The 115,343-nt window shown below is 62.6% G+C and carries 103 protein-coding genes (1 of these 103 running past the window's edge); 50 read left to right on the top strand and 53 right to left on the bottom strand.

The genetic code is table 11. From position 1 onward, the window contains the following. Positions 1-200: 200 nt before the first annotated feature. From ACAX43_RS22260 to ACAX43_RS22245, 4 genes are all read left to right on the top strand, one after another. Positions 201-926, top strand: a complete 726-nt coding sequence (locus ACAX43_RS22260; RefSeq protein WP_370710576.1) for a TetR/AcrR family transcriptional regulator — start codon at positions 201-203, stop codon at positions 924-926. Between the two features lie 2 nt (positions 927-928). Then, positions 929-1,513 carry a TIGR00730 family Rossman fold protein gene (locus ACAX43_RS22255; protein WP_370710575.1) on the top strand — a complete coding sequence of 195 codons (585 nt, stop codon included), beginning with the start codon at positions 929-931 and terminating at the stop codon, positions 1,511-1,513. A gap of 93 nt (positions 1,514-1,606) precedes the next feature. Continuing rightward, entirely contained in the window at positions 1,607-2,353 is a 747-nt protein-coding gene (locus ACAX43_RS22250) for an SDR family oxidoreductase (protein WP_370710574.1), read from the top strand. A gap of 250 nt (positions 2,354-2,603) precedes the next feature. After that, positions 2,604-4,592, top strand: coding sequence for an ArnT family glycosyltransferase (locus ACAX43_RS22245; protein ID WP_370710573.1), 1,989 nt, complete (start codon positions 2,604-2,606; stop codon positions 4,590-4,592). 44 nt (positions 4,593-4,636) lie between these two features. Here the strand turns inward: ACAX43_RS22245 and ACAX43_RS22240 are convergent, their stop codons facing one another. From ACAX43_RS22240 to ACAX43_RS22170, 15 genes are all read right to left on the bottom strand, one after another. Next, entirely contained in the window at positions 4,637-5,233 is a 597-nt protein-coding gene (locus ACAX43_RS22240) for a DUF924 family protein (protein WP_370710572.1), read from the bottom strand. Then, positions 5,226-5,639 carry a group II truncated hemoglobin gene (locus ACAX43_RS22235; protein WP_370710571.1) on the bottom strand — a complete coding sequence of 138 codons (414 nt, stop codon included), beginning with the start codon at positions 5,637-5,639 and terminating at the stop codon, positions 5,226-5,228. Before ACAX43_RS22235 ends, ACAX43_RS22240 begins: the two co-directional genes overlap by 8 nt. Positions 5,640-5,668: 29 nt before the next feature. Continuing rightward, on the bottom strand, positions 5,669-8,185 hold the full coding sequence (locus tag ACAX43_RS22230; RefSeq protein ID WP_370710633.1) for an ABC transporter permease: 2,517 nt from the start codon (positions 8,183-8,185) through the stop codon (positions 5,669-5,671). Positions 8,186-8,241: 56 nt separating this feature from the next. After that, positions 8,242-8,853, bottom strand: a complete 612-nt coding sequence (locus tag ACAX43_RS22225; RefSeq protein WP_370710570.1) for a DUF4126 domain-containing protein — start codon at positions 8,851-8,853, stop codon at positions 8,242-8,244. 248 nt (positions 8,854-9,101) lie between these two features. Further along, a complete protein-coding gene (sugE, locus tag ACAX43_RS22220; RefSeq protein WP_370710569.1) occupies positions 9,102-9,422 on the bottom strand; it encodes a quaternary ammonium compound efflux SMR transporter SugE in 321 nt (106 codons plus the stop codon). A 222-nt stretch (positions 9,423-9,644) separates the two neighbouring features. Then, a complete protein-coding gene (gene kdpE, locus ACAX43_RS22215; protein WP_370710568.1) occupies positions 9,645-10,343 on the bottom strand; it encodes a two-component system response regulator KdpE in 699 nt (232 codons plus the stop codon). After that, positions 10,336-13,170, bottom strand: a complete 2,835-nt coding sequence (locus ACAX43_RS22210) for a DUF4118 domain-containing protein (RefSeq protein ID WP_370710567.1) — start codon at positions 13,168-13,170, stop codon at positions 10,336-10,338. Before ACAX43_RS22210 ends, kdpE begins: the two co-directional genes overlap by 8 nt. Before the next feature lie 208 nt (positions 13,171-13,378). After that, the gene (gene kdpC / locus ACAX43_RS22205; RefSeq protein ID WP_370710566.1) at positions 13,379-13,957 is read right to left on the bottom strand and encodes a potassium-transporting ATPase subunit KdpC; all 579 of its coding nucleotides are present in this window, start codon (positions 13,955-13,957) and stop codon (positions 13,379-13,381) included. Between the two features lie 40 nt (positions 13,958-13,997). Further along, a complete protein-coding gene (gene kdpB, locus ACAX43_RS22200; RefSeq protein WP_370710565.1) occupies positions 13,998-16,109 on the bottom strand; it encodes a potassium-transporting ATPase subunit KdpB in 2,112 nt (703 codons plus the stop codon). Between the two features lie 56 nt (positions 16,110-16,165). Further along, the gene (gene kdpA, locus ACAX43_RS22195) at positions 16,166-17,971 is read right to left on the bottom strand and encodes a potassium-transporting ATPase subunit KdpA (RefSeq protein WP_370710564.1); all 1,806 of its coding nucleotides are present in this window, start codon (positions 17,969-17,971) and stop codon (positions 16,166-16,168) included. Beyond that, positions 17,968-18,060, bottom strand: a complete 93-nt coding sequence (gene kdpF, locus ACAX43_RS22190; RefSeq protein ID WP_370710563.1) for a K(+)-transporting ATPase subunit F — start codon at positions 18,058-18,060, stop codon at positions 17,968-17,970. The genes kdpA and kdpF overlap by 4 nt, the downstream gene beginning before the upstream one ends. Further along, positions 18,057-18,170: a potassium ABC transporter ATPase gene (locus ACAX43_RS22185; RefSeq protein ID WP_120345708.1), complete on the bottom strand. Its 114-nt coding sequence runs from the start codon at positions 18,168-18,170 to the stop codon at positions 18,057-18,059. Before ACAX43_RS22185 ends, kdpF begins: the two co-directional genes overlap by 4 nt. A gap of 158 nt (positions 18,171-18,328) precedes the next feature. Next, positions 18,329-19,303, bottom strand: coding sequence for a quinone oxidoreductase (locus ACAX43_RS22180; protein ID WP_370710632.1), 975 nt, complete (start codon positions 19,301-19,303; stop codon positions 18,329-18,331). 53 nt (positions 19,304-19,356) lie between these two features. Then, positions 19,357-19,746 (bottom strand): methylglyoxal synthase, encoded by a 390-nt coding sequence (locus tag ACAX43_RS22175; RefSeq protein WP_325044252.1) that lies wholly within the window; start codon positions 19,744-19,746, stop codon positions 19,357-19,359. 73 nt (positions 19,747-19,819) lie between these two features. Continuing rightward, complete coding sequence (locus ACAX43_RS22170) at positions 19,820-20,599, bottom strand: SDR family oxidoreductase (protein ID WP_370710562.1); 780 nt, start codon at positions 20,597-20,599, stop codon at positions 19,820-19,822. A gap of 214 nt (positions 20,600-20,813) precedes the next feature. Here ACAX43_RS22170 and upp point away from each other — a divergent pair, with 214 nt between their 5' ends. Next, positions 20,814-21,464 (top strand): uracil phosphoribosyltransferase, encoded by a 651-nt coding sequence (gene upp, locus ACAX43_RS22165; protein ID WP_011487457.1) that lies wholly within the window; start codon positions 20,814-20,816, stop codon positions 21,462-21,464. 56 nt (positions 21,465-21,520) lie between these two features. On the opposite strand, the gene ACAX43_RS22160 is transcribed toward upp, so the two are convergent. Both ACAX43_RS22160 and ACAX43_RS22155 read right to left on the bottom strand, forming a co-directional pair. Then, a complete protein-coding gene (locus ACAX43_RS22160) occupies positions 21,521-21,943 on the bottom strand; it encodes a type II toxin-antitoxin system HicB family antitoxin (RefSeq protein ID WP_154562237.1) in 423 nt (140 codons plus the stop codon). Positions 21,944-22,012: 69 nt separating this feature from the next. Further along, complete coding sequence (locus ACAX43_RS22155; RefSeq protein ID WP_370710561.1) at positions 22,013-22,207, bottom strand: type II toxin-antitoxin system HicA family toxin; 195 nt, start codon at positions 22,205-22,207, stop codon at positions 22,013-22,015. A 472-nt stretch (positions 22,208-22,679) separates the two neighbouring features. On the opposite strand from ACAX43_RS22155, the gene ACAX43_RS22150 reads away from it, so the two are divergent. The 11 genes from ACAX43_RS22150 to ACAX43_RS22100 all read left to right on the top strand — a co-directional run bounded on the left by ACAX43_RS22150 (position 22,680) and on the right by ACAX43_RS22100 (position 31,741). Further along, positions 22,680-23,408 (top strand): YebC/PmpR family DNA-binding transcriptional regulator, encoded by a 729-nt coding sequence (locus tag ACAX43_RS22150; RefSeq protein ID WP_370710560.1) that lies wholly within the window; start codon positions 22,680-22,682, stop codon positions 23,406-23,408. Between the two features lie 222 nt (positions 23,409-23,630). Next, the gene (gene purD, locus ACAX43_RS22145; RefSeq protein ID WP_370710559.1) at positions 23,631-24,929 is read left to right on the top strand and encodes a phosphoribosylamine--glycine ligase; all 1,299 of its coding nucleotides are present in this window, start codon (positions 23,631-23,633) and stop codon (positions 24,927-24,929) included. A 232-nt stretch (positions 24,930-25,161) separates the two neighbouring features. Further along, positions 25,162-26,085, top strand: coding sequence for an oxygen-dependent coproporphyrinogen oxidase (gene hemF / locus ACAX43_RS22140; protein ID WP_370710558.1), 924 nt, complete (start codon positions 25,162-25,164; stop codon positions 26,083-26,085). A 26-nt stretch (positions 26,086-26,111) separates the two neighbouring features. Continuing rightward, positions 26,112-26,852 carry a nicotinate-nucleotide adenylyltransferase gene (locus tag ACAX43_RS22135; RefSeq protein ID WP_370710557.1) on the top strand — a complete coding sequence of 247 codons (741 nt, stop codon included), beginning with the start codon at positions 26,112-26,114 and terminating at the stop codon, positions 26,850-26,852. 4 nt (positions 26,853-26,856) lie between these two features. Beyond that, positions 26,857-27,309 (top strand): ribosome silencing factor, encoded by a 453-nt coding sequence (gene rsfS / locus ACAX43_RS22130; protein WP_370710556.1) that lies wholly within the window; start codon positions 26,857-26,859, stop codon positions 27,307-27,309. 81 nt (positions 27,310-27,390) lie between these two features. Beyond that, a complete protein-coding gene (gene rlmH, locus ACAX43_RS22125) occupies positions 27,391-27,861 on the top strand; it encodes a 23S rRNA (pseudouridine(1915)-N(3))-methyltransferase RlmH (RefSeq protein ID WP_063495252.1) in 471 nt (156 codons plus the stop codon). A gap of 173 nt (positions 27,862-28,034) precedes the next feature. Beyond that, positions 28,035-28,664 (top strand): nucleoside triphosphate pyrophosphatase, encoded by a 630-nt coding sequence (locus tag ACAX43_RS22120; RefSeq protein ID WP_370710555.1) that lies wholly within the window; start codon positions 28,035-28,037, stop codon positions 28,662-28,664. Between the two features lie 9 nt (positions 28,665-28,673). Next, positions 28,674-30,143: a ribonuclease G gene (gene rng, locus ACAX43_RS22115; protein ID WP_370710554.1), complete on the top strand. Its 1,470-nt coding sequence runs from the start codon at positions 28,674-28,676 to the stop codon at positions 30,141-30,143. Positions 30,144-30,515: 372 nt separating this feature from the next. Next, the gene (locus tag ACAX43_RS22110) at positions 30,516-30,671 is read left to right on the top strand and encodes a hypothetical protein (protein WP_370710553.1); all 156 of its coding nucleotides are present in this window, start codon (positions 30,516-30,518) and stop codon (positions 30,669-30,671) included. An 18-nt stretch (positions 30,672-30,689) separates the two neighbouring features. Continuing rightward, on the top strand, positions 30,690-31,313 hold the full coding sequence (locus ACAX43_RS22105) for a hypothetical protein (protein WP_370710552.1): 624 nt from the start codon (positions 30,690-30,692) through the stop codon (positions 31,311-31,313). 11 nt (positions 31,314-31,324) lie between these two features. Further along, a complete protein-coding gene (locus ACAX43_RS22100; RefSeq protein WP_370710551.1) occupies positions 31,325-31,741 on the top strand; it encodes a DUF4279 domain-containing protein in 417 nt (138 codons plus the stop codon). A 166-nt stretch (positions 31,742-31,907) separates the two neighbouring features. Here ACAX43_RS22100 and ACAX43_RS22095 read toward each other — a convergent pair whose 3' ends face one another. Further along, the gene (locus ACAX43_RS22095) at positions 31,908-32,303 is read right to left on the bottom strand and encodes a hypothetical protein (protein ID WP_370710550.1); all 396 of its coding nucleotides are present in this window, start codon (positions 32,301-32,303) and stop codon (positions 31,908-31,910) included. A gap of 338 nt (positions 32,304-32,641) precedes the next feature. Here ACAX43_RS22095 and ACAX43_RS22090 point away from each other — a divergent pair, with 338 nt between their 5' ends. From ACAX43_RS22090 to ACAX43_RS22080, 3 genes are all read left to right on the top strand, one after another. Further along, a complete protein-coding gene (locus ACAX43_RS22090) occupies positions 32,642-33,067 on the top strand; it encodes a CopG family transcriptional regulator (protein WP_370710549.1) in 426 nt (141 codons plus the stop codon). Between the two features lie 95 nt (positions 33,068-33,162). Further along, positions 33,163-34,284 (top strand): PHB depolymerase family esterase, encoded by a 1,122-nt coding sequence (locus ACAX43_RS22085; protein ID WP_370710631.1) that lies wholly within the window; start codon positions 33,163-33,165, stop codon positions 34,282-34,284. 177 nt (positions 34,285-34,461) lie between these two features. Further along, positions 34,462-34,971, top strand: coding sequence for a phasin family protein (locus ACAX43_RS22080; protein WP_370710548.1), 510 nt, complete (start codon positions 34,462-34,464; stop codon positions 34,969-34,971). A 145-nt stretch (positions 34,972-35,116) separates the two neighbouring features. Here ACAX43_RS22080 and ACAX43_RS22075 read toward each other — a convergent pair whose 3' ends face one another. From ACAX43_RS22075 to ACAX43_RS22065, 3 genes are all read right to left on the bottom strand, one after another. Continuing rightward, positions 35,117-36,826 (bottom strand): putative bifunctional diguanylate cyclase/phosphodiesterase, encoded by a 1,710-nt coding sequence (locus ACAX43_RS22075; RefSeq protein ID WP_370710547.1) that lies wholly within the window; start codon positions 36,824-36,826, stop codon positions 35,117-35,119. A gap of 362 nt (positions 36,827-37,188) precedes the next feature. Further along, positions 37,189-37,692 carry a GAF domain-containing protein gene (locus tag ACAX43_RS22070; protein WP_370710546.1) on the bottom strand — a complete coding sequence of 168 codons (504 nt, stop codon included), beginning with the start codon at positions 37,690-37,692 and terminating at the stop codon, positions 37,189-37,191. Positions 37,693-37,865: 173 nt separating this feature from the next. Continuing rightward, positions 37,866-38,288, bottom strand: coding sequence for a molybdopterin-binding protein (locus ACAX43_RS22065; RefSeq protein ID WP_370710545.1), 423 nt, complete (start codon positions 38,286-38,288; stop codon positions 37,866-37,868). 261 nt (positions 38,289-38,549) lie between these two features. On the opposite strand from ACAX43_RS22065, the gene ACAX43_RS22060 reads away from it, so the two are divergent. The 3 genes from ACAX43_RS22060 (at position 38,550) to ACAX43_RS22050 (ending at position 41,313) form a co-directional block, all read left to right on the top strand. Beyond that, positions 38,550-40,175 (top strand): SH3 domain-containing protein, encoded by a 1,626-nt coding sequence (locus tag ACAX43_RS22060; RefSeq protein ID WP_370710544.1) that lies wholly within the window; start codon positions 38,550-38,552, stop codon positions 40,173-40,175. Between the two features lie 154 nt (positions 40,176-40,329). Further along, positions 40,330-40,806, top strand: a complete 477-nt coding sequence (locus ACAX43_RS22055) for a VOC family protein (RefSeq protein ID WP_370710543.1) — start codon at positions 40,330-40,332, stop codon at positions 40,804-40,806. Positions 40,807-40,839: 33 nt separating this feature from the next. Continuing rightward, complete coding sequence (locus tag ACAX43_RS22050) at positions 40,840-41,313, top strand: VOC family protein (RefSeq protein WP_370710542.1); 474 nt, start codon at positions 40,840-40,842, stop codon at positions 41,311-41,313. A gap of 100 nt (positions 41,314-41,413) precedes the next feature. Here ACAX43_RS22050 and ACAX43_RS22045 read toward each other — a convergent pair whose 3' ends face one another. The 4 genes from ACAX43_RS22045 to ACAX43_RS22030 form a co-directional block, all read right to left on the bottom strand. Next, positions 41,414-42,217, bottom strand: a complete 804-nt coding sequence (locus ACAX43_RS22045; RefSeq protein WP_370710541.1) for a transglutaminase family protein — start codon at positions 42,215-42,217, stop codon at positions 41,414-41,416. Positions 42,218-42,333: 116 nt separating this feature from the next. Further along, the gene (locus tag ACAX43_RS22040; RefSeq protein ID WP_370710540.1) at positions 42,334-43,233 is read right to left on the bottom strand and encodes a transglutaminase N-terminal domain-containing protein; all 900 of its coding nucleotides are present in this window, start codon (positions 43,231-43,233) and stop codon (positions 42,334-42,336) included. A gap of 345 nt (positions 43,234-43,578) precedes the next feature. Then, positions 43,579-45,000, bottom strand: a complete 1,422-nt coding sequence (locus ACAX43_RS22035; protein WP_370710539.1) for an HdeD family acid-resistance protein — start codon at positions 44,998-45,000, stop codon at positions 43,579-43,581. Between the two features lie 84 nt (positions 45,001-45,084). Further along, a complete protein-coding gene (locus ACAX43_RS22030; protein WP_370710538.1) occupies positions 45,085-46,008 on the bottom strand; it encodes a recombination-associated protein RdgC in 924 nt (307 codons plus the stop codon). 280 nt (positions 46,009-46,288) lie between these two features. Here ACAX43_RS22030 and ACAX43_RS22025 point away from each other — a divergent pair, with 280 nt between their 5' ends. Continuing rightward, positions 46,289-46,609 carry a hypothetical protein gene (locus ACAX43_RS22025; protein WP_370710537.1) on the top strand — a complete coding sequence of 107 codons (321 nt, stop codon included), beginning with the start codon at positions 46,289-46,291 and terminating at the stop codon, positions 46,607-46,609. Positions 46,610-46,687: 78 nt separating this feature from the next. Here ACAX43_RS22025 and ACAX43_RS22020 read toward each other — a convergent pair whose 3' ends face one another. Then, positions 46,688-47,533, bottom strand: coding sequence for a glycosyltransferase family 2 protein (locus tag ACAX43_RS22020; protein ID WP_370710536.1), 846 nt, complete (start codon positions 47,531-47,533; stop codon positions 46,688-46,690). 485 nt (positions 47,534-48,018) lie between these two features. Here ACAX43_RS22020 and ACAX43_RS22015 point away from each other — a divergent pair, with 485 nt between their 5' ends. Continuing rightward, positions 48,019-49,308, top strand: coding sequence for an O-antigen ligase family protein (locus ACAX43_RS22015; protein WP_370710535.1), 1,290 nt, complete (start codon positions 48,019-48,021; stop codon positions 49,306-49,308). Here ACAX43_RS22015 and ACAX43_RS22010 read toward each other — a convergent pair. After that, the gene (locus ACAX43_RS22010) at positions 49,294-50,373 is read right to left on the bottom strand and encodes a glycosyltransferase family 4 protein (protein ID WP_370710534.1); all 1,080 of its coding nucleotides are present in this window, start codon (positions 50,371-50,373) and stop codon (positions 49,294-49,296) included. The genes ACAX43_RS22015 and ACAX43_RS22010 overlap by 15 nt on opposite strands. Before the next feature lie 155 nt (positions 50,374-50,528). Between ACAX43_RS22010 and ACAX43_RS22005 the strand changes: the two genes are divergently transcribed. Further along, positions 50,529-51,554, top strand: coding sequence for a glycosyltransferase family 2 protein (locus ACAX43_RS22005; protein WP_370710533.1), 1,026 nt, complete (start codon positions 50,529-50,531; stop codon positions 51,552-51,554). Between the two features lie 60 nt (positions 51,555-51,614). Here ACAX43_RS22005 and ACAX43_RS22000 read toward each other — a convergent pair whose 3' ends face one another. Beyond that, complete coding sequence (locus ACAX43_RS22000; RefSeq protein WP_370710532.1) at positions 51,615-52,655, bottom strand: glycosyltransferase family 2 protein; 1,041 nt, start codon at positions 52,653-52,655, stop codon at positions 51,615-51,617. Between the two features lie 263 nt (positions 52,656-52,918). Then, entirely contained in the window at positions 52,919-54,712 is a 1,794-nt protein-coding gene (gene msbA / locus ACAX43_RS21995; RefSeq protein ID WP_370710531.1) for a lipid A export permease/ATP-binding protein MsbA, read from the bottom strand. Between the two features lie 302 nt (positions 54,713-55,014). Between msbA and ACAX43_RS21990 the strand changes: the two genes are divergently transcribed. Next, the gene (locus ACAX43_RS21990) at positions 55,015-55,791 is read left to right on the top strand and encodes a glycosyltransferase family 2 protein (RefSeq protein WP_370710530.1); all 777 of its coding nucleotides are present in this window, start codon (positions 55,015-55,017) and stop codon (positions 55,789-55,791) included. A gap of 90 nt (positions 55,792-55,881) precedes the next feature. Here ACAX43_RS21990 and dnaE read toward each other — a convergent pair whose 3' ends face one another. Continuing rightward, the gene (dnaE, locus tag ACAX43_RS21985) at positions 55,882-59,466 is read right to left on the bottom strand and encodes a DNA polymerase III subunit alpha (protein ID WP_370710529.1); all 3,585 of its coding nucleotides are present in this window, start codon (positions 59,464-59,466) and stop codon (positions 55,882-55,884) included. Positions 59,467-59,734: 268 nt separating this feature from the next. On the opposite strand from dnaE, the gene ACAX43_RS21980 reads away from it, so the two are divergent. Both ACAX43_RS21980 and gluQRS read left to right on the top strand, forming a co-directional pair. Beyond that, complete coding sequence (locus ACAX43_RS21980) at positions 59,735-60,598, top strand: sulfurtransferase (protein ID WP_370710528.1); 864 nt, start codon at positions 59,735-59,737, stop codon at positions 60,596-60,598. Between the two features lie 127 nt (positions 60,599-60,725). Continuing rightward, positions 60,726-61,610, top strand: coding sequence for a tRNA glutamyl-Q(34) synthetase GluQRS (gluQRS, locus tag ACAX43_RS21975; protein ID WP_370710527.1), 885 nt, complete (start codon positions 60,726-60,728; stop codon positions 61,608-61,610). Positions 61,611-61,712: 102 nt separating this feature from the next. Here the strand turns inward: gluQRS and ACAX43_RS21970 are convergent, their stop codons facing one another. The 5 genes from ACAX43_RS21970 to purT all read right to left on the bottom strand — a co-directional run bounded on the left by ACAX43_RS21970 (position 61,713) and on the right by purT (position 68,634). Then, on the bottom strand, positions 61,713-63,185 hold the full coding sequence (locus ACAX43_RS21970; protein ID WP_370710526.1) for a DEAD/DEAH box helicase: 1,473 nt from the start codon (positions 63,183-63,185) through the stop codon (positions 61,713-61,715). Between the two features lie 344 nt (positions 63,186-63,529). Then, positions 63,530-64,966, bottom strand: a complete 1,437-nt coding sequence (locus ACAX43_RS21965) for an aldehyde dehydrogenase family protein (RefSeq protein WP_370710525.1) — start codon at positions 64,964-64,966, stop codon at positions 63,530-63,532. A 69-nt stretch (positions 64,967-65,035) separates the two neighbouring features. Further along, positions 65,036-66,688 (bottom strand): acetolactate synthase large subunit, encoded by a 1,653-nt coding sequence (locus ACAX43_RS21960; RefSeq protein WP_370710524.1) that lies wholly within the window; start codon positions 66,686-66,688, stop codon positions 65,036-65,038. Positions 66,689-66,953: 265 nt separating this feature from the next. After that, entirely contained in the window at positions 66,954-67,316 is a 363-nt protein-coding gene (locus ACAX43_RS21955) for an MliC family protein (RefSeq protein ID WP_370710523.1), read from the bottom strand. 103 nt (positions 67,317-67,419) lie between these two features. Further along, entirely contained in the window at positions 67,420-68,634 is a 1,215-nt protein-coding gene (gene purT, locus ACAX43_RS21950; protein ID WP_370710522.1) for a formate-dependent phosphoribosylglycinamide formyltransferase, read from the bottom strand. A gap of 264 nt (positions 68,635-68,898) precedes the next feature. Between purT and ACAX43_RS21945 the strand changes: the two genes are divergently transcribed. Together ACAX43_RS21945 and ACAX43_RS21940 are read left to right on the top strand one after the other, a co-directional pair. Next, positions 68,899-69,438 carry an META domain-containing protein gene (locus tag ACAX43_RS21945; RefSeq protein ID WP_370710521.1) on the top strand — a complete coding sequence of 180 codons (540 nt, stop codon included), beginning with the start codon at positions 68,899-68,901 and terminating at the stop codon, positions 69,436-69,438. Between the two features lie 385 nt (positions 69,439-69,823). Continuing rightward, on the top strand, positions 69,824-73,309 hold the full coding sequence (locus ACAX43_RS21940; RefSeq protein ID WP_370710520.1) for a DNA translocase FtsK: 3,486 nt from the start codon (positions 69,824-69,826) through the stop codon (positions 73,307-73,309). Between the two features lie 132 nt (positions 73,310-73,441). Here the strand turns inward: ACAX43_RS21940 and ACAX43_RS21935 are convergent, their stop codons facing one another. The 5 genes from ACAX43_RS21935 to ACAX43_RS21915 form a co-directional block, all read right to left on the bottom strand. Next, positions 73,442-73,969 carry a hypothetical protein gene (locus tag ACAX43_RS21935; RefSeq protein ID WP_370710519.1) on the bottom strand — a complete coding sequence of 176 codons (528 nt, stop codon included), beginning with the start codon at positions 73,967-73,969 and terminating at the stop codon, positions 73,442-73,444. 260 nt (positions 73,970-74,229) lie between these two features. Beyond that, positions 74,230-74,442 carry a hypothetical protein gene (locus ACAX43_RS21930; RefSeq protein ID WP_370710518.1) on the bottom strand — a complete coding sequence of 71 codons (213 nt, stop codon included), beginning with the start codon at positions 74,440-74,442 and terminating at the stop codon, positions 74,230-74,232. 507 nt (positions 74,443-74,949) lie between these two features. Then, the gene (locus tag ACAX43_RS21925) at positions 74,950-75,450 is read right to left on the bottom strand and encodes a hypothetical protein (RefSeq protein ID WP_370710517.1); all 501 of its coding nucleotides are present in this window, start codon (positions 75,448-75,450) and stop codon (positions 74,950-74,952) included. Beyond that, entirely contained in the window at positions 75,447-77,915 is a 2,469-nt protein-coding gene (locus ACAX43_RS21920; protein ID WP_370710516.1) for a DUF6531 domain-containing protein, read from the bottom strand. Before ACAX43_RS21920 ends, ACAX43_RS21925 begins: the two co-directional genes overlap by 4 nt. A gap of 265 nt (positions 77,916-78,180) precedes the next feature. Continuing rightward, the gene (locus ACAX43_RS21915; RefSeq protein ID WP_370710515.1) at positions 78,181-79,476 is read right to left on the bottom strand and encodes a lactonase family protein; all 1,296 of its coding nucleotides are present in this window, start codon (positions 79,474-79,476) and stop codon (positions 78,181-78,183) included. 246 nt (positions 79,477-79,722) lie between these two features. On the opposite strand from ACAX43_RS21915, the gene ACAX43_RS21910 reads away from it, so the two are divergent. Next, positions 79,723-79,875 carry a DUF3096 domain-containing protein gene (locus ACAX43_RS21910; RefSeq protein WP_370710514.1) on the top strand — a complete coding sequence of 51 codons (153 nt, stop codon included), beginning with the start codon at positions 79,723-79,725 and terminating at the stop codon, positions 79,873-79,875. A gap of 268 nt (positions 79,876-80,143) precedes the next feature. Here ACAX43_RS21910 and ACAX43_RS21905 read toward each other — a convergent pair whose 3' ends face one another. Beyond that, positions 80,144-80,389, bottom strand: a complete 246-nt coding sequence (locus ACAX43_RS21905; protein ID WP_370710513.1) for a hypothetical protein — start codon at positions 80,387-80,389, stop codon at positions 80,144-80,146. 230 nt (positions 80,390-80,619) lie between these two features. Between ACAX43_RS21905 and ACAX43_RS21900 the strand changes: the two genes are divergently transcribed. Next, positions 80,620-82,500, top strand: coding sequence for a glycoside hydrolase family 15 protein (locus ACAX43_RS21900; RefSeq protein ID WP_370710512.1), 1,881 nt, complete (start codon positions 80,620-80,622; stop codon positions 82,498-82,500). A 180-nt stretch (positions 82,501-82,680) separates the two neighbouring features. Beyond that, positions 82,681-83,958, top strand: coding sequence for a polyhydroxyalkanoate depolymerase (locus tag ACAX43_RS21895; protein ID WP_370710511.1), 1,278 nt, complete (start codon positions 82,681-82,683; stop codon positions 83,956-83,958). A gap of 91 nt (positions 83,959-84,049) precedes the next feature. Here ACAX43_RS21895 and ACAX43_RS21890 read toward each other — a convergent pair whose 3' ends face one another. Further along, a complete protein-coding gene (locus ACAX43_RS21890; RefSeq protein WP_370710510.1) occupies positions 84,050-84,682 on the bottom strand; it encodes a TetR family transcriptional regulator in 633 nt (210 codons plus the stop codon). Positions 84,683-84,912: 230 nt separating this feature from the next. Between ACAX43_RS21890 and rsxB the strand changes: the two genes are divergently transcribed. The 3 genes from rsxB to ACAX43_RS21875 all read left to right on the top strand — a co-directional run bounded on the left by rsxB (position 84,913) and on the right by ACAX43_RS21875 (position 86,923). Further along, positions 84,913-85,728: an electron transport complex subunit RsxB gene (gene rsxB, locus ACAX43_RS21885; protein ID WP_370710509.1), complete on the top strand. Its 816-nt coding sequence runs from the start codon at positions 84,913-84,915 to the stop codon at positions 85,726-85,728. A gap of 30 nt (positions 85,729-85,758) precedes the next feature. Continuing rightward, a complete protein-coding gene (gene nth / locus ACAX43_RS21880) occupies positions 85,759-86,403 on the top strand; it encodes an endonuclease III (RefSeq protein WP_370710508.1) in 645 nt (214 codons plus the stop codon). An 85-nt stretch (positions 86,404-86,488) separates the two neighbouring features. Next, a complete protein-coding gene (locus ACAX43_RS21875) occupies positions 86,489-86,923 on the top strand; it encodes a DUF1841 family protein (RefSeq protein WP_370710507.1) in 435 nt (144 codons plus the stop codon). A gap of 129 nt (positions 86,924-87,052) precedes the next feature. Here ACAX43_RS21875 and ACAX43_RS21870 read toward each other — a convergent pair whose 3' ends face one another. Together ACAX43_RS21870 and ACAX43_RS21865 are read right to left on the bottom strand one after the other, a co-directional pair. Further along, complete coding sequence (locus ACAX43_RS21870) at positions 87,053-87,436, bottom strand: cytochrome c (protein ID WP_370710506.1); 384 nt, start codon at positions 87,434-87,436, stop codon at positions 87,053-87,055. Positions 87,437-87,495: 59 nt separating this feature from the next. Then, a complete protein-coding gene (locus tag ACAX43_RS21865; protein ID WP_370710505.1) occupies positions 87,496-87,864 on the bottom strand; it encodes a cytochrome c in 369 nt (122 codons plus the stop codon). Positions 87,865-88,303: 439 nt separating this feature from the next. Between ACAX43_RS21865 and ACAX43_RS21860 the strand changes: the two genes are divergently transcribed. The 5 genes from ACAX43_RS21860 to ACAX43_RS21840 all read left to right on the top strand — a co-directional run bounded on the left by ACAX43_RS21860 (position 88,304) and on the right by ACAX43_RS21840 (position 93,520). Then, positions 88,304-89,146, top strand: coding sequence for an AAA family ATPase (locus ACAX43_RS21860; protein ID WP_370710504.1), 843 nt, complete (start codon positions 88,304-88,306; stop codon positions 89,144-89,146). 49 nt (positions 89,147-89,195) lie between these two features. Beyond that, complete coding sequence (locus ACAX43_RS21855; protein WP_370710503.1) at positions 89,196-90,371, top strand: VWA domain-containing protein; 1,176 nt, start codon at positions 89,196-89,198, stop codon at positions 90,369-90,371. A 40-nt stretch (positions 90,372-90,411) separates the two neighbouring features. Further along, positions 90,412-91,632 carry a benzoate/H(+) symporter BenE family transporter gene (locus tag ACAX43_RS21850; protein WP_370710502.1) on the top strand — a complete coding sequence of 407 codons (1,221 nt, stop codon included), beginning with the start codon at positions 90,412-90,414 and terminating at the stop codon, positions 91,630-91,632. A 289-nt stretch (positions 91,633-91,921) separates the two neighbouring features. Further along, on the top strand, positions 91,922-92,875 hold the full coding sequence (gene tal, locus ACAX43_RS21845) for a transaldolase (protein ID WP_370710501.1): 954 nt from the start codon (positions 91,922-91,924) through the stop codon (positions 92,873-92,875). 228 nt (positions 92,876-93,103) lie between these two features. Beyond that, the gene (locus tag ACAX43_RS21840) at positions 93,104-93,520 is read left to right on the top strand and encodes a VOC family protein (RefSeq protein ID WP_370710500.1); all 417 of its coding nucleotides are present in this window, start codon (positions 93,104-93,106) and stop codon (positions 93,518-93,520) included. Between the two features lie 178 nt (positions 93,521-93,698). Here the strand turns inward: ACAX43_RS21840 and ACAX43_RS21835 are convergent, their stop codons facing one another. The 4 genes from ACAX43_RS21835 to ACAX43_RS21820 form a co-directional block, all read right to left on the bottom strand. Beyond that, complete coding sequence (locus ACAX43_RS21835) at positions 93,699-94,823, bottom strand: FUSC family protein (protein ID WP_370710499.1); 1,125 nt, start codon at positions 94,821-94,823, stop codon at positions 93,699-93,701. Between the two features lie 124 nt (positions 94,824-94,947). After that, on the bottom strand, positions 94,948-96,498 hold the full coding sequence (gene mctP / locus ACAX43_RS21830; RefSeq protein WP_370710498.1) for a monocarboxylate uptake permease MctP: 1,551 nt from the start codon (positions 96,496-96,498) through the stop codon (positions 94,948-94,950). Then, positions 96,498-96,737 (bottom strand): DUF3311 domain-containing protein, encoded by a 240-nt coding sequence (locus tag ACAX43_RS21825; protein WP_370710497.1) that lies wholly within the window; start codon positions 96,735-96,737, stop codon positions 96,498-96,500. The genes mctP and ACAX43_RS21825 overlap by 1 nt, the downstream gene beginning before the upstream one ends. 411 nt (positions 96,738-97,148) lie before the next feature. Continuing rightward, entirely contained in the window at positions 97,149-98,063 is a 915-nt protein-coding gene (locus ACAX43_RS21820) for a spermidine synthase (RefSeq protein WP_370710496.1), read from the bottom strand. Between the two features lie 1,043 nt (positions 98,064-99,106). Here ACAX43_RS21820 and ACAX43_RS21815 point away from each other — a divergent pair. Then, a complete protein-coding gene (locus ACAX43_RS21815; RefSeq protein ID WP_370710495.1) occupies positions 99,107-99,709 on the top strand; it encodes a hypothetical protein in 603 nt (200 codons plus the stop codon). 75 nt (positions 99,710-99,784) lie between these two features. Continuing rightward, complete coding sequence (locus ACAX43_RS21810; RefSeq protein ID WP_370710494.1) at positions 99,785-100,390, top strand: hypothetical protein; 606 nt, start codon at positions 99,785-99,787, stop codon at positions 100,388-100,390. A gap of 206 nt (positions 100,391-100,596) precedes the next feature. Here ACAX43_RS21810 and ACAX43_RS21805 read toward each other — a convergent pair whose 3' ends face one another. Beyond that, positions 100,597-101,139, bottom strand: a complete 543-nt coding sequence (locus tag ACAX43_RS21805) for a DNA-deoxyinosine glycosylase (RefSeq protein WP_370710493.1) — start codon at positions 101,137-101,139, stop codon at positions 100,597-100,599. A gap of 121 nt (positions 101,140-101,260) precedes the next feature. Continuing rightward, on the bottom strand, positions 101,261-101,980 hold the full coding sequence (locus tag ACAX43_RS21800) for a chorismate lyase (protein WP_370710492.1): 720 nt from the start codon (positions 101,978-101,980) through the stop codon (positions 101,261-101,263). Between the two features lie 244 nt (positions 101,981-102,224). Here ACAX43_RS21800 and ACAX43_RS21795 point away from each other — a divergent pair, with 244 nt between their 5' ends. Further along, positions 102,225-102,731 (top strand): OmpA family protein, encoded by a 507-nt coding sequence (locus tag ACAX43_RS21795; RefSeq protein ID WP_370710491.1) that lies wholly within the window; start codon positions 102,225-102,227, stop codon positions 102,729-102,731. 182 nt (positions 102,732-102,913) lie between these two features. On the opposite strand, the gene ACAX43_RS21790 is transcribed toward ACAX43_RS21795, so the two are convergent. Further along, a complete protein-coding gene (locus ACAX43_RS21790) occupies positions 102,914-104,716 on the bottom strand; it encodes a hypothetical protein (RefSeq protein WP_370710490.1) in 1,803 nt (600 codons plus the stop codon). 270 nt (positions 104,717-104,986) lie between these two features. On the opposite strand from ACAX43_RS21790, the gene ACAX43_RS21785 reads away from it, so the two are divergent. Next, complete coding sequence (locus ACAX43_RS21785) at positions 104,987-105,256, top strand: hypothetical protein (protein WP_370710489.1); 270 nt, start codon at positions 104,987-104,989, stop codon at positions 105,254-105,256. Positions 105,257-105,382: 126 nt separating this feature from the next. Here ACAX43_RS21785 and htpG read toward each other — a convergent pair whose 3' ends face one another. Continuing rightward, positions 105,383-107,281 (bottom strand): molecular chaperone HtpG, encoded by a 1,899-nt coding sequence (htpG, locus tag ACAX43_RS21780; RefSeq protein WP_370710488.1) that lies wholly within the window; start codon positions 107,279-107,281, stop codon positions 105,383-105,385. An 85-nt stretch (positions 107,282-107,366) separates the two neighbouring features. After that, positions 107,367-108,821 (bottom strand): PLP-dependent aminotransferase family protein, encoded by a 1,455-nt coding sequence (locus ACAX43_RS21775; RefSeq protein ID WP_370710487.1) that lies wholly within the window; start codon positions 108,819-108,821, stop codon positions 107,367-107,369. A 267-nt stretch (positions 108,822-109,088) separates the two neighbouring features. Here ACAX43_RS21775 and ACAX43_RS21770 point away from each other — a divergent pair, with 267 nt between their 5' ends. The 5 genes from ACAX43_RS21770 to ACAX43_RS21750 form a co-directional block, all read left to right on the top strand. After that, positions 109,089-109,778 carry a VOC family protein gene (locus tag ACAX43_RS21770; protein WP_370710486.1) on the top strand — a complete coding sequence of 230 codons (690 nt, stop codon included), beginning with the start codon at positions 109,089-109,091 and terminating at the stop codon, positions 109,776-109,778. Positions 109,779-109,853: 75 nt separating this feature from the next. Then, positions 109,854-111,050: a PLP-dependent aminotransferase family protein gene (locus ACAX43_RS21765; RefSeq protein WP_370710485.1), complete on the top strand. Its 1,197-nt coding sequence runs from the start codon at positions 109,854-109,856 to the stop codon at positions 111,048-111,050. Positions 111,051-111,104: 54 nt separating this feature from the next. Next, complete coding sequence (locus tag ACAX43_RS21760; RefSeq protein WP_370710484.1) at positions 111,105-111,569, top strand: RidA family protein; 465 nt, start codon at positions 111,105-111,107, stop codon at positions 111,567-111,569. Positions 111,570-112,237: 668 nt separating this feature from the next. Then, entirely contained in the window at positions 112,238-114,604 is a 2,367-nt protein-coding gene (locus ACAX43_RS21755; protein ID WP_370710483.1) for an EAL domain-containing protein, read from the top strand. A gap of 142 nt (positions 114,605-114,746) precedes the next feature. After that, on the top strand, positions 114,747-115,343 hold the beginning of the coding sequence (locus tag ACAX43_RS21750; RefSeq protein WP_370710482.1) for a chromate transporter. 612 nt of this gene lie beyond the right edge of the window; 597 of the gene's 1,209 nt are visible here — the first part of the coding sequence; the start codon lies at positions 114,747-114,749; the stop codon falls past the right edge of the window.

Below are 115,343 nucleotides of genomic sequence, written 5' to 3'. Positions count from 1 at the left end.
GCCCCACGTTTTCCGCTCCGCAGGAAGTCCCCCGCCCCGAAGGAAGTCCCCTTGGGGATTGGGGGATGGTCCGCTTGGGGGGCCTGTCGGGCAGCGACAGGTGTGGGGGCGCGCTCGACTATACCAACCGCGTCCGGGTGGATCACGCAGCAGCGGCACGCCGCCACGCGCCCAGCCCGGTGTAACCAGGGCCGGACTACATGGAAGCCAAACCTCCCCGCCGCACCCGCGAACGGATCCTCGAACTGTCGTTGAAGCTGTTCAACGAGATCGGCGAGCCGAACGTCACGACGACGACGATTGCCGAGGAAATGGAAATTAGTCCAGGCAACCTGTACTACCACTTCCGCAACAAAGACGACATCATCAACAGCATCTTCAGCCAGTTCGAGCAGGAGATCGAAAAGCGTCTGCGTTTCCCCGACGACCACCGCGCCACCATCGACGAAATGTGGTCGTACCTGCAGTACATGGTCGATTTCACCTGGCGCTATCGCTTTCTGTATCGTGATCTGAACGATCTGCTGGCGCGCAACCGCACGCTGGAAACACACTTCAAGCAGATCATCAGCCACAAGGTGCGCTTTGCGAGCCAGTTCTGCGAGCAGCTCGTGGCGGACGGCGAAATGGTCGCAACGTCCGAAGAACTGCACGTGATCGCGACCAACATCGGCGTGATCGCGACATACTGGCTGTCGTATCAGTTCGTGATGAATCCGCGCAAGTACAACGAGCAGGAAACGATTCGCGCGGAACTGCATCAGGTGAGCGTGCAGATCGTGTCGCTGATGGCGCCTTATCTGCGCGGCCGCTCGCGGCAGATTTTCGACGATCTTGTCTCGGGCAAGCTGCCCAAGCGCGAATTCTACGATTACCTGCCGCCAAAGGATGGCGCCGCGCCCCGTAACGAACCGAAGGACGCTTGAGCATGAAGTCGGTGTGTGTATATTGCGGCTCCTCCGACGGAGCCAAACCGTTGTATGCCGAAGCCGCGCGCGCGTTCGGCCGCGCGCTGGTCGAAGCCGATCTCGCGCTGGTCTATGGCGGCGGCAAGGTGGGCCTGATGGGTGTGATCGCCGATACGGTGATGGCCGAAGGCGGCCGCGCGATCGGCGTGATTCCCGAGTTGCTGGTCAACAAGGAAGTCGGGCACAACGGCTTGACCGAACTGCATGTGGTGCCCGACATGCATCATCGCAAGAAGATGATGGCCGACCTGTCCGATGCGTTCGTCGCGATGCCGGGCGGCGTGGGCACGCTCGAAGAGCTCTTCGAGGTCTACACGTGGGCGCAACTCGGCTATCACCAGAAGCCGGTGGCACTGCTGAATATCGACGGCTTCTACGATCCGCTGATCGCGCTGCTCAAGCACACGGTAGACGAAGGCTTCATGCGCCAGACCTACTTCGACATCCTGCAAATGGATGCCGATCCCGTCGCGCTGATCGATAAGCTGCAGCGCTATCAGCCGCCTGCCAGCGACAAATGGGCCATCAAACGCGACGCCGTTTGATTTCCGTTGCCGCGCTTGCCTGGCGCGCTGCTTCGATCTTCCGAACACCGGCCGCACGTTCCCTGCGGCCCTTACCCGAACGATGAGGTTGCAATGACGAAAGCCGTTCTGATCACCGGTGGCAGCCGCGGCATCGGCCGCGCGACCGCACGTTTGCTGGGCGCGCGCGGCTGGTCGGTCGGCGTGAACTACGCGCAGAATCTGGCAGCCGCGCAGGAAACCGTTGCTGAAGTGGAACGCGCCGGCGGCCACGCACTACCGATTGCCGGCGACGTTGCCAACGAAGCCGACGTGATCGCGATGTTCGACGCGTTCGAGCAGACATTCGGCCGCCCCGATGCGCTCGTCAACAATGCCGGGATCGTCGCGCCGTCGAGCCAGCTCGCGGATATGGACCTCGCGCGTCTGAAGCGCATGTTCGACGTGAACGTGCTCGGTGCGTATCTGTGCGCACGCGAAGCCGCACGCCGGATGTCGACAACCCGTGGTGGCGCGGGTGGCGTGATCGTGAATATCTCGTCGGCGGCGGCGCGTTTGGGATCGCCGAACGAATATGTCGACTACGCCGGCTCGAAAGGCGCCGTCGACACGATGACCATCGGCCTCGCCAAGGAACTCGGCCCGCAAGGCGTGCGTGTGAACGCGGTGCGCCCGGGCCTGATCGACACCGAAATCCACGCCAGCGGCGGCAAGCCCGAGCGCGCCGCCCAGCTCGGCGCAACCACGCCGTTGGGCCGCCCCGGCAGCGCCGACGAAGTCGCCGAGGCGATCGTCTGGTTGCTGGGCGACGCGGCATCGTACGTGACAGGCGCGCTGCTCGACGTCGCCGGCGGACGTTAATCGCGGCTCTTCTGTCAGCGTGGCCGGCGGGTCCACGCGGCCGGGTTTTACTTTCCGACTCCCATTCCCGTCGATCTGACGAGGAATCGGCGGGATCCGTCCAGCTTGCGGCCATACTCCCCACCTTTTCTGCAATCAACCGTAATAAAACGGGACTACAATCGCAGCGTTTGCATGCAACCGCATGCGACGCACAGCCAGAGCTTCAGTCCGCGGCCCATGTCGCCGCGTGCGGCGATCAGAGATTCTCATGTACGAAAACCCATCCGCGCCTTGGCGCACGGGGAACGTCGCGGTTGCGACGTCTGCGCCGGCCGGGCCTGCCGATGGTGCACCCGAGCTCACGCACCCCGGCTCGGCACCCTTTGCCGAAACCGCCGCGGCCTCACCAGGCGGCCACCTTGCCGAAGCCGCAACGCCCGCAAGCCCCCCCGCCCCTGCCGGTCACGCTGACCCCGCCGCTCTCGCTGCGCGTGGCGCCCCGCGCTTGCGCGCGCTCACCGCGGCCCGTCCGCTCCTGTGGCTCATCGCGCTGGCGATCCTGTGCGCGTGGCTCCTGCCCGGCACCTTGGGCCACGATCCCTGGAAGCAGGACGAGACCTATACGTTCGGCATCATCCAGCACATGCTCAACACCGGCGATCTGGTCGTACCGACCAATGCCGGCCAGCCCTTCGTCGAAAAGCCGCCTATCTACGACTGGGTCGCCGCCGGCCTCGCGTGGATATTCGGCCGCTACCTGCCTTTGCACGATGCGGCACGCCTCGCGAGCGCGCTGTTCGCCGGACTGACGGCTTATTACACCGCGCGCGTCGCCCGTCGCGCGGTGGCCGCGTCGAGCTGGCTCGATGTCCGCGTGATCGGCACGCTTGCGTTGTTCGCGAGCACACTCGTCGTCATCAAACACGTACACGACATGATGACGGACGTCGCGCTGATGGCCGGCGCCGCGATCGGCTTCTGCGGACTGTTCGAACTGGTGCTGCTGCATCTGCGCGACGAGGCCCGCCTGCTGCCGGTCGACGAAGACCGCAGACGCCGCGCAATTCTGGGTAGCGCGGCCATGTTCGGCGCGGGCGTGGGCGTGTCGTTGCTGGCAAAGGGCCTGTTCGTGCCGCTCGTGTTCGGGGCGACGACCGTTGCGGTGCTGGTGCTGTATCCCGCCTGCCGCACCCGCAGCTTTGCAAGGGCTCTCGGCATCGCCGCACTGGTCTGCGCGCCGTTCGCGCTGATCTGGCCGATCTGTTTCTATCTACGCTCCGAAGCGCTCTTCAAGGTCTGGCTGTGGGACAACAACATCGGCCGCTTCTTCGGCTTTTCAGTCGCCGAACTCGGGTCTGAAAACGAGAGCCGTCTGTTCGTGCTGCGCAGCGTGTTGAGCGTCGGCTTCCCGGTCGTACCGTTGGCATTGGCCGCCCTCGCCGGTGGGGCGTGGCGGCGCTGGCGCGATCCGCGCGTCGCGCTGCCCGTGATCTTCGCAGGCACCGGCTTCGCCGTGCTGCAAAGCTCGGCAACGGTCCGAGAACTGTACATTCTGCCGTTCATCGCACCGCTCGCGCTGCTGGCGATGCAGGGCATCGAGAGGCTGCCGCAGCGCCTGCATGCAAGCTGGGACATGACGAGCCGGGTGCTGTTCGGCAGCACGGCCGCGCTCGCGTGGATCATCTGGTCGATCATGAGCAATCCGGTCGACACGCATGCGTCGCTGCATCGTCTCGGCCGCTGGTTGCCGCTCGACTGGGTGCTGCCGGTCAAGCCCGTGCTGATCGCTGCCGCCTTGCTGATGACGCTCGGCTGGCTGTGGCTGCTGCCGGTTTTCAAGCACACCGGCAAATGGCGCGGCGCACTGAGCTGGTGCGCGGGCGCGATTCTCGCGTGGGGACTGGTCAGCACGCTGCTGCTGCCGTGGCTCGACTATGCGAAGAGTTACCGCTCAGTGTTCGAGGACCTCGGCGCCCGCATGCATATCGCATGGACCCACGGCGATTGCATGGCCAGCGTGGGCCTTGGCGAATCCGAAGCGCCGATGCTGTACTACTACACCGGCATCGAGCATCAGCCAATCGCGAACACCGGCACGACCCGTTGCACATGGCTGATCGAAGAGAGCCGCCGCGACAATGCGCGCGCGCCGGCAGGCGATTGGCATCTGTTCTGGTCGGGCGCGCGCCCGGGCGACACCGAAGAACTGTTGCGAGTATTCGTGCGGCCCCGCGCGACGCCCGCGCACGGCGAGTAGGACGCAAGCGCCGGGCGGAGCACGATCAGGCTTTTGTCTTGCGTCTAGAACGACGAACCGGGCTCTTTCAGGAAGGCCGTTTCTTCCGCCGTCGAGGGCCGCCCGAGCAGCGCATTGCGATGCGGAAAGCGTCCGAAACGCTCGATGATCTGGGCATGCCTGACCGCGAAGGCGTAGTAGGACGCACCACCCGGCTCTGCCTCCAGTTGCTTGAACAGGCGCAGCGATTCGTGCTGGCTGGCGAGCGTTTCGTCGTGTTCGAACGGGAGATACGCGAACGCACGATGATGCACGGTGGGCAATAAACGATCGGTGCCGCTTGCGATCATCCGTTGCGCGATGGGCAGCGCTTTATGATCCGCAGCGAAAGCGCGCGGCGTGCCGCGGTGGCAATTGCGGGAAAACTGATCCAATACGATGACGAGCGCCAACGCGCCGAGAGGGGTTTCTTCCCAACTATCGAGGGCACCTTCGCGCGCAGCATCGATGAGTTTCCCGAAGCGTTCCAGCAGCATCGCATCGAACGCTTTGTCGCGGGAGAACCAGAGCTTGCGCGCCTCGCCGAAGGTGGGGGTGTTCGGGGCGCCGAACCAGCACGCGAGGACCGCGCGGGCGTCCGCCCCCTCTAAATTTTCAGCCATTGCGATTGCGCATCCAATCCGCAGTCTCGAAGAACGACGCCAACAGCCTCTCCCTCAACGGCTCGGAAAGCCCGACGTCCGCCATCGCCCATACCATGCATCTCAGCCACTGGTCTCGCTCGCTGGAAGCGATAGGAAATGGCATATGCCTGGCCCGCAGCCGGGGATGACCAAACCGGCTGATGTAATGATCGGGCCCACCCATCCATCCGCACAAAAACCAGAAAAACTTGTCCCGCGAGCCTTCGAGCGACGCCGGATGCAAAGTCCGAATCCCGGCGAATTCCGCTTCGAGATCCATCAAGTCATAAAACCGGTCGACCAGCTCGCGCACGCGAGCTTCACCGCCCACCAGTTCGAAGGCCGTCGGCTGCGCGGCGGACACTTCGTCGTTAAGATCGCTCATACCCAGTCACATAAACAAGAAAGAAAAAATCACGCATCCCGCAGCGATTGCAACGCGGGCCGCGCCAGCACATGCCGCAAGCTCAGCCAGCCACCCACGCCCGCACAGGCGATGCCGGCGGCGATACCCGCAGGCAACATCCACGGATCGAAAGTCAGATAAAACTCGAACACACGCGTAGCCAACACCCAGCCGATTACTTGCGCGCCAACCGCCGCCATCAGTCCCGCCAACGCACCGACCGCCACAAACTCGGCGATCTGCACCGCGCGCACCTGGCGATGCGAGGCCCCGAGCGCGCGCAGCAGCGCGGATTCTCGCATACGCTCATCACGCGTCCCGGCAAGCGCCGCGTAGAGCACCAGCACGCCGGCCGCGAGCGTGAATGCAAACAGGAACTGCACCGCGCCGATCACCTGCTGCAACACGCGCTGCACCTGCGCGAGAATCGGAGCGGTGTCGATTGCCGTGAGGTTCGGATAGGCGCCAATCAACCCATCGATGGTCGGCTGTTTTTCCGGCGGCAAATGGAAGCTGGTAATGAACGTCGCCGGGAAATCCTGCAATGCAGCCGGCGGCATCAGCACGAAAAAGTTGACCTTGAACGAACCCCAGTCGAGCTTGCGCACACTCGTCACCGGCGCATCGATCTGCAAACCCGTCACGTCGAAGCGCAGCGTATCGCCGGGCTTCACGTTGATCAGCTTCGCCAACCCCTGCTCGATCGAAATCTGCGGTGTTTTGGTGTCGCCGTACCATTTGCCTGCAGAGAGCCGATTGTCGTCGGGCAGCTCAGTCGTGTACGACAGATTGAATTCGCGGTCTACGAGACGCTTGGCATCGTCGCCCTTGAACGCATCCGGATTGACCGGCTTGCCGTTGATCGCAATCAGCCGACCGCGCACCATCGGCGAAAGCACCGCGCCGGGCACACCGTGCGCACTCAGATACTGCGTGACGGCCGCGCGCTGGTCGGGTTGGATGTCGATGACGAATTCGTTCGGCGCGTCGGGCGGCGTCGATTTGCGCCAGCCGGCCACCAGGTCGTTGCGCGTCATCGCGATCAACAAGAGGCACATCAGGCCAATGCCGAGCGCGGTGATCTGCAACGCGCTCGCGCTGCTGCGCCGCTCCAGCGACGCCAACGCGTAGCGCCAGCCGATCCCCGCATTCACGCGCTCGCTGCGCACAACACGCGAAGCGCCCCACAGCGCCAGCCGCGCGATGCACGCGAACACCAGCAGTCCGCCAGCGAAGCCGCCCGCAACGATGCCACCGAGCTTCAATTCGCCCGCCGCGACAATCAGCAGCGCGGCGAACAGCACAATGCCGAGCGCGTAGGCAGCCCACGCGGTGCGCCCCGCTTCGCCCCATTCGCGGCGGAGTACTCGCACCGGCGGCACGCGCGTCAACGGCAACAGCGGCGGCAGCGCAAAGCCGAGCAACAGCACGAGACCGGCCGCGATACCTTCGAGCGCCGGCCATGCAGTCGGGTACGGCAGCACGACGTCGATCAGACTGCCGAGCCACGTCAGCAACGCGAGATGCCCCAGGTAACCGAACGCGACACCCAGTGCGCCGCCGATCAAACCGAGCCCGACGAATTCAAGCGTGAACAACCCACGCAGCGTGGCCTGGCTCACGCCGAGACAGCGCATCGCCGCGCAGCCGTCCAGATGCCGGCGCATGTACCGATGCGCGGCCATCGCGATCGCCACCGCCGCGAGCAACGCGGTGAGCAGCGAGACGAGCGTGAGAAAGTGACTCGCACGATCGAGCGTCTGGCGCACCTGCGGCTGACCGTCCTGCAACGATTCGAGCGCGACGCCGCGCATCTTGCCGCCGTCCACCTTGTCGTGCGCGAACTGCGCGAAGCGCGCCACCGAGGCATCCGCACCCGCCACCAGCAGCCGGTACGTCACGCGGCTGCCGAAGGTGATGAGGCCGGTCGACTGGACTTCGTCGGCGCGCAGCATCAAACGCGGCGAGAAATTGACGAACGAGAAGCCCCGGTCGAGTTCGCGGGTGATCACCGCGCCGATCGTGAAACTGCGGTTGCCGACCTTCACCGTGTCGCCGACGTGCAGTTTCAACGCGTCGAGCAACGCCTGATCGACCCACACCTTGCCCGCCGGCGGGATCGATTGCGTGGGATGGTCAGCAGCACCCGGTGCCGAAGCGATCCGCAACGCGCCGCGCAGCGGATAACCCGGCGACACCGCCTTGATGGCGGCAAGGCGCGAGGCCGGCTGTGCGCCGGTCGAATTGATCATGCTGGGAAAGATTGCCGTGCTGGCGGTAACAAGGCCGAGCGCCCGGGCTTGCTGCGCAAACTGCGGATCGACTGGATGATCGGCGCGCACGATGAAATCCGCAGCGATCATGCGCCGCGCATCGCGTTCGAGCCCCTGATGCAAGCGGTCGGCCAGAAAGCCGACGCTCGACAACGCCGCGACCGCCAGCACCAGCGCGAGCAGCAGCATGGTCAGTTCGCCCGCGCGCCAGTCGCGCGCCGTCATGCGGATGGCCTGGCGCAGCATATCCATGACGCCAAACCGGCGCGCTGCATGAGCGCGCGCCGTCACACCTCGTCCTGGATCGCTCAATCGTGCCTGCTCCTGGCGAAACGCGACACCATATGCGTCGCCATGCCGCGAAAACCGCCCTGCACCCCGCGCCACAGCCGCGGCAACGCCCAGCCGGCCAGCATCAGGAAGCCCACCATCAACACCAGAAACACCAGCGGCACGAACAGCGCGAGCAGCATGCCGCCGAACACGAGACCGTCCTCGGCGGTGGAGGTCACGATATTCGACACCGGTTCCGGCGACAGATTGATCAGCGCGCGCGTGCCCGCTTTGGCCAGATGCGCGGTGCCGGCGAGGGTGCCGCCCGCGAGCGCGGCGACCGTCAGCAGCGCCGGATCGGCGTGGCCGAGCGCGCCGGCCGCCAGCACGGCGCCGGCCGGAATGCGGATAAAGGTATGAACCGCGTCCCATAACGAATCGAACGCGGGGATTTTGTCGGCGAGAAATTCGGTGAGCGTCAACACGCCGGCCACGCCGATCACCCACGGCGAGGACAGCGCGGACAGCGTATCGGGAAGATGGATGAAGCCAAGACGTTCGAACACGCCGGCCAGCAGGACCGTCAGATAGAGGCGCAGGCCGCTGCCCCATGAGAGGCCCGCAGCAAGCGAAAGTGATTCAAGCATGGCCGCCTCCAGGCGCGCTGTGCGTGCCGGGCGCTTCGACGTGCAAAGGAAAGGGAGCCACCGCACCGAAGTCGTCAGACCCGCGCCAAGCCGGCCGCGCCAAATAGGCCGCGGGCAATTTCAGGTTGGATTCAATCTCATTATAGCCACGATAATTCGCAGAACGCAGAGTGTCGAACAAATGGCGGACTCTAAAGGCGTGCGGTTCGGGCGCGCCGGATTGTGCCAAAAGACCGGTCAATGACAGATCAATGCCCCGACGACAGCTTCAAACCGATCAATCCGATCACGATCAGCGCCGCGCTCGCCACGCGTGCGACCGTCAAGGCCTCGCCCATCATGACAATGCCGAAGATGAACGCGCCGACCGCGCCGATCCCCGTCCACACGGCGTAGGCGGTGCCGAGCGGCAACTGGCGCATCGCCATTGCGAGCAGGACAAAGCTGCCGAGCGCGGTCACGACCGTGAACACGGACGGCCAGAGCCGGGTGAAACCTTCGGAGGTTTTGAGACCGGTCGCCCAGGCGACTTCGAGCAAACCGGCAATCAGAAGAAGAATCCAGGACATAAGACAGCTCCATGGTGAGATGGGGCCGTCCCCGTTTGTAGCAGATGCGCAAGGTCGTCCTTACGAACTGTAATTATACCAAAATTGGCCGCCGATCTGCGGGGGCGGCCAACCACACGGGTTCACAGTGCCTCGCAAGCTCCTCGGCAGTGTGCGGCGGCCAGCAACGCGCTGGGCGGCGAGCCGTGGGCGTCCCGCACGGGATTCAGGCCTCAGCGGACGTCAAACAGCACCTACAAGCCGGTATCCAACGCCGGTTTCTGTCACGATATGCTCAGGTTGCGCCGGGTCGCGCTCCAGCTTCCCGCGCAGATGCGCCATATAGATACGCAGATAGTGATGGCTCTCGACATGCGACGGCCCCCATACGTCGCGCAGCAATTGCCGGTGCGTGAGCACGCGACCGGCGTGGCGCACCAGCGTCGCGAGCAGGCGGTATTCGATCGGCGTCAGATGGACGGCGACGCCGTCACGGCTCACCTGGCGCACGGCCAGATCGACCGTCACCGCACCGAAGCGCACCAGCGGCGATTCATTCGCGCCGCCCTGGTTACGGCGCCGCATATGCGCGCGAATCCGCGCCAGCAACTCGGAAACGCCGAACGGTTTGGTGAGGTAATCGTCCGCGCCGGCATCGAGCGCGGCGACTTTCTCGCTTTCCTGGGTGCGCGCCGACAGCACGATCACCGGCAGTTCGCTCCAGCCGCGCAGTTCGCGAATCACGTCGAGACCGTCCGTGTCGGGCAGGCCGAGATCGACGATGACGAGGTCCGGCTTACGCGTCGCGGCTTCGACGAGACCTTGCTTACCCGTCTCGGCGTCGTGCACGACGATGCCCTCGCCTTCCAGCGCCGTTCGCACAAAGCGGCGAATCTGCTTTTCGTCTTCGATCAGGACGACCGTGATGCCGGGGTCACTCATGGGTAGGCCTGGAAAGCGGGTTAAGCGTTGAATCGAAGTGGGGCAACGCGTCGGCGCCTTCGTCTTCCAGCGCATCCGGTGCTTCCGGCGGCGTTTCCACCGGCAGCGTGAACCAGAAGCGCGCGCCTTCGACGCGGCCGTCGGCAGACATCCGGTTGAGCGCGCCGATCGTACCACCGTGCGCTTCCACAATCGCGCGGCAGATCGCAAGGCCGAGGCCGATCCCCGGCTTGGCCGACTCCTTCTCGCCGCGCGTGAATTTCTCGAACACGCGCGCTTCCATGCCGGCGGGCAGGCCCGGCCCGGCATCGTCGACGGTAACGCGGACGAACGATTTGCCGTCCGCGTCGAGACGTTGCGCGCCGATCATCAGCGGCGCATCCGGCGCGGTGTATTTAGCCGCGTTCTCAAACAGGTTTGAGAAGAGCCGCTCCATCAACACGGCGTCGAGGTGCAGCAGCGGCAAATCCGCAGGCAGCTTCACCTGCACCGGATGATTCGCGAGCACGCGCCGGCACGCCCGCAGCGCGGCGCCCACCGTTTCTTCGAGGAGCGTCCACTGCTGGTTGAGGTGCAGGCTGCCCGCCTGCAGGCGCGCCATGTCGAGCAGATTGGTGACGATGCCGGTCATGCGCAGCGCCTCTTCGTGAATCGCTTCGACGAGATCGTCCCCAGGTTCCACGCCGGGATGGGCCTCGCGCGATTGCGCCAGCATCGAGGAGAAACCGACGATCGTCGTCAACGGCGTACGCAGATCGTGCGAAATCGCCGACAGCAGCGAATTGCGCAAGCGCTCCGATTCCATATTGACGAGCGCATCGCGCGCGATGTCGACGTAATGCACGCGCTCCAGCGCCAGCGCGATTTGCGCGGCGAACGCGTCGAGCATGCGTTGCTGCTCGGGCACGTCCAGCTCGCGCTCGTCGCGCATCGCGACCGCGAGCACGCCGCGCGTGCGCATCGGCGCCTTCAGCGGCAGGTACAACGCCGCGGCGGCCGGCAGCGTATCGGTGCCTTGCCCTGCCGGCTTCTGCTGATCGTAGACCCATTGACCGACATCGATGTCGAGCATCTCACTGTCGAGCACGATCGCCGCGTCGGGGTCCTCGATCTTCTGCTTCACCTGATCGGCGCTGTCCGGCAACAGGATCGCGACCCGCGCGCCGAACACTTCGCTGACGTGCCGGCTGCCGATGCCGACGATCTGTTCAGTGGTCAGCGCCGCTGCGAGTTCACGCGCCATGGCGTACATCGCACCGGTACGTTGCTCACGGCGCCGCGCGACGCTCGCCTCGCGGCGCAAGCTCGACGTCAGATGGCTGATGACGAGCGAAGTCAGCAGCATGCCGAAGAAGGTCAGCAGATACTGCGTATCGGACACCGACAACGACATGCGCGGTGGCACGAAGAAAAAATCGAAGGCGGCCACGCTAAGGAACGACAGCACCACACCTGGCCCGCGTCCCAGCTTCACGGCAGTGAAGATCACGCCGAGCAGGTACAGCATGACGAGGTTGGTCAGATCGATATGGTCGATCAGCTGGCTCGACAGCAACGTGATGCCTGCGCAAATCGCCAGCGCGAAACCGTAGGCGCGCGGCGGCGAGCGGCGTTCGCGCGCCGTGCTCAGCGCCTCGCGCCACGCGTTCGCGGTGGTATTCAGTAGGCGGCGATGTGCGCCGCCATCGCGTTCGGACGACGCGCGAATCAGCGTGAGATCGAGATCGCCCGCGCGCTCGGCGATGCGCTCACCGAGCGGACGGCGCAGCCAGCGCTTGAGACCCGTGCGCGCCGAAACGCCGGCCACCAGCTTCGAGACATTGCGAGCCTGCGCGTAACCCATCAGCGCGGCAACCGCATCGGTACCCGCGAGCGTGGCGGTTTCAGCGCCGAGTTCCGCGGCGAGCTTCAAGGCGTTCAGCGTGCGTTCGCGGCGCGCATCGGGCAAGCGCTGCAACGCGGGCGTTTCCACATAGACGGCGATCCAGTCGGCCTTCAGGCTGGCAGCGAGGCGCGCGGCCGCCCGCACCAGCATCGGCGCTTCCGGACCGGGACCCACGCACACCAGCAAGCGCTCCCGCGCCTGCCAGATCCGCTGGATCGAACGATCCGCGCGATATTCCCGCATCTGCGCATCGACGCGGTCGGCGGTACGGCGCAACGCCAGTTCGCGCAACGCAATCAGATTGCCCTTGCGAAAGAAGTTGCGCACCGCGCGCTCGGCCTGCTGCGGCAAATACACCTTGCCGTCGCGCATCCGGTCGAGCAGCTCCTCGACGGGCAGGTCGACCAGCGTGACTTCGTCGGCGCGATCGAACACGCGGTCGGGCACCGTCTCCCAGACGCGGATGCCGGTGATCTGCCCGACCACGTCGTTCAGACTTTCGAGGTGCTGGACATTGACCGTGGTGTAGACGTCGATGCCTGCGTCGAGCAGTTCGTAGACGTCCTGCCAGCGCTTCAAATGCCGCGCGCCCTGCACATTCGAATGCGCAAGTTCGTCTACGAGGATCAGTTGCGGCTTGCGCGCGAGCGCGGCGTCGAGATCGAACTCGCCAAGCTTGCGGCCGCGATACGCGATATGCGCAAGCGGCAGCACGTCGAGGCCTTCGAGCAGCGCAGCGGTTTCGCTGCGACCATGTGTTTCGGCGATGCCGACCACCACGTCCGCGCCTTCATCGGCACGACGCCGTGCGGCCTGCAACATCGCATAAGTCTTGCCGACGCCCGCCGACGCGCCAAAGAAAATCTTCAGCCTGCCACGCTGACGTTTTTCTTCGTCGCGTTGCAGCTTGTCGAGCAGTTCGTCAGGATCGGGGCGGTTCATGCTCAATGATTTTCATAGTATGGCGAGCGGTACCTGCATGGTGGCACGCCGGCTGCCGGGCCGCAAATGGCGAGCCCTGCGGATCGCCCATCCTGAATCGTGCGCGCCGCCGCAACAGCGGCCGCGAACACACGGCGAAAGCGGCGCCGCATGGACGCCGCCTCCTCGACCACGGCGATCAACTGCGCCGAGCCACGCTGATTGACGTTTAGCCGCGTTTCATCTCATCCAGCGCGAGATTCAGTTGCAGCACGTTCACGCGCGGCTCACCCAGAATGCCGAACTGGCGGCCACTCGTATAACGATCGACCAGCGCTTGCACATCGTTGGCGGCGAGCTTACGGGCTTTCGCCACCCGTTCGATCTGATACGCAGCGGCCGCCGGGCTAATCTCAGGATCGAGACCGCTGCCCGAGGACGTCACCAGATCGACCGGCACCGGCTTCGACATATCCGTGCCGGCAGCCTTCAACGCGTCGATGCGGCCTTTGACTTCGTCGAGCAGCGCCGGGTTGGTCGGCCCGAGATTCGACCCGCCCGAACTCTGCGGGTTGTACGGCGTCGGGCTGGTGGCCGACAGGCGGCCCCAGAAATACTGCGGCGCGTCGAACTGCTGGCCGATCAGCTTCGAGCCGACCACCTTGCCGTCCTGCTCGAGCATGCTGCCGTTGGCCTGATCGTGGAAGGCCGCCTGGCCGACTGCCGTCATCACGGCGGGATAAGCGAGTCCGGTGACGACGGTGAGTACCGCGAAAATCACGATCAGCGGACGGAACAGATTTTTCATGATTGGCAATTCCTTTTGATTTCTGCCGGGCAGACGCTTCTCAAACCCAGCCGAACGCGGCCAGCACCATATCGATCAGCTTGATGCCGATGAACGGCACGATGATGCCGCCCAGGCCATAGATCAGCAGATTGCGGCGCAGCAGGATCGCCGCGCCCAGCGCGCGATAACGCACGCCCTTGAGCGCCAGCGGAATCAGCAGCACGATGATCAGCGCGTTGAAAATCACCGCCGACATGATCGCGGAAGCCGGCGTGGCGAGATGCATCACATTGAGCGCATTCAATGCCGGATAAGTCGTCGCAAACGCGGCCGGGATGATCGCGAAGTACTTGGCGACGTCGTTGGCGATCGAGAAGGTGGTGAGCGAGCCGCGCGTCATCAGCATCTGCTTGCCGATTTCGACGATCTCGATCAGCTTGGTCGGATTGGAATCGAGGTCGACCATGTTGCCGGCTTCCTTCGCCGCTTGCGTGCCGGTGTTCATCGCCACCGCGACGTCGGCCTGCGCGAGCGCCGGGGCGTCGTTGGTGCCGTCGCCGGTCATCGCGACCAGACGGCCTTCCGCCTGGTGCGCGCGAATCGTCGCCAGCTTCGCTTCCGGCGTCGCTTCGGCGAGGAAATCGTCGACGCCTGCTTCCGCTGCAATCGCTGCTGCCGTCAGCCGGTTATCGCCGGTCACCATGATGGTTTTGATGCCCATCTTGCGCAGTTCCGCGAAGCGTTCCTTGATGCCGCCCTTCACCACGTCTTTCAACTCGATCACGCCGAGCACGCGTGCGCCCTGCTCGCCTTTCTCGGCGACCACCAGCGGCGTGCTGCCGCGACGTGCGACCTCGGCCACGACGTTGCTGACTTCGGTCGGGAAACGACCGCCGTGGGCTTCGACGTAATGCTTCACGGCGTCGGACGCGCCCTTGCGGATTTCGCGGCCCGGCGCCCCGGAGGAAGTCCCCTGGGGAAACAGATCGACGCCGCTCATCCGTGTTTGCGCCGAGAAGGCGAGGAACACTGCGTGCAACGAAGCCATATCGCGCTGACGAATGTTGAAGCGCTGCTTGGCGAGCACGACGATGCTGCGGCCTTCCGGCGTTTCGTCGGCCAGAGACGAAAGCTGTGCGGCGTCCGCCAGCGCCTCTTCGGTCAAACCGGGCGCCGGTATGAATTGCGACGCCTGGCGATTTCCCAGCGTGATCGTGCCGGTCTTGTCGAGCAATAGCACGTCGACGTCACCGGCCGCTTCCACCGCGCGGCCCGACGTGGCAATCACGTTCGCCTGCATCATCCGGCTCATACCGGCCACACCGATTGCCGACAACAAACCGCCGATGGTGGTCGGAATCAGACACACCAGCAGCGCGACCAGCGCCGTAATCGTCACGACGTGGCCGGCCTTTGCGGCTTCGACGGAGAACATCGAGAACGGTAGCAGCGTGGCGGTAGCCAGCAACATCACGATCGTCAACGCGACCAGCAGAATCGTCAGCGCGATTTCGTTCGGCGTCTTCTGACGCTTCGCGCCTTCGACCATCGCGATCATGCGGTCGAGAAACGCTTCGCCCGGATTGGCCGTCACACGCACGACGATCCAGTCTGACAGCACGCGCGTCCCACCCGTCACCGACGAAAAATCTCCGCCCGACTCGCGGATCACCGGCGCGGATTCACCCGTGATCGCCGATTCGTCGACCGACGCGACACCGTCGATCACTTCGCCGTCGGCCGGAATCACGTCGCCGGTTTCGACCAGCACGACGTCGTCTTTACGCAGATCGGACGCCGTCAAAATACGGATCGGCGACTTCGGATGCGGCTCGTTGAGCTTCTTGGCCATCACGTCTTTCTTCGCGCTGCGCAGCGACGCCGCCTGAGCCTTCGAACGGCCCTCGGCGAGCGCTTCCGCGAAGTTCGCGAACAGCACCGTGAACCACAGCCACAAGGTGACCGCGAGAATGAAACCCGCGGGTGCCTCGGCCTGGCCTTCGAGCGCGGCGATCCACAGAATGGTCGTCAGAATGCTGCCGACGTACACGCAGAACATCACCGGATTGCGGAACTGGGTGCGCGGCGTGAGCTTTTTGAAGGCGTCCACGATCGCCGGGCGCACCAGCGCCGGATCGAACATGGACCTGGTTGCATTATGTTCAGTCATTGAATCCTCGAATTTCCCGTTTGCGCCTGTTCACTCGTTAGTCCGCAAGGGCCGCCTCAATGGACGCCCATCATCATCAGATGTTCGACACCAGGACCGAGCGCGAGCGCAGGCACATAAGTCAGCGCACCGACCAGCAATACCGTGCCGAGCAGCAGCACGACGAACAGCGGGCCATGAGTCGGCAGCGTGCCGCCGGTCACGCCGATGCGTTTCTTCGCAGCAAGGGAACCGGCGATCGCCAGCACCGGGATGATCGTGCCGAAGCGGCCGAACCACATCGCGATAGCCGTGAGCCAGTTATAAAACGGTGTACTCACGGTGAGGCCGGCAAACGCACTGCCGTTGTTATTGGCGGCCGAGCTGAACGCGTAGAGGATTTCGGAGAAGCCGTGTGCGCCGGGGTTCGCGATACCTGCCTTACCCGCATCGGAGAGCACCGCGATCGACGTGCCCACCAGTACGAGCAGCGGTGTGAGCAGCACCACGATCGACACCATCTTCATCTCGTACGCTTCGATCTTCTTGCCGACGTATTCGGGCGTGCGGCCGATCATCAGCCCGGCCACGAACACGGCCAGCAACGCGAACACAAGCATCCCGTACATACCGGAACCCACGCCGCCGAAGATCACTTCGCCGAGTTGCATCAGCAGCATCGGGTAGAGGCCGCCGATCGGCGTCAGCGAGTCGTGGGTATTGGCGACTGCGCCGCACGAAGCCGCCGTGGTCGCCACCGTGAAGATGCCCGACTGCGCGATACCGAAACGCGTTTCCTTGCCTTCCGCGTTGCCGCCCGACTGCAACGCACTCGCCGACTGATCGACATGCAACGCGGCGAACGCCGGATTGCCGTCTTGCTCCGCGCTGATCTCGCCGACCACGCATGCGGTAAATGCAATCGTCATCGCCGCGAGCACGGCGACACCCTGCTTGCGGTCCGCGATCATTCGCCCGAACACGAGCGCCAATGCCGCCGGGATGATCAGGATCGAGAAGATCTGCAGGAAGTTCGAGAACGGCGTCGGATTTTCGTACAGATGCGCGGAGTTGCCGTTAAAGAAACCGCCGCCGTTGGTGCCGAGCATCTTGATCGCTTCCTGCGATGCGACGGGCCCCATGGCGATGGTCTGCGTCTTCACCGGCGTATCGACCGTGACTGCGTTGCCCTTCGCATCCTTCACCGGATTGCCTTGCGCATCGAGCTTCGGCGCGGCGTACGTGGTGGTTTGCAGCGTCGGCACGTCTTCGTACGACTTGAAGTTCTGGATCACGCCCTGGCTCATCAGCAACGCCGCGATGATCGCCGCCATCGGCAGCAACACGTAAAGCGTCACGCGCGTGAGATCGACCCAGAAGTTGCCGATGGTTTGCGTCGTGTGCCGCGCGAAGCCGCGAATCAGCGCGATCACCACCACAATGCCGGTGGCTGCAGAGAAGAAGTTCTGGACAGTAAAGCCGAGCATCTGCGTCAGATAGCCAACGGTCTGTTCAGGCGTGTAATCCTGCCAGTTCGTATTGGTCACGAAGCTGACCGCCGTATTGAACGCGCCATCCACCGTCATCGCGCCGAACCGCTGCGGGTTGCCCGGCAGCCAGCCTTGCACGCGCAACAGCACGTAAAGAAACAGCACGCCGAGCACGTTGAACGCGAGCGTGGCGATCGCATAATGCTTCCAGCTCATTTCCATCGATGGATCGACGCCCGCGATGCGATACAGCAAACGCTCGAGCGGACCCCCAATGCGGACCACCCGCGAAGTGCCGTCCATCACGGCGCTCAGATAGCGGGCCATCGGCACCGCGGCCGCCAGCAGCACGATGATGAAGAGGCTCGCTTGCAGGACATTGTTCGAGTTCATTCAATGTCCTCCGCGCGCAACAGCGCATAGACCAGGTACACGAACAGCAGCGCGGTCGCCGCCGCCGACAACCAGAGAATCCAGTTCATGAGCGCGCTCCCTGACCGCGCCGGAACTGCATCAGCTTCTCGCAGCCGGCAATCAACGCAAAGGTCAGCGCGGAAAACAGCACCAGCCCCCCGACATACAGCACATCCATTTTTGTTCTCCATTCATGGACTTTGGATAGATGCAACGGTATGCCGAACCGCGTAAAGGGCGGGTCAAAGATCTGAGATGGCGTGTAAAAATCGCGTAAACGGAAAAGGCCGCTCCATCATGAGATGGAACGGCCTTGTGGCGGTGGAGTATGTCGCTTTACGGCAGCAGAATCGTCGAACCCGTGGTACGGCGCGCTTCCAGTTCCGCGTGCGCGAGGCCGACGTCCGCAAGCGCATAGCGCTGATTGATGCTCGTCTTCACCTTGCCCGATACCAGCACGTCGAACAGTTCCGAGGACATCGCCTCGTAGTCGCTGCGTTTGGCCATATAGGTAAAGAGCGTTGGTCGCGTAAAGAACAGCGAGCCGCGTCCGGCGAATTCCGACGAATCGATCGGCGGCAACGGCCCCGACGCATTGCCGAAGCTCACGAACATGCCGAGCGGTGCCAGGCAGTCGAGCGAGGCCGCAAACGTGTCCTTGCCAATCGAGTCGTACACCACCGGCACACCCGCGCCATTGGTGATCTCGCGCACGCGCCTGGTGAAGTTTTCGCGCGTGTACACGATCGCGTGGTCACAGCCGTGCGCTTTGGCGATTTCGGCTTTTTCGTCGGAACCGACCGTGCCGATCACCGTGGCGCCCAACGCCTTCGCCCATTGGCAGACCAGCAGACCGACACCGCCTGCCGCCGCCTGGATCAGGATCGTGTCGCCGGCCTTCACCGGATACGTACGGCGCAGCAGATATTGCGCGGTCAGCCCTTGCAGCATCACGGACGCTGCCTGTTCGTCGCTCAACGCGTCCGGCAGCTTGACGACTTGCGCCGCCGACAGCACACGCTCCTGCGTATACGCGCCGGGCGGCCGCGCGACATAGGCCACGCGATCGCCCGCTGTGAGGCCGGTCACGCCCGCGCCGACCGCCGTCACCTCACCGGCCGCTTCCATACCAAGGCCGCCCGGCAAGGGCAGCGGATACAAGCCCGTACGGAAATACACGTCGATATAGTTCAGGCCGACCGCAGTCTGCTGGATACGAATCTCGCCCGTGCCCGGCTCGCCCACTTCGACGTCGACCCATTTCATCACTTCCGGGCCGCCGGTTTTGTCGAATCGGATTGCTTTGACCATCATGTCTCCTTGATGTGTGATTCAGCTTGATCGTGAAGCGTCAACCCGCTCGTTCAGACCTGTTGCGTGAGGCGCAAGGTCAGCACGTCGAGAATCATGCGCGCCGTTGAAATGTTGGTCGCGCACGGAATGTTGTGCACGTCGCACGCCCGCACCAGCGCGTTGATGTCCGGTTCGTGCGGCTGCGGCGTCATCGGGTCGCGTAGAAAGATCACCATGTCCACGCGCCCTTCCGCGAGCTGTGCGCCGATCTGCAAGTCACCCCCATGCGGACCGGACAACATGCGTTCGACCGTGAGGCCGTGCGCGTCGCCGATGCGCGTGCCGGTCGTGCCTGTCGCGACGATCTCGCAGCGCCTGAGCGTATCGACGTATTCGCCGGCCAGCTTGACGATGTCGTCTTTCTTGTGATCGTGCGCGATCAGCGCAATGCGGGTGGTCATGACGTAAGACTCCTGAAACCGTTGTGATTGTCGTTGTTGTAGTGATGAAACCGGGTGTTCGGAACGTCGCCGCTCAGAACGTGCCGGGATAAGCGCCACCGTCTATCAGCCAGTTCTGGCCGGTGATGTAGCCGGCATGCGTGCTGCACAGGAACGCGCAGGCGCGGCCGAATTCATCGCGATGGCCGAAGCGGCCGGCGGGGATCGTCTTCATGCGCTCCTTGCGCGCCTCGTCGACGGAAATGTTTTTCGCCTTGGCCTGCGCTTCAAACGTAACCGCGATGCGGTCGGTGTCGAACAGACCCGGCAACAGGTTGTTGATCGTCACGCCGGTCGGCGCGACCTTCCGCGCCAGTCCCGCCACAAAACCCGTCAATCCCGAGCGCGCGCCGTTCGATAAACCGAGTACGTCGATCGGCGCCTTGACCGCCGAACTCGTGATGTTGACGATGCGGCCATAACCGCGCGCGCTCATCGAGTCGAGGGTCGCGCGGATCAGTTCGATCGGCGTCAGCATGTTGCTCTCCAGCGCGCGAATCCAGTCTTCGTGCGTGAAGTTGCGGAAGTCTCCCGGCGGCGGGCCGCCCGCGTTGTTGACCAGAATGTCCGGCTGCGGACAGGCCGCGAGCGCGGCGGCGCGGCCCTCGGGGGTGGTGATGTCGCACGCCACGGTCTTCACCTCGACGCCACTCTGCTTGCGGATCTCGGCGGCGGTCGCCTCCAGGGTCTCGGCGGTGCGCGCGACGATCGTCAGATTGACGCCTTCGGCGGCGAGCGCTTCCGCGCAGCCGCGTCCAAGTCCCTTGCTAGCCGCGCAAACCAGCGCGGTACGTCCTGCAATTCCCATGTCCATGTATGTGTCCTCGAGGGGTAGTCTTGCCGAATCGTTGCGATGTTCCCCCCCGATTCTAGAAGAATCGGTGCCGGACTGCGCCGGATCACTGCAATCTCCGGTATCTTCCGGCGGCACTCTTTCGGTAAACTTGCGCCGTGGCGCGTCCGTCAGCCGGTTTCAGGCCGTGCGGCGCGCCGAACCGATCCCTCTAGCCGCCGCTTGCGCCCCCGCCATGACCCAGGACAGCCGTTTTCCCAATCTTTTCATCCTCGATCACCCGCTGATCCAGCACAAGCTGTCGCATATGCGCGACCGGGACACCTCGACTCGCACGTTCCGCGAACTGCTGCGCGAAATCACGCTGCTGATGGGCTACGAGATCACCCGCAATCTGCCGATGACCACGCGCCGCCTCACCACGCCGCTGGTCGAAATCGACGCACCGGTGATCGCCGGCAAAAAACTGGCGATCGTGCCGGTGCTGCGTGCCGGCATCGGCATGTCGGACGGGTTGCTGGAGCTGGTGCCGTCGGCGCGCGTGGGCCATATCGGCGTGTACCGTGCCGAGGATCATCGCCCGGTCGAATATCTGGTGCGACTGCCGGATCTGGAAGACCGCGTGTTCATTCTGTGCGATCCGATGGTCGCAACGGGTTACTCGGCCGTGCATGCCGTGGATGTCCTCAAGCGCCGCAACGTGGCCGGCGAAAACATCTTGTTCCTCGCCCTGGTGGCCGCCCCGGAAGGCGTGCAGGTCTTCCAGGACGCGCATCCGGACGTCAAGCTGTACGTCGCCTCGCTCGATTCGCATCTGAACGAGCACGCGTACATCGTGCCGGGTCTCGGCGACGCCGGCGACCGCCTGTTCGGCACGAAAAATTGAAAGCGGACTGAAAAAATGCAGCGGCGGAGCGCAAAACCCCGCCGCGCCGTTTCCGGCTATGCGGGCACGATCGACAGTTCGAGACGCTTGCCGAGAGCGGCTAGCGCCGACGCGATCGTGTCGATCTTCGTGACGTGCCCAAGGTCGATGACGCGCTGGATGTCCTGCGCACGTGTATGAAGTCGCCTCGCCAATTCAGAAGGCGACACCTTTTGCGCGAGCATTTCGTTGAGCAGCAGCACTTTCGCAGCCAGGCTAGCAGGCAGTTCGACCAGCTCTTCGCCACGCCGTGCTTTTGACGGCAACGGCACTTGCCGTTTGTCTTCGAAGTAGAAGTCCATCGCCGTTGCCAGCGCGTCGGCCGCCATTTCGCGCGCCTCTTCAAGCGTTGCGCCCGAAGTCAGCGCCTCCGGAATATCGCGAAAAGAAACGGTAAATCCGGCTTCGTCTGCTTCGATGCGAGCGGGATAGCGAAACATAGGTAACTCTCCGTGGTCCCTTGACGGGAAAAGCTTGGGCGGTGATGAAGCCCCTTACGGGGCTTGCCTCTAGTTGCATTTCAGTTGCTTAAGAATTGCTTTGCGAAGCGGCTCCGAAATCTCGTGAGCGGGATGCCTCGGCAGTGTGGTCTGCCGCCCGTTCAGATACACCTTCAAATGTTTGCTGCCCTGTTCGAAAGTCGCCCCTTGGTCAGCGAGCCAACGTCTGAACTCGCTTTGCTTCGCCGGCCCTCCTGTGTTCATGAACACAGGTCACAATATAAACAAAAATGTTTATATCGACAAGACCGACGATGACATTCGAAGGTAAGCGCCAAACCCGCCAGGCCCGCAAGACGCGCCTGCCGCGTACTTTCGCCTCATCCGGGCTCTGCCGCACCCCCGCGGCGTGATAAAATTCGAATCCGCTCAAAGAGCGGCTCAACTTGCACAACCGCCCGGCGCGTCGCGCCTTTGCGCGGGGCCTGCCGGGACCGGCGCAGTGTTTGCCGTCCGCTGGCCGCACCGCCCCGCCCTAACCGCGCTGCCGACCTTCAGTCCCGCTAGCCGGGCCTGGCTGGGTGTGATCAAGCTGAAAAAGGTCTAACCCGAGCGGCTTGACACCGCGCGGTCCGACATCGAGGCGCAAGATCGCAATCACACGCGCAAGCGCCCGACATCGCAACGACAATTGCACTATGCGTGCGCCCCGCTGGCGCGCGCGATGGAGAAAGGTATGGCGGGTCATTCGAAATGGGCCAACATCAAGCATAAGAAAGCAGCGGCCGATGCCAAGCGCGGCAAGGTCTGGACGCGGCTCATCAAGGAAATCCAGGTCGGGGCCCGCATGGGTGGCGGCGACATCGACTCGAATCCGCGTCTGCGGCTCGCCGTCGAAAAGGCGTACGACGCCAACATGCCGAAAGACAACGTCAACCGCGCGATCCAGCGCGGCGTGGGCGGCGTCGACGGCGCAAGCTACGAAGAAATCCGCTACGAAGGCTACGGCATCGGCGGCGCGGCGGTGATCGTGGATACCATGACCGACAACCGTACCCGTACGGTGGCGGACGTGCGTCACGCGTTCTCGAAGAACGGCGGCAACATGGGCACGGACGGCTCGGTGTCGTTCATGTTCGACCACGTCGGCCAGTTCCTGTTCGCGCCCGGCACGCCGGAAGACAAGCTGATGGAAGCCGCGCTCGAAGCCGGCGCTGACGACGTCGTCACGAATGAAGACGGCAGTATCGAGGTGCTGTGCCCGCCGAACGATTTCCTGAAGGTGAAGACCGCGCTCGAAACCGCGGGCTTCAAGGCCGAACTGGCCGAGGTGACGATGAAACCTCAGACGGAAGTCGAATTCACCGGCGACGACGCGGTGAAAATGCAGAAGCTGCTCGACGCGCTGGAAAGTCTGGACGACGTGCAGGAAGTCTATACAAACGCCGCGATCGCCGACGAATGAGCGTGCCCCCGGCGGCCTCTTTGTACGCACCGTACACGCCGCCGGCACGCCCTCGCGTTGCTGCTGAGCCGGTGTTTGCCTACCGTCCGCACCGCCTCCACGCGGGTTCGCAATGTGGCCTGCGCCACCGCCGGGGCTGCCGCCCTGTGCGAACCTCGCTGTTATTCCACTGCTGAGCGCGTTGCTTCAGCCGTTTATGGTTTTTAAGTCTCGGGGATTCACATGAAGTTACTCGTCGTCGGTTCCGGCGGTCGCGAACATGCGCTCGCATGGAAGCTCGCGCAATCGCCGCGGGTCCAACTCGTCTATGTTGCGCCCGGCAACGGCGGCACCGCCCAGGACGAGCGTCTGCGCAACGTCGACATCACCGATCCGGCCGCGCTCGCCGATTTCGTCGAGAAAGAACAGATCGCCTTCACGCTGGTCGGGCCGGAAGGGCCGCTCGCCGCTGGTATCGTCAACCTGTTCCGCTCGCGCGGTCTGAAAATTTTCGGACCGAGCAAGGAAGCCGCGCAGCTCGAAAGCTCGAAAGACTTCGCCAAGGCGTTCATGAAGCGCCATGCGATCCCGACCGCCGAATACGAAACTTTCGCCGACGCCGCCGCTGCGCACGCGTATCTCGACGCCAAGGGCGCACCGATCGTCATCAAGGCCGACGGCCTTGCCGCCGGCAAAGGCGTGGTGGTCGCGCAAACGCTGGAAGAAGCGCACGCCGCGGTCGATATGATGCTGTCCGACAACAAGCTGGGCGATGCCGGCGCGCGCGTCGTGATCGAGGAATTCCTCGCCGGCGAAGAAGCGAGCTTCATTGTGATGGTGGACGGCAAGCATGTGCTGGCACTCGCTTCGAGCCAGGACCACAAGCGTCTGCTCGACGCCGACCAGGGTCCGAACACCGGCGGCATGGGTGCCTATTCGCCCGCGCCGATCGTCACGCCGCAACTGCATGCCCGCGTGATGCGCGAGATCATCCAGCCCACCGTGCGGGGTATGGAGAAGGAAGGCATCCGCTTCACCGGCTTCCTGTATGCCGGTCTGATGATCGACGCGCAAGGCAATCCCAAGACGCTCGAATTCAACTGCCGCATGGGCGACCCGGAGACGCAGCCGATCATGGCGCGCCTGAAAGGCGACTTTTCGAAGGTGGTCGAGCAGGCGATTGCCGGCACGCTCGATACAATCGAACTCGAATGGGACCGCCGTACCGCGCTGGGTGTCGTGCTCGCCGCCTATAACTATCCGGACACGCCGCGCAAGGGCGACCGCATCAGCGACATTCCGGCTGAAACGGCGGATTCGGTCACTTTCCACGCCGGCACCACGCTCGCCAACGGCAAGCTGACTACCTCGGGCGGCCGTGTGTTGTGCGTGGTCGGCCTGGCGGATTCGGTGCGCAGCGCGCAATCGGTCGCGTACGAGACGATTAACCAGATCTCGTTCGACGGCATGCAATATCGCCGCGACATTGGCTACCGTGCGTTGAACCGCAAGCACGACGCCAAGACCGAAGGCAAGCACTAAGCCACACCCCCACTTGCCCGCGTGCGGCGCCATCGGCGCTACACTGCGGGTTTTCGCGGTCATTGCGGCGCCCACCGCGCCCCTGTGGGCTCAGCCGGGCCGATGTCCTGCGCCCGGGCGCAAACCACCGTGGTGCCGAGCCCTCGCAGGACGATCCTGACAAAGGCCCGGCCGTCGCCCTTCACGAAGAACCCGCGGCACGATGAGCGTGCCGCCCTCAGCATCTGCATTCATGACCGATTCGAGCTATGACGCACAGGCCGTGCGCAGCTGGCTGCAAGGCCTGCAAACGCATATCGCGGACACGCTCGGCGCGTTCGACGGTAAGCCGTTCGCGACCGACGCATGGCAGCGCGCCCCCGGCGAAAAGCTGCGCGGCGGCGGCTGCACGCGGATTCTCGAAGGCGGCAACTTCTTCGAGCGGGCCGGCATCGGCTTCTCGGACGTAGCAGGCGACACCTTGCCGGGTTCGGCGAGCGCCGCGCGCCCGCAAATGGCCGGGCGCGGATTCGAAGCGATGGGCGTGTCGCTCGTGCTGCATCCGCACAATCCGCACTGCCCGACCGTGCATATGAACGTGCGTCTGCTGATCGCCACCAAGCCGGGCGAAGAGCCGGTGTTCTGGTTCGGCGGCGGCATGGATCTGACGCCGTACTATGGCTACGAGGAAGACGCACAGCATTTCCATCGCGTGTGCCGCGATGCGCTGCAGCCTTATGGCGCGGACCTCTACCCGACTTTCAAGCGCTGGTGCGACGAGTACTTCTTCCTCAAGCACCGCAACGAACCACGCGGCATCGGCGGGATTTTCTTCGACGATTTCTCGGCGCCGGGCTTCGATCAATCCTTCGCGATGCTGAAAAGCGTCGGCGAGGGATTCCTCAAAGCGTATATGCCGATCATCGAAAAACGCCGCAACATTCCGTACGGCGAGGCCGAGCGCGATTTCCAGGCATACCGGCGCGGCCGTTACGTCGAATTCAATCTGGTCTTCGACCGTGGCACACTGTTTGGGCTGCAGAGCGGCGGACGCACCGAATCGATTCTGATGTCGATGCCGCCTGTGGTGAACTGGCGCTACAACTGGCAACCCGAACCGGGTACGCCGGAAGCGCGTCTTTACAGCGATTTTCTCGTGCCGCGCGAGTGGGTGTGAGGCGTTAAGCCCGCACCGCACTAAACGTGATCACGACAAAGGACCCTCACCTGAAGCCGAACGCTCATCCTGTCGCCCTGCCTCGCCGGATCGGACTGCTCGGCGGCACTTTCGATCCGATCCACGACGGCCATCTCGCGCTCGCGCGGCGTTTCGCCGACGTGCTGCAACTGACCGAACTGGTGTTGCTGCCGGCCGGCCAGCCGTGGCAGAAAACGGACGTGTCGGCCGCTGAACACAGGCTGGCGATGACCCGCGCCGCCGCCAGCGCGTTGCTGCTGCCGGGCGTGACCGTGCGGGTCGCGACCGACGAAATCGAACACGACGGTCCGACTTACACCATCAACACGCTGCAACTGTGGCGCGAACGCGAAGGTCAGAATGTGTCGATTGCGCTTCTGGTCGGCGCGGATCAACTGGTGCATCTCGACACATGGCGCGACTGGCGGCGCCTGTTCGACTTTGCGCATATTTGCGCGGCCACGCGGCCCGGTTTCGACCTTGCGTCGATTCCGCCCGCGGTCGCGAGAGAAATCGACGCGCGCCGTGCCCGCGCCGACGTTCTGCAAGCCACCCCCTGCGGCCACTTGCTGATCGATACGACGCTTGCGTTCAACGTCTCGGCCACCGACATTCGCGCGCACCTGCGCGAACAGGTGAGCCAGCGACTCGCCCACGTGGGCGACGAACAGCAAGACCAGGCCGCGAGCCATGTCCCCGCTGCGGTGTGGGACTATATTCTTCAACATCATCTGTACCACCGGTAACCCCATGGATATTCGCAAACTGCAACGCGTGATCGTCGACGCACTCGAAGACGTCAAAGCGCAAGACATCAAGGTGTTCAACACCAGCCACCTGACCGCCCTGTTCGATCGCGTGATCGTCGCGAGCGGCACCTCGAACCGCCAGACCAAGGCGCTCGCTTCGAGCGTGCGCGAGAGCGTCAAGGAAAACGGCGGCGACGTGATCAGCACCGAAGGCGAGGACGTCGGCGAATGGGTGCTGGTCGATTGCGGCGACGCGATCGTGCACATCCTGCAACCGGCGCTGCGCCAGTACTACAACCTCGAAGAAATCTGGGGCGACAAGCCCGTGCGCATCAAGCTGTCGACGCCGAATCCGTTCGGGGGCGCAAGCGCAAGCGAGCCGCTCGACGACGAGGACGAAGAGGAGGCGCCTGCTGCAAAGCCCGCACGCAAGACGCCGGCGCGCCGCAAGTAAGCACGCTTTAGCCGGCATGCCTTTAGTGCGCAACCCTGGTTCGCGATTGCATCCACAATTGCATCCGCGCTTGGATCCGTGATGAAACTGCACATCCTCGCCGTCGGCCACAAGATGCCGGACTGGATCGCCACCGGCTTCGACGAGTACGCGAAGCGCATGCCGCCCGAGCTGCGCATCGAGCTGCGCGAGATCAAGCCCGAGCAACGTTCGTCGGGGCGGCCGGCGGAAAGCGTGATGGCCGCCGAGCGGCAGAAAATCGAAGCCGCGTTGCCGAAGAACGCGCGCATCGTCGCGCTCGATGAACGCGGCAAGGACTGGACCACGATGCAGCTCGCCGGTGCCCTGCCGGGCTGGCAGCAGGACGGCCGCGACGTGGCGTTTCTGATCGGCGGCGCCGACGGGCTCGATCCCGATCTGAAAGCACGCGCCGATATGCTGCTGCGCGTCTCCAGCCTGACACTGCCGCACGCGATGGTCCGCGTGCTGCTCGCCGAACAGCTTTACCGCGCGTGGACCATCACGCAAAATCACCCCTATCACCGCGCGTGAGCGAACGAGACTGCCGGCAGGATCGCGCGTTTTGTCTCGTTTTCCTGCGCTGATTGACGCGCTTATCAGTGCGTTTTTCGACACGCGTATCGACACGCTGATCGACGCTTGAATGACAAGCTCATCGGGCGCTCGTCGCGCGTTCATGCAATCCGCTTCATCGAGACCTGTTCATGCCAACGCCCGCCGCCTCGCTGCATCCATTCGTCTACCTCGCGTCCCAGAGCCCGCGCCGTCAGGAGTTGTTGCAACAACTGGGCGTGCGATTCGAACTGCTGCTGCCGCGTCCCGATGAAGATGCCGAAGCGCTCGAAGCCGAGCTGCCCGGCGAGCGCGCGCACGACTACGTGCAACGCGTGTGCATCGCGAAGGCGCATGCCGCGCGCGCGCGTCTCGTCGCGGGCGGCCATGCCGTTCGACCGATTCTGGTTGCCGACACAACCGTCACGATCGACGACGCGATCCTCGGCAAGCCCGTCGACGCCGACGACGCCGTCGCGATGCTCACGCGCCTCGCGGGTCGCGATCACGAAGTATTGACGGCCGTCACGGTGGTCGATGCGGAAGGCACTTTGCTGCCCACCGTGCGGTCAGTATCGACGGTGCGGTTTGCTGCACTGCACGCGGATGCCGTGCGCCGCTACGCCGCGAGCGGCGAGCCGCTCGGCAAGGCGGGCGCGTATGGCGTGCAAGGACGTGCCGCCGAGTTTATCGAGCATATCGACGGGTCCTATTCAGGTATCATGGGTTTGCCACTTTTTGAAACCGCTGCCCTCCTGCGTGCAGCGCGCATCGACTTCTAAAATAACACCATGAATGAAGAGATCCTGATCAATGTCACGCCGCAGGAAACGCGAGTCGCGCTCGTCCAGCAAGGCGCCGTCCAGGAACTTCACGTCGAACGAACGCTGTCGCGAGGACGCGTCGGCAATGTCTATCTCGGCAAGGTCGTCCGCGTGTTGCCGGGCATGCAATCCGCCTTCATCGACATCGGTCTGGAACGCGCCGCGTTCCTGCACGTAGCCGATATCTGGCATCCGCGCATTGCCGGCGAACCCCAGCATCAAACGCCGCATCAGCCGATCGAAAAGATCGTCTTCGAAGGTCAGACGCTGATGGTTCAGGTCGTGAAGGACCCGATCGGTACCAAGGGTGCAAGACTGTCCACGCAAGTGAGTATCGCCGGGCGCACGCTCGTGTATCTGCCGCAGGAACCGCATATCGGCATCTCGCAGAAGATCGAGAGCGAAGCCGAGCGCGAAGCCGTGCGCGCCCGTTTGACCGCCGTGCTGCCCGCCGATGAAAAAGGCGGTTATATCGTGCGCACCATCGCCGAAGATGCCACGAGCGAAGAGCTGGCTGGCGACGTCGCGTATCTGCGCAAAACGTGGGCGACGATTATTTCGCAAGGTCAGCGCATGCCGGCGACCAGCCTGCTGTATCAGGACCTGAATCTTGCGCAACGTGTGCTGCGCGATTTCGTCAATGATGAAAGCTCGCGTATTCAGGTCGACTCGCGCGAGACCTATCAGATGCTCGCCGATTTCGCGGCGGAGTTCACGCCCGCGGTGTCATCGAAGCTGCATCATTACACCGGCGAGCGGCCGCTCTTCGATCTGTACAACATCGAGGCCGAGATTCAGCGCGCGTTGTCACGCCGCGTCGATTTGAAGTCGGGCGGCTATCTGGTGATCGACCAGACCGAAGCGATGACCACCATCGACGTGAACACCGGCGGCTATGTCGGCGCGCGCAACTTCGACGATACGATCTTCAAGACCAACCTCGAAGCCGCGCACACTATCGCGCGGCAATTACGCCTGCGCAATCTGGGCGGCGTGATCATCATCGACTTCATCGACATGGAGAACATCGAGCATCGCGATCAGGTGCTCGGCGAGTTGAAGAAGGCGTTGTCGCGCGATCGCACGCGCGTGACGGTGAATGGTTTCTCTCAGCTCGGCCTCGTGGAGATGACGCGCAAGCGCACGCGCGAATCGTTGGCGCATGTGCTGTGCGAGCCCTGCCCGGTTTGCCAGGGCAAGGGGCAGGTCAAGACGTCGCGCACGGTGTGCTACGACGTGCTGCGGGAGATACTGCGCGAGTCGCGGCAGTTCAATCCGCGGGAGTTTCGCGTGGTGGCGTCGCAGCAGGTAATCGATCTGTTTCTTGAAGAAGAGTCGCAGCACTTGGCGATGCTGATCGATTTCATCGGTAAGCCGGTGTCGTTGCAGGTGGAGTCGAATTTGAGTCAGGAGCAGTACGATATTGTGCTGATGTAGACCTGCGAATCCTTTCTCGAGTTGCAGTCGTCGAAACCCCAATTGACGGAGACCGGCTCGGTCGCCAGCAGATGGCCGATCGTCTTGGCAAATACCTGGATAGGCTCGGAGACGGAGCCGTCCTTGCGATCGAGCTTTGCAACCGCGTCGCTACAGGCTGAACCTCACAAGAGTGTGTCGGTGGTTGACGCATTTTACGGACTCATCGGCGAGGCTGGTGGGGCGCTCGGAAAAAGAAAGCGAAACCGCCGACCCGCGAAGGGTCGGCTTTGTCATTTCTTTTAAACTACTGAGCATGGTCGACGTATCTCATAAACAATTTCCCCGAACGATCCGCTAGGTTTACGCCGTCACAAAGGACAGGATCTCGCAATGGGCGGCACTGAACTGAAAACGGATTCGTTGCAACGGTGGATGATGTACAGCAAGGATGCCTACGGGAGTGGGCGCATCTTTCTCACAGCCGAGCAAAAACAGGCAGTTGAAGAAGGCAAGAAATTCGCGCAGCGCGCATACGCCGATGTATGAGCTCGGGATACCGCACTTGTGCAGCGTGTCCGCTCGTTTCTCGGGGCGAACTTCCATTGGCACCAGCGGCTGACAGAGAGCGGCACTGACCTTGAGGTCATGCGGACCTTGCAATCCATGATTCGCGGCGAAAGCGTTGTCCTCATTGCTGAGCAAGCGCGGACGGGTGGCGCATGGGGCAATCCGGTGCCTCAACCCCATAGACTTCCCAGTTTCCGCAGCTCGTTAATGACTGGCTATGGGATGTCTTACGAAGCGGCGACGGCCTACATGGAGCGCTATAACGACATGGTGGACGAGGTGAATGCGGCGACGGCCCGCTATGCGACCGGGGCTGCTTCGTCACTGATCGAAGCCGCGAGCGATGTTGCAGATACCGCTGGGCCGCCAGGCGATGCGCAACCGTTTGAGTACATACCGGATGCTGTAAGCGGTGACGTTGACGAACTGGCCGCCTCGACGAACAACCCGAAGTTTGCTGCGAAGATGCTTGGATACGACCAGAAAACGTTCGGCGACATCCTGCACAGTTTCAAGCCCGATAATGGCCTTGGACCGGCGGACAACGTCATCTGGCACGACAACGGCGACGTATACTTCAACGGAAATTTCATCGCCAATTTCCATGATTGGGCGAACTGACAGGACCCTCGATGAGTGACCATCAACGCGCACACGCAACATTTCATGTAATGGGCGACTCACTGGCGCCCGCGTTCTGGACGGACTATTTTGGCATTAAGCCCGACACTGCCATTACCAAGGGCAAGCACTTCACTACACCTTCCGGGCGTCCGAGCCGAGCGCCCGGTCGAGTTGGATTGTGGGGCGTTGGGAGCAAATCCTTTGTTCGTAGCGATCAACTCGAGCCGCATCTGCGGTATCTCATCGAACGGCTGAACCTGTCGCGGCCGGGCCTTCGTGAGCTGATGGAGCGTAAAGGTGTGAAAGCAAGGTTTTGGTGTTACTGGCACAACGAGACCGGCAACCGAGTGCCCGACGTGCCCGACGACATTCGGGCGATGATGGAAGCGATGGGCGGCACCATCGAGATTGATGAACATCGATAGATATGTGTTTTGCCGCTTGTGGAATGGAACCACTTCCACGACTGATATCTGGACCCCATAGCGATCGGACCGAAGAGCCCCGGAAGTTGACGCTTGGCCTATATCTCGGAAACAAGCGTGCGTGCGTGTACTGAACGGCCGCGATCGCCGCGCGCGCTCCGGGCATTCACTCCTCGCACTGCACACTCTCCTTAGGCACAACGACAATCACCGGGTACGTCCCATTGTCGAGTTCCACGCGCGCAACCACGGTCGTTGTCGTGTCGTCGGTGTCGTCGTACACGCTCACTCGCTCGTGCCGCAGGCTTGTTAGGCCGACGCAGCCAGACGCGCGGCCCTCGTCGGAGAGCTTGCACTGAATCGGATTGTCGGCCAGGTAGCGATATTTGCTCGCGCTCGCCATGTATTCGCGAACGCTTTGAGCCGACCCGCCGATACCTGTCACATACGCAATAGCGCACTGCTGCTTTGGCGTCTCATTGCTGGTTGACGTTTCGGCCGTAGCGTACGCGCTCGTGGCGGCAATGGCTGCGACAAGTGACGATGCGATGATGTGCTTCATGGCGCGGTTCCCCGTTTTACGGATCTGAGCGCAGGATTGTAAAGGCATCCCGCGCGGGCCGTCCGAATGCGACTGGGTTTCGCTCGCTACTCTCTGCCAGCCTCCGTGAAACGCCCAGCGCACGTCGCTAAGGTGCCCAATTTCAACCCAACCTCGCGCTCTCGCTGCCCAAACGGCAATCGTCGCCGGGAGAGCCGTGAGCGTCATCGTCAACCGGCCACCGCGCCCAAAACCTCTACCGGCCCTCAATTTCCCCGTTGACGGTGTTCCCATCGAAAGCGTATAACCATCCCATTGGATGTTATTTGGATGGCATACGGATGCCAAACGGGATAGAAATGGCCAACCTCAAACTCATCGACACCTCCCGCCCCAAAGGCGGCGAGACCGAAAAAATCACCATCAACCTCGGCCCGATCGACTTGGGCCAGATCGACTTACTCGTCGAAGAGGGCTTTTACTCGAACCGCACCGACCTGATTCGCACCGCGATTCGCAACCAGCTCGCGGTACACGCGCAGGTCGTCACGGAAACGGTGACCCGGCGCGCGCTGGTACTCGGCTTGCAGCACTTCTCGAAGCAGGACCTTGAAGCCGCCCAAGCCGCGAACGAACGACTGGATATTCAAGTGCTCGGCCTCGCCAGCATCGCAGCCGATGTGCCGCCGGAACTCGCGGCGGCCACGATCGCGTCGGTGGTGGTGCTCGGCGCGTTTCACGCGTCACCCGCGGTCAAGGCGGCACTCGCCGGCCGCATCAGCTAGGTGCACCTGGTGTGCTTGATCCGGTCGTTGAACCGGTGAAGCTCATCACCTCACGCAGCCCCGCCCAACGCAAACCCACGCAAACTACTACGATCATGAAGATGAACGAAGATTTCCTGAAGTCGATGAAAGAAGCTTTCGAGCTGCTGCGCACGAAGGGCCCGAATGAAGCGACTGCCGCAGTTCAGCGCGCGCTCGCGGGCGGCACGGCCAACGCAGGCCATGCGCCAGCACCTCAAGCATCGCAGAGCGCCAACGACTGGGCGCAAGCCTGGCGTCACGCGCAAACACAGGGCCAAGCGCACGCACGAGCGCAAACGCACGCCCCTGCCGAACGCACCTTCGACGCCGACACACCCGGCACCTTCAGCACTCACACCTTCAGCAACAGCGCGGGCCAACGACAATACAAGCTATACGTACCAGCCGTCTACAAGAGCGAACCGTTGCCACTGATCGTAATGCTGCACGGCTGCACGCAAAACGCCGACGACTTCGCGGCCGGCACACGCATGAATGAAATGGCCGAGCGTCACGGCTTCATCGTCGCGTATCCGAATCAGCCGCAAGCGGCCAATCACTCGAAATGCTGGAACTGGTTCAAGCCTGCCGACCAGCAGCGCGACCACGGCGAACCGTCGTTGATCGCAGGCATCACGCGGGAGGTCATTGCGCGCTATCGCGTCGATCCGGCCCGCGTGTATGTGGCCGGCCTGTCGGCCGGCGGTGCAATGGCGGATATCATGCTCAAGACCTCGCCCGACCTGTACGCGGCAGCCTGCGTCCATTCGGGGCTCGCCTACGGCTGCGCGAAGGATTTGCCTTCGGCGCTCGCCGCGATGAAGGGCGGCAAGGCGCGTCGCAACCGCTCACGCATCGAACCGCAACGCCCGCTCATTGTGTTTCATGGCGATGCGGATACGACCGTGCATCCGTCGAACGCCAGCGAGCTTGTGGCGGCCTTCGACGCCGGCACCCCGACAGTCAGCGTGCCCTCGCATGCAGCAAGCACGGCAAGCGGCCAGCGTGGCTGTACGGTGCAACGGCTCGTCGCGGCGAATGGCGTTGAAGCGGAATACTGGTCGATTCACGGCGCGGGCCACGCATGGGCGGGCGGCAGTCAGCGCGGCACATACACCGACCCATCCGGCCCCGACGCGGCAGCCGAAATGCTGCGCTTCTTCCTCGCCCATCCGCGTACGGCGAATACACGCTGAGCGCTTTCGACTGATGAATCATCTTGACGAAAACGCTGTACATCCTGCCGCAAAGGTATAGAGTGGCTCATGTTGCAGCGCAGCAAAAACACTGCGCCGCGTCGACCTGCCGTCTCGCCTGAGACCTCGCCTCCGAAATCCTTTGGACGCCTGTATCGGGTCACTTTGGAGATCACCATGAATAGCCCCGCGATCGAACACAACGCCGCCTTCGGCCAGCGCACTTTCAACATCTTCACCAACCTGCAACTTGACGGGCTGGCCTGTCTGCAAAAACTCGGCGAGCTCAACCTCGCGGCACTGAAGGCAACCGTCACCGAAAGCAAGAACGCATTGTCGGCCGGCCAGTTCAACGTCGCGCCGTTTGGCGGCGCGTCCGATATGCCGCAGCAGCTGATGGAACGTACTTTGTCGTACGCGCAGCACGTCAAGGAAATCGATGCGCAATTCAACGCAGCATTGAACAAGGCTGGCGAAGCACTGCGGGAAGAGTTTGGCGCGAGCATGGCGCAGTTTGGTTCAGGCTTTGGCCAGACCATGCCGTTCAACTCGGATAGCGCATTCGGCGCGATGCAATCCGTGATGGCTTCGATGATTCATTCCGGCAATGTCGTGCAGGACAGCATCAAGCGCACATCAAACATGACCGGCACGGCTATCGCCACCGCGGCTGACGCCGCACGCTGAGTCTCAAGCAACACCGCGACTAAAGAAAAGGGCCAATCGGCCCTTTTCTCTTTTCCATCTAGCGAAGCAACACGTGTTTTGCACCGGCGGCATCGAGCACGGTTTGCGGCACGGGTTAGCGCCGGCATCTGCCAGCAACGAAGCGTCAACCGGTGCCTGAAGGCTTGAGCAAATTGCGCAGCTCCGCGACGGTGATGGGCCGCGAGAACCAGAATCCTTGTGCTTCATCGCAGCCGAGCGCTTCCAGTTGAGAGGCCTGTTCGGCCGTCTCGACGCCTTCCGCCGTCACGCGCAACTTCAACGCATGGGCCATCGCGATGATGGCACCGACGAGCGCCGCGCATTGCGGATCGGTACTCATGCGCATCACAAACGAGCGATCGATTTTCAGGCGGTTCAGCGGAAAACGGGTTAGATAAGCGAGACTCGAATAGCCGGTGCCGAAGTCGTCCACCGCCACTTCAACGCCTAATTCGCGCAGTGCATGCAGCGTCTGCAACGCCTGCTCGGTGTCGCCCAGCAGCACGCCTTCGGTGATTTCCACTTCAAGGTAAGACGGGTCGAGCGCGGCATCTTCAAGCGCCTCGCGGATCGTCTCGAACAGGTTGTGCCGCTGGAACTGCTGCGGCGACACGTTCACCGCTACCCTCGGCAAGGTGCCCGTAAGCCGCAGCAATTTGCCGGCGTCGCGGCACGCAGTCCGGATCACCCACTCGCCGATCTCTTCGATCAGGCCCGATTCCTCCGCGACCGGCACGAACTCGACCGGACTGATCAAACCACGCTGCGGATGATTCCAGCGCAGCAACGCCTCCACTTGCGCAACGCGGCCGTTGGAAAGCGTCACTTGCGGCTGATACACGAGATGCAATTGCTGACGTTCGAGCGCTTCGCGCAGCATCGCCTCCAGTTCGAAGCGACGCGCCGCCTGCCCTTCGAGCACGGCGGAAAAGCGCCGCACCGCATTGCCGCTCACCGCCGAAGCCGCCGACAACGCCACGCCCGCGCGGCGCATCAGCGTCGGCGCGTCGCCGCCGTCGGCCGGATAGGCGACGATGCCGATGCTTGTGGTGATGTTCAGCTTGGTCGCCGCGTAGTCGATCGATTCGGCGATGCGGCCCAAGGCTTCCGCAGCGAAAGCATCGGCCGCCGCGCCGGTTTCGTTGATCAGCAGCGCGAATTGTGTGCCGCCGATCGAGGCGATCGTACCGTCGTTGGGGAAGAGCCCGCGCAGCCGTTCGCCGACAATCTGCAATACGAGTTCGGCCGCATGCAAGCCGAGCGCGTCGCGCAGTTTGCGTAAATGATCGAGTTCGGCGATCAGCACCGTAAAACCGCTGCCGCTGCGCTGACACCGCGCGATCGTCAGTTCGAGGCGTTCGGTGAAAAGCGTCTGATTGGGCAGGCGGGTCACGCCGTCGTGATGCGCGACGTACCACAGACGCGCCTCGGATTGCACGTAGCGCGTCATGTCGATGGCGATGCCGACATAACGCATGGGTCTCGTCGTCACGCCGCCGGCATCCGCCGCTTCAGCAACGAGCGGCGCCAGCGCAAACAGCACGCGAATTGACGTGCCGTTGCGCCGCACATAAGTCCATTCGCTTTCATAGCGCGAGTTAACCGCCATTAGCAGCGGCAATTCGGCGCGACGCCTCGCGAGTTCCGCCGGGTCGTGCAAGGACTCAAAGGTGCGCCGGCCGATCAGTTCTTCGGCTGCAAAACCAGTCAGTTTTTCGAAAGCAGCGTTGACGGAGTCGAACGTACCGTTGGGTGTGCAGATGAACATGCCGTATGGCGCGGCCGCGAGCGCGGCGTTGCGTGTGCGCGATTCGGCGTAGTGGTGATCTTGCATCGCGCCGGCCTTTGAGTTTCCTGGGTATTGAAAGCAAATGAGGAAAGCGCATGAGCGTGTTCCTGGCGCGTACGGTGCAACCGGCCAGGCCGACGGGAGCGGCCCGATCAGCCGGATAGCCGTGCGTATGATAGCGACTTTCACGGCGGGGTCCACCGTGCCGGCCGCGCATTCTTCGAGGCAATCGTTTTCCTTGGTGTATTCCCCACTGCCCGCGGCAATACGCCTGTCATCGCGCACATCATGAAGCGTTCGCTATAGCCGAGCAACGCGTTATCGACAACAATAGCGCTGAGAATGTCCCAGTCGTGGCTGTCGAAAGTGCATAGGGTGCCCCCGCACCGGTTGATCAGCCTTTCTTACTACGCCGATGCGCGCGGCAACGCCGCTTCGATGAACACCGCGCACAGCGCCTCCATGCCCTTCGCGTCTTCTTCGTCGAAGCGCGCGACGACCGGGCTATCAACATCCCACACGCCGATCAGCGTGCCGTCCGGTGCCACGAGCGGCACGACGATTTCCGACAGCGATGCCGAATCGCAAGCGATATGACCGGAGAATTCACGCACGTCGCGCACTACCTGTGTTTGACGGCTTTGTGCAGCCGTGCCGCACACGCCTTTACCGAGCGCGATACGCACGCAGGCAGGCTTGCCCTGGAACGGTCCGACGACCAGTTCGCGGCCGTCATGGAAATAAAAGCCGGCCCAGTTGAGATCGCTCAGCGAATGGAACACGAACGCGGAGAAATTCGCGGCGTTGGCGATCCAGTCGGTTTCGTCGGCGAGCAGCGAGCGCGCCTGGGCGACCAGTTCTTCGTATTGCGCGGCTTTGGGGAGATGCGAGGCGGAGGAGACTTCGAACATGACGGCGTCCGTGATGAAAGCGGAAAGAGGAACAGCGAAGCGTGAAGTGTAAAGCAAGCCGCTGCGTCCTTCACGGCACGCGCCGCCGCGCATGCCGCCTCTTTCCGTCCGATCCGCCGGCCTGATAACTTTATCCGGCCGTTCAGTGTGCGGACAACACCATGTGTCGATGCTTATTCGACGCCGATGATCACGCTCGATGCCTTGAAGATCGCCGTCGCCGCTTTACCGTTAGCGAGGCCGAGGCGGTCCGCGCTTTCGTTGGTAATGATTGCGGCGATCTGCGCGCCACCCGCGCTAATGGTCACTTCCGAATTCACCGCACCCTTGGTCATCGCGGACACCGTACCGGCGATGCAATTGCGAGCCGACACCTGGCTCTTCGTCACGTCGACCATCACGATCACCGACGAAGCTTTGACCAGCGCGAACGCCCTCTTACCGGCCGCGAGGCCGAGCGACGTCGCGCTGCCGTGCGTGATGATCGCGACGATCTCAAGACCGTCCTGGGTGCGCAGCGTGACTTCGTCGTTCACGGCACCGTGTTTGACTTCGGCCACTTCGCCGGCGAATTGATTGCGTGCGCTGGTTTGCATGTTGATCTCCTGGTGATGGAGCCTCGTGAAAGACAATTCGAGGCGATGTGTCGAGTGTAACGAAACGCTCGGGGCAGGCGGCCGTTTACGCGTGAGGTGCGGTATGGCGCGGCCGCTATTGACTATCCGCGCTCCAATGAAACACCTAAGCATGGCGTATAGGCGTTCATAACGAAGCGAAGGGACAACGCGAAGCGCTCCCGCCCGACTCCTCGCGCGACACCGTATCATCTTGCCCTTGGACCATCACCGTCGAACCCTATGCCTGTCGCCGTCCTGTCCCGCCTTGCCGTTAGATTGCCGTACGCTCGCCGCGCCGCCGCGCTATGCGCCGCCCTCGCTGCCGCGACCACGATCGCCGCTTGCAGCAATCCGTCGCCAACACGCGATGCACACGCGAGTGTCGACACGGTCGGGCTGTTTCCGATCGCCAATTACGACCAGAACGTGGATCACTGGCTCGAGCCCGACAGCCCCGGCTACGACCAGCCGTTCCTGAGCCCTGCCGACCAGCAGGCGCAGTTCAAAGCGCTCTACGCGCGCTACTTCGGCACTGGCACGGCCGCGCCGTCGCCATGGAATTCCGCTTACGTGACGATGCGCGTCTATCGCCAGCAAGGCGCGGACATTGCCGCGTTGCAGCAGCGCCGCATCGTCAAGTTCGACAACACCGGCAAGAGCGGCGCGGCAATCGGCTACGGCGAGAATTTCCGCCCGCACGACAAGGCGTGGATCGACGCGATCGCCCAAAACATGAACGTCGGCCAGTTCACGCAGGCGCCCGCGTACACGCCCGAACGCCGCGCGATCGCCACGAGCAATCTGATGGTGCGCGAACTGCCGACCATCGACCCGTCGTTCTACGACCCTCATCTGGCGGGCGAAGGCTATCCGTTCGACAACCTGCAAATCACGGCGGTCCGTCCGGGCACGCCGCTGTATGTGCTGGGCAGCAGTGTCGACGGCGCCTGGCGCTATGTGCAGACGCCCGACGTGCAAGGCTGGGTGCGCAGCGATGGTGTCGGCCGGACCGACGACGCCTTCGTCGGCACGTGGCGCGCCGCCACCGCGAAGTCGCTGGGCGCGGTGACGGTGGCTTCGGCGCCGGTGCGCGACAGCCGCGGCGTATTCCGCTTCGACGCGCCGGCCGGCACGCTGCTGCCGCTCGCCCCGGAAAACGCCACCCCGGCCGCAAGAACGAACACAACAGCGAGCGAAGCAGGCGAAGCCGCCCACGCACCTGCCTCTCGCAAACTCCTCGTCCCGGCCCGCGATGTGGACGGCCACGCGCTCATCCGCAGCGCCCAACTCAGTGATGCGCAGATCGCCCCCGTGCCGCTCGCCGCCACTCCGCGTCATCTGGCGATGCTGATGAAAACATTGATCGGGCGGCCGTACGGCTGGGGCAATAGTGGCCTCTACAACGACTGTTCGTCGGAACTGCAAAGCATCTTCGCGGCGTTCGGCGTGTGGCTGCCGCGCCATTCGTCGACTCAAATGAGCGCCGGGCGCATGTTCGATCTGTCCGCATCGACGCCGGCACAACGGCTCGACTACCTCGCCCAGCATGGTGAACCGTTGCGCACGCTGATCTACATCGGCGGACATGTGATGCTGTACATCGGCAACACGACCCGCAACGGCGTCGCGGTCCCGGTCGTCTACCAGGACGTGTGGGGCTTGCGGCCAGCCGACAATAGCCGGCGCGCGGTGATCGGCGGCTCGGTGATCCTGCCGCTGTTCGAACACATCCCGGAAGACGCGACGTTGCAATCGCTGGCGGCGACCTCGACGTTCCAGATCAGCATCCTCGGCGCGCCGGTCGGCGGCGCAGCGACGCCGTCCACGCCGGCCCCCCCGCCGGACGACGACAACCCGGCTGGTTGAACTTGCACGGCAGCCGCACCCCGCACACTCGTGCTAAAAAATATTTTTTCCGGAGTGTCGATTCAACGGTGATGCACTCGTCGTAAGGTTGAAGGACTGACTCACGCAGTCGGTCTTTCAACTCACGAACCTGTTACTTCAAGGAGTCGCCGTCATGTCCAGCCCCGCTGTCAAACCGATCCCGGACGGGATGCACTCGCTCACCCCGTATCTGGTCTGCGCCAACGCCGCGGACGCCATCGCGTTCTACACCAAGGCTTTCAACGCCGTCGAGCAATTCCGCCTGCCCGGGCCGGGAGGCAAAGTCATGCACGCCTGCCTCAAGATCGGCGACTCCATGCTGATGCTGACCGACGAATGGCCCGATCACAATGCATTGGGCCCGAACTCGCTGAAAGGCACCCCGGTCACGATTCATCACTACGTGGAAGATGTGGACGCCAGTTTCAAGCAGGCTGTCGAAGCGGGCGCGACCGTCGCCATACCCATCGCCGAGATGTTCTGGGGCGACCGCTACGGCCGGCTGAAGGACCCGTTCGGCCATAGCTGGTCGCTCGCCACGCACACGCGCGATCTGAGCCCGGAGCAGATTCAGCAAGGCATGCAAGATATGGAGTGCGGCCAGCAATAAGCCGCATACCCTAGCCAGGAACGAGGAGGTCGTATGCAAAAGATCGCGCCGTGCCTGTGGTTCGACGGTAACGCGGAAGAAGCCGCCCACTTCTACACGGGCGTCTTCAACGATTCGCGCATCGCCACCACGATGCATTACACGGACGCGGGCCCCAGGCCGAAGGGCAGCGTGCTCGCCGTTACGTTCGAACTCGAAGGCCAGGCGTTCATCGCCCTGAACGGCGGCCCGGAGTTCACCTTCTCGCCGGCTATTTCGCTATTCGTGCACTGCGGCTCGCAACAGGAGATCGACGGCTATTGGGCGAAGCTCTCCGACGGCGGCACGCCGCAGCAATGCGGCTGGATTCAGGACAAGTACGGCGTTTCGTGGCAGATCGTGCCCGACGTACTCGACCCGATGCTGCGCGACCCGGATGCCGCGAAAGCAAGCCGCGTGATGCAAGCCCTGATGAAAATGGTCAAGCTGGATATCGCGTTGCTCGAACAGGCCTATCGGGGCGGGTAATGGGCGAATGGGCGCCCGCTAACGCACGAAGGATAAAGCGCTTCTGCCCGGGCCTTAGCGGGGCCTCGCCGAAACCCGCGGACCGCGATCTGTCGAAAACCTATATCGCCTCACAGACAACGTCGAACTTCAGTAACTGCGTCGACCCGAACGCATTGCTGATCGCGACATCGGCGGCATCTCTGCCACGCGCCATCAAAACCCGCCCGGTACGGGGCACGTTATTCCGCGGATCGAATGTTTGCCAGCAGCCTCCAACATACGCTTCGAACCACGCGGCAAAATCCATCGTCGCATACGGCGGCGGCGTGCCGACATCGCTGATGTACCCCGTGCAATACCGCGCCGGTATATTCATCGCCCGGCATAGCGTCACGGCCAGATGCGCAAAATCGCGGCACACGCCCTTTCTCTCCTGCCACGCCTGCCATGCAGTCTTGGTCGACCGCGCGAAGTCGTAGCCAAACCCAATGTGCTCGTGCACATAATCGCAAATCGCATCCACCCGCCCGCGCCCGAGCGGCATCTGGCCGAATGTCTGCCACGCGAATTCGGATAGCAAATCCGTTTCGCAATAGCGGCTGCCCAGCAGAAACACCAGCGTATCGTCAGGCAACGCCTCCACCGGATGCTGCTCGGTAAACGGCGGCCGTTTCTCCGGCTCGGACGACACCTCGAGCACGGCGCTCGTCGACAACGCAATCAGTCCCTGCGGCGCCACGATCCGGCTGCATAGATTGCCGAAGCCGTCGCGATACTGGCGGATCGGCACGGGCGGATCGACCGCCAGCAAATCCGCACTCAGCACTTCCTTCGCGTGCGAGTAGTGCGTGTTCAACATCAACATCATCGGCGTCGGTTGCACGCACTCATAGACCAGCTCGTAGCCAACGCGCAATTTCATCGCGGCGCCCTCTTCCAGTTGAAACGTTCACTTGACGCGCACGGTGAGCACCCTGAGTTGACGCTCCCGGCTAACACGTTCGATTGGCATCAGTCCACCCTACCCGGCCTGCGCCGTCACTTACCTTCGGTCACGCTCACATCGACCTGCAAGCCGCGAAACGAATGCGGCGCGCCATGCCATGTGCCCCACAACGGCAACGCCTGGTAGTAGTTCCACGCCACCGCGACTCGAATCAGATGGCGATTGCCGACTATGCTATTGGTCGGATCGAAATCGACCCAACCGGCGCCCGGCAAATAAATCTGCAGCCACGCATGCGTCGCGCCGCCGCCTTGCGCTGCGTCGTGCTCGGGCACGAACAGATAACCGCTTACGAAACGCGCCGCGAGGCCGAGCGAGCGCACCGCGTCCATCATCAGCACCGCAAAATCGCGGCAACTGCCGCTGCGATTGCGCAAGGTGTCGCCTGGACGGTTCACGCCTTTCTCCGTGCGGCGCACATAGAAAAACGCGTTCTTGATTTCGAGCGTCATCGCACGCAGCAGCGCCATCGTGCCGCCGGTGCCGTTCTTGCCGCTCGCGCCGCTGCTGCCCGGCATAGGAACGAAGCGCCGCGCCCACTCGTCCACGTCGCTGTCGGGATACTGGCGGCTGCGCGCATTCACGAGATCAGAGGCTTCCTCGTTGGTGTACGCGAACGGCCAGTTCACCGCGTACGGCTCGAGCGCATAGTCGGGCATGGGCGTTTCGAAGTGTTCGAGCGTCGCTTCACTGTCGAAGCGCAATTCGCTCGCCTTGCCCGCGAAACTCGCGACCGCCACGGAGTTGTCGAACACGTCGTGCAGCCAGTGCAGCCGCGACGGGGTTGGCGTAATCACCAACTGGTTCGTGACGAGGCGCAAGTCGTGGCTCGCGCGCGGGCGGAACATCATCCGGTGTTCGCCGAACCGCACGGGTTCCGAGTACCGGTAGACACTGACGTGACGCACCGTGAAACGCTGAGGCTCAGTCATGTGACAGGCCGATGAATGCAACTGGGTTCGTCCTGAGCATCACATTCACGCTGGTAAAACCGCTGCCGCGGCAGGCGCTGAGCGCCCGGCACGGTTTGATCCTGAATGAGCCACACCCCAGGTTCGGCGTGGTCGAGTGCGCTCAACGAGCAGCTTTCGCATTCAGCATACACCCACCATATTGGTTTAAATCACTCATTTGGGCGCGCCGCCGCACACGCGGAAGTTATCAACAGAATCTGTTCGCAAATCTGTGCATAACCATCCGGCAAAATCTGCAAGCGCTTGATACGTCGGCTGTTTTTACCGTGACGTCAAAGTTGGGCAGGCCGTCCGGCACGCACATCAATCGCGCACTGCGCCCGCCGCGTGGCCACGTCTGGCTTTCTGCGCGGCCGGCGCGCCGCGAGCTTCTTCGCGCCATTGATGCCGCGAACGGACCATCCTGCGCACGGCGAGACGCGCCATCTTCACCCAGCCCGACGGACGCGGGTCGGCCAGCATGCTGAGCGCGCGGGCATAGTCGAGCGTGAGGCCCGGCGTCCACGCCATCGTCGCGGCGCGTTTGCGCAGTTGCGCGGCCACCCACAATTCCGGTGTCGTAATCACACGCAAAAACGGCCGCCAGCCGCCGAGGCTCCCCCAGACACGTGCCGACGCGCCTTCGATCGCCGCTTCCAGTGCTCGCGATACGCTGCTCGAACAATTGCGGTGCGTCAGGTTGTAGGTCGTGTCCTGACGATAGGTGTCCCAGAAGCGGCGCAGACGCGCCGGATCGTAGTTGCGAATGCGCACCTGAACCGTGGACGGACACCACGCCTTGGACTCGGTCCGGTAATCGGGTTGAAACAGACCGGGCACGTCGTTCTCGCGCGTCGCACGCAGGAGCCGCGCGAAATCCTCAGGCGAACGATCAATCTCGACGCCCGGATACAAGCTGATATAGATACCCTCAGGTGATTCGAGCGCGGCATGCCCGGTCGAAATCACGCCGTTGCGATCCACCGCCGCGATATAGCGATCGACGATCAACTGCCTTCGCGCCTCGCCCCTGGAGGAACCGACCGGCGTCCACACGTGGACGGTCAACGCGGCTTCGTCAGCGGTGGGTGGGCCATCCCATTCGGCCATGCCACGCCGGCCTGCGGCCGCAGCGCTTGCAGCAGAGCGGGCTGCATCGGCCGTTGCATCATCCGAAGCAACCGCGGGATTCGACGCAAGGCGCCGCACGCGCGTACTCAGCAAAATCATGTTCCAGCCACCGAACATCAGGCCGAGGCCAAGACAGTACGGCACGGTGCCCACATAGTGCGTCGGATACGGCTGATAGAAGAAAATCGCCAGCGCGATTTCCACGCCGCCGCCGATCATGGCGAGCCGCCACGTCCGATATCGGACGACCTTCGCCGAGACGATCTGCAGCAGACCGTCGGCCAGAAAGAGCGTGCCGAAGATCATCGACAGAATGAAGTTGCCGTGATGATGGCCGACGAGAATCAGTGCAGCCGCAAAACTGAATGCGATGCCCTTCGCATAGCGCAGCGTACGTTGCCCGCCCATGCCGGTCCATGCGACGGCCAGCGTGGCGAGCCCTTCGAGCAGCAGCAACCATGCAAACGGTGTGATCGGGAAATAGAGCGCGCCGTCGAGCGCATCGATGAACACCACCACGCCGAGAAGAAGGCTCGCCCAGCCGATCAACTGCAACGATCGCCAGCGCGTGCGCAGGTAATCGACGCCTAGCAGGATCATGACCAGTCGAACCATCGCCAGCCCTCCGTGATTGACGCGCCTTTCCGATCGCAATCTTATACACATTCACGGCGGCCGCGCGCAACGGTTCAACGCGGCTCAGGCCGCCGCGGCTTGCGGCATCGCCTCGCCGTGCTCGCCGCCCAGGGCGTCGAGCAGATCGGTCAGCATGCGGTCGAGTTCGGCGGTCATCAAGGTGACGTCGGAGTCGAAGCGCTCGTCGTCGTTCTGCGCGGTGGGATCGCTCGCTTCCTTGAGGATGTCGAGCGGCGCGATGCGCTTGATCGTCAGCGACGGTGTCAGCACGAACGACACGCGGTCGTTCCACGTCATCGCGAGCCGCATGCATTGCTTGCCGGCTTCGATATGACGGCGCATATCTTCGGCATCCAAAGTATGGCCGACGTAGCGCACCGTCGCATTGCCTTCGGCGGGCGAGCGCAATTCGGTGTCCTGGTCGAGCGTGAACCCGGCGGGGCCGTCACCGGCGAGCAGCCATTCCGTCATGGCCGCGACCGGCGATTGCGTGACGCGCACGGTGCCGAGCGGCAGTTGATCGATCGACTTCACCAGCAGACCGCGCACTTCGTCGGCGACCGCTTGCGAGCCCGCATCGATCACGAGCCAGCCGTTCCTGCTATCGATCCACACCCGCGTGTCGCGGCGAATGCTGAAGGCGCGCGGCAGCAGTTCGTCGGTGACCTGCTCCTTGAGCTCGCGCATCTGCTTGCGGCCGGGTTTGAAGCCTTGCTGCTCTTCGAGTTCGAGCGCACGTGCCTTGGTCACTTGCGTGACGACCGAAGCCGGCAGCAGTTTCTTTTCGGTGCGAAACACCAGCAGCATCTGGCCATTGAGCGCATACACCAGCGCGTCGTTGTCGCGCGGCGACGCCCAGCCGTGGCTTTGCATCTCGACGCTGTTGCCGGGCGCGAACGCCTGCGGCGCGAGCCATTTCTCCATTTGTTCAGGGGTGACGGACCACGGAGCGGGAAGACGGTGCAGCTGAAGGTTTTTGAACCACATGGGCAGGGTTTTGTACGGAGGCAGAGCGCAACATTCTATATGACGGCGAACAGGACGCGCTCGGGAGCGTACCGGCGCTCGTGTCGACAAAGTGGTCGTCACCCCGGGGCATTTTCAAGTAGAACGCGAAAATCGTTTCAACGACAGTCCGATTGTCAAACACGACCGTTAGCCGAAGAATGAAAGAGCGCGCAATCATGCGGACTCTCAGTCTCTGAGCGCGCGTTACCTTTATCACCTAGACTTTTTTTAAAGGCGCGCGACAAACACGGAGGCGGCCATGGCCGATGAAACCGCACCCTGGCAGATGGTGGAGTACGAGGGTTTCGAGATTCACGTGGCGCCGTTTCCCAAGAACCCGCCCGACGAAGCACACCCGTCAGCCGTACCTGATAACCGCTACACGTATGTCGGTTACGTGTGCCATCCGGGCGCCGATCCGTCTATTCCCGGGCATGCGGTGCCGTTCCATGCGGACGGCGAAGAGAGCTTCGGCGGCAAGGACGAAGCGCTTTACGAAGGGGTGCACGTGGGGCGCAGCATTGTCGAAGGCACACACCCGGATCTGACGGTGCTGCCACTGGTGACGGGCGGCGTCTAACGCACGCGTCGGCTCGCACGAGGTTGCTGCCGGATTGCGCCGCTACACATGCAGAAGACAGCGCAAGCGCGCACGTCTTCAGCTGAATGCGCGCTTGATGCGCGACTTAAGCAGCGCGCGGCGCAAGCGGCCGGTCCGCTCGGGTTCGCTGACCGCCTGACCTCCTTCCACCGGCGTGCCGCGCCGCAGGAAATAGCGATCGAAGGTGGCTTGGGTCATGCCCCACTTGTTCAGGAACTGGCGGCGCCCATCATTCTTGACGACCTTGCCAGTGCTCTTCTGCTGGAAGTGATAAACCAGACTGTCGCCGACGCCGAGGAACACCCGGCAACCGGCATCCCACAGCTTCATCGAAAAGTCGTTGTCGCTGCTCATGCCGGGACTCAATTCGCTACTATAGCCGCCCACCTTATGCCACCAGTCGCGATGCACGAGCGTAGGGGGCCATGTAGCGCCGCGCCAGTCTGCGCGTACGAGCCTGGGCGCGGCGGCGACCAGTTCGTCGGCGCGGAAGTTTTCCACCTCGCGGCCGAAGTTCTGCACGACGACGCACGGATTGCCGGAATCGACCGGCTCGATCATCGTGCCGGACAGCAGGAACAGATTGTCGGCCGGCATCTGCGCGAGACGCTTGACGAGCGCGTCGTCCCAACTGGGGCAGCAGTACATGTCGTCGTTCATGTAGACGATGTAGTCCTGCGTGGCGCGCGCCGCCGCGATATTGACCGCATGGCAGATGCCGATATTGCCGGGCGACGCGGTGTGTTCGATACCCTCGTCGCGCACCCAGGCCAAGGTGCCGTCCGAGCCGTCGTTGACGTGCACGATGATCTGATGCGCGTGCGCCGAATGACGCCGCAGGCTTTCGATCACGAGCCGCAGGTAAGGCAGATTGTTCCAGGTCGGGATGATGATTGAGAACATCGATTCGGTCCGTTGAGCTTGGCGCGGGCGCCAGCGCGGTTTCAACCCCGCATTGGCAATCCGCCGTGGTGCAGTGCAATGCAATTAAATGGCCGCCGTCCCGGCGACATCATCCGGGCGCGGCGTGGGCGAGGAGTTGCCGGCGCAGTGCCTGCGGGCGCCGCGGGGACCTAACCCCGGACAGGCTGCCCAAACCGCGTCGCCTGTAAGTTTCGCCGGGGATTGTACCGCCGCCGCCCGCACATACGACAAATACCGCGGCTCAAAAGCCATGGCGGCCGCCTTCGCGCCGGTCTTCCGGAAATCGGCGAGGGCAATTGCCGCCCTCCGCCGACGGGCAACTTCCCGCATGCTCCAGCAAACATTTTGCAAGGGAGCGCACGGTTATAATTGCGTTCGCCCTACCGTCTTAAAAACACAGCCAAGGGTCCGGCCTATAACAACTCCACCACCGGAACGGTAGTGTTCTTACATATTGTTGCCCTATGATTTTTGCTCCCAGTCTGGTCTGGCTCAGCACAGCCCTGCTGTTTTTCGCGCCTGCCGTCAATCTCGTGTGGCGCGGTGGCACGGGCTATTGTTTTTTCGCGATTCTCGCGTTTGCGCTCGGCGCGGCGGTGGCCAATCGACGCATGCCGGGCTATTTCGCCGGCCTGCGCACCTACCGTTGGTTCACGATCGGCATGCTGGCTTTAGTCGTGGCAATCGCCGTCCAACAGTTGCTGTTCGGCTACTGGTTGCCACGCCAGTTCGACGCGCTGTCGCGCTTCGTACTCGCGCTGCCGGTTTTCCTGCTGCTGCGGCAATTGCCGTCCCGACATCTGCGGATGATCGGCTGGGGTTGTGCCGCCGGCGCACTGGCGGTGGGCATCTGGGCGTTCCTCGATCAACCCGCAGGGGGCTGGACGGACGCGAATCGTTTGAACAATTCTTATACGAACGCCATTCCGTTCGGCGACACCGCGCTGCTACTCGGTTTTCTGTCGGTTTTCACGCTCGGCTGGGACAAGCCGGGCGACTGGCGCGTGCTAGGGCTGCGGTTGCTGGCGCTAGTGGCGGGCGGCTATGCGTCGTATCTGTCGGGCACCCGCGGCGCATGGCTGGCCGTACCGGTGTTCGTCGTGTTGCTCGGCTCGCAGTATCAGTGGTTCGCAGATAAGAAGCGTCTGCTGGTGGCGACCCTGGCGATCGTGATCAGCGTGGGGGCGCTGCTGTCGACCGAGCGTGTTCAGAAGCGCCTCAGTGATGTAACAAAAGATTTTTCGATGATGCAGCAGGGCGAAGACTACACGTCGGTCGGCTTGCGCTTGCAGTTGTGGAATGCATCGCGGCAGATCTTTTCGCATCATCCGGTGTACGGCGTCGGCAAGGGGCATCTGGAGAACGAACTGCGTGTGATGGCCCAGCGGGGTGAAGTGAAGGCCGAAATCGTCAACGAGCGCGCCCATAGCGACTTTTTCTCGACCCTCGCCGAAATGGGCACGATCGGCGTGGCCTGCCTGCTGCTGTTCTACTACGGTATCTCGGTGTACTTCTGGCGTCACAGGCTGTCGAACGATCCGGCGATTCGCGCGGCGTCCTATGCCGGACTGGCGGTCGCCACCAGCACGGTGATTTTCGGACTGACGATCGACGTGCTCGTGCCCATCATGGTCACGGTGCTGCTTGCGCTGCTGGTCGCCACGCTTCTCGCGGTGATCGACGCGCGCAAGCGCGAATTGGGTACAGCGCAACCGGCGGCGTCGCGCGGCCACGCGGGTTCAGCGCGTGAATAGCGCGTACAGCGCGGCAACGTGGGCATCGACGCTCGGGTCGTAGACGAGGCTGCGCAGCGGCGCCGCGATCCGCGCGCCGCCGCTGCGCACGCGCTCCACCGCGGCGTGGATGGCACGCTCGAAGCTCCCCGCCGACTGCCGTGAAAACTCGATCTTCGCTGCCCCCATGACGGTCTCCGCCGATCCAACGTTGTCGGCGATCACGAGCGGCGTGCCGCACATCACCGACTCGACCCCCACGAGGCCAAACGGCTCGTAAGCCGATGCCACGACGGTGAAATCGGCTGCGGCGAACAATTTTTCAATCTCTTTGCAATACCCGACATAGCGAATCGTGTCGCTGGTTTTCGGCACCGGCCGGCCGGCCACCACCAGGCACACCGGCAGCGTGGTCAGCGCAAAAAACGCTTCCAGCAAGGGATAGCCTTTGCGTTCGTGACTGGTCGACGAAAACACAAAGATCACGCGATCTTCGGGCAGATCGAACTGGCGGCGCACCTTCGCGCGTTCAACCTCGTTCAGCGGCTGGAAACGTGCGGTGTCGACCGGCGGATAGAGCACCTCGATACGTTCGGCCGGCACTCCGTAGAAGCGTTGCAACTCGCGGCTCATCAATTGCGAATGGGCGACGATCGAACGCGCCCGCGCGTAGACGCGCCGTTCCAGCTCGATCTGCCATTCATCGCTGCGTCGCGCGGCGCGGCCGGCGGCTTCGAGCGATCCCGGATGCGTGCCGCCGCACAGCGCGACGTCAGCATGGGTGGAGTGATTGATCGAGAAGACGCATGCCGGGCGATGCCGTCTCAGCCGTTGCTTGAGGCGCCAGTCGAATGCCAGATTGCGAAGCTTACGCGGCGCCCAGCGGACATTCAGCGGTTGAGGGTCGATCCATGCGGCTTCGGGCAGCGTGCGGTCGATCTCGCGGGCGAACAGCGTTGGACGCAGGCCCATCCGATGCAAGCCGGCAATCACGTCGCGCGTGTAGCGTTCGGCGCCGCCGCTGTTTTTCAGCGCCTGGGCGGTCAGGGCGATGTCGGTGACAGGACGCCGGGTCGGGTCGGACAAGGATCGGATCTCAGGAAGGCGCCCGCGCGGCTTAAGGCTGCACGGGCTGATTTTTCAGGACAGCGGCAATTGTAAAGGATGGCCTTGGGGCCGCTACATGACGCAGCGCCCGCGCCACCGATTAAAATCTAGCCGAACCGAACCCGCCCTATTCCATGACCGATAGCCTCTCGACAACCCTTTCCTCCGCAGCGTCGGACACACACCGCCCGCTGGTATCGATCCTGCTGATCGCCTACAACCAGGAAAAGCAGATCGCCGACGCAGTGCGCAGCGCCCTCGCACAGACCTATGAACCGCTCGAAATCCTCATTTCGGACGACGCGTCCAGCGACGCCACCTTCGCCGCGATCGAAGCCGCGGTCGCCGGCTACAGTGGACCGCACCGGGTGATCGCGCGCCGCAACGCGGCAAACCAGGGCATCAGCGCGCATCTGTCGCAACTCGCGCAGATGGCTCAGGGCGAACTGCTGTTCATTGCAGCAGGCGACGACATGTCCGCGCCGACCCGGTGTGAGCGAGTCGTCGAATTCTGGCTCGCCCGCGACCGCCGCCCCGACCTGATCGCCACCGACCTCGCGGACATGGACGAAGCCGGCAACGTTCACGAACGGATGACGCCGACCGAACTCGATCGCTATCGCAGTTTCGACGACTGGCTCGCAGGCAGACCCTGGCTCATCGGCGCCGCGCACACATGGTCGCGACGGCTGTTCGAGCGCTTCGGGCCCATGCTGCCGGGCGCCGCCGCCGAAGACCAGATCATGGTGTTGCGCGCCATCCTCTCCGGCGGCGCCGCGAGCCTGCGCGAGCCGCTGGTGCGCTACCGGCGCGGCGGACTGTCACGCAAACGCCGCTATGGGTCGGTCAATGAGTTGATCGCGCGAATGCGCCAAAGTAACCGCTACGGACTGATGGAACTCGCGCAGTTGCAGCGCGACGCCGAGATCGGCGGTGTGGGCGAGCGCATGCGCGCGGCGATGGCACCCAAGCTCGCCCGCGAACAATTCATTCACGCGATGTTCGAAGCCGGCGGCCTCGGCGAGCGCGTCGGCCTGCTCACACGCAGCGCCAATGTAAAGCGCGGGCTGCGCATTCGCATGTTTCTGTATGTGGTGTGTCCGGCGGTCTACGCACCGGGAATCTGGCTCAAGCGCATCGTGCGGAAAAACGGCCGCTGAGGCTGCGCGTCGATAAGCGGACCGATACGCGGACCGATACGCGCTTCGCTACGCGCTTCGCTACGCGCTGCGCCGCCGGCGCAGCCGACGGCCGAACGGCTGCTGCGCCTCGACGCCGAAGCTCAAGAGGCTCTTGCGCAAGCGCCGCATCATCTTCATCGTCCGCAGGAAAGTCTCGCCGGTGTGGCTGAACGTCACGAATTCGAGCGCACCTCGCCAGTTTTCGATGCCGCGCGAAAATGCGTTCATATCGTCGCGCGCCTCGACCGGCAATTCAGCCCCGAAACGCTGCGCGAATAGCTGGATCTGATCCGCGATGCCGTCGATCTGGCGCCGCTTGCTGGCGCCGCGCCGCTCAGCCGCCCCGCGCTTGCACTCGTCTCGCGCGCCCGCGCCGGGCCGCAGATTGGTCGCACTCGCGCCGACCGCGTTGCTCTCGTGCTGGCGATATTTCAGATGCGGCGCCGCCACGTGACGAATCTCGCCGAACGACGCCACCACCATCGCCAGCCACCAGTCGTGCATGACGATGCCGGGGGGAAACGGCAACGCGCGATCAAGCGCGGCGCGGTTAACCAGCATCGCGCAGCCGGGAACATGGTTGCTCAACAGAAAATCGCGCAGGCGTCCGGCACGGCGCGACTTGGCCGTGATATCGAAGAGAGACTTGGACAGACGGCACAGCGTCGCATCAACCAGCTCGATGTCGCAGAATGCCAGCGCCGGCGTGGACCGGCCCCGAGTATTTTCCACGGACTGCAGATCGCGCATCAGGTCGGTAAGCTTGTCGGGCGCCCACACGTCGTCCTGATCCGCCAGCGCGACATAAGCGCCGCGGCAGCCTGCCAGCGCGCGCTCGAAATTGCGGACGATGCCAACCCGTTCCCCACTCGCCACCAGCCGGACTTCGACGCGGCCGGAATAGGCGGCCACCCATTCCGGCGTGCCGTCGGTGGAAGCGTCGTCGGCGACCACCACCTCGAGATTCGGCCAGCTTTGCGCCTCCAGCGAAGCCAGAAGCTCGGGTAGATACGTGCGGCCGTTATAGGTCGCAAGCGCGATGGAAATCAGTCGCTTACCGGTAGGGTCGTCGTGATGCATCGCTAATTGGATCTCCGCTGCTGAATACGATCGCAGCCCGTAAGCATGCATTTAGTGTAAAAAAAGCGCAACAAACTGAGATAAACCCGCAACACTATCCCAAAAAATGGACCAAAAAGACCGACTAATATGCGTTGCGCAAGGAAGTCGGGCAAAAAAGCCTCGGAGAGACGCCGGGATGGCTGAACGGTCGCGCCGGGCAAGCGCCTAAGATTGCGGTTGCCGGCGGAGGGTGACGTCGAAAGGCGCGAATTCTTGCCGAATCACGCCGCGGTTTGCTGGAACTGGATGCGATGCAAATGCGCATACAGACCGTCTTGCGCCAGCAGTTCACGATGACTGCCGCGCTCGACGATACGCCCTGCTTCCATCACCAGAATCCGGTCGGCACGCTCGATCGTCGACAAACGGTGCGCGATCACCAGTGTGGTACGGCCCTTCATCAAGGTTTCCAGCGCCGCCTGCACATGGCGTTCAGATTCCGAATCGAGCGCCGAGGTGGCTTCGTCGAGGATCAGGATCGGCGCGTCCTTGTAGATCGCGCGCGCGATCGCCAGACGCTGCCGTTGACCGCCCGAGAGCATCATGCCGTTGTCGCCGACCAAGGTATCGATACCGTTGGGCATCGCCTCGACGGTGTCCCACAAATTGGCCGCGCGCAGTGCCGCCTTGACCTTTTCCGGGTCGGCGTTCTGGCCGTAAGCGACGTTGTTGGCCACGGTGTCGTTGAACAGCACCACGTCCTGGCTCACCATCGCGATCTGGCTGCGCAGCGCATGCAGGTCATATTCCGGCAGCGCGACACCATCGACCAGAATCTCGCCGCCGGTCGGATCGAAAAAGCGCGGCAGCAGATTCACCAGCGTGGTCTTGCCGCTGCCCGACGGGCCTGCCAGCGCGACCATTTCGCCCGGCGCCACCTTGAACGACACACGGTCGAGCGTGTGGCGCTTGTGCGTGGCGTTGCTGCCGTAGGTGAACGACGCGTCGCGGAATTCCACTTCGCCCCTGGCGCGTTCGAGCGGCTTGCCGCCACCCTCCGGCTCGGACGGCTCGTCGATCAGGCCGAAGATCAGCTCGGCCGCCGTCATGCCGCGTTGCAGCGGCTGGTTCACGTCCATCAGATGCTTAAGCGGGGAGATGATCAGCAGCATCGACGTAACGAACGCGACAAAGCCGCCGACCGTGGTCTGATCCGACGACGACTGCACCACCGCAATCGTAATCACCACGGCGAGCGCAATCGACGCAAGGAACTGCGTCAACGGCTGCGCGAGGCCGCCGGAAACCGTCATGCGCATCGCGTAGCCGCGCAGACGCTTGCTCATCGACGTAAAACGGTCCGTCTCGTACTGTTCGCCGTTGTGCACCTTGACGACCTTATAGCCGCCCACCGTCTCTTCGACGATGTACGACAGCTCATTGGTCAGCAACTGATGCTCGCGGTTCAGGCGCCGCAGACGGCGGTTGATCTTGCCGACCAGCCAGCCGATTCCCGGCAGCAGCACCGCGACGATCAGCGTCAGGCGCCAGTTCAGATAGAACAGATAGCCGAGCAGGAAGACCACCGTGAGCGAATCGCGCACCAGCGTGACCATCACGCTCAACAGCACGTTGAGAATCTGATTCACCTCGAAGACGATTGCGTTGATCACCGTACTCGCGGTTTCGCGCTGGAAAAACGCCACGCTCGTGTGGATCATGCGGTCGAACATCTTCAAACGCAGTTCGAGCAGGATCTTGTTCGACACGTACGCGAGCAGATAGCCGGACGCGTATTGCGCCACGCCGCGAATCAGCGCGAGGCCGATGACCGCGACCGGCACGACCCACCTGGCGTTGTCGCTGGCGTGCGCGCCGAAGCCTTTGTCCAGAAGCGGCTTGAGCAACGCGGGGATCGCCGCGTCGGTGCCGGCGCTGGCGGCCATTGCAAGGATCGCGCCGACCACCACCCATATGAGCGGCTTGATGTACGGCCACAAGCGTCGAAAGACGACGGCAGGCGAGGATGCATCACCTGAACCGATGGGTTTGCTTAACGTTGGCTTCGCGCTCAAGGAGATCCTCTGGGAATGCGGGACGGCGTCCGCGCATGAGGCGGATTGCCTGCCGCGCGGAATATCAGGAAACAGCATTGTAAACGGTTGAGGATGACCGCCGGAGGTTGTCAATCGGGCAGATTGCGTGGGCAACTCACCAAGGAACGGAGGCATTCGACCGTGGCGCGAACGGGCGCGGAGGACCGCTGGCGGGTGTGTCGGGCCCTGCCTCGCCGCGCGGGCTGTTTCGTATGCGGCTAGTGCGCTGTGTATACTTGCGCGAGCCATTCCGTCACCCTGCCCTTCCACGCGATTCAGGTATGCAAGAAACCACCCTCGGCGTCGCCATCATCACCAAAAACGCCGCGGCGCGACTGGCCGAGTGCCTGCGGGCCGTGGCCTTCGCCGATCAGATCGTCGTCATCGACGGCGGCAGCACCGACGGTACTGCCGACATCGCTCGCGCACACGGCGCCCGGGTGCTGGAGCAAACCGACTGGCCGGGCTTTGGTCCGCAGAAAAACCGCGCGGTGGACGCGCTCTCCACCGGTTGGATTCTCTCGATCGACGCCGACGAGATCGTCTCACCGGAGCTGGCGTCAGCAATCCGCGCGACGCTGGCCGCACCCACCGCCGATGTTTATGCGGTAGACCGGTTATCGAGCTTTTGCGGGCACTGGATTCATCACAGCGGCTGGTATCCGGACTGGATTCCGCGTCTGTTCAAACGTGGCGCGGCGCGTTTCTCCGACGACCTCGTGCACGAGCGCCTGGTGTTCGACACACCTTCGCAGCGCCTGACCGGCAAGCTGATGCACTACTCGTACGAAGACTTCGAAGGCGTGTTGCGCAAGCTCGACACGTATTCGACAGCGGGTGCGCAACAACGCCATGCGGCAGGTAAGCGCGGCAGTTTCGGCAAGGCGCTCGGGCGCGGCGCCTGGGCGTTCGTGCGAACCTACGTGCTGCGGCGTGGATTTCTCGACGGCCGCGCCGGGTTCATGATCGCGGTGTTCAATGCGGAGACGGTGTACTACCGGTTTTTGAAACTGGCGCGGCTGGGGGAGAAGTCGCGGGGTAGTGACGCGGGACGTTGACGAGGGCGCTTACCGCAGCATCAATCATGGCCGCAAGGATGGTCCGGCTTTGCCCGCGCGATCTACGCTATTCGCGCGAGCAAACCAGCATCAGTAGACGATTTCGATCGAGCTTCCCGCGAACTCGCCGCGCAATGCGGCGAGCAGTTCGTCGGTCGGCTTCACGCGCCACGCGTCGCCAAGACGCATTTCGCCCTGCGCGTTTTCGCTGCGATAGACCACTTGTACGGCAAGCCCGTTTGGAATCTGCACAGCAGCTTGACGCTGACCACCGCCGCCATAGCCGCCGCCGTTTCGGCCAGCGCCTGCGCCGCCTCCATTGCCACCGCGTGACGACGCAGCCGGCGCCGGTGCGGCTTGCGGCTCGTCCTTACCCGCGCTATGCGCTTCGAGCACACGCCGCAACGCCAACGCATCCGCATTGCCGTTCATCTGCACCTTCACGGCTTCCGCGTAACGGCAGCGCGCGCGGCCGAGGTCCATCACCGTATCGACGGTGAAGCGGATGCCGCCCGTGAACGCGTCGTTACGCGCCTGACCCTGCACCACCAGCAGTTCGTCTTCCTTGAACAGCGGCTTGTGGGCTTCAAAGGTCTCGTTGAAGACGGTCACTTCGCATTGGCCGGTGCCGTCGTCGAGCAGCGCGATCAGCATCTTGCCGCGCTGGGTCATCTGCGTGCGCAGTGACGCGATGACCCCGGCGACCAGCTTGTCGCGCCCTTCCTTCAGCTCGCCGATCTTCTGACGCACGAAGCGGCGCACTTCGTCCTTGTAGGCGTCGAACAGGTGACCCGACAGGTAGAACCCGAGCGCGGCCTTCTCTTCCTGCAACTTCTTCTTTTCCGGCCATTCCGGCTCGTCGACCAGTTCGTGACCTTGCGACGGGGCGTCGCCCATGTCGAACAGGCCAGCTTGCATCGCGTTGGCGCTCGCCTGCTCGGCGGCTTCCATCGCCAGCGAGACGGATGCGATCAGTTGCGCGCGATTCGCATGCAACTGATCGAACGCGCCTGCACGGATCAACGCTTCCACCGTCCGGCGATTGACGATCCGGCGGTCGACCCGGTTGCAGAAATCGAAGATGTCGATGAACGGACCTTCTTCGCGCGCGCGCAGGATTTCTTCGATTGCGTTCTGGCCGCTGCCCTTGATCGCGCCAAGGCCGTAGCGAATCGTTTTCGACCGTTTGCCGTCCGCTTCCGCAACCGGCTCGAAGCGATATGCGGACAGATTGACGTCCGGCGGCAGCACGGCCATCTTGTTCGTGAGGCAGTCCTCGAACAGGATCTTGACCTTGTCCGTATCGTCCATGGCGAGCGACATATTCGCCGCCATGAATTCCGCCGGATGGTGAGCCTTCAGCCATGCGGTGTAGTACGCGAGCAGCGCATACGCCGCCGCGTGAGACTTGTTGAAGCCGTAGCCCGCGAACTTCTCCATCAAGTCGAAGATTTCGTCGGCTTTCTCGGCGGTCAGGCCGTTTTTCGCGGCACCTTCGCGGAACAATGCGCGGTGCTCGGCCATTTCCTCGGCCTTCTTCTTCCCCATCGCGCGGCGCAGCAAGTCGGCGCCGCCGAGCGAGTAGCCGCCGATGATCTGCGCCATCTGCATCACCTGCTCCTGGTAGACCATGATGCCGTAGGTCTCTTTCAGAACAGGTTCCACGCGCGGATCCGGATACTCGACCACTTCGCGGCCATGCTTACGCGCACAGAAGCTCGGGATCAGGTCCATCGGACCCGGACGGTACAGCGCCACCAGCGCGATGATGTCCTCGAAACGGTCGGGCTGCGCGTCTTTCAGCATGCCTTGCATGCCGCGGCTTTCCAGCTGGAACACGGCGACCGTGTTCGCTTTCTTCAGGATCGAGAACGACGCCGGATCGTCGAGCGGCACTTGTGCGAGCGACCAGTCTTGCTTAGACGGATCGAGACGGCGGATGTAGCGCTCGGCCCAGTCGAGAATCGTCAGTGTGGTGAGACCCAGGAAGTCGAACTTCACGAGGCCGACGGCTTCGACGTCGTCCTTGTCGTACTGGCTCACGACACCGCTTTCGTCGCCCTGCGTATAGAGCGGGCAGAAATCGGTGAGCTTGCCGGGTGCGATCAACACGCCACCGGCGTGCATACCGACGTTACGCGTCAGGCCTTCCACGCGCTGCGCGAGTTCGAGCAGCTGGTGCACTTCGTCTTCGTTGTCGAAGCGCTCCTGAAGGAGCGGCTCTTCCTTCATTGCGTCGGCGATGGTGACGTGCTTGCCCGGTTTGAACGGAATCAGCTTGGCGATGCCGTCGGTGAACATGTAGCCGAGATCGAGCACGCGGCCTATGTCGCGCACCGCCGCCTTCGCCGCCATCGTGCCGAAGGTGGCGATCTGCGACACGGCGTCCGCGCCGTACTTCTCCTTCACGTACTGAATCACGCGGTCGCGGCCGTGCTGGCAGAAGTCGATGTCGAAGTCGGGCATCGACACCCGTTCCGGATTCAGGAAACGTTCGAACAGCAGGTTGTAGCGCAGCGGATCGAGATCGGTCACGCCGAGCGCATACGCCACCAGCGAACCGGCACCGGAACCCCGGCCCGGACCGACCGGCACACCGTTGTTCTTGGCCCAGTTGATGAAGTCAGCAACGATCAGGAAGTAGCCCGGAAAGCCCATCTTGATGATCGTGCCGCACTCGAATTCGAGGCGCTGGTAATACGTTTCGCGCTGCGCCTCGCGCTCGGCCTCAATCGGGAAGAGCTGGTCGAGCCGCTTTTCGAGACCTTCTTTCGACAAATGCACGAGGTAGTCGTCGAGCGACATGCCGTCGGGCGTCGGGAAGAGCGGCAGCTTCGGCTTGCCGAGTTCGAGCGTCAGGTTGCAACGCCTGGCGATTTCAACGGTATTGGCGAGCGCCGACGGAATGTCCGCAAACAGCGCCGCCATCTCTTCTTGCGTGCGGAAATACTGCTCGGACGTAAAGCGCTTCGAGCGGCGCGGATTCGCGAGGATGTCGCCCTCGGAAATACACACGCGCGCTTCATGCGCGGTGAAGTCGTCCGGCGTCATGAACTGCATGGGGTGGGTGGCCACCACCGGCAATTTCAGCGACGCCGCGAGCGCGACCGCCTGCTGCACGTACTGCTCGCCGCCTGGCAGAGCGCACCGTTGCAGTTCGATATAGAAGCCGCTCGGGAAAACCTTCGCCCAATGCAACGCGTTGCGTTTGGCCGCTTCTTCGTTGCCGGCCGCGAGCGCCAGGCCGATGTCGCCCTGTTGCGCACCGGACAACGCGAGCAGGCCTTCTCCCAGACCGGATTCGAGCCAGCCGGCTTCGACTTCCGCGCGGCCGCGATACTGATTCGTAAGCGATGCCTTGCTGAGCAGCTCGCACAGATTCAGATAGCCGCGCCGGTTTTTGACCAGCAGCAAAAGGCGCGAAGGCTTGTCGCGGTCGTCCGGATTGGTGATCCAGACGTCGCAGCCGGCAATGGGTTTGACCCCTTTGCCGCGGGCTTCCTTGTAGAAACGGACGAGGCCGAACGCGTTGCCGAGATCGGTGAGGGCGAGCGCGCCCTGACCGTCTTTGGCAGCAGCCTTGACGACGTCGTCAAGACGCACGATGCCATCGGCAATCGAGAATTCGGAGTGAACGCGGAGATGAACGAAGCGGGGATCTGGCATGGGCGACATTGTAACTCCACCCTTCCGGAGTTTTCAGGCCAAAGCCCTGCATTAGCCGTTCGGCTTAGGATGGCATCGCAGATGCGCGGTCCAAGTTTGCGAGCGATTTGCGCTGCCGCAAGCGCCTGGCCATTCGGCCGAGTCGGCCAAACCGCCAGCTTGAGGGATAATACGGGTTTCGCCCTATTCGCCGTGGCCGCGCCGCATCGTTCCCATGCGGGCAGTTCAATGCGCCCCGTTTTCCGCGCCGCGGGCCACTTCTTACCGCTGGACACACATGAGTATCGTCAATCTCGCCGCGTATCATTTCGCGACCATCGAAGACACCGCCGCATGGCGCCCGCTCGTCACCGAGCGTTGCACTACGCTCGGCTTGCGCGGCACCATCCTGCTGGCGCCGGAAGGCCTCAACCTGTTCGTCGCGGGCACGCGCGAAGCCGCGGACGCGTTCATCGACTACATTCGTCACGACGCGCTGTTCGAAGGCAAGTTCGTCCATCTGCAGTTCAAGGAAAGCCTGTCGGACAAGCAGCCGTTCACCCGCATGCTGGTCAAGCTCAAGCGCGAGATCATCACGATGAAAAAACCGGCCATCCGGCCGGAGCTTGGCCGCGCGCCGTTCGTCGACGCCCCCACGCTGAAAAACTGGCTCGACCGCGGCCAGGACGACGAAGGCCGGCCCGTAGTGATGCTCGACACACGCAACGCATTCGAAGTGGACGTCGGCACGTTCAATCACGCGCTCGACTACCGCATTACGAAATTCAGCGAATTTCCTGAAGTCATCGAACAAAACCGCGCCGATCTCGAGGGCAAGACGGTCGTGTCGTTCTGCACGGGTGGGATTCGCTGCGAGAAGGCTGCAATCCACATGAAGGAAGTCGGCATCGAGAACGTGTATCAGCTCGAAGGCGGCATCCTGAAGTATTTCGAGGAAGTGGGCGGCGCGCATTATCACGGCGACTGCTTCGTGTTCGACTACCGCACCGCACTCAATCCGCAACTTGAGCCGACCGCAACGGTGCAATGTTTCGGCTGCCGCGCGGTGGTGACGCCCGAGGCGCAGCAATCGCCGCTGTATGTGGCGGGCAAGACGTGTCCGGAATGCCATCCGGACAGCAAGGCGGCGCGCGCCGCATAATGCGGGCGGTTGCGGCAGGCGGTCACTTTCACGCTGCGGCCCGGCGCCCCCATAACGAATCATGGCTGAGCGGCGTGGGTCGCTCAGTTATTCATCGCATTAGCGCATCAGTACACCGATCGAACCCATGACCTATCGTGGACGCTTCGCTCCATCGCCTACGGGGCCGTTGCATTTCGGCTCACTGGTAAGCGCGCTCGCAAGCTGGCTGGACGCGCGCGCGCATGGCGGCGCGTGGCTTGTGCGCATCGAAGACATCGACGGACCTCGCACCGTCCCTGGCGCGGCCGAGGACATTCTGTCGACCCTCGACCGTTTCGGCATGCATGCTGACGAGCCGCCTGCCTGGCAAAGCCATCGTATTGCGCGCTACCAGGAAGCGTTGGATCAGCTGAAGGATGTCGGTTTGATCTATCCATGCGGCTGCACGCGCAAGGAGATAGCGGATTCGTTATTGAACGCGCACGCGCGCAATACGACGCTCGCCTACCCCGGCACCTGCCGCAGTGGCCTACACGGCAAACTGGCGCGCGCATGGCGCCTGCGCGTCCCCGGCGGCGACGCTGCGGTGATCACCTTCGAAGACCGCTGGCAACGCGAGCAGACCCAGAACCTGGCCACCGAGGTCGGCGACTTCGTCCTGAAACGCGCGGACGACCAATGGGCGTATCAGCTGGCGGTGGTGGTCGACGACGCGGACGCGGGCATTACGCACATCGTGCGAGGTGCGGACTTGATGGACTCAACGGCGCGGCAGATTTACCTGCAGCGTTGTCTGGGCGTGCCGACGCCGGCGTATTTGCATGTACCCGTCGTGACGAACGAACAGGGCGAAAAACTCAGCAAGCAAAACGGCGCAACCGCGCTTGACGATGTCAATCCGCTTGAAGCGCTGAGCGCAGCCGCGCGTCATCTGGGTCTTGAACTGGACGGGACCGCATATCAGACGCTAGAGCACTTTTATGCTGCCGCGACGGCAGCATGGGCAGAGCGCATGAGCGTGCGAGTGTGATTACGGCGAGAAGTAGCTGCCGCCCCCAACAGAGGCAGCGCTAATAAAACGCTTGAAAAAGAAACGCCAGAAGCGGCAAGACCAGGAGGAAAAACGCGAAAATCAGGAAGACGAAGGCGATTTCCTGGGCATCCCAAACCCACCTAACAGCGCAGCCAACGGCTGCTTGGAAGACTTCTGCGGAGCTGCGGCAGACGACGCAGCCGCCTCCTCAACCTTCCGAACGGAAGCCGCCGACGGCTCATAAGGCTTGAGGAAGAAATCATCCACAGGCTGCGCGCGATGATGGTGCGGCCGGTCAAACGAACCCGAAGACGCAGCCCCCGAACGCCGGCGACCGCCCCGCTCATCACGGCCCTCGGTACGTTCGCGACGCGGCGCCCGCTCTTCATGGTGATGCCGCACCGGCGCGGCCACCGTCAACCGTTGCATGTCCAGCGGTCGTTTGATCAGCTTTTCGATATCGGCCAGCTGCTTCTTCTCATTCGGGCTGCACAGCGACAAAGCATCGCCGGAAGCACCGGCACGCCCGGTACGCCCAATCCGGTGCACATAATCTTCCGCACTGAACGGCAGATCGAAATTGATCACTGCGGGCAGTTCGACAATATCCAAACCACGTGCAGCGACGTCGGTAGCAACCAAAGCCTCGATCTCACCACGCTTGAACGCATCCAGAGCCTGCATCCGTTCATTCTGCGTCCGGTCGCCGTGAATCGCGGTCGCGATCACGCCGTCGCGCTCCAGACTCCGCGCCAGGCGGCTCGCGCCAATCTTGCTGTTGCAGAACACGATCACCTGCTTGAGGCCGCGCTCGCGAATCAATTGAACGACCGCGCTGGTCTTGTCACCCTCGGCCACTTCATAAACGATCTGCGTCACGTTGGTCGCAGTCGAATTGCTACGCGCGACTTCGATCGTCTGCGGGTCGCGCAGGTAAGTGGCGGCCAGTTTCTTGATTTCGCCCGAGAACGTGGCCGAAAACAGCAGCGTCTGACGTTCCTTCGGCAGCAGGTTCAGGATGCGCTGCAGATCCGGCAGGAAGCCCATGTCAAGCATCCGGTCGGCTTCGTCGAGCACGAGGATCTGCACCTGGCCGAGGTTGGCGGTTTTCTGTTGCACGTGATCGAGCAGACGGCCCGGCGTGGCGATCAGAATTTCGACGCCGCGGCGCAGTTGCTCGGATTGCGGATTCATATCCACGCCGCCGAACACCACCGCACTGCGCAGCGCGGTGTGTTTCGCATACGCCTGCACGTTCGCGGCCACCTGGTCGGCGAGCTCACGCGTCGGCGTGAGGATCAGTGCGCGCACCGGATGGCGGGCGGGCGATGCGCTCGTGCTGGCTTGCGGCAGCAAGCGCTGGATGATCGGCAGCGAGAAGCTCGCGGTCTTGCCGGTGCCGGTTTGCGCGGCGCCCATCATGTCACGGCCGGCCAGCACGACGGGAATCGCCTGCTCCTGGATCGGCGTAGGGATGGTGTAGCCCGAGTCTTTGACGGCTTTCAGGATGTCGGGCGCGAGGCCGAATTGATCAAAAGTCGCAGTGCTGGGCGTGACGGCTGTGTCGGACATGGTGGCTTTCGCTAAAAATGCGCTTGGCGCGGGTGCGCGCGGCAGCGGTCGGAACCGCAGAGGGCATCAGGATGAAGGCGGAGCCACGGCGTTCCGCACGGGACCCGTCAGTATCACGGGAAAAAATGCGGCCGGCTCCGGCCGGCGGAAACACCCGCCGGAAAGGCCGGTATTGTAGCACTTCAGCAAAAACACTCATGGCGCATCTCCCGGCTTTCTGCTTACGCCGGCGAAAGCCGGTGGCCGGGCGTGTCGCCAAGCTTCGGCACATTGCCGCAAAGCCGCCCGGCGCCTCGCTGGCGAGCGTAATTCGTCCACACGACAGTTGCGTGACAGCCGCTGCTTCACCACGTCTCGCGCATCACCATCAAGCGCATCTCGGTCATGTCTTCGATCGCGTAGCGCACGCCCTCGCGGCCAAGCCCGGAATCTTTCACGCCGCCATACGGCATATTGTCGACGCGGAACGACGGCACGTCGTTGATCACCACGCCCCCCACTTCGAGTCCATCCCACGCGCGATGCGCATGGGCGAGCGAATCGGTGAACACGCCGGCTTGCAGACCGAAGTCGCTATCGTTGACGGTTGCCAGCGCCGCGTCGAAATCGTCGAAACGCTCCAGAATCGCCACCGGCCCGAACGCTTCCTTGCGATACAGATCGGTGTCGTGCCGCACGCCTTCGAGCAGCGTGGCCTCGAACATCGCGCCCTCGACCTTGCCGCCCGCGACGATCTTCGCCCCCGCCTGCACCGCGCTCTCCATCCAGCCGGCAAGGCGTTTGGACTCGGACTCGGAGATCATCGGCCCAACGAAAGTCTTTTCGTCCTTCGGATCGCCCATCACCAGCGACTTCGTTTTGGCGATCAGCTTCTCGCGCAGCGCATCGTAGACCTTCGCATGCACCAGAATCCGCTGCACGCCGATGCAGCTCTGCCCCGACTGATAGAACGCGCCGAATGCGAGCCGGTCGACCACGTAGTCGAGCTTCTCGCCCTGATCGCCGTCGACGATCGCCGCCGCGTTGCCGCCCAGTTCCAGAATCACTTTCTTCTTACCCGCCTTTTTCTTCAGGTCCCAGCCCACCGCCGGCGAGCCGGTGAACGACAGCAGCTTGAAACGCTCATCGGTGGTAAACAGATCGGCGCCGTCGCGATGAGCAGGCAAAATGGAGAATGCGCCTTTCGGCAAATCGGTTTCCGCCAGGATCTCGCCCATGATGAGCGCGCCGACCGGCGTGCGGCTGGCCGGCTTCAACACGAATGGCACGCCCGCGGCGATCGCCGGCGCGACCTTGTGCGCGGTCAGGTTCAGCGGAAAATTGAATGGCGAGATAAACGAGCACGGACCGATCGGCACCCGCTTTACGTAGCCGTGATAGCCCTTCGCGCGCGGCGAAATCTCCAGATTGACGATCTCGCCGTCAATGCGCACCGCCTCCTCCGCCGCCACCTTGAACGTGTCGATCAGGCGCGTGACTTCGCCTTTCGAATCGTTGATCGGCTTGCCGGCTTCGATGCAGAGCGCAAGCGCCAGTTCGTCGTAGCGCTCGCGGAAGCGCTTCACGCAATGTTCGAGCACGGCCTGGCGCTTGAAAGGCGGGAAGGCCCGCAATGCCGGCATGGCCTCGACGGCATGACCGATCGCCTGGTCGATGGCCGCCGCGTCGGCCATTGCCACGCGGGTCGCCACCTTGCCGCTGAATTTGTCGGTGACTTCGAGATCGGTGTTGGCGGCCACCGCTTCGTTCGCGAGGTAGTACGGGTAAGTCTTTTTCAACATGACGCGTTCTCCTTGATCCGATGCCTGACAGAAACGACGCAGCCAGCAAGGGCTATGCCCCGCTGCCGCTCATAGTTGCGCGCTGAGCCGCTTGATTTCGCGATTCAGCACGCGCTCGTTGTCCGAATAATCGATCGGCAGATCGATCACATGCACGCCGGGCGTCACGAAACATTCGCGCAACAGCGGCGCGAACTCCGCCGCCGATTCGATGCGATGGCCTTTCGCGCCGTAGCTCTGCGCATAGGCGACGAAATCCGGGTTGCTCAGCGTCATGCCGTAATCCGGGAAGTTCATGTTTTCCTGCTTCCAGCGGATCATGCCGAAGGCGTCGTCGCGCAAAATCAATATCACCAGATCGAGCTTCAGACGCACCGCCGTTTCCAACTCCTGCGAATTCATCATGAAGCCGCCGTCGCCGCACACGGCCATCACCTTGCGGTCGGGGTGCACGATCCTGGTCGCGATCGCCGAGGGCAAGCCGGCGCCCATCGAAGCCAGGGCGTTATCGAGCAGCAGCGAATTCGGTTCGTGCGCACGGTAGTAGCGCGCGAACCAGATCTTGTACATGCCGTTGTCGAGACACACGATGCCGTCCACCGGCGTGGTTTCGTAGACGTCGTTGACGATCCGCACCGGGTACATCGGGAAACGGTCGTCGTGCTGACCTTTGACCAGATGCGCTTCGAAGTGCTGCTTGATCTCCTTGAAGCGCGTGAAGTCCCAATGCTCCTGGCGCGCCTTGAGACTTTCCTTGAGCTGCCACACCGCGTTGGCGATATCGCCCACCACTTCGATCTGCGGGAAGTACACCGTATCGACTTCCGCGCCGAGAAAGTTGACGTGAATCACCGTCTTCTCGCCCGCGTCGCCGCTGCGCATGAAGAACGGCGGCTTCTCGATCACATCGTGGCCCACATTGATGATGCAGTCCGCGTGGTCGATCGCGCGGTGCACAAAATCGCCGTCGGACAAGGTGGCGTTGCCGAGCCACATGGGATGCGATTCGTCGATCACGCCTTTGCCCATCTGTGTCGTGAAAAACGGAATGCCGATCTGGTCGACGAATTCGCGCAGCATCCTGGTCGTGGTCTTGCGATTGCCGCCCGCGCCGATCATCAGCAAAGGATGCTTCGCGTTGGTGATCGCTTCGACCGCGCGCGCCACCGCTTTTTCCTCCGCGACAGGGCGACGGCTGTAGCTCTTCGGAATCGGATGGCCGTCGCCCTCTTCATGCGCGACGTCTTCGGGCAATTCCAAATGGGTGGCGCCGGGCCGCTCTTCCTCCGCCTGACGGAAGGCCTCGCGCACCGAGGCCGGAATGTTGGCGATCGACACCATCTGCCGCGTGTACTTGGTGAGCGGCTCCATCATCCGCACCACGTCGACAATCTGGAAATGTCCCTGCTTGCTCGACTTGATCGGCTTCTGGCCTGTGACCATCAGCATCGGCATGCCGCCTAACTGTGCATACGCGGCGGCGGTCACGAAGTTGGTCGCGCCCGGGCCGAGAGTGGACAGGCACACGCCCGTGCGTCCGGTGAGACGCCCGTACGTGGCGGCCATGAAACCCGCCGCCTGTTCGTGGCGCGTGAGAATCAGGCGGATCTTGGAGCGGCGCAACGATTCGAGCAGATCGAGATTTTCTTCACCGGGGATGCCGAACACGTACTCGACACCTTCGGCTTCCAGCGATTTGACGAACAGGTCCGATGCTTTCATGGAGGGTCTCGCTTGATGAAACGGGGGCACGCCAGAGTCCACCCGTTGAGGTCCGGAAACGGACGATCGAAGACGACGACAGCCGCGCGAACCGTGCGCGGCCTGACATAACAGTGACAGCGGGGATAGCAGTCATAGCGGACACAGCCGATGCCATGTCGGACAGCTTACTACTCGAACGGAAATGATGTGCGCGGGCGGGCAGCGCCACGGAGGTAAGGTGAGGCAGGCGGCGGCGTGTTTGAAGAAAGCCGCCGCATCATGCTCAGCGATTGATGGCGATGCAGTCGGAGAGCATCGGCGGGGCGTTTTCGCCATCCGTCGCGTCGTACAGGTCGGCGCGCGGGCCTTTTGTCCACCAGGTGTAGCTGCCGGCCTGATACTTCGCGCCGGAGGCGGACAGGGTGTTGACGAACAGCAACTGCTGGCCCTTTACAGGCACGAGTGCGAAGCTCTGGCCGTTCGCCGTGTTCCAGTAAGTCACTTGCAGAATCTTTCCGGTCGCGCAGGTGTACTTGTGCGTCTGACGGTGCTTGGTTTCGGCGAGGCGCGATGGCGCGGCCCATGCATTGCCGTACAGCGCCGCGAGACCCATTGCCGCGGTTATCGCACCAAACCATTTCTTCATTGGATGCCTCGACTGTTGTGGCACATCAAGCACGGGGGGAGCCGCCTGTGTTGCGGCCAGGGTTAAGGTTGCGTGGCGCTCGGAGGCACGCCGTTTCGACGCGTTACTTTGTGGAAACCGGCCGTACCGCCGCCGCGGCCTGCTTCGCACGCGAGCGTGCTTCGTCGATGTTCTCGCCGGTGGCAAGCGCCACACCCATGCGGCGCTTGACGAAGCTCTCCGGCTTGCCGAAGAGACGCAGATCGGCACACGGCACAGCCAACGCCGCCGCAACACCTTCGAAAGCGATGCCCGCCTCGTCGCGGCCACCGTAAATCACCGCCGACGCACCCGGCGCCCGCAGCGACGGATCGACCGGCAAACCGAGGATCGCGCGCGCGTGCAACTCGAACTCCGAAAAGCGTTGCGAGCACAGCGTGACCAGACCCGTATCGTGCGGACGCGGACTCACTTCAGAGAACCATACGTCATCGCCGCGCACGAAAAGCTCGACGCCGAACAGGCCCCGGCCGCCCAATGCCGCAGTCACCTTGTGCGCCACTTCGCGTGAGCGTTCGAGCGCGAGCGGGCTCATCGGCTGCGGCTGCCACGATTCGACGTAATCGCCCGCCACCTGAAGGTGGCCGATCGGGTCGCAGAAATACGTGCCGACCTCACCGCGCGCCGGATCGATTGCCCGCACGGTCAACTGGGTGATCTCGTATTCGAAGTCGATAAAGCCTTCGACGATTACGCGGCCATGATTCACACGGCCGCCGGCCATTGCGTATTGCCAGGCGGGTTCGACGTCGGCATCGCGCTTCAGCACCGACTGCCCCTTGCCCGACGACGACATCACGGGCTTCACCACGCACGGATAGCCGACCTTGGCGATACCCGCGCGCAGTTCCTCGAGCGAATCGGCGAACGCGTAGGGCGAGGTCGGCAGACGGAGTTCCTCAGCAGCCAGCCGGCGGATGCCTTCGCGGTTCATGGTGAGTTGCGTGGCGCGCGCGGTCGGGATCACTTCGGCGAGGCCGTCGGTTTCGATTGCGGCGAGTGCGTCGGTTGCGATCGCTTCGATCTCGGGGACGATCAGATGCGGACGTTCCTGTTCGACCAGCGCGCGCAAGGCGGCGCGGTCGGTCATGTCGATCACATGCGAGCGGTGCGCGACCTGATGACCCGGTGCGTTCGGATAACGGTCGACGGCGATCACTTCGACGCCCAGCCGCTGCAGCGCGATGATCACTTCCTTACCGAGTTCGCCGGCGCCGAGCAGCATGACACGCGTGGCGGATTCAGAAAGAGGCGTGCCGATCCGTTGGCCGATCTGCATGGGGTCTCCAGATAAAAGTCGAATGAGGGTGGGATTGGGTAGAACACGATGTTAACATGCGGGCCCCGATACGAACCCGATGCGCAGAGGTCGCAGGCCCCGCGCCGTGCCTTGCTCGCCGGGTCCGCGTTGCTATCTGTGCGTAGGGCGCGCAGAGGGCGCTGCGGCGCCAACGTTTAAGCCCGTTGCACACCGTCGCGCTCGCGTGCGGCGAGCTTAGTGCGTTACCCTTACGCCTTCGCCAGTTTGAAGAGGAACGACGCCATGCTCCAAAGCTCCTCCGCGCGACGTGTTGCGCGCTTCATCCCTTATGCGCGCACGGCTATCGCCGCGTTGAGCGTCGCCGCGCTTTGCAGCGCCTGCGCCATGCCGAAGCATCCCGATTCGGAAGCGGCTCCGCCCGATCCGTTCAACCCGGCCGCCACCCAGTTGCTCGACGACACCAGTTGGGTGCTCAGCGGCTGGAAACAGGCCGACGGCACCGCGCGTGCCATTCCTTCCGTGGATCAGGGCACGCCGATCACGCTCGTGCTCTCGACCGACAAAGGCCAGCGCCACGCCAGCGGCTTTTCCGGCTGCAATCGTTACATGGGTTCGTATGCGCTGAAAGATGGCAAGCTGAGCTTCGGGACGCTGGGCGGCACACGCATGGCGTGCACGACGCCGGGCGGCCAGATCGAAGGCGCCTATCTCAACGCGCTGACGCACATCGACCGCACCGGCGTGCAGATGCGCGCGCCGCAGCAGATGCAACTGGTGCTCGACAACGGCGATACGCTCACGTTCGACCGCAGCGCCAAATGATGGACAGGCGGGTGCGCGCGACGGTGGACACGCGCGGCACCTGCTGGCTCGACGGCCTTCGACCTTCTCGATCTTTCTCGCGGCGGACATACAAATAGCGTCGAGCACTTCGCAGCGATTGCGGCTGATTCTCGATAACCACGACACGCTGGAGTTCGAACGCAATCCCGGGTGGATGACCGAGGGCTATAACTGATCGCCTGGCGCCCCGCATGGCGGCCAACGCCGCGTTAGCAACGCCATTCCGACGGCGACTGACGCGTAGATCAGTCGCCGGTCGGAACGGAATTTTTTTCGACCGCCCTCAAAGCATTTTCCCCTGCCAGTTTCAGTTTAGAATCGCTGACTTGCGCTTAAACGCGTCCGTCATTCGTTGATGTCTAGCATGCATACGGTAGTTTTCGGCTGGTTCGGCGGGTCAGCCGTCTGGTTCATTCCTCTTTTGTGGCGCATCGTGAAGTCGGTGCTGCCGGGCGGCGCGGGTTTGCGCGGCCCCGGCACGATCCGTCTTTGGCTCGGCTTCGTCTGCGTGATGGTGGCGAGTTGCACACTGGAGGCGTCGCTGATCGGCGCGGCCGGCATGAATGGCTTTGGCCATGCGCTGGCGGCGGCCTTCGATCATCTGCTCGGGCATATCGGCACGCCGCTCGCGGCGCTTGTCCTACTCCTGATCAGCCTGCCCTGGCTGATCGATTTCCGCTGGCGCGACGTCGCCGTGTGGGCCGATGGCGCATTCGGCCTCGGTCTGTCACGCGGCCTCGCCAAACGCGACGAGGAAGCGCGCCGCCATCGCAGTGTCGATGACGGTTTGACATCACACGGTTTGCCGTCACACGTGCCGTCGTCCATCAATACGATGGCGCCTAAAAGCAAGGGACGTTATGCGCGTCCGACAGTCTGGCAGCCACCGGCGCGTGGCCGTGGTGCCACTGCGGGCGGCGGTGCGGCGGCAGCGGCAGCGCGCGGCGCTGCAGCGAGTTGGCGCGCCGGCGCTGTGAAGAAGCGCAATCAGGCGACGCAAGCGGAGCCGGTGCTGCGTACTTCCGCCGGCGCGCCGCCTCGGCAGACACCGATGCAGATGTCGACACCCACCCACTCGCCAAACACCGACAAGGCGGCATGGATGCCGGCTGAACCGGTTGCGCCGGCCGGCTGGTTGCGCGAGCCGGCAAGGGTACCGCGCGCGAGCGCGTCTTTAGCGGGTTCGGCACCGGGATTAGAGACGACCGCGACTCCCGTTCGTGATAGCGGATCGCAAGTTGGTCGACGCTCGGCTGGCGAGCAACGTTTCGCGGAGGCCGCGGCGGGTGGTTCGGGCATGACGGGGGGCGCTGGTTTTGCGGGTGCGGCGGCACAGGCAGCACAAGCGCTGCCCGCCATGGCGGCACCGCGGACAATGCCGGCTTCGCGCCCGAACACCAACATCACGTCGGCGCAGACAACACCGCGACCGGCTTCGCCCGCCGCGCCGGCAGCCGGTTATACGCGGCCGATGACCACAACGCAGAAGATCGCACCGCCCGCCAGCGTCCAGGAGACGCTTCGTAGTATCGCGGAAAACGCCGCGCGCTGGACCGACATTGCGGGAGTCAGCCTTGCGCGTAGCAGCGGTGCGGAAAACGCAATGGTCATGACAGCGCCGGTGAATCCCGAACCGTTGGTCGAGGCTGGGCAATCGGGGGTGGTTTCGCCACGTGTGCCACCTGTAAGTGAAGGTGAGCCGCCCGGCATCCAGACATCGTCGGTCGCGTCAGCACTGCCCACGTCCGCATTGACATCATCGGTAGCAGAAACATTGGCGCCGACGGAGACACCGGCATCGGCACAAGCAGAAGTCTCCCTGCAACCAGAGGTTTTGCCAGAAGCACAGACACAAGCTGATGCACCCGCACCGGCACCGGCCGAACAGGTGCAGCAGATCGATCCCCCAGTGGTGGGGTCGCCGGACACAGCATCGGCCGACCTTTCGCGTGTGGTCGACGACACCTCGCCGAGCGAGGCCGTACCGACTTCCCAAGGCATGCCGCCTTGGGAAGTCGCCGGCGCGAGCGACGCCGTTGCGCCGGTTGAAGCAGAAACAATGGCCCTCCCTGCTCTACCGGACGTATCGGATGCGCCGAACCTATCCGACGCTCTGAACTCATCATCGGCCCTGGAAGCTTCGCCCGTCGACACCGAAGCACAGCCGCAAAGCACCGAGACGCGTGCGTCGAATGTGGTCCGCTTCCCTGGCTTCGCGGCGCATGCCGCACCGGTGGCCCCTGCCGTCATCGTCGATGAACCTGCCGAACGCGCGGAAATCTCCGAACCCGCCGAACCCGCAATACAGCGCCCCCCGTTGCGCGGCCACACTCCGGCCAATGGCTTCGAATTCCGCGCGCCCGCAGCATCGATGGTCGAATTGCCGACGCTCGATCTCCTCGCGCGCGCCGACACCGACGTCGAACCCGTTTCGGAAGAAATGCTCATCGAAACCGGTCTGCTGATCGAACAGCGTCTGCAGGAATTCAAGGTGCCCGTTACGGTGGTCGGCCATTCGGCCGGCCCGGTCATCACACGCTTCGAAGTGGAACCGGCGCTCGGCGTGCGCGGCAGCCAGATCGTCGGCCTGATGAAGGACTTGTCGCGTGGTCTCGGCCTCACGTCGATTCGCGTAGTCGAGACGATTCCCGGCAAGACCTGCATGGGCCTCGAATTGCCGAACGCGAAGCGCCAGACGATCCGCCTGTCCGAAATCCTCGAAGCCAGCGTCTACCAGAACTCGCATTCGCAGTTGACGCTGGCAATGGGCAAAGACATCACCGGTCATCCCGTGGTCGCGGATCTGGCGAAGGCGCCGCACATGCTGGTCGCGGGCACGACGGGGTCGGGCAAGTCGGTGGCGATCAACGCGATGATCTGCTCGTTGCTCTACAAGGCGACGCCTGAAGAAGTGCGCCTCATCATGATCGATCCGAAGATGCTGGAACTGTCGGTGTACGAAGGCATTCCGCATCTGCTCGCGCCGGTCGTCACCGATATGAAGCTGGCGGCCAACGCGCTGAACTGGTGTGTCGGCGAAATGGAGAAGCGCTACCGCTTGATGTCGGCGGTCGGCGTGCGCAACCTGCCAGGCTTCAACCAGAAAATCCGCGATTCTGAAGCCAGGGGCAAGAAGCTCGGCAATCCGTTCTCGCTCACCCCGGACGCACCCGAACCGCTCGCGCCGCTGCCGCTGATCGTGGTGGTGATCGACGAACTCGCCGACCTGATGATGGTCGCGGGCAAGAAGATCGAAGAGCTGATCGCGCGGCTCGCGCAGAAGGCGCGCGCCGCCGGCATCCACCTGATTCTGGCGACGCAGCGTCCGTCGGTGGATGTGATCACCGGTCTCATCAAGGCGAACATTCCGACGCGCGTCGCGTTCCAGGTGTCGTCGAAGATCGACTCGCGCACGATTCTCGATCAGATGGGCGCCGAGTCGCTGCTCGGCCAGGGCGACATGCTGTTCCTGCCGCCAGGCACGGGCTACCCGCAGCGCGTGCATGGCGCGTTCGTCGCCGACGAGGAAGTGCATCGGATCGTCGAGTATCTGAAGCAATTCGGCGAACCGCAATACGAGGAAGGCATTCTCGACGGCCCGGCCACCGAAGGCGCGTCACCCGACCTGTTCGGCGAAACGCCGGATGCCGAAGCCGATCCGCTTTACGACGAAGCCGTTGCCTTCGTGGTGCGCACGCGGCGCGCGTCGATCTCGTCGGTGCAGCGGCAATTGCGCATCGGTTATAACCGCGCGGCGCGGCTTGTCGAGCAGATGGAGACAGCGGGGCTGGTGTCTGCGATGGGCATTAACGGCAGCCGTGAGGTATTGGCGCCGGGGCCGGCGGAGTGAGAATGTGGTGGGTGGAATTGCTGCGGGTAGGAAACGGGATGCCGACGTCGCGTAGTGAAAGGTACTAGCGGGTCCACCCTGCACTAGATATAAAGGCGCGATTTTTCTCGACGACAGCTTGTGCCTATAGCCCTAGTCAACTATCTGAAAATTCGCACCCGGATAGAGGAAGAAAGGATAGTTCCCATGACTGAACTCGAGAACATCCGACGGTCCGGCTAAGGCGCTCATTTCCTTGCTCCAGTTTCCATACACGAACCAGCTGCCATTGATCGGCAAAATCGCATAGCGTTGTGCGTTGCTCGCCAACGCATCCGCCAAGCTGTCGCCCGGGTCAGCATTTAAAAATGCAAAGTAGTCGTCGACGCTGTGCTCAGGGCCGACGAAGAAAGCCGGATATTTTTTGAAATGGTGATGGAAATAGGTGAACGGATCCGGCCGGAGGGCAAGTACGGCGAAAGTATCTGCGCCCTCGAACGCCAGGAGCGCGCGGATAAAGAAGAAAAACGTCGGGGTAGAGATATCGATCGAGTCAAAATAAAGCGTCGGTTCGGTCCGCGCAGAGCCAGCCAGAGTCTGGACCGCCGCATTCGCGCGATCCCATAACGGCAAGAAATCTTCCAGATTGCTCAGAAAGTTGCCTTTTTGTCGATTAACCATTTCCCACCCCAGCGAATTTTTACTGTAGCTGAGCCCCGACCCACAGTGACATCAATGTATTTTTGGATGTAATCCGCTCCGGCGGAATCTCATCCGTCTGCGTCTCAGCCAATGGCTCGCACATCGGTGTGGTACGCACATTGCACATTGACGTCGACCTGCGGCTTCGCGCCTCAGCGAGGAGAAAGGCGCAATTGATCGCGCCTTTCTTGTTTGGCCCAGTATCAGAACGATTCTAGAAAATCGGGCTCACCGCCTTGTTACGGCTCAACGCGGAAGCCGCTCGGCGGCTTCATGAAGAACGGATAGAACTCACGTGCGCATTGCATGATCTCAGGGGGACCATGGAACACACCAACATCCCATGAGCGATCGCCGAAAGCGAGCCAGTCACCATCAGTCGGCATTATGACGTAATGCTCGTGGTTCACACCCAGTGCGTCGGCCGGGCTGCCGCCGGGGTCTTGCATCATGAAATGGAAGAACTCATCGTCAGTGTTATTTTTTTATGGACGAATCCGGGGTACTTTCCAAAGTGATGATGAAAATAATTGAACGGATCTGGTTTCAAAATTATCGTCGCGAAATCAGTCGTATTTTTGAACGATAGGAGCGCTTGTATAAGATCGAAAAATTTTGGTGTCGCAATATCGATGGGATCGAAGCACAGCAGCTCGTCCGGTGACTTATCGACAAGCGACTGGACACCCCTTCTCGCGCGACTCCAGAGCACCGTAACGTTGCAAGATCATGTATATAGTCTAGTTGGTTCATTGGCTATCCATCTTGCCGTCCTTAGTGAGCGTCTGTAGCCTCGTGCGACTCCGGAGCGCCGTGAGCATTGAAATCATGTATGTCAGGTTGATTCATGGTTTGGATACGCCGGGCATTTGCCAAGATGGATCTTAATCTTGCTCCTGTCGCTGGCTGCTCAACAATCGGCGGTAAGCTTATCGAATATTGAATCGGGTTGCGTTCACCTAGTCAGGATTCTCATAGAAGGCAAATGACTCTCGTGCGAACGCCATGAGGTCTGCGGGCCCGGACAACACACCCGTGCCCCAATCCCAGTCCCGATCGGCATACATGAACCATTCGCCCACAATCGGCAAGACAACATACTGCTCCGAATAGAAACCAATCGCGTCGGCCGGGCTGTCGCCGGGGTCCGTCATCAATATATCGGCGAAGTCATCTTCGCTGTTGTCCGCCTTAACCACGAATCCCGGGTACTTGCCAAAATGAAAATGAAAATAGCTGAACGGGTCTGGATTAAGGACGATTACAGCGAAGTCGCCAGTTCCATTGAAACTCGCGACGTCTCTAATGAGGTCATGGAAAACCTTCGAGCTGATGTTCGAGGAGTCAAAGTGAAGCAACTCCGAAGCTGGGGTGAGCAGCGCTATTTTCATGCACTCCCGTGCACGCTGCCAAAGCGAGGTGAATACTTCGCAGTCTTGTATGAAATCAATCTTGCTCATTTGGCTAATCGGATTTTGAGGGTTGCATACTTCGAACCGAGAGGAAAATAATCGGCGGTGGGGTTCCCCTGATTCGACTCTTCCCGGACGCCATAACGGTTCCCGTTCTTGGTGAAGATATCCATCTTGCCGTCCTTAGTGAGCGTCTGTACCCAGCCATTGTCACGCAAGTTTGCCTCGAACTCCGCCTTGCCAACGTCCGTTTCGATATTTTTCGTGCTTCGTCCCACTGTGATGTCGACATATTCCGACGTAATCCGCCCCGGCGGAATCCCATCCACCTCCGTCTCAGCCGCGGGCTTGCACATCTGCTTGATACGGTCCCAGTTCTCCGCCGCTTTCCTTGCGCCTTGACCGATGCCGTATTTAACAGCCGGATTATTAATAAGCCGCCAGACGATCACGATCCCCCGCGCCGCCCCATCGATCAGCCCCGCCGAGAAATGGCAACCACTACAAACAGTCGAAGTCGAAAGCGAAGAAGCGCCGAGAAGCTGGCGTGCACCCTGGAGATTTGCCGGTGGCGCTATAGGCGAGTCCCCATAGTTGTAGTTATCGATCCACTGGTTGATTTCCTCATCGCCCACCGGGATATCCGTGCCATCGTTCAGGTCGAGCAGACTGCCGTTTCTGGCAACCGTGCCGGTACGTGACACGACCTGACCATCGGGCGAATACGTGAACCTGACTTTCAAAACGCGCCGGACACCGCCATTCGCAGGGCTTGCATATTCCTGGAACTTGAACAGATCGATTCGTCCACGCTGGTCATAGCGCAGGAAATAGTCGCCGGTCGGGTTGTAGCCGTACTCGATCCGGTGAGCGGCATCGCGCGAAATCGCCTCACTGGCGACGTATTGCTCAACGGGATAGATTGAAAAGACATTCCCGGTCGCATCCCGCGTCACGACCCATTGAGCGACGACCTTCCCAGCGGCGAGTTGCTGGGCGAACGAGAGCCGGTTGTTCGCGTCGTACGTCATGCCGTAGGCCATCGTGACGGCGCCTTCAGGCTTCGGCGCATCGAAGCCCTGGATTCCGGTCGCGTCGCTAGTCGGCGTCTCGGCGATGCCCGTCGTGTTGCCGCGAGCGTCGTAGACGAATGACTGAATCAGGTTCGGCGACGCAATCATCGACGGACGCAGGCTCGTCGCATCGGCATAGCGAATCGTCGATATCGAAGTCCCCGAGCCGCGCTTAACGGTCGCCTTGATCGGACGCCCGGTTTCGTCGTAGCTGTATTCCGACGTTCCGCCGCTAGCGTCAGTATCTTTCAGCAGATTGCCGGACGCATCCCATGCGCTGCTCGCATTACCCGCCGCCGACGTGCTAGCGGTTGGCCGCAGCACGCCGCCAATCGACGACATGTTCAACGTGGTGGTGCGCTTGCTGCCGGTAATAACCGTTGAACCGGCGCTATAGGCGAACTGCACATTGCGTGCAGAGTCAGGATGGTCGACCGCTACTGCCCGACCTTGCGCGTCATAAGTCCACGCCGCGACACGCGTGCCGGCCTCATTGATCTCTCCCGTCAGCGCATTCTTGAACCGGGAATCTTCATAGGCGTAACGGTGCGTATAGCCGTTCGGCCACATAACGGAAACAAGATTTCCATTCGCGTCGTAACCGTACTGCGTCATTCGCCCCAAAGGATCATTCAGGCGCGACAGACGACGCTTGTCGTCATAGTCGAGTCGAAGCGTGACGTCCTTGTTCGCGTCCGTGCCCGCGGCATGCTGAGTGATGGCGGTTAGCAGACCCGATGCATCGTAGGTCAGCGTGCGGATAAACCGGGTCTTCGTCTCCTCCGACAGCAGGACCCCTTGCGCCGAGTACGACTCGACGGTCTCGGTCTGAAGATCAGTAAGCGTCCAGCCGGACGGGTTCTGCGCGAGTGCGAGACCGGTAAATCCAGACGTACGCCAAGTGCCCGCCAACCAGTTGAACGTAACCGGCTCACCATTCGCGCGATACGCAATAACCTTTGATGAACTGCCACTGTTCGCACTTGCGAGGTCCAGGCTGCGCTGCCAGCTATGGAACCAGACCGGCCCCATCGAGATCGCATTCTTTGCGAGTGGCTTCGAGCGATAGGTGCGCGTGAACGACATCGGCATATCGTCGCCGCTGACGAAATCCGCTTCCGTCAGCGTGACTGCGCCATTGCCGGGATAGACTGGATCGGCTACCGGACAGCTTTGTTCGGGCGCATCCGTCGCTGGAACGGAACACCATTGGTCGATCAGCGCGATGTCATTGATGCATGCGTAGTTCCCCATGCCACCGGGTGTATTGCTGACCACGTCGCGGCGGCAGGACGTCGTACCGGGCGTTGCGCCCGACTTTGAATACAGCGTGGAGCAGTCTGTCGCGTTCGCGCCAAACGCCACCAGTAACAATGTGAATACGGCGAGGAAACGGCACAGCATGCTGGCCGGGCCGCCCTGGAATGTCCGGAATTTCATTTTTCTCCCTTAGTTATTCCTTTCGCCAATGAAGGCGAAAGCATTTTTAAGGAGAGTGAAATGTTTTTGAATCCGACAATTCCGAAAAATCTGATTGCGTCGGTGTCAGTCTGTGGCTTTTAGCAGGAACGAAGGAACAGCGTCACATTCACCGAGGCCCACGACCGCTCGTTGCAGGACATTAAAAAGTCCTGCTTGATCGAGCCATCAAAGACACAGAGACGGGCGTGGATCGCACATTCAAATCACCCGCCCCAAGCTCCCCTCACGACGGCGACACCAGCTTGAAGTCCACCGGTGAGTCGATCTCGATCCGCTTCGGATTCGCTTCGAGCAGCCCGCTTTGCTGATCGCGCTTGAACACATACACCGTGCCGCTGTTCTGATTGCCGACGATCAGCCAGTTGCCGGTCGGGTCGATCGCGAATTCACGCGGCGACTTGCCGAGGCTCGACTGGTGCCCGATCTTCTTCAGATGACCGTTGGTGGGATCGACCGAGAAGATCACGATATCGTTCGCGTCGCCGCGATTCGATGCGTAAAGGAAGCGCCCGTCCGGCGCCAAATGAATCGCCGAGCCGCCCACCGCGCCCTTGAAGCCAGGCTCCGTCAGCGAAAGCGTCTGCACCTGCGTGAGCTTGCCGTCGTCGTAGTTGAAGGTGCTGACCGTGCCGACCAGTTCGCTCGTCAGATACGCATGCTTGCCGTCCGCGCCGAACACCAGATGGCGCGGGCCCGTACCCGCTTTCTCCTGGGTGTAGCGCCAATCGGTCGGGCCGAACAGGCCGCGGCTGCCGTCAGGCGTGTAGCGATACGAGTACAGCTTGTCGGCGCCCAGGTCTTGCGCGAACAGGTAGTGGCCGTCAGGCGAGAACACGGTGGAATGAACGTGCGAGTTGTCCTGACGCCCCTTCACCGGACCGCCGCCTTCATGATGCACCGTGAGCACCGACGCGCCCACCTGGCCGTCCGCCTGCAACGGGAACACGGCGAAGCTGCCGCCTGGATCGGCCGCCACCGAGTAGTTCGCGGTCAGCAGATATTTGCCGTCCGGCGAGAGGCTGAGATAGCACGGATCGTTGCCGTCCGAGGAGACCTTGTTGAGGAAAGTCAGCTGGCCGCTCGCGGCGTCGAAGCGAAACGCGCTAATGCCGCCGCGCTGCGTGGCGGGGCCGTTGTCGCCCGGCAATTCGTTGACCGCATAGACGAAGCGGCGGTCGCGGCTCACCACGAGGTAGGACGGGTTGACCGTCTGCGCGACCGACACGCGGGTCGCTTCGCCTGTCGTCGTGTCGAAGCGATAGACATACAGCCCCTCGCTCCTGCCGCCGGTATACGTGCCGACCAGCATGTCATAGACGCCGTCGGCGGGAGCCGGGCCGGAATCTTGCGCAAACGCATGCGAAGCAACAATCGAGACCATGAGCACGAAACCTTTTATTATCGAGCGGGCGGAGCGCAGTGGAGCGGGTCGTCCAGCGCGCCATGACGTGGATCCAGAAGCAGAAGGAACAAGAAAGCTTGAAACGGCAGGCACTGCGGTCCGGTGACTACGAAGCATATGACCTCCTGGACATCGGTTATTCGGTTTGTAGTGGTGTCTCTGGTCTGCCGCGCAGTCTGTCGAGTTGTTTTATCGAGGCAAGTATAAAAGCGTTGCGTCGGATCATGCAGCGAATACGGCAGCCGGCATTTGGCCGAGCCGCGTTTCGGCGGGGCCACGTGCCGGCTGCATGTGTAGCAATTGTCCCGCCTCGCGGGGCGTTTTTTCAATCGCGTCTCACGCATCTCACACTACGGAGTCTTCATGAACGTCACACTCGCGTTGGGCCCGCTGGTTTCGTTGATCGCCGGTATTCTGATTCTCGTCATGCCGCGCCTGTTGAACTACATCGTCGCGCTCTATCTGATCATCATCGGCATCATTGGGATCTTCGGCGTGGGGTCGACGCACTTCTAAGCGCGGCAGCAATAGCAAAGCAGCAAGAAGGGACGCGCGACCGGGCGCAGTACACGCCCGGCGCCGTCCCGCAGGAACGCGGACAGGCGGCGTGAGCACCGGCACGTGAATTGACCGTAGCCGTGGTGAGCACCGCGCGGCGCGGCGAAGCAGCGCAACTGAGCGGCGAAGCGAAACGGAGCAACGATGCACGATGCAAACGCAGCAGCGTGCGCGCCGGACGCATGGCAGCGTCAGACGCGCGCGGCGCGTGCCGGGCAGCGAACGGTCAGCCGTTCGAAAGCTGATCGAGCCGCAGGCGCCCCTGCAACGACAGTGCGCCGACGGCATAATGGCCGTCACCTTCCTGATGACGCCGGAAGCAGGCCCGTTCGATCAGAAAGGCCGCCGCGGCCAGCATGCCATTACGGCTCAGGCCCAGCCGGCCATGATCGAGCGGCAACATCGAATCGCCGGCGAGTTCGCTGGCGGCCGAGAGAATCGTGATGCAATCGGATTTCGACGGGTTCAGCATAGCTTCGGTCCTCGAAAACGGCGTCTGCACGCGCCGGGAGCCAAGGCGGGCCATGATCCGGAGGGCTCCACGCATCGGCTTAACAACCGATTGTAGGTAGTGATTTGACAATTACCAACCCGCGTTTTGCCGCATTGCGTGCTGAACCAAAGTACCGCGCGCGAGTCCGGTAATAACAACGACCCCAAGCGCGGCGGCCTTCGCCGCGCGTAAAACAGACACGCTCCTCCATGCCCGCACTCATCGAAGACTATGCGCTCATCGGCGACGGCCACACGGCCGCGCTCATCTCCCGCGAAGGTTCCGTCGACTGGCTCTGCTGGCCGCGCTTCGACTCCGGCGCCTGCTTCGCCGCCCTGCTCGGCACGCCCGCCAACGGCCGCTGGCTGATCTCGCCGGTCTCCGATACACCGCCGACAGTCACGCGTCGTTATCGCGGCGAAACCCTGATCCTCGAGACCGATTTCGAAACGCCCGAGGGCGCGGTCACGCTGATCGACTTCATGCCGCCGGGCAACGGCTGGTCGGAGATGGTGCGGATCGTGGTCGGCAAACGCGGCACGGTGCGCATGCGGATGGAATTGGTGCTGCGCTTCGACTACGGTTTTTCGATTCCATGGGTCGACCGCCTGAAGCATGACAGCGGCATCAAGGCGATCGTCGGACCGGACACCGCGGTGCTGCGCACACCGGTCGACTTGCGCGGCGAGGATATGAAGACCGTCGCCGATTTCACCGTGAGCGAAGGCGAGCGCGTACCGTTTTCGCTGGCGTATGCCGCCTCGCATCTGCGCATTCCACCGGGCCGCGATCCGCACACGTCGCTCGCGCGCACCGAGAACCATTGGCTCGAATGGTCGGCGCGCAGCACGGTCAAAGGCAAATGGGCCGCGCAGATCCGCCGCTCGCTGATTACGCTGAAGGCACTCGCGTACGAGCCGACCGGCGGCATCGTCGCCGCGCCCACCACCTCGCTGCCGGAACAGCTGGGCGGCATGCGCAACTGGGATTACCGCTACTGCTGGCTGCGCGACGCCACCATCACATTGCTCGCGATGATGCGCGGCGGCTATTACGACGAAGCGCGCGCGTGGCGCAGCTGGCTCGGCCGCGTGATGGCCGGTGCGCCGGATCAGTTGCAGATCATGTACGGGATCGCTGGCGAGCGGCGCCTGCCCGAGTCCGAAATCGACTGGCTGCCCGGCTATCAGGACGCCAAACCGGTGCGGATCGGCAACAACGCGGTCGGCCAGCGCCAGCTCGACGTCTATGGCGAAGTGATGAACGCGCTGCATCTTGCGCGCGTGGGCGGCCTGCAGGCGGACGACACCGCGTGGAACGTGCAGCGCGCGCTGCTCGGCCATCTCGACACGATCTGGGAAGAGCCGGACGAAGGCATCTGGGAAACACGCGGCGGCCGCCAGCACTTCACATTCTCGAAGGTCATGGCGTGGGTTGCCTTCGACCGTGCGATTCAGTCGGCCGAGATGTTCAAGCTGGAAGGCCCGCTCGACGAATGGCGCGCGACCCGCGCGAAAATCCACGCGGAAGTCTGCGCGAAGGCCTGGAATCCGACGCTGAATGCGTTTTCCCAGTTCTACGGCAGCGACCAGCTCGATGCCAGCGTGCTGCTCCTGCCGCTGGTCGGCTTCCTGCCGCCGAACGATCCGCGCATCAAAGGCACCGTGGCGGCGATCGAAAAAGACTTGATGCACGACGGCTTCGTGATGCGTTACCGCACCACCGAATACGACGACGGCCTGCCGCCCGGGGAAGGCACCTTTCTTGCGTGTTCGTTCTGGATGGTGGACAACTTGGCTTTGCAGGGGCGCATCGATGAAGCCGTTGCAATGTATGAACGATTGCTTGGCCTCTGCAATGACGTCGGTCTGCTCGCGGAAGAATACGATCCCCTGGCGAAACGCCTGGTCGGCAACTTCCCGCAGGCGTTTTCGCATGTGGCGCTGGTGCACACCGGCCTCAACCTGATGAAGCACGAACAGGCGATGGCGCAAGCAACGGGACAGCCGCCCCATAACGGCACCACGGAAGAAGAACTGAAGGCTGCGGCAACCCCCGATAGCGGCGCGGCAACCTCGCCAGTACCATGATTTAGTGACAGTTTGCGTGAAGCCTGCGCGCAATTGCTGCATTGCACAAGTACGCTTAGTTCGATATGATCGACTAGACTGTTGGCCGAAAATCAATGTGCCTACAACCAATACGGCCTGCCGCAACGCCACACGCGTGTTTGCGAAGCCCCATGCGAACCGCTTAAAAACGGAGCACCTATGCTCTACCAGTTGCATGAATTCCAGCGGGCGATGTTGAGCCCGCTCACCGCCTGGGCTCAGGCCGCGTCGAAATCGTTCGCGAATCCCGCCAGCCCATTGGCTTACGTGCCCGGCGCCACGCGCCTCTCAGCGGGTTACGAGTTGCTTTACCGGCTTGGTAAAGATTACGAAAAGCCTGAGTTCAACCTTCATCAGATTGTCAAAGACGGCCACAACATTCCGATCATCGAACAAGCGATCATCGAAAAGCCGTTTTGCCGCCTGATGCGCTTCAAGCGTTTCGCCGACGACAGCGACGCTGTTACCCAATTGAAAGATGAGCCGGTCGTGCTGGTGTGCGCACCGTTGTCCGGCCACCACGCCACGCTGCTGCGCGATACCGTGCGCACGTTGCTGCAAGACCACAAGGTGTACCTCACCGACTGGATCGACGCACGCATGGTGCCGCTCGAGGAAGGCGAGTTTCACCTCGACGACTACGTCGCCTACATCCAGGAATTCATCCGCCACATCGGCGCGAAGAATCTGCATGTGATCTCCGTGTGCCAGCCCACCGTGCCGGTGCTTGCCGCCATTTCGCTGTTGGCGAGCCGCGGCGAAGACACGCCGCGCACCATGACGATGATGGGCGGCCCGATCGACGCGCGTAAGAGCCCGACATCGGTCAACTCGCTTGCCACGCAGCACTCGTATGAATGGTTCGAAAACAACGTGATCTTCACGGTGCCCCCGAACTATCCCGGTGTGGGCCGCAAGGTTTACCCGGGCTTTCTGCAACACACCGGTTTTGTCGCGATGAATCCGGAGCGGCACGCAGCCTCGCACTGGGACTATTACCAGAGCCTCCTGCGCGGCGACGAAGACGACGCGGAAGCGCATCGCCGCTTCTACGACGAGTACAACGCCGTGCTCGACATGGACGCCGACTATTACCTCGACACGATCCGCGTGGTGTTCCAGGAGTTCCGTCTTGCCGATGGCACGTGGGACGTCGCAGGCGAACGGGTGCGTCCGCAGGACATCAAGAAGACCGCCCTCTTCACGATCGAAGGCGAGCTGGACGATATCTCCGGCGACGGCCAGACATTCGCCGCGCAAGAGTTGTGCAGCGGCATTCCGGAGAAGGACAAGCGTCACTTCACCGCGGAAAAATGCGGCCACTACGGCATTTTCTCGGGCCGGCGCTGGCGCACCATCATCTATCCGCAGTTGCGCGACTTTATCCTCGAGCACAATAAGGCGTCGAAGGTAGCGAAGGAAAAAGTCGAAGCCTGAGCACCGCGGCACAAATAGCAACAACGGCCTCTCCAGAGGCCGTTGTCGTTTCTGAAGATCCGCCTGCTTCTAAGCGGCGTTGCGCCGCGGCTTATTTTCGCAGCAGATACGCAAGCAGCAGCTCGGTGTTCATCTGGACGACCTCACTGCGTTCGCTGGCACCGCTGAAATCGCGGCCAAGTGTCGCTTCGAGCGTGAAGCGGTTCGACACGATGTAGTAGCCCATGCCGGACAGGGTCACGTAAAAGCGCAGCGGATCGACGTTGGTGCGAAACAGCCCCGCGCGTTGGCCACGCTCCAGAATGCCGCCGAGCGTGGCGACGATCGGCGAGATCATTTCACGGATGCGCGTGGACTTCTGCATGTAGCGTGCCTCATGCAGATTCTCGTTATTGATGAGACGCAGCAACTCGGGATGATCGCGATAGTAATCCCAAACAAAATGCGCAAGGCGAGTGACAGCCTCGACCGGCGCGACACCGTTCAGTTCGAGCGTTCGCTCCGCTTCATTGAGCGCGCTGAATGCGTGCTCGAGTACAGCAGTGAAAAGTTGCTCCTTGCTACCGAAGTAGTAATAGAGCATGCGTTCATTAGTTTCCGCGCGGCGGGCGATCTGGTCGACGCGCGCGCCGAACAACCCTCCATTTGCAAACTCTTCGGCCGCCGCAAGCAGAATGCGGCGCCGCGTGCCTTCAGGATCTCTTTTGATTTTCGGCTGATTCATGGTGGCATCGTCTTCGTGAGCCGCGTTATCCGGATCGCACCGCCGGCCTCTCCTCGGGCCTTGCACCGACAGCACTGAACGGGCTGGTTGGGGGAACACCCTTATGCGGTCTTTCGAAAAAGCGCTTTGATTATGGCACATGGATTGCGGATGGCAATTGGGGAAATCGGCGATAATGTGCTATTTAGTTCAAGCTACGCGGCCGCAAGGCAAGCTCCCACGTTGTGACCGTGACCGATTCCAGAACACTCGCAGATCGCATCGAGGATCTGCTGCCCCAAACGCAATGCACGAAGTGCGGCTATCCGGCGTGCCGTCCGTATGCCGAAGCCGTCGCCAGTGGCGAGGCGAACTACAACCAGTGCCCGCCGGGCGGTGCCGAAGGCATCGCGCGCCTCGCCGCGTTGCTCGGCCGGCCGGTGATCCCGCTCAATTCCGCCAACGGCGTCGAACGGGCGCGTCCATTGGCGGTTATCGACGAACACGTTTGCATCGGCTGCACGTTGTGCATGCAAGCATGTCCTGTCGATGCAATCGTTGGCGCACCGAAACAGATGCATACGGTGATCGCCGAACTCTGCACCGGTTGCGACCTGTGCGTGCCGCCGTGCCCGGTCGACTGTATTGCAATGCCGCCGGTCACGGGTGAAGCAACCGGCTGGGACGCCTGGAGCCAGCACCAGGCGGACGCCGCGCGCGAGCGCCACAACCGGCGTGAAGCCCGGCTTGCACGCGAACGCGAAGCGGCCGAAGCGCGTGCTGCAGCGCGGCGAGCGCTCAGCAGCACGCCCGCTCAAGTGACGGCGACGAGTACCCCGGCAACGCCCGCAGCAGACGACGCCGAAGCGAAAAAACGCGCGATCATCCAGGCTGCGTTGGAGCGCGCGCGCCAGAAGAAAGAAGAGCTGGCCGCCAAAGGCCAAGGGCCGCTCAACACTGACCGCGTTACCGCCGACGTGCAGGCGCAGATCGACGCCGCCGAAGCACGCCGCCGCCGTCTCGGACTCGCCGCGGGCGACGCCGAGACGCCCTCCACCAAGCGCTAACCCCCACATGCACGTACCTGCACGCTCCGCATGAACGCGAACAAACGCCGCGCCATCTACGAGACGCTTCAGAGTCTCAACCCGCATCCCACAACCGAACTCGAGTACACCACACCGTTCGAACTGCTGATTGCCGTGCTGCTGTCGGCGCAGGCCACCGACGTGTCGGTGAACAAGGCGATGCGCAAGATGTTCCCGGTCGCGAACACGCCGCAGAAGGTCTTCGATCTCGGCGAGGAAGGCGTCGCCGGCTACGTCAAGACGATTGGCCTCTACCGGACCAAGGCGAAGAATGTGATCGCGACCTGCCGCATTCTGCTCGACCAGTACGGCGGTGAAGTGCCGGAAGACCGTGAAGCACTGGAAAGCCTGCCGGGCGTGGGCCGTAAAACGGCGAACGTGATCTTGAATACGGCGTTCGGTCATCCGACCATCGCCGTCGATACGCACATCTTTCGGGTTGCCAATCGAACCGGCCTCGCGCCCGGCAAGGACGTGCGCGCGGTCGAAGCGGCGCTGGAGAAATTCACGCCCGCCGAGTTCAAGCAGGATGCGCACCATTGGCTGATTCTGCATGGCCGCTATGTCTGCAAGGCGCGCCGGCCGGAATGCTGGCATTGCGCGATCGAGCCATTGTGCGAGTTCCGCCCGAAGACACCGCCCCCGGATCTTTGAACGACCGGCGCCGCCAGCAAGCCACGCTACCCGGCGTAAAATGTCGCCAGCAAGCCCGCCTCAAACTAACCGCACCGGTCCCACGATGTTCAATCCCAGCCGCGACGAAGTCCGCCTCTTCTTCACCGACACCTGGCGCAAGCAGCGCCAAGGCGAAATTTTGACGCCGCTGGAGGCGATCGCCGCCGACTGGATCGTCGAGCACCCTGAATATCACGCCGATCTGACCAATACGGAAGCCGCTCAAGCCGAGGACTACTCGCCCGAACGCGGCCAGACCAACCCGTTCCTGCATCTGTCCATGCATCTGGCGATCACCGAACAGTTGTCGATCGATCAGCCGCCGGGCATCCGAGCCGCTCACGAGCGCCTCGCCGGGCGCCTCGGTTCGACCCACGAGGCGCAGCACGCGATCATGGACTGCCTCGGCGAAACCATCTGGGAAGCACAGCGCACCGGCACACCGCCGGACACGGACGCGTATTTGCAGCGTATTGAGCGGCGCGCCACGCGGGACTGAAGGCACCGCCGGGACTAAGCGCGGTGAACATGGCCGCCCACAGCCGCCGCGCAAAACAAACCCGAGCCCACAAAGCACAACACCCCGCCGAAGCAGGGTGTTGTTCAATCCAAAAACAGCGCGACGCTGTTATTTCTTCTGCACCAGATCGCCATTCAGCGATTCGACGTAGGCCGCGATGTCCTTCATGTCGCTTGGCGACAGGCTTTGCACCTGCGCCTGCATGATCGCATTGTTGCGGCCGAGGTGCGGGTTACCGTTGCCCATCTGATACTGGCGCAGCGCCCAGTAGACGTAATCGGAATGCTGACCGGCGAGCTTCGGATATTCCGGGCTCACCGGATTGTTCAGGTTGGCGCCGTGGCAAGCCGCGCAGTTGTGGTTGCCGACCAGCACCTTGCCGTTGCCGGCGTCAGCGGCGTGCGCGACGTTCGCTGCAACCAGACCGATGACTGCCGCCGACGCGCATGCAGCCTTGAACACCGTGTGGAGTGCCTGTTGGGGCTTATTCATGAATTCTCCTATCCCGCGAATATAAATAACCGAGTGACCGGACGGATGACCGCAGCCGATCACTTGTCGGGATTGCTCTTCGAAGAGGCATTTTGCGCTGCGTAGTAGGCGGCGATGTCGGCGATGTCCTGATCCGACAGCGACGTGGTGATCGCGCGCATCGTTTCGAAATGGCGGTCGCCCTTCTTGTAGCCGTGCATGGCGTTCTCGAGGTACGCCTGATTCTGACCGCCGAGCTTCGGTACGCGGTAGACCTCGGGGTAAGCCGTGCGGTATTCAGGGATGCCGTGGCAGCCAATACACATCGCGACCTTGCCTTGGCCCGCCTTCGCGTTGCCGACGACATCCGCTGCCTGCACACTGGCCGCATAGCCCGCGAGCACCGACAGCGCTGCGATCACGACGTGTTTGCCGACGAATTTATTCATAGCATGTAACCTGGCTTGAGGGGAAACGGGCGCCCGAAAAGGCAACGGCCCGCGCCGTTATTCTTATAGGGTAGCCACGCAGGCCAAAAAAATCGGGCTAATTGTACCGCGCCGCCGCGCCAAACGTCCACCGCGCGGGGCAGTGGCGCATCCCGCTGCCGCAAAGCCACGGCTAGCGCCATTTTGCTCCGCCGCACCGGTTCCGCATGGCTTGGCGCCAACCACCGCGCGCCGGCCGGACTTGCCCGCAACGTCCGGCGCGCCCGCCCACCGGGCCCGCCGGACGGGCATACGGGCCGCTCGCGAGCGCCGCCTGGCGGTCAGCCACCGCGTCCGACACCGCGTCCGACACCGCGGGTGACACCTTACGCGAGCCCGTTTCAGCGCAACAGGCCTTCTGACTTATACTGGGTTTTTTCCCAAAAAAGAGCATCTCGCCATGCGTTTCGAAGGCTCATCGCAGTACGTCGCCACCGACGACCTCAAGCTCGCGGTCAACGCCGCGATGACGCTGAAGCGCCCGTTGCTCATCAAGGGTGAACCCGGCACCGGCAAAACCATGCTCGCCGAAGAGGTCGCCGCCGCGCTCGGCATGCCGCTTCTGCAGTGGCACATCAAGTCCACCACCAAGGCTCAGCAGGGCTTATACGAGTACGACGCGGTGTCGCGACTGCGCGATTCGCAACTCGGCGACGAGCGCGTCAAGGACATCCGCAACTACATCGTCAAAGGCGTGCTGTGGCAGGCGTTCGAGTCGGACGAGCAAACGGTGCTCCTGATCGACGAGATCGACAAGGCCGACATCGAATTCCCCAACGACCTGCTGCGCGAACTCGACCGCATGGAGTTCTACGTGTACGAGACCCACGAGCTGATTCGCGCGAAACAGCGCCCGCTCGTGATCATCACGTCGAACAACGAGAAGGAGCTGCCCGACGCGTTCCTGCGCCGCTGCTTTTTCCACTACATCAAATTCCCCGAGCCGGTGACGATGCAGCAGATCGTCGAGGTGCACTACCCCGGCATCAAGAAGGAACTGCTCGCCGCGGCGATGCAGAGCTTCTTCGAATTACGCAACGTCGCCGGTCTGAAGAAGAAGCCGTCCACGTCGGAACTGCTCGACTGGCTGAAACTGCTGCTCGCCGAGGACATCCCGCCCGAAGCGCTGCGCTCTTCCGACCAGAAGCAGATCATCCCGCCGCTGCACGGCGCGCTCTTGAAGAACGAACAGGACGTGAGCCTGTTCGAGCGGCTGATCTTCATGAACCGCAATAACCGTTGAAACGCGTTGATACCCGGTTGATGCGCGCCCCAGCCGCGAAGGACACAGCATGCTGATCGACTTCTTCTACTCGCTGCGCGCCGCCAAGCTGCCGGTGTCGGTGAAGGAATACCTGACGCTGCTCGAGGCGCTGAAAGCCAACGTGATCGCGCCGTCGCTCGACGAGTTCTACTATCTCGCCCGCATCACGCTGGTCAAGGACGAGCAGTATTTCGACAAGTTCGACCAGGCGTTCGGTGCGTATTTCAACGGCGCCGCGAAAGCCTCGGAGCTCGCCTTCGACGTTCCGCTCGACTGGCTGAAGAAGAAGCTGCAACGCGACCTGTCGCCGGAAGAAAAAGCGCAGATCGAAGCGATGGGCGGCCTCGACAAGCTGATGGAGCGCCTCAAGGAACTGTTCGACGAACAGAAAGAGCGCCACGAAGGCGGCAGCAAATGGATCGGCACGGGCGGCACGTCGCCGTTCGGCAACGGCGGTTATAACCCGGAGGGCGTGCGCATCGGCGGCGACGCGGCGGGCAATCGCACGGCGGTGAAGGTGTGGGAAGCGCGCGCCTATCGCGACTACGACGACCAGGTCGAAATCGGCACGCGCAACATCAAGATCGCGCTGCGCCGCTTGCGCCGTTTCGCCCGCGAAGGCGCGGCCGAAGAACTCGATCTGCCCGACACGATCCGCAGCACCGCCGCGAACGCCGGCTGGCTCGACCTCAAGATGGTGCCCGAGCGGCACAACAAGGTGAAAGTGCTGATGCTGCTCGACGTGGGCGGCTCGATGGACGATCACATCAAGCGCACCGAAGAGCTCTTTTCCGCCGCCAAGGCGGAGTTCAAGCATCTCGAGTTTTATTACTTCCACAACTGCGTGTACGACTTCCTATGGAAGAACAACCGCCGCCGTCACGCCGAGCGCATGCCGACGTGGGACGTGCTGCACAAGTTCACGCCCGACTACAAGCTGATCTTCGTCGGCGATGCGACCATGAGCCCGTACGAAGTGCTGCAGCCCGGCGGCTCGGTCGAATACAACAACGCCGAAGCCGGCGCGGTGTGGCTGCGCCGGCTTGCCGACCATTTCCCGCATCATGCGTGGCTGAATCCGGAGCCGGAAGGCTTGTGGGCATACCGGCAGTCGGTCAGCGCGATCCGCGAAGTGCTCGGCCACCGCATGTATCCGCTCACGCTCGCCGGCCTCGAAACCGCGATGCGCATGTTGAGCAAGTAATCAGGTCACGCGTTACCCCCAACTATAAGAAAGCATCTGCATGAGCCCGTCTTCATCGCCCGATTTGTCCCCTGCCCGCGCACAGAGCCGGCGTCTCAACCCATTCGCCGACACTTCGCTGTCCGCCATCGTCGCCGGCTTCGTCGCGATGATGACGGGCTACACCAGTTCGCTCGTCCTGATGTTCCAGGCGGGCCAGGCCGCGCATCTCACCGACGCGCAGATTTCGTCGTGGATCTGGGCGTTGTCGATCGGCATGGCGGTCTGCACGATCGGCCTTTCGTTGCGCTTTCGCGCGCCGATCGTGATTGCATGGTCGACGCCGGGCGCAGCGCTGCTGGTGTCGTCGCTGCCGCATGTGGCTTACCCGGAGGCGATCGGCGCCTTCGTCGTCTGCGCGGTGTTGTTGACGGTGGTCGGTCTGACCGGCTGGTTCGATACGCTAATGAAGAAAATCCCGGCGGGCATCGCCTCAGCGTTGCTGGCGGGGATCCTGTTCGAGATCGGCATCGAGATTTTCCACGCGGCGCAATTCCAGACCGCGCTCGTGCTGACCATGTTCTTCACCTATCTGATCGTCAAGCGCCTCGCGCCGCGCTATGCGATCGTGACGACGCTGATCGTCGGCACGGCGGCCGCCGGTGGGCTCGGGCTGCTCGACTTCAGCCGCTTTCACGTCGCGCTCGCACACCCGGTGTTCACGATGCCGGCGTTTTCGGTCGCGGCAAGCGTCAGCATCGGCATTCCGCTTTTCGTCGTGGCGATGGCGTCGCAGAACGTGCCGGGCATCGCCGTGCTGCGCGCCGACGGCTACACCACACCTTCCGCGCCACTGATCTCGACGACCGGCATCGCCTCGCTGCTGCTCGCGCCGTTCGGTTCGCACGGCATCAATCTTGCGGCGATCACGGCAGCGATCTGCACCGGCCCCGAAGCGCATGAAAACCACGACAAGCGTTATACCGCCGCCGTCTGGTGCGGCATTTTCTATCTGATCGCGGGGATTTTCGGCGCGACTATCGCCGCTCTGTTCGCCGCTTTGCCGAAGGCACTGGTGGTCTCCGTCGCGGCGCTCGCCCTGTTCGGCTCGATCATGAGCGGTCTCGCCAACGCGATGCAGGACACGAAGCAGCGCGAGGCGGCGCTGGTGACGTTCATGGTGACGGCCTCAGGTCTCACCCTGCTATCGATCGGCTCGGCGTTCTGGGGGCTGGTGGCGGGCGTGCTGACGCAACTGGTGCTGAACGCCCGGCGCGCGTGAAGCGTCGGGAATAATTGCAGGCGACAATTCGTCGACGGCAGATTGGGGCGGCGGCTCGACACCGGAAATCGTCGCCCCAAATCCGTGTGAACGGAGCACCGGGAACAAGTGTCAATACTGCATCAGGCGATCCGCCATAGAATAGAAGCATCCGGCAGCGTTTCCCGGCAACATGGCGGGCGAACGTTGCAGCGTGACCCGTGGCCGCCGGAACTGGTTTGCCTGTTCCGCCCGGTGGCGATCTCATTTCTCCTGAACCAAGGCGCACGCGCGCCATGAAGGCTCGAACATGACAACCGCACTCGATCAACTCAAGCAATACACCACCGTCGTGGCCGATACCGGCGACTTCCAGCAGCTTGCCCAGTACAAGCCGCAGGACGCGACCACCAATCCGTCGCTGATTCTGAAGGCGGTGCAGAAAGACGACTACCGGCCGCTGCTCGAAAAAACCGTGAAAGCACACGCGTCGAAGCCGGTCGCCGCGGTCATCGACCAGTTGCTGATCGCGTTCGGCACCGAAATCCTCAAGATCATCCCGGGCCGTGTGTCGACCGAAGTGGACGCGCGCCTGTCGTTCGATACCGAAGCGTCGATCGCCAAGGGCCGTGAGCTGATCGCCCTGTACAAAGAGCACGGCATCGGCCGCGAACGCGTGCTGATCAAGCTGGCCTCCACGTGGGAGGGCGTCCGCGCGGCCGAGGTGCTGCAAAAGGAAGGCATCCACTGCAACATGACGCTGCTGTTTTCGCTCGCGCAGGCCGCAGCCTGTGCCGAAGCCGGCGCGCAACTGATTTCGCCGTTCGTTGGCCGCATCTACGACTGGTACAAGAAGAACGCCGGCAGCGCGTGGGACGAAGCGAAAGACGGCGGCGCCAACGATCCGGGCGTCAAATCGGTGCGCCGCATTTACGCGTACTACAAGAAATTCGGCTACAAGACCGAGGTGATGGGCGCGAGCTTCCGCTCCACCGGCCAGATTCTGGAACTGGCGGGCTGCGATCTGCTGACCATCAGCCCGGATCTGCTGCAAAAGCTGCACGAGAGCACCGAAAAGATCGAGCGCAAGCTGTCGCCGGAAATCGCCACGGGTGTCGACATCGAACGCGTGCCGGTCGACGAATCGTCGTTCCGTTTCCTGGTCAACGACGAAGCCATGGCGACCGAAAAGCTCGCCGAAGGCATCCGTGCGTTCGCTGCGGATGCTGTGAAGCTGGAAAAGCTGATCGAAGCGCTGCGTTAAAAAAGCCGTTTCCGTTTAGCTTAAGTGTGCGGCCCTGAGCCTTTCGGTTCAGGGCCGCATGCCGTTTACCCGGGCAGCTTCGAGGCCGCAAGCGCCGCCGCGCCCAGCGATCGACACAATGTCACAATCGCGGTCGCACGGACGACTACAATCTTCTGCACGCTCGTTTCCTCGATACGGTTTGTCGAAGGAACGGAGCGCCACTGACCCACATTCCGGGAGACGATCATGTACGTTCAGCCCTACGTGTTTTTCAACGGCCGTTGCGAAGAAGCGCTCAAGTATTACAGCGAGAAACTCGGCGCGGAAGTGTTATTACTGATGCGCTACAAGGAGGCGCCACCTGAGGCGCAGGGCCAGATGCGCCCCGGTATCGAAGACAAGATCATGCATGCCACCATCAAAATCGGTTCGACGAACTGGATGGCGTCGGACGGCCACTGCGATCCCGATGCCGCTCCAATGAATGGTTTCAGCCTGTCGCTGACGGCCGACGACGCCGCGTCCGGTGAGAAGTATTTCAACGCGCTGGCTGACGGCGGCACGGTGACGATGCCATGGCAGGCCACGTTCTGGAGCAAGGGCTTCGGGATGCTGGTGGACCGCTTCGGCCTCGCCTGGATGGTGACGCTGCCGGACGCCTAAGGGCATCACGCCTGGTGGTGGCGGTTGCCGACGCAGTCGCTCTGTAGCCGTAGCCGTAGCCGTAGCCGTAGCCGTAGCCGTAGCCGTAGCCGTAGCCGTAGCCGCTTGCCGCGCAGTTCGCAGCCGTAGCCGTAGCCGGTCAGCCCGCCACATCGGCGGACTCGGCCGGCGCGCAACGCTAAGCCTTCTGCAACGTCCGCGAATGCCGCTCGATATTCCAGTTCGGCTCGGTCTCCAGCAACAACGCGCGCAGCCGGTCCACCTGTTCAGCGAGCCGCTGCCCGAGCCAATACGGCCCCTGCAAGTCGGGCGGCAGTTTCATCGCCGCACCGGCATGCACGTCGGCGAGCCGCGATGCGGCAGGAATGCCGAAGTGCGTCACGCGGGCAAAGCGCAGGCCGCGTGCCATCGCCAGCAGAATGCCGCGCACGGCGCGCACCTCGGCGCCGCACTCCTGCGCATACGCCGCGCGCGCTGCGGCATCCGCGCGCATCAAAGGACCGGTTGCCAGCAATTCCAGCGAACTGAGCACCGAGCGGTGCAACCGCTGGATCTCTTCGAGCGTGGCCTGCGGCACATCGATCTCCTTCGCGACCGAAGGCATCAGCGAGCGCAACTGAACCAGCCGCTTGTTGATCGCGAGGAAGCGTTTGACCTGCTCGTCCTCGCTGATCGTCTCGCCTTCCAGCAAGCGCGTGTAAATCTGCGCGCATGCGCGCAGATTGATGGCGAGCCCGTAACGCCACGAATAAGTCGCGTGTAGCGGCAACGCGAACGAAAACGCCAGCGCGATCACGATGCCGATCAGCACGTTCAGCGTACGCCACAGGCCGACGTCGATCAGATTGTCGCCATGGCCCGCGACGATGCACATTGTGATCGCCGTCAGCAGACCGATATAGCCGGACGAGCCGATCGCGAACCATGCGCAGATCGCCGCCACGATCGACATCAGCACATAGGTGAGCGGCAGCGAGCCAAGCAGATTCTGCTGCAAGATCAGCAGAAGCCCGATCGATGCCCCCAGCAGCGTCCCCAACGCCCGATCCGCGGCCTTCTTGCGGATATTGCCGTGGTGCTGCAAGCCGCCGATCACCACCAGCAGCGTCACCGAGGACCAGATGCCGTGAGGAATGTCGATACCCGTGGTCGCAAGAATCGACACCAGCATCGCAAGGCCCACGCGCAGGCTGTGTAACACCTTGGCGTGGCGATAGCGGTAGTACGGCGACGTGATCGCGCGCACCATCCGGCTCATGGCCGAGCGGCGGGTAATCACAGTGCGGGAACCGGCAGAAGCCATGGCTGCGCGACGGACGCTTTGAAGGACGATTCCGCTATCGTGCCCTGGAGTCCCCCCGAAAGACAAACGCCCGCAAACTTTCGTCCGCGGGCGTTGCTGTTTCAGGCGAGATGGAACGGCTGGCTTAGCCTTCGACCACGTCCAGATAATCTTCCGGACGCGTACGGTCCTCGGCGCGCTGCATGCCGACCATGCGCACCACGATGCTCACCAGTACCGACACCACCAGGTTCACGATCAGTGACCACACCGCCGCATAGCCCGGAATCGCCATGCCGAACAGGTGGATCGTGAAGATCGAGCCCGCCAGCTTCAGCGAAATCGCCATCCACGTGCCGGTGGCAATGCCGACCGCCCAGCCGATCAGCAGGCCGCGGTAGTCGAGCATGCGCGTGTACAGACCCAGCACGATGGCCGGCAGCGTCTGGATGATCCAGATGCCGCCCAGCAGTTGCAGCTGGATCGCGTACGTCAACGGCAGACCGAGAATGAACGCAACCGCGCCGACCTTGACGATCAGCGACACCAGTTTCGCGACATTGGTCTCCTGCTCATTCGACATGTTGCGGTTGACGAACTCCTTGTGAATATTGCGCGTGTACAGGTTCGCAGCCGCGATCGACATGATCGCCGCCGGCACCAGCGCGCCGATGCCGATCGCCGCGAACGCCACGCCGACGAACCACGACGGGAAGAAGTGCAGGAACAACGCCGGCACCGCGAAGTTCGGACCGAACGCCTTGAAGTACGGCGCGAATTCCGGCATGTCCTTCACGCCCGACGCAAGAGCCATGAAGCCCAGCAACGCGAGCAGGCCAAGCACCAGCGAGTAAGCCGGCAGCATCGCCATGTTGCGGCGGATCGTATTACCCGACTTCGACGACAGCACCGCCGTGATCGAGTGCGGATACAGGAACAGCGCGAGGGCTGAGCCGACCGCGAGCGTTGCGTACGCGCTGTAGCCGTTCAGGCTCGACACGTCCGGGGCTTTCAGCAACAGCTTGGCCGGGGGCACCACGCTGAAGATATGGCTGAAGCCGCCCAGTTGCGGCGGAATCACGATGATCGCGGCAAAGATCACGATATAGATCAGCACGTCCTTGACGACCGCGATCATCGCCGGCGCGCGCAGGCCCGACGTGTACGTGTACGCCGCCAGGATCGCGAACGCGATGATCAGCGGCAGATCGCCGACGAAGCCCTTGGTGTCGAAACCGAGCGCACCGATCACCACTTCGATACCGACCAGTTGCAGCGCGATGTACGGCATCGTCGCGACGATGCCGGTCACGGCGACCGCCAGTGCCAGCATGCGGCTGCCGTAGCGGGCCGAGACGAAGTCCGCCGACGTCACGTAGCCCTGACGTTTGGCGATGCTCCACAGCTTCGGAAACACGACGAACGCGAACGGATAGATCAGGATCGTGTACGGCAGCGCGAAGAAACCGGTTGCGCCCGCACCGAATACCAGGGCCGGCACGGCGATGAAGGTGTACGCCGTGTACAGATCGCCACCCAGCAGAAACCACGTGACGACGGTGCCGAAGCGCCGGCCGCCGAGGCCCCACTCTTCCAGATGCGCGAGATCGCCCTTGCGCCAATGCGCCGCGATAAAACCGAGAATGGTGACGCCGACGAAAAACAGAACGAAGACGAAAGTTGCGGTGGCGTTCATTATTGTGCGCCCCCTTGCGAGCTGCCCGTCGAACGGGTCTTAGTCTTGAAGTACACGAGCGCCGTGATGATCGCGCTGATCAGCACCCACAGGAGCTGATACCAGTAGAAGAACGGAAAATCGAACAACTGCGGTTCGATCTTGTTATATGACGGCACCCAGATCATTGCGATCCAGGGCAACAGCAGCAACCAGAGCCAGTGCTTGCTGGCTTTGTTCGCGTCGGCGTCGTGAGCCATGACGTCTCCTCTTCCCTATTATTGAAATGTCGGCCCGTGTTTTGACGGGTGGTGGATCCCTCGGCGAATGGCCGCTCCGCGAGGGGTCGCCCCGCGGATGCCCACGGGCGCCCCGAAAGCTCCGAAAGATTATAGGAGCCGCCAACGTGCGGTCAAGCAGGGACGACCCGAGGCGGGACGGTATCGTCGCGGCAGGCGCGAGTATGGTCCGAAACGCGTGTGACGGTTACTTAGCCGTGAAGCCTCAGGCTGGGCAACCTGTTCCGGCCGGTCATTGGCGCACTTCAGCGACGTGCCGCGAAGGTGTTCGATGCGCGGTGAGTCAGGCGAGAGAGGCGTAGCGTGGACGCAACGACACCGTGCCGGTCGGGCCGGCTCGCCCGGCCCGAGAGCGCCCGAGAGCCTCAGCCATCAGATCGAGAACGAGCCGTCCTTCTGCCCGGTCGACTCCTGCAGACCCTTGATCCACTTGCGCGCCGGCAAACCGACATCCGCTTCGATCAGCTTCGCGCGCGCCAGCAGCGCCGTGAACGGCACGTCGAGCGCCGGGCCCGAGAAGGCGATCGCGATCCGGTTGCCGTCATGCACTTCAGGCAGCGCGACCACGCGGCCGTCGAATGCTTCGTTCAAGCGCTTCATGTTGCGCACGAAGCTCGGATGATCGCCGAACAGGTTCACCGTTACCACGCCCGCGTCCGTCAGACACGCGCGCACCGCACGATAGAAGCCAACGCTGTCGAGCACCGGGCCACGCGCGGTCGCATCATAGACGTCGATTTGCACCGCGCCGATGGTGCCGTGGTTGGCGCGGTTGTTGACGAAGTCCCATGCGTCCATTTCGTGCACGGTCAGACGCGCGTCGTCGTGCGGCAGCTCGAACATCGTGCGCGCGGCGACGACGACCGCCGGGTTCACTTCGACCGCCTCGACCTTCGCGCGCTTCAGGAAACGGTAGGCGAACTTGGTCAGCGCGGCCGCGCCGAGACCGAGCTGGACGATACGCTTGGGCGTTTCGATGAACAGCAGCCAGGCCATCATCTGCTGCGCGTATTCGAGTTCGATGTGATCCGGCTTACGCAGACGCATCGCGCCTTGCACCCATTCCGTGCCGAAATGCAGGAAGCGCACGCCGCCCTCTTCCGAGAACGTAACCGGCGCGAAACGCGGTTTGCGCGGCGCTTCGATTTGCGGCGCGTCGTGCAGATCGTCGCCGTGCAGCGCGCGCTTTTTGTTGCGCACTACTTTCTGTTTGCTGCCGGCGGCCTCAGCGTCTTTATTGCGGAAGGCACGTGCTTCAGCCGACGCACGCTTGATCAATTTCGTCATGTAAGGATGTCGCGCCAGAGACGCAATTTTTGGTCGAACGAGAGCATAGCATTCGCCAGACCCAGATGTCGGCTACATGTCGTGTCGGTGTTCTTTTATACGCACCGTTCCACAAAGAGGTTTTCGTTTGCCGGATCGTTGCGACGTATCGCGGCGTCAACAATGAGACATCCTCGCCGCAACCTCTCCCTTACTCGCTGATTACGTGACGGTAAAGAAAAAAAGGGGCGGACCTGTGCGCCCGGTTCGCGAGGTTAGTGCATGCACACTTAATTTCGCCCCTTGCCCAAAGCAGCGCCGCTTAAGCGCCGTTTCTCGGAATGGCGTTGCAATTTTGAAACGTTATCCGCGCAATCAGTGAGGTTCGCCCGCGCAAACCGACCGCAACCCTTTACTGACGTTGAGATGGCGCGCGTCCTGCTAAGGGAAGTCAGGCGCCGAAAGAGGCGTTCGCGCGACAAAAAAAAACAAAGAAGGAGACACGAGGTGAAAACAACAACGAGAAGAGACTGGGCACGGCTCGGCGACTCTTCGGCGCCAGCAATATCGTTTGGTGGCCGCCCGCTGTGCGGCATCGCGAGAATGTGTTTGGCTCCTGGTCCATCATGTACGCCATCACTGCAAAATCGCTCGCGCCGGCAACGCTACTGACGAAACGACGCACGGCGCAATTTTTCGCTTTTTTACATCAAACAACGAGACGTCGTCGACGGTTCGCCTTGGGCGCCGGCGTAAGCGTCGTCACGTCATGAATTTCGTCGTCGCACCGCGATTGAAACTTGCAGCCGCTATCGAGTAGTTGAATAAGTTCGCACGAACAGCACTACTAATTATGGTGTTTTGTTACTCGTCGAACATAGACTTTATATGCGGGTCAATTAAGGTGTCTCACCCAATTTAACAATAGCTACTGTGCGTGATTGGCAGTCACATGACCTGGTTGAAAACGTGTGCGGTCTGTCTCGCATTGCAAAGGAGTACTACGGGGTGTATGAGCGCGACCTCGTCCATATTCACGGCGCTCATTTTTTGGGATTTTCATCATGAAGAAGCAAATCGCACTCGGTGTCGCAGCACTCGCAATCTCATTTGGCGCTGTCGCCGGCGGCGGCATGCCCCCGGCACCGACTCCGGTCACCACCTCGTCTTCTGCCAATGTGAACGGCGGTATCGGTGGCGCGTTGGGGATTGCCGGTTTCGGCGTGACCAACAACTCGTCTTCGACTGTGAGTGGCGGTTATGCCGCATCGCTAAATGGCCCTGGCTCGAGCTCGGGTACCTTCAACGCGGGTAATCAAAGCTTCGCCAACACGTCGGTCACCTTCGGCACGAATGCGGGCTTCACCAACACGAGCAATACCGCAAATACGAACCAAGGCAATGGCAACAACACGTCGTCGACGTCGAGCGGGTTGAACAACTTCACCAACAGCGGCTTCTCGGTCGCTAGCAGCACGGGTTCGCAGGACTTCGGCTCGAGCATTTACAGCGCTTCGGGCTACGGTTCGAATCAGGGTGGCTGGGTTAGCGCGAACGGCAATGCGACGTCAAATGCGGACGGCTGGGTCGGCGAAGTGGGAGCTGGCGTCGGCGGCTTCGGCTCGTTCAATTCGGGGCATTCGAGTCAGGGTTTCCACCCTTGGTAAATCGCGAGCAGTAACCTGATCTGTGCGTGCAAGGCGGGGGACGACCCCGCCTCTCAAAACAACGGAGACCTAATAATGAAATACGCTATTGTCGTTGGCATGATGCTATTGAGCGGGGGCGCAATGGCCCAGGCGACCGGTACCATCACCAACGGTACGCAATCGACCGCTCAACTGGCAAACCAGGTAAATGTGAACGTCGGCACCGGTGGTGGATCAAATCCGAACGGAGTCGCAAACGCGCAGCTAGTTCCGACTCAATCGGAAGTCGGCTACACCGGCAGCTACACGGTAAAGAGCGCACCGACTGTATACGCCCCATCGCTTACCGCATCGGTGACCGAAACGTGTTGGGGGTCGGTGTCCGCCGCTGTGTCGGTCGTCGGCGTCGGTGCCACGGGCGCGGCCACGATCAAGGATCAGGATTGCAACCGCCGTCTGAACGCGGCAGTTGCCTGGCGGATGGACCGCAAGGACATTTCTTTCAACATCATGTGTCAGGATGATTCGTTCCGCGCTGCTGCTGCGACGACGAAGACCCCGTGCGATATTGACGTGCCGAAGGTTTCGGCGAACGACGCGAAACCGGAAACCGATAAAAATCTTGTCCCGGTCGCAAACGTTCCTGACATGATGCAGTACAAAGTGGCGGAAATACCGCATGCGCCGCGCTCAAAATAATACGACTTCAACTATGCCGAAACGCATGCTTCAAGGTCCACTCTTTATCTTCACGGAAGTCCATGACGTTGCTTGCTGGCTTAGCCACGGGACCGATAACTGATATGACCGTCCTTAAGATCGTATTGGTCCCTTCGTTTTGCATAAACGCGTGAGCTTGCCGAGCGGAGTCACCCAGTGATAACACTATGAAAAAGTAGTTAATGCTAAAGGCCGCGTATTGACACCGAATCCACGCTCCCAGATTCACCATCGGCAAACAACCAGCGACGCAGCTCCCGCCACGCCAGCAGCTTGGTCGAATAGGGAACCGCAGCATACGCTGGGCTACTCGATGGGAGCTTGAGAATTCGATATTGCCTGATACGTTCCCCGAGAATGCGCTCGCCAATTTTCGCCGCCGTTCCGCCGTTGAACGCGATAGCAACCAGATCAGGCAGCGTATCGATAAGCGCAATAAGATCGTTGCTCGCGTGATCACGTATATTGCTGTCCAGACTCCCGGTGCGTCGCGCCTCGGCCACCACATCCCATAAGCCAATGCGGTGTTCGAGCAGCGTCCGCAGACGGTCTGCGTACTCCATACTCAGATTCTTCTCGATGACGTCGCCAACCAAAACCCAGAAACGATTTTGCTTGTGTGCGTAATATTGATTGTGTGTGAGCGAAACTTCTCCAGGCAAGCTGCCAAGCACGAGCACCCGAGTGTTTGGATCCACTACTGGCGGAAAGCAACGTTTCAGCGTCATGAACCGGCCTCCGATGCAACGAGGCTGCGCAACGCAACCTTGACGCGCCGACTACGCTCCGGATCATGTTCAAGTACGCGGCCTTGATTCGCCGCGACGTCGGGAGGAAAACCGCACAGCATCAGCGGCTCCCCTCGTCCGATACGCGAGCCGCAAGATGCGCGCGCGACGCGGTATGCTCGAGTGGACGACCGTGCTCCCGTACGCGCGAATGCGCCGCGTGCAACGCGTGCGCGGACGACTTGCGCGACCCGGGCGACTGATGCGGCTCGCCCAATTCCGACCATGACGCCAGATGTGCCCACAGTGCCGGCAACATGCATTCGGTCACCATCAGCGGTGCGCCGTGACGCTGGAATACCGAGCGGCGCGCGACCAGCGCATGCGGCGGCTTTGCGCCGATCTCCCGCTCGGCCAGTCGATACAGCGGATGATGGGCCGTCAACCTGCGGCTCACCAGCGAAGAACGCGCGACGCTGCTATCGCTGTACAGCAACTCAGCGAGCGGCCGCGTGCGCAGCCGGCGCATGGCCTGCCACACGCCGACGCTCGCCGCGAGCGGCGCGACGCTGTGCGCCGCGACAAACGGCACCCCGTCCACTGACAGCACCACTTCCCGAAGCCACACCGGTGCGCGCGGACCGAGGCCGAGCGCGGCGTGCTCGTCCGCCCACGGCAGCGCGACACCTTCGCGCGTCACGCGCACCGCAACCGCGCCGAGCGTGCGCAGATGCGCGGTCAGCGAACCCCCGCGAGTGAGCCAGTCTTTCTGGGCGGCACTAAAGCCGGGCAAGGGCGCGACGCGCCAGTGGGCGTCGGCGGCATCGAAACGGATAGGCATGGTGTCGGATTATAACGGCGCGGCCGTCAGCGGATTGACAGACACGCACTGCTCTCCCGTCAGGAAGTTTCATTGACAGCTGTTCGAATGCTGATTTGCCTCAATCAGATTGCCGATTTCAGATAGTTCCGATTCTCCCCCGCTAGCGCCGCGCGATACAACCTTCGTGCTTTACAACGTCGGCGGTTCGCCCGCGATCGAAGGGGCGCGCCATGTGATTGGATAGAGAAGGAGAAAAAGAAACATGAAAACATTCCTGGGCCTGACGGCTTGCGCGATGTCGGTCCTGCTAATGGCGGGCTGCGCAGCCCCATTGAATCGCGATACGGAAACATCGCTGAACAAGGCAGTCGGCATCGAGGTGACGCCAGTCGCCGGCGGTGTCGCAGTCAGACTGCCCGAAACGGCGCTGTTCGAATTCGGCAAATCCGAAGTGCGCGGCGACGCAGTCACGGTAATCAATCGCTCTGCCGTTCTGCTCAAGCGCAGTAAAAAACCGATCGTGGTCGAGGGGTACACCGATAACGTCGGCACGCTGGAATACAACCAGCAGCTCTCGGAGGAACGCGCTGTTGCGGTAGGGTATGCGCTGGTGGCACGCGGTGTGGTGATGGAGCGCATCCGCACGAAGGGCAACGCGTATAACAACCCCGTGGCAAGCAACGACACGGCCGAAGGGCGCGCGCTGAACCGTCGCACGGAGATTCTCGTGCGGGGTGAGACGATGGATACGTTGATGGGTAAGAAGTAGGCGTTTGCCACAGCCTGGCATTCCAGGCGCGAACAGGGTGATAACCGGACGCGGTTGGCGCGTCCGGTTATCACGGACTATCATTTCGGCCCCCCCGACGCCCCGGCCAGATAAGCGACCGCCGAGTCGACGGGGATCACCAGACCGAGCGTTGAAGCACGGTCAGCGTAGCGGAAAAACTGCTACTTGCGAGAGGGCACCAGCGTTTGCAAGCGCGCAGCCACTCGCCCGACCACCGGCTCCCATGCACCCGGCTGCGCCTGTCTGAACAGCTCGACAGAGTCATACCAGGGCTGCGCCTCCTCGTTGCCCCAACACCAGTGCGACACGTGATCGAGCATCGCCAGCACGGGACGCCCCAGTGCACCGCCTAGATGCAACGGGGCGCTGTCGATTGTCAGCAGCGCATCGAGCGCGGCGAGGTGCGCGGCTACGTCGTCGAAACCGGCCTCGTAGTGCGAAGTCAGATCGCGGATGCAATAGCCCTGCTGGATCAAAGCCGTCACATCGGCGCCACGGCCGGGTGTCAGCGGATGGAACACAACGCCGGGTAAGGCCAGCACTGGCGCCAGCGCTGCAAGCGGAATCGATCGTTTCGCATCGCGCCGATGAGTCGGGCTGCCCGACCACACGAGGCCGACGTGGAGCGCCGCATCCCCAACGCATGCGCTTACCCGCTCGCGCCATGCCGCCGCGTTGTTTGCGTCGGTATGCAGATAGGCCGCACCGCCGACCTGCTCACGCAACAAGCCGAGCACGCACGGTATGCTCATCATCGGCAAAACGTAGTGCGGCTTGCCAACCGGCCCGTCTTCGATAGACACGCAATCGGCGTAATAGCGCGCGAACAGCGGCTGCAATGCCCGGCGTACCGCAAGCACCAATCGACCGCCCTCATCGCGCACACGCGCAGCTAGCTCCGCGACGAATCGGACCATCTGGATGTCGTCCCCGTTACCCTGCTCGCTATGCACGAGCAGCGTCTTGCCGGCGAGCGGTTCATTCCGCCAGCGCGGCGCCAGGCGTCCCATGACGGTCACGACGTTGTCCGACTCGCGGTCGCCCCGTGCCAGACGTGCCTCGAAACGCGGCCATGCGCGGGCCCAATCGCCACGTCGCAACGCCAGGTCGGCCAGATCGACCGCCGCCTGCACCGTGGCAGGATCGAGCGCAAGCGCCGCATGCAGCGTCGCTTCGCTGTCGTCAAAGCGCGCCTGCTCGGCGAGATACATGCCAATCGCAGCCAACACGTCGGCGTTGCCGGGCGCGGCGGCATTGACGGCGCGCATCGTCGCCTCCGCGGCGGCTGCGTCGTCGCACTGCCATTGCGCGTGGCTCAGTTGCCAGGCCATCTCGGCATCAGCCGGATTGCGCGCGAGCATCTCGCGGCAAACACGTTCGACCGTGTGCCAATCGCGTATCTCGCGGAACGCCAGCACAAGCTGTAACGGCAACGCGGGATGAATCGCCGGGTCGAGCGCGTACGCGCGCAATAACGCCGCGCGGCGCTCGGCTGGGGCGCTCGCGTCCGGCAGGACCGCTAGCGAAATCGCCAGCCACCATGGCGCCCGGGCGTCCTGCGACGCGTGGCGCTCATAAGCACGCAACATCTGCGCCGCAGCCGAATAGGCGCCGCAGTGGTCGATCAACCAGACGATCCAGTCGAGCGTCGCCGCGAACGGCTGCGTGGTCACCGCCTGTTCGCAGTGCTGCCGCACGGCCTCAACATGGCCAAGTGCATCGGCGAAAAGCGCCAGCCTGGCGTGACGCGCGCCACGGCCTTCGGCCTGCGCTTGCGATGCGCTGTGATACGCCGCTTCGAAACGCCCGGCGCTCGCGCACAGGTCGGCGTGCAATTGCAGCGACACACCTCCCGCTGCGAGTTCGACAGCACGGCGCTCAGCAGCATCGAAGCCCTGCTCGCGCAAGATCGACCATAGGAGACGCAATGAATCGACAGGTTTCGCCAAAGTGGAATCGGACATGGGAATACAAAGAGTGATTGCAACAGGTGAAGGTGTAATCGCAGAAATAAGATTCGGTGCATAAACGGCTTAAAGATTGCAAACAATCCTTTAATCATCCGAATTCTTAACGCGCCAGCATAAGACAAAAGTGGCTTTTCACATCTCACAAATCAATCTCAATTTACTGTTGTTGAATTGATTTTATTAGTTAACCATAATTATTTTCCGGAACGACTTTCGCAGACCCGAAAGTCGTCCGGATCGACAATAAACACATAGGAGTAAGGCTTGAATACGACGAACTCAAAAGAAACATCCGACCGCATCGCCCATCTTGCCGCAGTCGTTTTGCGGCGCCCGGGCGCCTTGCATCTGGAAAAAGAACTTGCCGGTTCAGCGCTCGCGCAGCACCACACGTCGAAGCAGACCAGCACGACCATCGGCAGTCTTGCGGCGAAAGTGCTGGCCGATCACCACGCCTGTCTGGAAGCGAAGGAACTGGCCGGGTCCGTGCTATCGCAAGTGCGTCATTTGCATGGCCAGGCGTCCGCTCACTAAGCCCTGAGCATTGCTTGCCTGAACCGGCGCAAAAACGCCGCGCCGGGCAAAAAAAATGCGCTGCCAAGGCAGCGCATTTTTTAGCCACAAGCGTCAACACAACGCCTATTCAAACTCGATTCAAGCTCAACCCGCACGCGCCAACAACAGCGCATTGGTCCGCTTCACGAAGCTAGCCGGATCTTCCAGCGCGCCGCCTTCAGCAAGCAACGCCTGATCGAACAACAGATGGCACCAGTCGTCGAAAGTCGCGCTGTCCGCGTGCAGGCCCTTCACCAGCGCATGCTCCGGATTCACTTCGAGAATCGGATGGAACGACGGCGCGTCCTGGCCGGCAGCCTTAAGCATACGTTGCAGATAACCGCTCATTTCGCCGTCGTCAGCCACGAGACAGGACGGCGAATCGGTCAGGCGGAACGTCAGACGCACGTCCTTGGCCTTGTCCTTCAACGCTTCCTTCATCTTGTCGACGAGCGGCTTGAACTCTTCGCCGACTTTCTCCTGCGCCTGCTTTTCTTCGTCATTCAGCGCACCCAGATCGAGGTCGCCACGCGCGACGCTTTGCAGCGGCTTGCCGTCGAATTCGTTCAGGAACGACAGCATCCATTCATCCACGCGATCGGTCAGCAACAGCACTTCCACGCCCTTCTTGCGGAACACTTCGAGATGCGGGCTGTGGGTAGCGGCCTGCCACGTGTCGGCGGTCACGTAATAGAGCTTCGTTTGCTCGGGCTTCATTCGCGAGACGTAATCGGCGAGCGACACGGTTTGCTCAGGCGATTCCGTCTGCGTGGAAGCAAAGCGCACCAGCTTGGCAATGCGCTCGCGATTGGCGAAGTCTTCGCCGATGCCTTCCTTCAGCACCTGGCCGAATTCCTTCCAGAAGCCCGCGTACTTTTCCTTGTCGGCGTCATTGTCCGCGTTCGCCAATTCTTCGAGCATCGACAGCGAGCGCTTGGTCACCCCTTCGCGGATCGCCTTCACATCGCGGCTTTCCTGCAGGATTTCACGCGACACGTTCAGCGGCAGATCAGCCGAATCGACCACGCCCTTCACGAAGCGCAGATACGCCGGCAGCAGTTGTTCGGCGTCGTCCATGATGAACACGCGCTTCACGTACAGCTTCAGGCCGGCGCGATGATCGCGGTTGAACATGTCGAACGGCGCACGCGTCGGCACGTACAGCAGCTGCGTGTATTCGCTGCGGCCTTCAACGCGGTTATGCGTCCACGTCAGCGGATCCTGGTGATCGTGCGAGAGATGCTGGTAGAACTGCTTGTACTGGTCTTCGGTGATCTCGTTCTTGGACCGGGTCCACAGCGCGCTCGCCTGGTTGACGGTCTCGTCCTCGTCCTTCGTGACCATCTCGCTCTTTTCGGCGTCCCACTCTTCCTTAGCCATCAGGATGGGCAGCGCGACGTGATCCGAATACTTCTGGATGATCGACTTCAGACGATGCGACGACAGCAGCTCGTCTTCATCGGCACGCAGATGCAGCGTGATGGTCGTGCCGCGGGCGGCGCGTTCGATCTGCTCCACCGCGAAGTCGCCTTCGCCCGCGCTTTCCCAGCGCACGCCTTCCGAGGCGGGCAAGCCGGCGCGGCGCGTTTCGACCGTGATCTTGTCCGCGACGATAAAGCCCGAGTAGAAACCCACGCCGAACTGGCCAATCAGCGCCGCATCTTTCTGCTGGTCGCCGGAGAGCTTGCCGAAAAATTCCTTGGTGCCCGAGCGCGCGATCGTGCCGAGGTGGGCGATCGCTTCGTCGCGGCTCATGCCGATGCCGTTGTCGTCGATGGTGACGGTGCGCGCGGCCTTGTCGTACGACACACGAATCCGCAGATTGGAATCGTTTTCGTACAACGCGCTGTTTTCGATCGCTTCGAAGCGCAGCTTGTCGGCCGCGTCGGACGCATTCGAAATCAGCTCACGCAGAAAGATTTCCTTGTTGCTGTACAGCGAATGGATCATCAGATGCAGAAGTTGTTTCACTTCTGCCTGAAAGCTCATGGTTTCTTGTGCCATGGTCGGACTTCCTCTCTGTTGCGAATGGGATTCAAGACTGGGAATTCAAGACTGTCCGCCTAACTGGGGGCAAGCCGGCGCGGTTTCAAGAGGCGCGGCGTGCGACGCTGTCCAGATAGCGGCACAGGAACGCCGCCAGCTCCGGATCGCCGCAGTTGGCTATATTGAAGCGCATCCATGTGGTGGGCGATTGTTGCGGAGAAAACAGGCTGCCAGGCGTCAGCAGGAAGCCGTCTTCGTGCCCGGCGGCGGCCAGCGCGCTCGCATCCACGCCGGTGTCGGCCCACAGGAACATGCCTGCCGTGGGCGTCAGGAACAGCTTCATGCCGGTCTTCTCCAGCATCCGCACGGATTTTTCGCGCACGCCGTCCAGCCGCAAGCGCAGTCGCTCGACGTGCCTTCGGTAGTGACCCTCGGTGAGAATCTTGTAGAGCACGCGCTCGTTCAGTTCCGGGCTCGTCATGCCGACCAGCATCTTTTGATCGCTGACCGCCGTGGCCACCTCCGGCGCACAGGCGATAAAGCCCACGCGCAGATTGGGCGCCAGCGTCTTCGAAAAGCTGCCGAGATAGATCACGCGCTTCAACTGGTCGAGGCTCGCGAGCCGGGTGCCCGGATAGCTCGGCGGGCACAGATCGCCGTAAATATCGTCTTCGACGACGATGAAATCGTACGCTTCGGCAAGCCGCAGGATACGAAACGCCTGCGCGGCCGTGAGCGACGTGCCGGTCGGATTCTGCAGCACCGAATTGATCACCAGCATTTTCGGCCGCCACGTCTCCACGAGCGACTCGAGCGCGTCGAGGTCCGGGCCGTCCGGCGTGTACGGCATGCCGACCAGCCGCGCGCCCTGCGACGCGAAGCGCCCGAACATCTGAAACCAGGCCGGATCGCCGACGATCACCGCATCGCCCGATTTTACGTAGATGCGCGATATCAGGTCGATCGCCTGGGTAATGCCGGAGACCATCACGATCTGATCCGGCGACGCGCCGATTTCCAACTCCTCCAGGCGCGTCTGCAACTGCTGGCGCAGCGGCAAAAAGCCCTGCGGTGTGCCAATGCCGAGCATCTGCGCACCGCTTTGCCGGCCGAGCGTGCGCAACGCGTTAGTGATCAGATCGCCGTCGAGCCAGCGCCCGGGCAGGTAGCCGAGGCCTGGGCTGCGCTCGGGGCGCGCACCCGTGTGCAGCATATTGCGCAGTAACCAGACCACGTCGATCGTGGCCGGCGCGGGCGCCGCTGCGGCAATCGTACGGATTTCAGCCGACGACACACCGGCCAGCCGCTCGCGCACATAGAAGCCGGAACCACGCCGCGACTCAAGAAAACCTTGTGCCACCAGCCGCTCGTAAGCCTCGACCACCGTGAAGCGCGACACACCCTTGTCGAGGGCAAGCTTGCGGATCGACGGCATGCGCATGCCGGGGCGGAACACGCGCTCCTCGACGCGGCGGCGCGCCCACTGGACGAGCTGCTCGACCAGTGTCAGCGACGCCGTATTGTGAGGGGTGGGAATCTGGGCAAGCGGGACGGACATAACGGGCTCCAACTGTACCGAACGGTATCGAACCGATTGTACCGTTACTGTGCCGGTCGCCACCGCTACATTCAAGATAAGCAACGGATGATGAAGCAGTTTGGGTTGCTTCCCGCCGCTCACGAGCGACATCGGGCAAGACCGGTCCAAACGCCATCCGCCTGGCCTGCCGACCCGGCAAACGGTTATGCTTACGACCCCGGCAGCACTGCCGCCGCACCCGGCGCACGCTCCGGCTTACCGCGGAAACCGTTTCTTCGATCCCCCATGACTGCTCATTCGCTCCACCTCGATCATCTCGTGATTTCCGCCCGTACCCTCGACGAGGGCACGCAGTACGTCGCCGACACGCTCGGCGTCGCACCGGCCGGCGGCGGCGCGCATCCGCTGATGCGCACCCACAATCGCCTGCTGAATCTGTGGGGCGGCGTGTATCTGGAGGTTATCGCGGTCGACCCGCAGGCTGCCGTTCCGGCCGACGGCGCAGCACCCCGCGCCCGTCTATTCGCCCTCGACGACCCCGCGACGCACGCGCGGCTCGAAAAAGGACCGTATTTGTCGCATTGGGTCGCCCGGGTCGACCGCCCAAAACGCCTCGCGGTGTGGCAAACGCAGTATCCGCAGCGCATCGCACCCATCGTGTCGATGACGCGCGGCGATTTCACCTGGGGCTTGTCGGTGCCTGACGACGGCGCCTTCCCCACTTGGCTAGGCGTCGGCGACGGCGTGCTGCCGTCGCTGATTCAATGGGACACGCCGCTGCATCCGTCGGCGGTCCTGCCGGAAACGGACGTCGCGCTGAAAGCTTTGAAAGCATTTCATCCGCAGGCCGAAGCGCTTGCAGCGCAGTTGCATTGGCTCGGCGCGGCGCATCTGCTCGCGTTGCAGCATACGCAAGGCGCTGCGGCGCTGGTGGCCGAGTTTGAAACACCCGACGGTCTACGGACCCTTAAATAAGCAACGCGCGCGGGTCGCCGACTCGCGCGATAATCGATGTTTTGACCGGTTCCAGAGAAACCAACAGAGGAGACCATGGACCAAAGCGACTTGAAAGCCCCCACGTGGCAATTGTCCGAACGCGCACGCAAGCTCACGAGCTCGGCGATCCGCGAGATCCTGAAGGTCACGGAACGGCCCGAAGTCATTTCGTTCGCGGGCGGCCTGCCCTCGCCGGCGACCTTCCCGGCCGAACGCATGCGCGAAGCGGCCGACCGCATTCTGCGCGACTCGCCCGCCGCGGCTTTGCAATACAGCGCGACCGAAGGCTATCTGCCGCTGCGTGAATGGGTCGCGCAACGCTATTCGGTGAACGGCGCGCAGATTCGCCCCAGCCAGGTCCTGATCACGACCGGCTCGCAGCAGGCGCTCGACTTGCTCGGCAAAGTGCTGGTGTGCCCGGACAGCCCGGTGCTGGTCGAAACGCCGACCTATCTCGGCGCGCTGCAATCGTTCTCGATGTATGAGCCGGTCTATGTACAGGTGCCGACCGACGAGCAAGGCCTGATCCCCGAGGCGCTCACGCCCGAACTGACGGCCGGCGCACGCCTGTTGTACGCGCAACCGAACTTCCAGAATCCGACCGGACGCCGTCTGCCGATCGAACGCCGCCGCGCACTGGCCGCGTTTGCGAAGACTTCGCCGTTCCCGGTGATCGAAGACGATCCCTACGGCGCGCTCGACTACGCAGGCGTTCCGCTGCCCACCATGTTGTCGATGGCGCCGGATCACATCGTGCATCTGGGCTCGTTCTCGAAAGTGCTCGCGCCGGGCCTGCGGGTCGGCTACATCATCGCGCCCGAAGAACTGATCTTCAAACTCGTGCAGGCCAAGCAAGCCACCGATCTGCACACGCCCAGCTTCACGCAGCGCATCGTGTATGAAGTGATCAAGGACGGCTTCCTCGACACGCACGTGCCGACCATTCGCGAGCTGTACCGCGATCAGTGCGCGGCGATGCTCGCCTCGCTCGAACGCTACATGCCCGAAGGCGTGAGCTGGAACCGTCCGGAGGGCGGCATGTTCGTGTGGGTGAATCTGCCCGCGCAGATCGACAGCATGAAGCTGCTCGACGAAGCCGTCGCGCAGAATGTCGCGTTCGTGCCGGGCGGTCCGTTCTTCGCGAACGAAGCGCAGCACAACACGCTGCGCCTGTCGTTCGTCACGGTGCCGCCGGCCAGAATCGACGAAGGCGTGTCGCGTCTCGCGGCGCTGATCCGCGCGAAGGTCTAAGCGTTCTCGCCCCGACCCGCGCCACCGAATTCCACTACTGACCAAGGACACACCATGGCTCAAACAAATGTGTACGACAAGCTCAAGGAACTAGGCATTGAACTGCCGAGCGCGGGCGCTCCAGCAGCCGCCTATGTGATGAGCGCGCAAAGCGGCAACACGGTGTTTCTCTCCGGCCACATCGCCAAGAAGGACGGCAAGGTGTGGAGCGGCAAGCTCGGCGCCACGCTCACCACCGAAGAAGGCAAGGCCGCGGCGCGTTCGATCGCCATCGACCTGCTCGCCACGCTGCACACGCATGTGGGCGATCTGAACCGCGTCACGCGCATCGTCAAGCTGATGAGCCTCGTCAACTCGACGCTCGAGTTCACTGAGCAGCATCTGGTCACTAACGGCGCATCCGAACTGATCGCCGACGTATTCGGCGAGCGCGGCAAGCATGCACGCTCGGCCTTCGGCGTGGCGCAGATTCCGCTTGGCGCTTGCGTCGAGATCGAGATGATCGCCGAAGTCGAATAACGACTCGAATCGGACCGGCTGCCGGTTCGTCCGGCCGGTCGTCCTGAGCGCACGGAACGCGTCGCGAGGTGTCTGTCACCTGCGGCGCGTTTTGCATTGGGTGGCGAGGTGGATCGTTTCTTGTCACCAGATAGCAGCTGGGACGATCTGGATCGGCGGCTATCGGTGACGGTCATCAACGGCCGCTTCAGGCGTCCCTGAACGCCACGGCCCTTGCCGGCCCGCTTACGCGTGCCGGCCTGCAGCCAGGCGCCGCCCTGTCGCGCCGCTTCCCGCCATGCTTGATTAAAAAACGCCGCAGGGTTGCACGATCAATGCGCCAAGCATAAAACGAGGCTTGGTACACCTTAATGCCAGGTCCCGATGAAACCCTCGAAAATGGCCGCCAGCCCGCTGCCCCATGACTGGCCGCGTGGCCTGCGCGTTCAGCCGGCCACGATGGCCGCGGCGGCCCGCGTATACCCGATGCGTGGACCCTTCCTTAATCCTCTGGCATTAAGTAATATCGAAACGTTCTCGATGACCTGCGGATGGTCAGGCACGACGCCACGCTCCCTTCTCCTGCGCAGCAGTTCCGGCACCTTGGTCACCATGCAGCCACCCATGAAATTAGCGCAGTCAATGCGCGCGCAGTTGCAGCGTGCCGGCACCAGGGCACGGGCCGCCCAATGAGCCAGTTCCGCTTCTCCGACCCGCGCGAAACCAAACCTCGCCGCGATCCTGCCGTGTCGCGCCGCCGCGCGTTGCTCGCCATTCCCGCGCTCGGTGTACTCGTGCTGATCCTGCTTTGGACCGTGATCTTCGCGCGTCTGTCGGTCGAGAAAGACGCCACCTATCGTGAAGCGATGGCCTCTGCCGCGATTCTCTCGGCGGCGCTCGAACAGCACACGGTCAAGGCGATTCACCAGGTCGACCAGATCACGCGCTTCGTCAAATTCGAGTTCGAGAAAACCCCCAATCATTTCGATCTCACCAGCACGGTCGAGAAAGGCGTGGTGCAAAGCGAGACGCTGGTGCAGGTCTCGCTGATCGACGAACACGGCACGCTGATCGCGAACACGACCGAACTCAATCCGAAGCGCATCGACCTGTCGGACCGCGAGCACTTCAAGGTCCACGAACACGAAAACGACGACCAGCTGTACATCAGCAAGCCGGTGCTCGGCCGCGTGTCCGGCCACTGGACCTTGCAGATGACGCGGCGTCTGAATCATCCGGACGGCTCTTTCGCGGGCGTCGTGGTGGTCTCCGAAGACCCGAGCTATTTCACCAGCGACTTCTACAACAACGCGGCGATAGGCCGTGAAGGCGTGATCGCGGTGATCTCCGACAACGGCACGGTGCTCGCGCGGCGCACCGGCAGCACCGAAAGCGCCAACGGCACGTTCTCGGCGAGCGGCTCGTATCCGACTTCGGAGCATGTGTCGGGCACCTACGTCGATTCGATCGACAAGGTCACGCGCATCGTCTCGTACCGGCATATCGACGGCTATCCGCTCGCCGTGCTGGTCGGCCTCTCGCAAGCCGAGGAATTCGCCGACTACAACCACACGCGCAACGTCTATCTGCTGATGGCGGGCTTCATCTCGCTCGCGATGCTCAGCTTCTTCGCCGTGGCCACCGGTTTGATCGGCAAGCTGCTCGGGCGCGAGCGCGAGATGACGCATCTGGTCGAGTACGATCTGCTGACCGGCTTGCGCAATCGTTATGCCACGCTGCAAACGCTGCGCCACGACGTGGCGCAGCCGGCCAATCTCGGCCACCTCGCGATTCTCTTCATCGACCTCGACAACTTCAAGACCGTCAACGACACGCTCGGCCACAACGCCGGCGACATCGTGCTGCAAATGACGGCCTCACGCCTCGCCACCGCGGTCGGCGAAGGCGGTGCATTGAGCCGTATCGGCGGCGACGAGTTCGTCGTCGTGATCAAGGGCGACGATGTCGAGAAGCGCGCCGTGACCCTCGCCGAAGCCGCTGCCGAAGCGTTCGCCAAACCTTTCGAAGTACGCGGCAGTTCGTTCGTGCTGCATGCGAGCATCGGCATCGCGCTCTACTCGGTCGCCAACGAGAGCGAGATCGATCTGCTGAAAAAAGCCGATCTCGCCATGTACAGCGCGAAGGATGCCGGCAAGAACTGCTACCAGTTCTATTCGCCGCAACTGTCGCACCGCGCGGATCATTTGATGAAGTGGGAGCAGCAGTTGCGCGTCGCGCTGGCCGAAGGTCAACTGTTTCTCGCCTATCAGCCGAAGATCGACCTGACGCGCCGCTGCATCACCGGCTTCGAAGCGCTCGTGCGCTGGAATCATCCGCAACACGGTTTGATTCCCGCCAACGAATTCATCCCGGTCGCCGAATCGACCGGCCTGATCGTGCCGATCGGCGACTTCGTGATCGAGACCGCCTGCCGTCAACTGGCGCTGTGGCAACGACAGGGCTACGACACGCTCTCGCTCGCGGTGAACATCTCGGCGGTGCAGTTCTGGAGAGGCGATCTGTACGAAACCGTCTCGCACGCGATTGAGGAAAGCGGCATCTCCGCCCGGCGCCTCGAACTCGAAATCACCGAAACCGCGATGATGGAATATCCCGAACTTGTCTCGGAGAAGATCTTTGCATTGAAGCGCCTCGGCGTGCGGATCGCGCTCGACGATTTCGGCACCGGCTATTCGTCGCTCTCCTATCTGAACCGCTTCTCGGTCGACACGCTGAAGGTAGACCGTTCGTTCATCCAGGCGATTCCCGCCGATCGCAGCGTCTGCGTGATGGTCACCGCGATCGTCAATCTGGCGCGCTCGCTCGGGCTCACGATCGTGGTAGAAGGCACCGAGACCGAAGAGCAGATCGCGTGGCTGAGCGCGCTCGGCCATATCGAAGCGCAGGGTTTTCTGTTCTCGCGTCCGGTACCGGTCGACGCGATCCCGGCGCTGCTCGAACGCTTCGGCGTATGCGGCATGCAGGCTCGCCGCACCGCGCATGAAAACGACAGCACCGGCAGTGTGACAAGCACGAGTACGAGTACCAATAGCTGAGCGTAGTCCGCGAATCCAACCGCTGCCTCACAAAACCGGCTACATTCACGCTGTACTGCGTCACAGCGCGATGCCGCGCAACGGCCGCGCCAACACACAACGATGATCTCAGAGGGCGGGCCGTGCCGGGACCCGCGGCGCCATGCAGACGATCACGAGCCAGGATGCCGCCAGGCGAGGAAAGCGAGAACCGCTATGGACGCTGTTCCGGGTCGTGTTCGGCCTGTCGGCGCTGTCGTGGGGTGGCCTCGCGCTGATGGCGCAACTCGAGAACCACTATGTCGAACGCGAGGGACGGCTTTCGCGTGTCGCCTTTTCGGATCTGATCGCGCTTGCATGGATGGTGCCCGGGCCGGTGGGCTGCAACGTCGCCGTGCAACTGGGACATGCGCTGCGCGGACGCGCCGGCGCCTGGGTCGCAGGCATCGCAAGCGTGCTGCCCTTTTTCACGCTGATGACCGTGTTCGCGATCTTCTATCGCACGCCGCTCGTGCGCGCCGCCGCTTCCCAAACCTTGCTCAATCACTTCAGCGTGGTGCTGGCCACGTTGATCGCGATCACCTGGTACAAACAGACGCGCGCACTGGTGCGCGGCAAGCTCGAATGGACCGCGACGGTGCTCGGTTGCGTGGCGCTCTTCTATGCGCGCAGTCCCGCCGCCTACGTGTTGATGCTCGGCGCGGCCTTCGGCACCGGCTGGCTGGTCAGCCCGGCTCGCGATGCGCGCATTGTCGTGTCG

The sequence above is a fragment of the Paraburkholderia sp. IW21 genome (assembly GCF_041321145.1).
Taxonomy (GTDB): domain Bacteria; phylum Pseudomonadota; class Gammaproteobacteria; order Burkholderiales; family Burkholderiaceae; genus Paraburkholderia.
The sequence above is the reverse complement of the archived record's forward strand: the minus strand, read 5'-3'. Positions and strand labels throughout refer to the sequence as shown.

Coding starts and splice junctions, on each gene's coding strand:
- ACAX43_RS21940 (WP_370710520.1), top strand. CDS start 69,824: ATGCATACGGTAGTTTTCGGCTGGTTCGGCGGGTCAGCCGTCTGGTTC.
- ACAX43_RS21855 (WP_370710503.1), top strand. CDS start 89,196: ATGCTGATCGACTTCTTCTACTCGCTGCGCGCCGCCAAGCTGCCGGTG.
- gluQRS (WP_370710527.1), top strand. CDS start 60,726: ATGACCTATCGTGGACGCTTCGCTCCATCGCCTACGGGGCCGTTGCAT.
- ACAX43_RS22055 (WP_370710543.1), top strand. CDS start 40,330: ATGTCCAGCCCCGCTGTCAAACCGATCCCGGACGGGATGCACTCGCTC.
- ACAX43_RS21870 (WP_370710506.1), bottom strand. CDS start 87,436: ATGAATAAGCCCCAACAGGCACTCCACACGGTGTTCAAGGCTGCATGC.
- upp (WP_011487457.1), top strand. CDS start 20,814: ATGACCCAGGACAGCCGTTTTCCCAATCTTTTCATCCTCGATCACCCG.
- ACAX43_RS22070 (WP_370710546.1), bottom strand. CDS start 37,692: ATGTTCGAAGTCTCCTCCGCCTCGCATCTCCCCAAAGCCGCGCAATAC.
- ACAX43_RS21900 (WP_370710512.1), top strand. CDS start 80,620: ATGCCCGCACTCATCGAAGACTATGCGCTCATCGGCGACGGCCACACG.
- ACAX43_RS21810 (WP_370710494.1), top strand. CDS start 99,785: ATGAAATACGCTATTGTCGTTGGCATGATGCTATTGAGCGGGGGCGCA.
- kdpF (WP_370710563.1), bottom strand. CDS start 18,060: ATGAACTGGATTCTCTGGTTGTCGGCGGCGGCGACCGCGCTGCTGTTC.
- ACAX43_RS21815 (WP_370710495.1), top strand. CDS start 99,107: ATGAAGAAGCAAATCGCACTCGGTGTCGCAGCACTCGCAATCTCATTT.
- hemF (WP_370710558.1), top strand. CDS start 25,162: ATGACCGATTCGAGCTATGACGCACAGGCCGTGCGCAGCTGGCTGCAA.
- ACAX43_RS22210 (WP_370710567.1), bottom strand. CDS start 13,170: ATGAACCGCCCCGATCCTGACGAACTGCTCGACAAGCTGCAACGCGAC.
- ACAX43_RS22075 (WP_370710547.1), bottom strand. CDS start 36,826: ATGCAAGATCACCACTACGCCGAATCGCGCACACGCAACGCCGCGCTC.
- ACAX43_RS22245 (WP_370710573.1), top strand. CDS start 2,604: ATGTACGAAAACCCATCCGCGCCTTGGCGCACGGGGAACGTCGCGGTT.
- ACAX43_RS21765 (WP_370710485.1), top strand. CDS start 109,854: ATGGACCAAAGCGACTTGAAAGCCCCCACGTGGCAATTGTCCGAACGC.
- kdpA (WP_370710564.1), bottom strand. CDS start 17,971: ATGAACTCGAACAATGTCCTGCAAGCGAGCCTCTTCATCATCGTGCTG.
- htpG (WP_370710488.1), bottom strand. CDS start 107,281: ATGGCACAAGAAACCATGAGCTTTCAGGCAGAAGTGAAACAACTTCTG.
- ACAX43_RS21850 (WP_370710502.1), top strand. CDS start 90,412: ATGAGCCCGTCTTCATCGCCCGATTTGTCCCCTGCCCGCGCACAGAGC.
- sugE (WP_370710569.1), bottom strand. CDS start 9,422: ATGTCCTGGATTCTTCTTCTGATTGCCGGTTTGCTCGAAGTCGCCTGG.
- nth (WP_370710508.1), top strand. CDS start 85,759: ATGAACGCGAACAAACGCCGCGCCATCTACGAGACGCTTCAGAGTCTC.
- ACAX43_RS21755 (WP_370710483.1), top strand. CDS start 112,238: ATGAGCCAGTTCCGCTTCTCCGACCCGCGCGAAACCAAACCTCGCCGC.
- ACAX43_RS22045 (WP_370710541.1), bottom strand. CDS start 42,217: ATGAAATTGCGCGTTGGCTACGAGCTGGTCTATGAGTGCGTGCAACCG.
- ACAX43_RS22020 (WP_370710536.1), bottom strand. CDS start 47,533: ATGTTCTCAATCATCATCCCGACCTGGAACAATCTGCCTTACCTGCGG.
- ACAX43_RS21790 (WP_370710490.1), bottom strand. CDS start 104,716: ATGTCCGATTCCACTTTGGCGAAACCTGTCGATTCATTGCGTCTCCTA.
- ACAX43_RS21825 (WP_370710497.1), bottom strand. CDS start 96,737: ATGGCTCACGACGCCGACGCGAACAAAGCCAGCAAGCACTGGCTCTGG.
- ACAX43_RS22150 (WP_370710560.1), top strand. CDS start 22,680: ATGGCGGGTCATTCGAAATGGGCCAACATCAAGCATAAGAAAGCAGCG.
- ACAX43_RS21945 (WP_370710521.1), top strand. CDS start 68,899: ATGCTCCAAAGCTCCTCCGCGCGACGTGTTGCGCGCTTCATCCCTTAT.
- ACAX43_RS21890 (WP_370710510.1), bottom strand. CDS start 84,682: ATGAATCAGCCGAAAATCAAAAGAGATCCTGAAGGCACGCGGCGCCGC.
- ACAX43_RS22255 (WP_370710575.1), top strand. CDS start 929: ATGAAGTCGGTGTGTGTATATTGCGGCTCCTCCGACGGAGCCAAACCG.
- kdpC (WP_370710566.1), bottom strand. CDS start 13,957: ATGAAAAATCTGTTCCGTCCGCTGATCGTGATTTTCGCGGTACTCACC.
- rng (WP_370710554.1), top strand. CDS start 28,674: ATGAATGAAGAGATCCTGATCAATGTCACGCCGCAGGAAACGCGAGTC.
- ACAX43_RS22175 (WP_325044252.1), bottom strand. CDS start 19,746: ATGACCACCCGCATTGCGCTGATCGCGCACGATCACAAGAAAGACGAC.
- ACAX43_RS21990 (WP_370710530.1), top strand. CDS start 55,015: ATGCAAGAAACCACCCTCGGCGTCGCCATCATCACCAAAAACGCCGCG.
- ACAX43_RS21980 (WP_370710528.1), top strand. CDS start 59,735: ATGAGTATCGTCAATCTCGCCGCGTATCATTTCGCGACCATCGAAGAC.
- ACAX43_RS21770 (WP_370710486.1), top strand. CDS start 109,089: ATGACTGCTCATTCGCTCCACCTCGATCATCTCGTGATTTCCGCCCGT.
- ACAX43_RS22180 (WP_370710632.1), bottom strand. CDS start 19,303: ATGGTCAAAGCAATCCGATTCGACAAAACCGGCGGCCCGGAAGTGATG.
- purD (WP_370710559.1), top strand. CDS start 23,631: ATGAAGTTACTCGTCGTCGGTTCCGGCGGTCGCGAACATGCGCTCGCA.
- mctP (WP_370710498.1), bottom strand. CDS start 96,498: ATGAACGCCACCGCAACTTTCGTCTTCGTTCTGTTTTTCGTCGGCGTC.
- ACAX43_RS21915 (WP_370710515.1), bottom strand. CDS start 79,476: ATGCTTCGTAGTCACCGGACCGCAGTGCCTGCCGTTTCAAGCTTTCTT.
- ACAX43_RS22230 (WP_370710633.1), bottom strand. CDS start 8,185: ATGGATATGCTGCGCCAGGCCATCCGCATGACGGCGCGCGACTGGCGC.
- ACAX43_RS22080 (WP_370710548.1), top strand. CDS start 34,462: ATGAATAGCCCCGCGATCGAACACAACGCCGCCTTCGGCCAGCGCACT.
- ACAX43_RS22060 (WP_370710544.1), top strand. CDS start 38,550: ATGCCTGTCGCCGTCCTGTCCCGCCTTGCCGTTAGATTGCCGTACGCT.
- ACAX43_RS21760 (WP_370710484.1), top strand. CDS start 111,105: ATGGCTCAAACAAATGTGTACGACAAGCTCAAGGAACTAGGCATTGAA.
- ACAX43_RS22090 (WP_370710549.1), top strand. CDS start 32,642: ATGGCCAACCTCAAACTCATCGACACCTCCCGCCCCAAAGGCGGCGAG.
- ACAX43_RS21905 (WP_370710513.1), bottom strand. CDS start 80,389: ATGCTGAACCCGTCGAAATCCGATTGCATCACGATTCTCTCGGCCGCC.
- ACAX43_RS22100 (WP_370710551.1), top strand. CDS start 31,325: ATGAGTGACCATCAACGCGCACACGCAACATTTCATGTAATGGGCGAC.
- purT (WP_370710522.1), bottom strand. CDS start 68,634: ATGCAGATCGGCCAACGGATCGGCACGCCTCTTTCTGAATCCGCCACG.
- ACAX43_RS22260 (WP_370710576.1), top strand. CDS start 201: ATGGAAGCCAAACCTCCCCGCCGCACCCGCGAACGGATCCTCGAACTG.
- ACAX43_RS22235 (WP_370710571.1), bottom strand. CDS start 5,639: ATGAGCGATCTTAACGACGAAGTGTCCGCCGCGCAGCCGACGGCCTTC.
- rlmH (WP_063495252.1), top strand. CDS start 27,391: ATGAAACTGCACATCCTCGCCGTCGGCCACAAGATGCCGGACTGGATC.
- tal (WP_370710501.1), top strand. CDS start 91,922: ATGACAACCGCACTCGATCAACTCAAGCAATACACCACCGTCGTGGCC.
- ACAX43_RS21930 (WP_370710518.1), bottom strand. CDS start 74,442: ATGATGCAAGACCCCGGCGGCAGCCCGGCCGACGCACTGGGTGTGAAC.
- ACAX43_RS21820 (WP_370710496.1), bottom strand. CDS start 98,063: ATGACGAAATTGATCAAGCGTGCGTCGGCTGAAGCACGTGCCTTCCGC.
- ACAX43_RS22120 (WP_370710555.1), top strand. CDS start 28,035: ATGCCAACGCCCGCCGCCTCGCTGCATCCATTCGTCTACCTCGCGTCC.
- ACAX43_RS21955 (WP_370710523.1), bottom strand. CDS start 67,316: ATGAAGAAATGGTTTGGTGCGATAACCGCGGCAATGGGTCTCGCGGCG.
- ACAX43_RS22030 (WP_370710538.1), bottom strand. CDS start 46,008: ATGTGGTTCAAAAACCTTCAGCTGCACCGTCTTCCCGCTCCGTGGTCC.
- ACAX43_RS22225 (WP_370710570.1), bottom strand. CDS start 8,853: ATGCTTGAATCACTTTCGCTTGCTGCGGGCCTCTCATGGGGCAGCGGC.
- ACAX43_RS22065 (WP_370710545.1), bottom strand. CDS start 38,288: ATGCAAACCAGCGCACGCAATCAATTCGCCGGCGAAGTGGCCGAAGTC.
- ACAX43_RS22000 (WP_370710532.1), bottom strand. CDS start 52,655: ATGCATCACGACGACCCTACCGGTAAGCGACTGATTTCCATCGCGCTT.
- ACAX43_RS22005 (WP_370710533.1), top strand. CDS start 50,529: ATGACCGATAGCCTCTCGACAACCCTTTCCTCCGCAGCGTCGGACACA.
- ACAX43_RS21935 (WP_370710519.1), bottom strand. CDS start 73,969: ATGGTTAATCGACAAAAAGGCAACTTTCTGAGCAATCTGGAAGATTTC.
- ACAX43_RS22050 (WP_370710542.1), top strand. CDS start 40,840: ATGCAAAAGATCGCGCCGTGCCTGTGGTTCGACGGTAACGCGGAAGAA.
- ACAX43_RS21925 (WP_370710517.1), bottom strand. CDS start 75,450: ATGAGCAAGATTGATTTCATACAAGACTGCGAAGTATTCACCTCGCTT.
- ACAX43_RS21840 (WP_370710500.1), top strand. CDS start 93,104: ATGTACGTTCAGCCCTACGTGTTTTTCAACGGCCGTTGCGAAGAAGCG.
- ACAX43_RS21960 (WP_370710524.1), bottom strand. CDS start 66,688: ATGAAAGCATCGGACCTGTTCGTCAAATCGCTGGAAGCCGAAGGTGTC.
- ACAX43_RS21800 (WP_370710492.1), bottom strand. CDS start 101,980: ATGCCTATCCGTTTCGATGCCGCCGACGCCCACTGGCGCGTCGCGCCC.
- ACAX43_RS21970 (WP_370710526.1), bottom strand. CDS start 63,185: ATGTCCGACACAGCCGTCACGCCCAGCACTGCGACTTTTGATCAATTC.
- ACAX43_RS22110 (WP_370710553.1), top strand. CDS start 30,516: ATGGGCGGCACTGAACTGAAAACGGATTCGTTGCAACGGTGGATGATG.
- ACAX43_RS22155 (WP_370710561.1), bottom strand. CDS start 22,207: ATGAACACAGGAGGGCCGGCGAAGCAAAGCGAGTTCAGACGTTGGCTC.
- ACAX43_RS22240 (WP_370710572.1), bottom strand. CDS start 5,233: ATGGCTGAAAATTTAGAGGGGGCGGACGCCCGCGCGGTCCTCGCGTGC.
- dnaE (WP_370710529.1), bottom strand. CDS start 59,466: ATGTCGCCCATGCCAGATCCCCGCTTCGTTCATCTCCGCGTTCACTCC.
- ACAX43_RS21910 (WP_370710514.1), top strand. CDS start 79,723: ATGAACGTCACACTCGCGTTGGGCCCGCTGGTTTCGTTGATCGCCGGT.
- ACAX43_RS21865 (WP_370710505.1), bottom strand. CDS start 87,864: ATGAATAAATTCGTCGGCAAACACGTCGTGATCGCAGCGCTGTCGGTG.
- ACAX43_RS22170 (WP_370710562.1), bottom strand. CDS start 20,599: ATGGACATGGGAATTGCAGGACGTACCGCGCTGGTTTGCGCGGCTAGC.
- ACAX43_RS21835 (WP_370710499.1), bottom strand. CDS start 94,823: ATGGCTTCTGCCGGTTCCCGCACTGTGATTACCCGCCGCTCGGCCATG.
- ACAX43_RS22160 (WP_154562237.1), bottom strand. CDS start 21,943: ATGTTTCGCTATCCCGCTCGCATCGAAGCAGACGAAGCCGGATTTACC.
- ACAX43_RS22035 (WP_370710539.1), bottom strand. CDS start 45,000: ATGGTTCGACTGGTCATGATCCTGCTAGGCGTCGATTACCTGCGCACG.
- kdpE (WP_370710568.1), bottom strand. CDS start 10,343: ATGAGTGACCCCGGCATCACGGTCGTCCTGATCGAAGACGAAAAGCAG.
- rsfS (WP_370710556.1), top strand. CDS start 26,857: ATGGATATTCGCAAACTGCAACGCGTGATCGTCGACGCACTCGAAGAC.
- ACAX43_RS21920 (WP_370710516.1), bottom strand. CDS start 77,915: ATGAAATTCCGGACATTCCAGGGCGGCCCGGCCAGCATGCTGTGCCGT.
- ACAX43_RS22250 (WP_370710574.1), top strand. CDS start 1,607: ATGACGAAAGCCGTTCTGATCACCGGTGGCAGCCGCGGCATCGGCCGC.
- ACAX43_RS21805 (WP_370710493.1), bottom strand. CDS start 101,139: ATGACGCTGAAACGTTGCTTTCCGCCAGTAGTGGATCCAAACACTCGG.
- ACAX43_RS21860 (WP_370710504.1), top strand. CDS start 88,304: ATGCGTTTCGAAGGCTCATCGCAGTACGTCGCCACCGACGACCTCAAG.
- ACAX43_RS22185 (WP_120345708.1), bottom strand. CDS start 18,170: ATGGATGTGCTGTATGTCGGGGGGCTGGTGCTGTTTTCCGCGCTGACC.
- ACAX43_RS21875 (WP_370710507.1), top strand. CDS start 86,489: ATGTTCAATCCCAGCCGCGACGAAGTCCGCCTCTTCTTCACCGACACC.
- kdpB (WP_370710565.1), bottom strand. CDS start 16,109: ATGACTGAACATAATGCAACCAGGTCCATGTTCGATCCGGCGCTGGTG.
- ACAX43_RS22015 (WP_370710535.1), top strand. CDS start 48,019: ATGATTTTTGCTCCCAGTCTGGTCTGGCTCAGCACAGCCCTGCTGTTT.
- ACAX43_RS22095 (WP_370710550.1), bottom strand. CDS start 32,303: ATGAAGCACATCATCGCATCGTCACTTGTCGCAGCCATTGCCGCCACG.
- ACAX43_RS21775 (WP_370710487.1), bottom strand. CDS start 108,821: ATGTCCGTCCCGCTTGCCCAGATTCCCACCCCTCACAATACGGCGTCG.
- ACAX43_RS22085 (WP_370710631.1), top strand. CDS start 33,163: ATGAAGATGAACGAAGATTTCCTGAAGTCGATGAAAGAAGCTTTCGAG.
- ACAX43_RS21795 (WP_370710491.1), top strand. CDS start 102,225: ATGAAAACATTCCTGGGCCTGACGGCTTGCGCGATGTCGGTCCTGCTA.
- ACAX43_RS21965 (WP_370710525.1), bottom strand. CDS start 64,966: ATGTTGAAAAAGACTTACCCGTACTACCTCGCGAACGAAGCGGTGGCC.
- ACAX43_RS22025 (WP_370710537.1), top strand. CDS start 46,289: ATGGCCGATGAAACCGCACCCTGGCAGATGGTGGAGTACGAGGGTTTC.
- ACAX43_RS21895 (WP_370710511.1), top strand. CDS start 82,681: ATGCTCTACCAGTTGCATGAATTCCAGCGGGCGATGTTGAGCCCGCTC.
- ACAX43_RS22040 (WP_370710540.1), bottom strand. CDS start 43,233: ATGACTGAGCCTCAGCGTTTCACGGTGCGTCACGTCAGTGTCTACCGG.